The sequence below is a fragment of the Pseudomonas pseudonitroreducens genome, from assembly GCF_021603645.1.
GTDB classification, from domain to species: Bacteria; Pseudomonadota; Gammaproteobacteria; order Pseudomonadales; family Pseudomonadaceae; genus Pseudomonas; species Pseudomonas pseudonitroreducens.
In genome coordinates, this window is the sequence record NZ_BQHJ01000010.1 from 1 (window position 1) to 111110 (window position 111110).

At 65.9% G+C, this 111110-nt stretch carries 107 protein-coding genes and 3 pseudogenes (1 of these 110 running past the window's edge); 47 read left to right on the top strand and 63 right to left on the bottom strand.

Features of this window, described 5'->3' with window-relative positions:
• Positions 1-137 precede the first annotated feature (137 nt).
• From L6D89_RS22645 to L6D89_RS22655, 3 genes are read right to left on the bottom strand one after another with little or no spacing between them, the layout of a single operon-like run.
• The gene (locus L6D89_RS22645) at positions 138-1418 is read right to left on the bottom strand and encodes a cytochrome c (protein WP_236201257.1); all 1281 of its coding nucleotides are present in this window, start codon (positions 1416-1418) and stop codon (positions 138-140) included.
• A complete protein-coding gene (locus L6D89_RS22650; RefSeq protein ID WP_236201258.1) occupies positions 1415-3004 on the bottom strand; it encodes a GMC family oxidoreductase in 1590 nt (529 codons plus the stop codon). Before L6D89_RS22650 ends, L6D89_RS22645 begins: the two co-directional genes overlap by 4 nt.
• Positions 3005-3006: 2 nt before the next feature.
• Positions 3007-3513 (bottom strand): sorbitol dehydrogenase family protein, encoded by a 507-nt coding sequence (locus L6D89_RS22655; RefSeq protein ID WP_236172786.1) that lies wholly within the window; start codon positions 3511-3513, stop codon positions 3007-3009.
• Positions 3514-3753: 240 nt separating this feature from the next.
• Here L6D89_RS22655 and L6D89_RS22660 point away from each other — a divergent pair, with 240 nt between their 5' ends.
• The 3 genes from L6D89_RS22660 (at position 3754) to L6D89_RS22670 (ending at position 6447) form a co-directional block, all read left to right on the top strand.
• Positions 3754-4548 carry a thymidylate synthase gene (locus tag L6D89_RS22660; RefSeq protein ID WP_236201259.1) on the top strand — a complete coding sequence of 265 codons (795 nt, stop codon included), beginning with the start codon at positions 3754-3756 and terminating at the stop codon, positions 4546-4548.
• Positions 4549-4847: 299 nt separating this feature from the next.
• On the top strand, positions 4848-6005 hold the full coding sequence (locus L6D89_RS22665) for an iron-containing alcohol dehydrogenase (protein ID WP_236172784.1): 1158 nt from the start codon (positions 4848-4850) through the stop codon (positions 6003-6005).
• A gap of 7 nt (positions 6006-6012) precedes the next feature.
• On the top strand, positions 6013-6447 hold the full coding sequence (locus L6D89_RS22670; RefSeq protein ID WP_236201260.1) for an acyl-CoA thioesterase: 435 nt from the start codon (positions 6013-6015) through the stop codon (positions 6445-6447).
• Between the two features lie 99 nt (positions 6448-6546).
• Here L6D89_RS22670 and L6D89_RS22675 read toward each other — a convergent pair whose 3' ends face one another.
• Positions 6547-6912, bottom strand: coding sequence for a hypothetical protein (locus L6D89_RS22675; RefSeq protein ID WP_236201261.1), 366 nt, complete (start codon positions 6910-6912; stop codon positions 6547-6549).
• A 276-nt stretch (positions 6913-7188) separates the two neighbouring features.
• Between L6D89_RS22675 and L6D89_RS22680 the strand changes: the two genes are divergently transcribed.
• A complete protein-coding gene (locus L6D89_RS22680; protein WP_236172781.1) occupies positions 7189-7728 on the top strand; it encodes a DUF2087 domain-containing protein in 540 nt (179 codons plus the stop codon).
• Between the two features lie 59 nt (positions 7729-7787).
• Here the strand turns inward: L6D89_RS22680 and L6D89_RS22685 are convergent, their stop codons facing one another.
• From L6D89_RS22685 to L6D89_RS22705, 5 genes are all read right to left on the bottom strand, one after another.
• Positions 7788-8225, bottom strand: a complete 438-nt coding sequence (locus tag L6D89_RS22685) for a glycine zipper domain-containing protein (protein WP_169935034.1) — start codon at positions 8223-8225, stop codon at positions 7788-7790.
• 121 nt (positions 8226-8346) lie between these two features.
• Complete coding sequence (locus L6D89_RS22690) at positions 8347-8847, bottom strand: hypothetical protein (protein WP_236172780.1); 501 nt, start codon at positions 8845-8847, stop codon at positions 8347-8349.
• Positions 8848-9279: 432 nt separating this feature from the next.
• Positions 9280-11601 carry an FdhF/YdeP family oxidoreductase gene (locus L6D89_RS22695; RefSeq protein ID WP_236201262.1) on the bottom strand — a complete coding sequence of 774 codons (2322 nt, stop codon included), beginning with the start codon at positions 11599-11601 and terminating at the stop codon, positions 9280-9282.
• A 29-nt stretch (positions 11602-11630) separates the two neighbouring features.
• Positions 11631-12467, bottom strand: a complete 837-nt coding sequence (fdhD, locus tag L6D89_RS22700; RefSeq protein ID WP_236172778.1) for a formate dehydrogenase accessory sulfurtransferase FdhD — start codon at positions 12465-12467, stop codon at positions 11631-11633.
• Positions 12468-12560: 93 nt separating this feature from the next.
• Entirely contained in the window at positions 12561-13460 is a 900-nt protein-coding gene (locus L6D89_RS22705) for a LysR family transcriptional regulator (RefSeq protein WP_236201263.1), read from the bottom strand.
• A 149-nt stretch (positions 13461-13609) separates the two neighbouring features.
• Between L6D89_RS22705 and lysM the strand changes: the two genes are divergently transcribed.
• Positions 13610-14047 (top strand): peptidoglycan-binding protein LysM, encoded by a 438-nt coding sequence (gene lysM, locus L6D89_RS22710; protein WP_037018714.1) that lies wholly within the window; start codon positions 13610-13612, stop codon positions 14045-14047.
• Between the two features lie 50 nt (positions 14048-14097).
• Here the strand turns inward: lysM and yrfG are convergent, their stop codons facing one another.
• Positions 14098-14760, bottom strand: a complete 663-nt coding sequence (yrfG, locus tag L6D89_RS22715; RefSeq protein ID WP_236172776.1) for a GMP/IMP nucleotidase — start codon at positions 14758-14760, stop codon at positions 14098-14100.
• A gap of 126 nt (positions 14761-14886) precedes the next feature.
• Here yrfG and nudE point away from each other — a divergent pair, with 126 nt between their 5' ends.
• The 6 genes from nudE to L6D89_RS22745 all read left to right on the top strand — a co-directional run bounded on the left by nudE (position 14887) and on the right by L6D89_RS22745 (position 20217).
• On the top strand, positions 14887-15453 hold the full coding sequence (gene nudE / locus L6D89_RS22720) for an ADP compounds hydrolase NudE (RefSeq protein WP_236201264.1): 567 nt from the start codon (positions 14887-14889) through the stop codon (positions 15451-15453).
• Positions 15453-16271: a 3'(2'),5'-bisphosphate nucleotidase CysQ gene (cysQ, locus tag L6D89_RS22725; RefSeq protein WP_236201265.1), complete on the top strand. Its 819-nt coding sequence runs from the start codon at positions 15453-15455 to the stop codon at positions 16269-16271. The genes nudE and cysQ overlap by 1 nt, the downstream gene beginning before the upstream one ends.
• Positions 16272-16387: 116 nt before the next feature.
• Complete coding sequence (gene mutM, locus L6D89_RS22730) at positions 16388-17200, top strand: bifunctional DNA-formamidopyrimidine glycosylase/DNA-(apurinic or apyrimidinic site) lyase (protein ID WP_236172773.1); 813 nt, start codon at positions 16388-16390, stop codon at positions 17198-17200.
• A gap of 95 nt (positions 17201-17295) precedes the next feature.
• Positions 17296-17874, top strand: a complete 579-nt coding sequence (locus L6D89_RS22735; RefSeq protein WP_236201266.1) for a lysophospholipid acyltransferase family protein — start codon at positions 17296-17298, stop codon at positions 17872-17874.
• Positions 17875-17957: 83 nt separating this feature from the next.
• Positions 17958-18296, top strand: coding sequence for a multidrug transporter (locus tag L6D89_RS22740; RefSeq protein WP_236172771.1), 339 nt, complete (start codon positions 17958-17960; stop codon positions 18294-18296).
• A 73-nt stretch (positions 18297-18369) separates the two neighbouring features.
• A complete protein-coding gene (locus tag L6D89_RS22745) occupies positions 18370-20217 on the top strand; it encodes a Na/Pi cotransporter family protein (protein ID WP_236201267.1) in 1848 nt (615 codons plus the stop codon).
• On the opposite strand, the gene L6D89_RS22750 is transcribed toward L6D89_RS22745, so the two are convergent.
• The 6 genes from L6D89_RS22750 to L6D89_RS22775 all read right to left on the bottom strand — a co-directional run bounded on the left by L6D89_RS22750 (position 20218) and on the right by L6D89_RS22775 (position 26917).
• On the bottom strand, positions 20218-21921 hold the full coding sequence (locus tag L6D89_RS22750) for a gamma-glutamyltransferase family protein (protein WP_236201268.1): 1704 nt from the start codon (positions 21919-21921) through the stop codon (positions 20218-20220).
• Positions 21922-22044: 123 nt separating this feature from the next.
• Entirely contained in the window at positions 22045-22296 is a 252-nt protein-coding gene (locus L6D89_RS22755; RefSeq protein WP_017521427.1) for a YfhL family 4Fe-4S dicluster ferredoxin, read from the bottom strand.
• 144 nt (positions 22297-22440) lie between these two features.
• Positions 22441-22920, bottom strand: a complete 480-nt coding sequence (coaD, locus tag L6D89_RS22760; protein ID WP_184590535.1) for a pantetheine-phosphate adenylyltransferase — start codon at positions 22918-22920, stop codon at positions 22441-22443.
• Positions 22921-23270: 350 nt separating this feature from the next.
• Positions 23271-24866, bottom strand: a complete 1596-nt coding sequence (locus L6D89_RS22765; protein ID WP_236201269.1) for a GMC family oxidoreductase — start codon at positions 24864-24866, stop codon at positions 23271-23273.
• Positions 24867-24905: 39 nt separating this feature from the next.
• Positions 24906-25451 carry a twin-arginine translocation pathway signal protein gene (locus tag L6D89_RS22770; protein WP_236201270.1) on the bottom strand — a complete coding sequence of 182 codons (546 nt, stop codon included), beginning with the start codon at positions 25449-25451 and terminating at the stop codon, positions 24906-24908.
• Between the two features lie 35 nt (positions 25452-25486).
• Complete coding sequence (locus L6D89_RS22775; protein ID WP_236201271.1) at positions 25487-26917, bottom strand: coniferyl aldehyde dehydrogenase; 1431 nt, start codon at positions 26915-26917, stop codon at positions 25487-25489.
• A gap of 244 nt (positions 26918-27161) precedes the next feature.
• Here L6D89_RS22775 and L6D89_RS22780 point away from each other — a divergent pair, with 244 nt between their 5' ends.
• Entirely contained in the window at positions 27162-27815 is a 654-nt protein-coding gene (locus L6D89_RS22780) for a TetR/AcrR family transcriptional regulator (protein WP_236172766.1), read from the top strand.
• A 105-nt stretch (positions 27816-27920) separates the two neighbouring features.
• Here the strand turns inward: L6D89_RS22780 and L6D89_RS22785 are convergent, their stop codons facing one another.
• Together L6D89_RS22785 and L6D89_RS22790 are read right to left on the bottom strand one after the other, a co-directional pair.
• A complete protein-coding gene (locus L6D89_RS22785; protein ID WP_236201272.1) occupies positions 27921-28337 on the bottom strand; it encodes a GNAT family N-acetyltransferase in 417 nt (138 codons plus the stop codon).
• Between the two features lie 82 nt (positions 28338-28419).
• The gene (locus L6D89_RS22790; protein ID WP_236172765.1) at positions 28420-29415 is read right to left on the bottom strand and encodes a hydrolase; all 996 of its coding nucleotides are present in this window, start codon (positions 29413-29415) and stop codon (positions 28420-28422) included.
• A gap of 107 nt (positions 29416-29522) precedes the next feature.
• Here L6D89_RS22790 and L6D89_RS22795 point away from each other — a divergent pair, with 107 nt between their 5' ends.
• Entirely contained in the window at positions 29523-29876 is a 354-nt protein-coding gene (locus tag L6D89_RS22795) for a hypothetical protein (RefSeq protein ID WP_236172764.1), read from the top strand.
• A 38-nt stretch (positions 29877-29914) separates the two neighbouring features.
• Here L6D89_RS22795 and L6D89_RS22800 read toward each other — a convergent pair whose 3' ends face one another.
• The 5 genes from L6D89_RS22800 to L6D89_RS22820 are packed head-to-tail and all read right to left on the bottom strand — an operon-like array spanning position 29915 to position 34458.
• Positions 29915-30130 carry a Fic family protein gene (locus tag L6D89_RS22800; protein ID WP_236201273.1) on the bottom strand — a complete coding sequence of 72 codons (216 nt, stop codon included), beginning with the start codon at positions 30128-30130 and terminating at the stop codon, positions 29915-29917.
• Positions 30127-30921, bottom strand: coding sequence for a virulence RhuM family protein (locus tag L6D89_RS22805; protein ID WP_236201274.1), 795 nt, complete (start codon positions 30919-30921; stop codon positions 30127-30129). Before L6D89_RS22805 ends, L6D89_RS22800 begins: the two co-directional genes overlap by 4 nt.
• Before the next feature lie 45 nt (positions 30922-30966).
• A complete protein-coding gene (rsmD, locus tag L6D89_RS22810; RefSeq protein WP_236201275.1) occupies positions 30967-31578 on the bottom strand; it encodes a 16S rRNA (guanine(966)-N(2))-methyltransferase RsmD in 612 nt (203 codons plus the stop codon).
• Positions 31578-33095 (bottom strand): M16 family metallopeptidase, encoded by a 1518-nt coding sequence (locus L6D89_RS22815; RefSeq protein ID WP_236201276.1) that lies wholly within the window; start codon positions 33093-33095, stop codon positions 31578-31580. Before L6D89_RS22815 ends, rsmD begins: the two co-directional genes overlap by 1 nt.
• Complete coding sequence (locus L6D89_RS22820) at positions 33088-34458, bottom strand: M16 family metallopeptidase (protein ID WP_236201277.1); 1371 nt, start codon at positions 34456-34458, stop codon at positions 33088-33090. The genes L6D89_RS22815 and L6D89_RS22820 overlap by 8 nt, the downstream gene beginning before the upstream one ends.
• 191 nt (positions 34459-34649) lie before the next feature.
• On the opposite strand from L6D89_RS22820, the gene ftsY reads away from it, so the two are divergent.
• From ftsY to L6D89_RS22845, 5 genes are all read left to right on the top strand, one after another.
• Positions 34650-36044 carry a signal recognition particle-docking protein FtsY gene (gene ftsY / locus L6D89_RS22825; RefSeq protein WP_236201278.1) on the top strand — a complete coding sequence of 465 codons (1395 nt, stop codon included), beginning with the start codon at positions 34650-34652 and terminating at the stop codon, positions 36042-36044.
• The gene (gene ftsE / locus L6D89_RS22830) at positions 36041-36712 is read left to right on the top strand and encodes a cell division ATP-binding protein FtsE (protein WP_236172758.1); all 672 of its coding nucleotides are present in this window, start codon (positions 36041-36043) and stop codon (positions 36710-36712) included. The genes ftsY and ftsE overlap by 4 nt, the downstream gene beginning before the upstream one ends.
• Entirely contained in the window at positions 36712-37722 is a 1011-nt protein-coding gene (ftsX, locus tag L6D89_RS22835; protein WP_236172757.1) for a permease-like cell division protein FtsX, read from the top strand. The genes ftsE and ftsX overlap by 1 nt, the downstream gene beginning before the upstream one ends.
• Before the next feature lie 111 nt (positions 37723-37833).
• Positions 37834-38688 (top strand): RNA polymerase sigma factor RpoH, encoded by an 855-nt coding sequence (rpoH, locus tag L6D89_RS22840; protein ID WP_024766773.1) that lies wholly within the window; start codon positions 37834-37836, stop codon positions 38686-38688.
• Positions 38689-38782: 94 nt separating this feature from the next.
• Complete coding sequence (locus tag L6D89_RS22845) at positions 38783-39397, top strand: hypothetical protein (protein ID WP_236201279.1); 615 nt, start codon at positions 38783-38785, stop codon at positions 39395-39397.
• Here the strand turns inward: L6D89_RS22845 and mtgA are convergent.
• Positions 39394-40117: pseudogene (mtgA, locus tag L6D89_RS22850) on the bottom strand (monofunctional biosynthetic peptidoglycan transglycosylase). The gene L6D89_RS22845 and the pseudogene mtgA sit on opposite strands and share 4 nt — an antisense overlap.
• Before the next feature lie 32 nt (positions 40118-40149).
• On the opposite strand from mtgA, the gene L6D89_RS22855 reads away from it, so the two are divergent.
• From L6D89_RS22855 to L6D89_RS22875, 5 genes are all read left to right on the top strand, one after another.
• Positions 40150-40518, top strand: coding sequence for a DUF423 domain-containing protein (locus L6D89_RS22855; RefSeq protein WP_236201280.1), 369 nt, complete (start codon positions 40150-40152; stop codon positions 40516-40518).
• Positions 40519-40618: 100 nt separating this feature from the next.
• Positions 40619-40819, top strand: coding sequence for a sulfur carrier protein ThiS (thiS, locus tag L6D89_RS22860; protein WP_236172754.1), 201 nt, complete (start codon positions 40619-40621; stop codon positions 40817-40819).
• A 59-nt stretch (positions 40820-40878) separates the two neighbouring features.
• Positions 40879-41685, top strand: coding sequence for a thiazole synthase (locus L6D89_RS22865; RefSeq protein ID WP_236172753.1), 807 nt, complete (start codon positions 40879-40881; stop codon positions 41683-41685).
• A 134-nt stretch (positions 41686-41819) separates the two neighbouring features.
• Positions 41820-42491: a tRNA (guanosine(46)-N7)-methyltransferase TrmB gene (trmB, locus tag L6D89_RS22870; protein WP_236201398.1), complete on the top strand. Its 672-nt coding sequence runs from the start codon at positions 41820-41822 to the stop codon at positions 42489-42491.
• 168 nt (positions 42492-42659) lie between these two features.
• Positions 42660-44006, top strand: a complete 1347-nt coding sequence (locus L6D89_RS22875) for a DUF1329 domain-containing protein (RefSeq protein WP_236172752.1) — start codon at positions 42660-42662, stop codon at positions 44004-44006.
• A gap of 146 nt (positions 44007-44152) precedes the next feature.
• On the opposite strand, the gene L6D89_RS22880 is transcribed toward L6D89_RS22875, so the two are convergent.
• The 13 genes from L6D89_RS22880 to L6D89_RS22940 all read right to left on the bottom strand — a co-directional run bounded on the left by L6D89_RS22880 (position 44153) and on the right by L6D89_RS22940 (position 54860).
• Positions 44153-44407, bottom strand: coding sequence for a hypothetical protein (locus tag L6D89_RS22880; RefSeq protein WP_236201281.1), 255 nt, complete (start codon positions 44405-44407; stop codon positions 44153-44155).
• Positions 44408-44451: 44 nt separating this feature from the next.
• Positions 44452-44775 carry a DUF3392 domain-containing protein gene (locus L6D89_RS22885; protein ID WP_017520106.1) on the bottom strand — a complete coding sequence of 108 codons (324 nt, stop codon included), beginning with the start codon at positions 44773-44775 and terminating at the stop codon, positions 44452-44454.
• Positions 44776-44859: 84 nt separating this feature from the next.
• Positions 44860-46068: a radical SAM family heme chaperone HemW gene (hemW, locus tag L6D89_RS22890; RefSeq protein WP_236201282.1), complete on the bottom strand. Its 1209-nt coding sequence runs from the start codon at positions 46066-46068 to the stop codon at positions 44860-44862.
• The gene (gene rdgB, locus L6D89_RS22895; RefSeq protein WP_236201283.1) at positions 46065-46658 is read right to left on the bottom strand and encodes an RdgB/HAM1 family non-canonical purine NTP pyrophosphatase; all 594 of its coding nucleotides are present in this window, start codon (positions 46656-46658) and stop codon (positions 46065-46067) included. The genes hemW and rdgB overlap by 4 nt, the downstream gene beginning before the upstream one ends.
• Positions 46655-47077 carry a DUF4426 domain-containing protein gene (locus tag L6D89_RS22900; protein WP_236172748.1) on the bottom strand — a complete coding sequence of 141 codons (423 nt, stop codon included), beginning with the start codon at positions 47075-47077 and terminating at the stop codon, positions 46655-46657. The genes rdgB and L6D89_RS22900 overlap by 4 nt, the downstream gene beginning before the upstream one ends.
• 34 nt (positions 47078-47111) lie before the next feature.
• Entirely contained in the window at positions 47112-47732 is a 621-nt protein-coding gene (gene metW / locus L6D89_RS22905; protein ID WP_236172747.1) for a methionine biosynthesis protein MetW, read from the bottom strand.
• 8 nt (positions 47733-47740) lie between these two features.
• Complete coding sequence (metX, locus tag L6D89_RS22910) at positions 47741-48880, bottom strand: homoserine O-succinyltransferase MetX (protein ID WP_054907817.1); 1140 nt, start codon at positions 48878-48880, stop codon at positions 47741-47743.
• Between the two features lie 98 nt (positions 48881-48978).
• Positions 48979-50946, bottom strand: a complete 1968-nt coding sequence (locus L6D89_RS22915) for a dynamin-like GTPase family protein (protein WP_236201284.1) — start codon at positions 50944-50946, stop codon at positions 48979-48981.
• Positions 50947-51064: 118 nt separating this feature from the next.
• A complete protein-coding gene (locus L6D89_RS22920) occupies positions 51065-51355 on the bottom strand; it encodes a DUF167 domain-containing protein (protein WP_236201285.1) in 291 nt (96 codons plus the stop codon).
• Positions 51356-51361: 6 nt separating this feature from the next.
• Positions 51362-51955, bottom strand: coding sequence for a YggT family protein (locus tag L6D89_RS22925; protein ID WP_236172744.1), 594 nt, complete (start codon positions 51953-51955; stop codon positions 51362-51364).
• A gap of 142 nt (positions 51956-52097) precedes the next feature.
• Positions 52098-53306, bottom strand: coding sequence for a hypothetical protein (locus tag L6D89_RS22930; protein WP_236201286.1), 1209 nt, complete (start codon positions 53304-53306; stop codon positions 52098-52100).
• Between the two features lie 5 nt (positions 53307-53311).
• Positions 53312-54145 (bottom strand): pyrroline-5-carboxylate reductase, encoded by an 834-nt coding sequence (proC, locus tag L6D89_RS22935; RefSeq protein WP_236201287.1) that lies wholly within the window; start codon positions 54143-54145, stop codon positions 53312-53314.
• Between the two features lie 25 nt (positions 54146-54170).
• Positions 54171-54860: a YggS family pyridoxal phosphate-dependent enzyme gene (locus L6D89_RS22940; protein WP_236201288.1), complete on the bottom strand. Its 690-nt coding sequence runs from the start codon at positions 54858-54860 to the stop codon at positions 54171-54173.
• 73 nt (positions 54861-54933) lie between these two features.
• Here L6D89_RS22940 and pilT point away from each other — a divergent pair, with 73 nt between their 5' ends.
• The 5 genes from pilT to L6D89_RS22965 all read left to right on the top strand — a co-directional run bounded on the left by pilT (position 54934) and on the right by L6D89_RS22965 (position 60570).
• The gene (gene pilT, locus L6D89_RS22945) at positions 54934-55968 is read left to right on the top strand and encodes a type IV pilus twitching motility protein PilT (protein WP_017520118.1); all 1035 of its coding nucleotides are present in this window, start codon (positions 54934-54936) and stop codon (positions 55966-55968) included.
• Positions 55969-56072: 104 nt separating this feature from the next.
• On the top strand, positions 56073-57218 hold the full coding sequence (gene pilU, locus L6D89_RS22950; protein WP_236172740.1) for a type IV pilus ATPase PilU: 1146 nt from the start codon (positions 56073-56075) through the stop codon (positions 57216-57218).
• Positions 57219-57310: 92 nt separating this feature from the next.
• Positions 57311-57715, top strand: coding sequence for an NINE protein (locus L6D89_RS22955; protein ID WP_017520120.1), 405 nt, complete (start codon positions 57311-57313; stop codon positions 57713-57715).
• Between the two features lie 315 nt (positions 57716-58030).
• Positions 58031-59404, top strand: coding sequence for a pyridoxal-phosphate dependent enzyme (locus tag L6D89_RS22960; RefSeq protein WP_236201289.1), 1374 nt, complete (start codon positions 58031-58033; stop codon positions 59402-59404).
• Positions 59401-60570: a trans-sulfuration enzyme family protein gene (locus tag L6D89_RS22965; protein WP_236201290.1), complete on the top strand. Its 1170-nt coding sequence runs from the start codon at positions 59401-59403 to the stop codon at positions 60568-60570. The genes L6D89_RS22960 and L6D89_RS22965 overlap by 4 nt, the downstream gene beginning before the upstream one ends.
• A 540-nt stretch (positions 60571-61110) precedes the next feature.
• On the opposite strand, the gene L6D89_RS22970 is transcribed toward L6D89_RS22965, so the two are convergent.
• The 7 genes from L6D89_RS22970 to gshB all read right to left on the bottom strand — a co-directional run bounded on the left by L6D89_RS22970 (position 61111) and on the right by gshB (position 67087).
• The gene (locus L6D89_RS22970) at positions 61111-62382 is read right to left on the bottom strand and encodes a dihydroorotase (RefSeq protein WP_236201291.1); all 1272 of its coding nucleotides are present in this window, start codon (positions 62380-62382) and stop codon (positions 61111-61113) included.
• Positions 62379-63383 carry an aspartate carbamoyltransferase catalytic subunit gene (locus L6D89_RS22975; RefSeq protein WP_236201292.1) on the bottom strand — a complete coding sequence of 335 codons (1005 nt, stop codon included), beginning with the start codon at positions 63381-63383 and terminating at the stop codon, positions 62379-62381. Before L6D89_RS22975 ends, L6D89_RS22970 begins: the two co-directional genes overlap by 4 nt.
• A gap of 45 nt (positions 63384-63428) precedes the next feature.
• Positions 63429-63941: a bifunctional pyr operon transcriptional regulator/uracil phosphoribosyltransferase PyrR gene (pyrR, locus tag L6D89_RS22980; protein WP_024766241.1), complete on the bottom strand. Its 513-nt coding sequence runs from the start codon at positions 63939-63941 to the stop codon at positions 63429-63431.
• Positions 63942-64095: 154 nt separating this feature from the next.
• Positions 64096-64533 carry a Holliday junction resolvase RuvX gene (gene ruvX / locus L6D89_RS22985; protein ID WP_236172795.1) on the bottom strand — a complete coding sequence of 146 codons (438 nt, stop codon included), beginning with the start codon at positions 64531-64533 and terminating at the stop codon, positions 64096-64098.
• Positions 64530-65099, bottom strand: a complete 570-nt coding sequence (locus L6D89_RS22990) for a YqgE/AlgH family protein (RefSeq protein WP_236201293.1) — start codon at positions 65097-65099, stop codon at positions 64530-64532. The genes ruvX and L6D89_RS22990 overlap by 4 nt, the downstream gene beginning before the upstream one ends.
• 75 nt (positions 65100-65174) lie before the next feature.
• Complete coding sequence (locus L6D89_RS22995) at positions 65175-66068, bottom strand: energy transducer TonB (protein WP_236172734.1); 894 nt, start codon at positions 66066-66068, stop codon at positions 65175-65177.
• A 56-nt stretch (positions 66069-66124) separates the two neighbouring features.
• Complete coding sequence (gene gshB, locus L6D89_RS23000; RefSeq protein WP_236172733.1) at positions 66125-67087, bottom strand: glutathione synthase; 963 nt, start codon at positions 67085-67087, stop codon at positions 66125-66127.
• A 281-nt stretch (positions 67088-67368) separates the two neighbouring features.
• Between gshB and pilG the strand changes: the two genes are divergently transcribed.
• From pilG to L6D89_RS23050, 10 genes are all read left to right on the top strand, one after another.
• Positions 67369-67776 (top strand): twitching motility response regulator PilG, encoded by a 408-nt coding sequence (gene pilG, locus L6D89_RS23005; protein WP_015475142.1) that lies wholly within the window; start codon positions 67369-67371, stop codon positions 67774-67776.
• A gap of 46 nt (positions 67777-67822) precedes the next feature.
• On the top strand, positions 67823-68188 hold the full coding sequence (pilH, locus tag L6D89_RS23010) for a twitching motility response regulator PilH (RefSeq protein ID WP_024766237.1): 366 nt from the start codon (positions 67823-67825) through the stop codon (positions 68186-68188).
• Between the two features lie 54 nt (positions 68189-68242).
• A complete protein-coding gene (locus tag L6D89_RS23015) occupies positions 68243-68779 on the top strand; it encodes a chemotaxis protein CheW (RefSeq protein ID WP_169934991.1) in 537 nt (178 codons plus the stop codon).
• A gap of 83 nt (positions 68780-68862) precedes the next feature.
• Positions 68863-70911, top strand: a complete 2049-nt coding sequence (locus L6D89_RS23020; RefSeq protein WP_236172732.1) for a methyl-accepting chemotaxis protein — start codon at positions 68863-68865, stop codon at positions 70909-70911.
• Positions 70912-70973: 62 nt separating this feature from the next.
• Entirely contained in the window at positions 70974-71837 is an 864-nt protein-coding gene (locus L6D89_RS23025) for a protein-glutamate O-methyltransferase (RefSeq protein WP_236172794.1), read from the top strand.
• 24 nt (positions 71838-71861) lie between these two features.
• Positions 71862-80306: a hybrid sensor histidine kinase/response regulator gene (locus tag L6D89_RS23030; RefSeq protein WP_236201294.1), complete on the top strand. Its 8445-nt coding sequence runs from the start codon at positions 71862-71864 to the stop codon at positions 80304-80306.
• Positions 80299-81333 carry a chemotaxis protein CheB gene (locus L6D89_RS23035; RefSeq protein WP_236172730.1) on the top strand — a complete coding sequence of 345 codons (1035 nt, stop codon included), beginning with the start codon at positions 80299-80301 and terminating at the stop codon, positions 81331-81333. The genes L6D89_RS23030 and L6D89_RS23035 overlap by 8 nt, the downstream gene beginning before the upstream one ends.
• Before the next feature lie 56 nt (positions 81334-81389).
• Positions 81390-81860 carry a chemotaxis protein CheW gene (locus L6D89_RS23040; RefSeq protein ID WP_236172793.1) on the top strand — a complete coding sequence of 157 codons (471 nt, stop codon included), beginning with the start codon at positions 81390-81392 and terminating at the stop codon, positions 81858-81860.
• Between the two features lie 7 nt (positions 81861-81867).
• Complete coding sequence (locus L6D89_RS23045) at positions 81868-82668, top strand: AraC family transcriptional regulator (protein ID WP_236201295.1); 801 nt, start codon at positions 81868-81870, stop codon at positions 82666-82668.
• Positions 82669-82742: 74 nt separating this feature from the next.
• Complete coding sequence (locus L6D89_RS23050; RefSeq protein ID WP_024766230.1) at positions 82743-83354, top strand: LysE family translocator; 612 nt, start codon at positions 82743-82745, stop codon at positions 83352-83354.
• 263 nt (positions 83355-83617) lie between these two features.
• On the opposite strand, the gene L6D89_RS23055 is transcribed toward L6D89_RS23050, so the two are convergent.
• Both L6D89_RS23055 and L6D89_RS23060 read right to left on the bottom strand, forming a co-directional pair.
• The gene (locus tag L6D89_RS23055) at positions 83618-84337 is read right to left on the bottom strand and encodes a 16S rRNA (uracil(1498)-N(3))-methyltransferase (protein WP_236201296.1); all 720 of its coding nucleotides are present in this window, start codon (positions 84335-84337) and stop codon (positions 83618-83620) included.
• 85 nt (positions 84338-84422) lie between these two features.
• Positions 84423-85826 (bottom strand): adenosylmethionine--8-amino-7-oxononanoate transaminase, encoded by a 1404-nt coding sequence (locus tag L6D89_RS23060; RefSeq protein WP_236201297.1) that lies wholly within the window; start codon positions 85824-85826, stop codon positions 84423-84425.
• Positions 85827-86017: 191 nt separating this feature from the next.
• On the opposite strand from L6D89_RS23060, the gene L6D89_RS23065 reads away from it, so the two are divergent.
• From L6D89_RS23065 to L6D89_RS23075, 3 genes are all read left to right on the top strand, one after another.
• Positions 86018-87505: a flavin monoamine oxidase family protein gene (locus L6D89_RS23065; protein WP_236201298.1), complete on the top strand. Its 1488-nt coding sequence runs from the start codon at positions 86018-86020 to the stop codon at positions 87503-87505.
• A gap of 176 nt (positions 87506-87681) precedes the next feature.
• Positions 87682-88236 (top strand): cytochrome b, encoded by a 555-nt coding sequence (locus L6D89_RS23070; protein ID WP_236172724.1) that lies wholly within the window; start codon positions 87682-87684, stop codon positions 88234-88236.
• A 28-nt stretch (positions 88237-88264) separates the two neighbouring features.
• Positions 88265-88840, top strand: a complete 576-nt coding sequence (locus L6D89_RS23075) for a YceI family protein (protein WP_236172723.1) — start codon at positions 88265-88267, stop codon at positions 88838-88840.
• A 51-nt stretch (positions 88841-88891) separates the two neighbouring features.
• Here L6D89_RS23075 and L6D89_RS23080 read toward each other — a convergent pair whose 3' ends face one another.
• Complete coding sequence (locus L6D89_RS23080) at positions 88892-89326, bottom strand: MarR family winged helix-turn-helix transcriptional regulator (RefSeq protein ID WP_236201399.1); 435 nt, start codon at positions 89324-89326, stop codon at positions 88892-88894.
• Between the two features lie 270 nt (positions 89327-89596).
• On the opposite strand from L6D89_RS23080, the gene mexA reads away from it, so the two are divergent.
• Genes mexA through L6D89_RS23095 form a run of 3 tightly spaced genes read left to right on the top strand, consistent with a single transcriptional unit; the run spans position 89597 to position 95372 of the window.
• Complete coding sequence (mexA, locus tag L6D89_RS23085) at positions 89597-90754, top strand: multidrug efflux RND transporter periplasmic adaptor subunit MexA (RefSeq protein ID WP_236172722.1); 1158 nt, start codon at positions 89597-89599, stop codon at positions 90752-90754.
• 15 nt (positions 90755-90769) lie between these two features.
• Positions 90770-93913, top strand: coding sequence for an efflux RND transporter permease subunit (locus L6D89_RS23090; protein ID WP_236201299.1), 3144 nt, complete (start codon positions 90770-90772; stop codon positions 93911-93913).
• Between the two features lies 1 nt (position 93914).
• Positions 93915-95372, top strand: a complete 1458-nt coding sequence (locus L6D89_RS23095) for an AdeC/AdeK/OprM family multidrug efflux complex outer membrane factor (RefSeq protein WP_236201300.1) — start codon at positions 93915-93917, stop codon at positions 95370-95372.
• Between the two features lie 430 nt (positions 95373-95802).
• Here the strand turns inward: L6D89_RS23095 and L6D89_RS23100 are convergent, their stop codons facing one another.
• The 14 genes and pseudogenes from L6D89_RS23100 to ubiE all read right to left on the bottom strand — a co-directional run bounded on the left by L6D89_RS23100 (position 95803) and on the right by ubiE (position 106875).
• A complete protein-coding gene (locus L6D89_RS23100; protein ID WP_236172719.1) occupies positions 95803-96231 on the bottom strand; it encodes a UPF0158 family protein in 429 nt (142 codons plus the stop codon).
• Positions 96232-96325: 94 nt separating this feature from the next.
• The gene (locus tag L6D89_RS32845) at positions 96326-97198 is read right to left on the bottom strand and encodes a methyl-accepting chemotaxis protein (protein ID WP_373874984.1); all 873 of its coding nucleotides are present in this window, start codon (positions 97196-97198) and stop codon (positions 96326-96328) included.
• Positions 97181-98272, bottom strand: a pseudogene (locus L6D89_RS32850) (methyl-accepting chemotaxis protein); the annotation flags it as partial. The pseudogene L6D89_RS32850 and the gene L6D89_RS32845, both read right to left, overlap by 18 nt.
• Before the next feature lie 366 nt (positions 98273-98638).
• Complete coding sequence (locus L6D89_RS32855; RefSeq protein WP_373874985.1) at positions 98639-99511, bottom strand: methyl-accepting chemotaxis protein; 873 nt, start codon at positions 99509-99511, stop codon at positions 98639-98641.
• Positions 99512-100552 (bottom strand): annotated as a pseudogene (locus tag L6D89_RS32860) (methyl-accepting chemotaxis protein); the annotation flags it as partial.
• A gap of 186 nt (positions 100553-100738) precedes the next feature.
• Positions 100739-101446 carry a 16S rRNA (uracil(1498)-N(3))-methyltransferase gene (locus L6D89_RS23115; protein ID WP_236201303.1) on the bottom strand — a complete coding sequence of 236 codons (708 nt, stop codon included), beginning with the start codon at positions 101444-101446 and terminating at the stop codon, positions 100739-100741.
• On the bottom strand, positions 101443-102240 hold the full coding sequence (tatC, locus tag L6D89_RS23120) for a twin-arginine translocase subunit TatC (protein WP_236172715.1): 798 nt from the start codon (positions 102238-102240) through the stop codon (positions 101443-101445). Before tatC ends, L6D89_RS23115 begins: the two co-directional genes overlap by 4 nt.
• Positions 102237-102761 carry a Sec-independent protein translocase protein TatB gene (tatB, locus tag L6D89_RS23125; protein ID WP_236201304.1) on the bottom strand — a complete coding sequence of 175 codons (525 nt, stop codon included), beginning with the start codon at positions 102759-102761 and terminating at the stop codon, positions 102237-102239. Before tatB ends, tatC begins: the two co-directional genes overlap by 4 nt.
• A 3-nt stretch (positions 102762-102764) precedes the next feature.
• Positions 102765-103013: a twin-arginine translocase TatA/TatE family subunit gene (locus L6D89_RS23130; protein ID WP_236172713.1), complete on the bottom strand. Its 249-nt coding sequence runs from the start codon at positions 103011-103013 to the stop codon at positions 102765-102767.
• Between the two features lie 27 nt (positions 103014-103040).
• The gene (locus L6D89_RS23135; protein ID WP_045212901.1) at positions 103041-103379 is read right to left on the bottom strand and encodes a phosphoribosyl-ATP diphosphatase; all 339 of its coding nucleotides are present in this window, start codon (positions 103377-103379) and stop codon (positions 103041-103043) included.
• Positions 103369-103782, bottom strand: coding sequence for a phosphoribosyl-AMP cyclohydrolase (gene hisI, locus L6D89_RS23140; protein ID WP_184590387.1), 414 nt, complete (start codon positions 103780-103782; stop codon positions 103369-103371). Before hisI ends, L6D89_RS23135 begins: the two co-directional genes overlap by 11 nt.
• Before the next feature lie 83 nt (positions 103783-103865).
• Complete coding sequence (gene ubiB / locus L6D89_RS23145) at positions 103866-105473, bottom strand: ubiquinone biosynthesis regulatory protein kinase UbiB (protein ID WP_236201305.1); 1608 nt, start codon at positions 105471-105473, stop codon at positions 103866-103868.
• Positions 105470-106096, bottom strand: coding sequence for a ubiquinone biosynthesis accessory factor UbiJ (locus L6D89_RS23150; protein WP_236201400.1), 627 nt, complete (start codon positions 106094-106096; stop codon positions 105470-105472). Before L6D89_RS23150 ends, ubiB begins: the two co-directional genes overlap by 4 nt.
• Positions 106093-106875, bottom strand: coding sequence for a bifunctional demethylmenaquinone methyltransferase/2-methoxy-6-polyprenyl-1,4-benzoquinol methylase UbiE (ubiE, locus tag L6D89_RS23155; protein WP_236172711.1), 783 nt, complete (start codon positions 106873-106875; stop codon positions 106093-106095). The genes L6D89_RS23150 and ubiE overlap by 4 nt, the downstream gene beginning before the upstream one ends.
• Before the next feature lie 150 nt (positions 106876-107025).
• On the opposite strand from ubiE, the gene L6D89_RS23160 reads away from it, so the two are divergent.
• The 3 genes from L6D89_RS23160 (at position 107026) to L6D89_RS23170 (ending at position 108871) form a co-directional block, all read left to right on the top strand.
• Complete coding sequence (locus L6D89_RS23160; RefSeq protein WP_236172710.1) at positions 107026-107301, top strand: polyhydroxyalkanoic acid system family protein; 276 nt, start codon at positions 107026-107028, stop codon at positions 107299-107301.
• 201 nt (positions 107302-107502) lie between these two features.
• Positions 107503-107913: a phasin family protein gene (locus tag L6D89_RS23165; protein ID WP_236172709.1), complete on the top strand. Its 411-nt coding sequence runs from the start codon at positions 107503-107505 to the stop codon at positions 107911-107913.
• Between the two features lie 10 nt (positions 107914-107923).
• Positions 107924-108871, top strand: coding sequence for a phasin family protein (locus L6D89_RS23170; protein WP_236201306.1), 948 nt, complete (start codon positions 107924-107926; stop codon positions 108869-108871).
• A gap of 79 nt (positions 108872-108950) precedes the next feature.
• Here the strand turns inward: L6D89_RS23170 and L6D89_RS23175 are convergent, their stop codons facing one another.
• Positions 108951-109565 (bottom strand): TetR/AcrR family transcriptional regulator, encoded by a 615-nt coding sequence (locus L6D89_RS23175; protein ID WP_236201307.1) that lies wholly within the window; start codon positions 109563-109565, stop codon positions 108951-108953.
• Between the two features lie 260 nt (positions 109566-109825).
• Positions 109826-111110, bottom strand: partial view of a class II poly(R)-hydroxyalkanoic acid synthase gene (phaC, locus tag L6D89_RS23180; RefSeq protein WP_236172706.1) — the 3' portion only. The gene runs 398 nt beyond the window's last position; the window shows 1285 of its 1683 coding nt (coding positions 399-1683); the start codon falls outside the window, past its right edge; the stop codon is at positions 109826-109828.

Consider the following 111110-nt stretch of genomic DNA (forward strand, 5'->3'; position numbering starts at 1 on the left):
TCTTGGTCTTGTGGGGCATGGACATCCATTGTTCCGCGGCGACTCCGTGGGTAACGGAGCTTCCGTGAGCTGGCCGGGACTGTCAACGTGGCCGGGCGGCCTTCCTCGGGAACTGCTGGCCCGCCACCGCGCGTGCTTCAGGGTTGGCGAATCTCGGCGACCCGGGCGCTGTCGACCTTCACCTCGGGGTTGCCGAACTGTGCGCTGAGGTAGTTCACCAGCGTGGCGATCTGTTCGTCATTCAGCGTCCCGGCGAAACCGGGCATGAACACATCGTCGTCGCCCACCTTGCGGTGCACGCCGCCGAGTACGACCTGCACCAGGTTGTCCGGCTGCAGCGCGCCGACCGCAGTGTTCTTCAGCAGCATCGGGTAGTAGCCGTCCTTCACCCCCTCACCGGTCCAGGAGTGGCAGCTGGCGCAGTTGCCCAGGTAGAGGCGGGCGCCGTCGTCGTGCTTCTGCGCGGCGAAGTCCTGGCCGCGCAGAGTCACCACGTCATCCGCCGGCTCACCCCAGGCGAAGCGTGCCTTGCGCTCGCCATCGCTGACCGCCGGGACGCTGCGCAGGTAGCTGGCGATGGCCTGCAGGTCGGTATCGGTCATGTACTGGAAGCTGTGCTGCACCGCTTCGGCCATCGGCCCGGCGGCCTGTGCCTTGCCGGGCACGCGGCCGGTCTTGAGGTACTGGACGATCTCCGCGTCGCTCCAGCCGCCGATACCGCTGTGGGTGTCGGGAGTGATGTTGAAGGCGTACCAGCCGCCCAGCGCGGCGCCGGAGAGGAAGCCGGTGCTGCGTTCGTCCATGGCCTTCTCCTGGAACGCCATCCCGCGCGGTGTGTGGCAGGTGCCGCAGTGCGCCAGGCCCTGGACCAGGTAAGCGCCACGGTTCCAGGCCGCGCTCTGCTTCGGCTTGTTCTGGTAGACCGCGTCGTTGTGGAACAGCAGGTTCCAGATCGCCAGCGGCCAGCGCATGTCCAGCGGCCAGGCGATGTCGGAATCCTGGTTGGGCTGCGCCACGGCCTGCACGCCGCCTTCGAGGAACCAGGCGTAGAGCGCCTGCATGTCTTCGTCGGTGATCTTTGCGTAGGCGGTGTAGGGCATCGCCGGATAGAGCCGGGTGCCGCCCTTGGCCACACCTTCGCGCACGGCACGGGCGAAGTCGTCGTAGCTGTAGCTGCCAATGCCGGTCTTCGGATCGGGGGTGATGTTGGTGGAATACACCGCGCCCAGCGGTGTGGCCAGTGGCAGGCCGCCAGCGAAGGGCTTGCCGCCCGGCGCGGTGTGGCACGCTGCGCAGTCGCCGGCGCGGGCCAGATATTCGCCCCGTTGCAGCAGCTCCGCCGGGGCCGGGTCGAGCGCCTTGGCAGCGTAGGTGGCCAATGGCGTGGCCAGCAGGACGAGGAGCAGAAGGCGTTTCATGCCTTGGCCTCCCGCTTCAGGTGCTCGGCCAGGCGCAAGGCCAGGGCGGCGATGGTCAGGGTGCAGTTCACCGAGCCGACAGTGGGCATCACGCCGCTGCTGGCGATGAACAGGTTGGGGTGGTCGTGCGCCCGGCATTGGGCGTCCACCACCGAATCCTTCGGGTCGGCGCCCATCAGCACGGTGCCGGTGATGTGGTTGTTGTTGGCGAAGCTGTCGTCGAACTTTACCTCCTCGCCACCCAGCAGTTTCGCCGCATGGGCGTAAACCTCGCGGGTGTGGACCGCGCTCTTGCGCACGTAGTCGTCCATGGCGTAGGTGAACTCGGGCTTGGCAATGCCCGCCGCGTCGCGCTCGCTAGCGCTGGGCACGATGCGGTTCTCCGGGTGCGGAAGGATTTCGTGAAAGCTGTCGAAGCGCACGAAACGCGCGGCGCGGTCGCGGATCTTCGCCTCCAGGTCGTGGCCCAGCAGCAGTGGTCCGTGGCGGATCAGCTCGGCGGCCACCTGGTCGGTGCGCGAGAGGTTGGACAGGTGGATTTTCTTCGAGGCGTATTCGCTGCGGAAGGCGCCGTCGCGGAAGCCCACCATCGAGGTCATTTCCTGCGGCCCGCGGCCCGGCCAGAGCTTCTCGTCGGCATAGAACTGCACGGCGGTGCCGGGGTGGTCCATGAGGTTGCGGCCGACCATGTCCGAACTGTTGCCGACCTCGGACATCAGCATCAGCTTGGGCGTCTCGATGCCATTGGCGGCGAGGATGAAGGTGTCGCCCTCGACGCGCACTTCATTACCCTGCGGGTCCTTGTACAGCGCCGCGACGATCTTGCCGCCGTCGCCCTTCTCCAGTTTGAACACCACGGCGTTGTCGATCAGCCGCGCGCCGGCGGCCTCGGCCTTGTCGACGTGGACGATGCCGTTGTACATGGCGCCAATCGGGCAGATCGGCATGCAGTTGTTGTTGCCGCAGCAGGTCGGCCGGCCGTCGTACGGGCGGCTGTTGCGCGCCACCGGCTCGGTGACCACGCGATAACCGTTGGCGTTGAGCAGGGTCTTGATGCGCTGCTCGTTCCACGACAGCGGCAACGGCGGCATCGGGTAAGGCTGGCTGCGCGGCGAGTCGAGCTCCTCGTCGCCAGGGCCCCAGACCCCCAGTTCTTCCTCGGCGCGCTGGTACCAGGGCTCCAGTTCGGCGTACTCGATGGGCCAGTCGCGGCCTACGCCGTAGAGGCTGAGCAGCTTGAAATCGTTGGGCAGGAAACGCCAGGCCGAGGCCGCCCAGTGCCAGGTGGTGCCACCCACGGCGCGGATGTACTGCACGTCGTAGGGGTGTTCGCCCTTCTGAATCAGGTAGTGGTTGTCCGGCTTGAATTGGGGGTGCGGCGCGTAGGGGCTGGACGGGTAGGGTGCCTGGTTGTCGGATTTGTCCGCCTGGTTGCGGAAGCGCTCGACGATTTCCCAGCGGCCCATGCGCGGGCCTGCCTCGAGGATCAGCACGTCCTTGCCGGCCAGCGCCAACTGGTGTGCGACCAGTGCGCCGGCGATGCCGGAGCCCACCACCACGAAATCCGCGCGTTGCGTATCGGCCATGCTCAGGCCCCCCGCTCGGTCGGTTGCGCCGCCCAGAAGCCGGGCTTGTTCGGGCAATAGCTGCGGATCACCAGGACGTCATCCACGGCGCGGAACATCAGCGCCTGCTCGTAGGTGACCACCGTCGCACCGCTGTCATCGCCGATCTGGCCCAGGTACCAGCCGCCGAGGATCTGCCGGGCCAGCCACTGCTGGCGCTCGTTCCAGGTATCCGGCGCGTCGCCCAGGCGGTCCAGCAGCTCCGTGAGACTCTGCCGCAGTGCCGTGTCACGCTGGGCCAGGACGCCGAACAGGCGTAAACCGATGCGCGGGTCGAGGTTGCTGCGGCCGGTCAGGCGCTGGGACAGAGTCATGAACTCGTCCAGCTCCGTCGCCGCCTGGGGTGTCAGTGCGGCCCAGGTGCGCGCGGCGGGGCTGAGCAGCACGCCGCCCGCCGCGGCGCTGGCGCAGGCCACCGCCAGCAGGCGGCGGCGCGAAAGGGGAAAGGCGGGCAGTGGTGCCTCGGACATGACAACCTCTCTTGCAACAGGCGAACGGTTGGGAAGCGCGGTCTCTCGCCGCTTGCTTCGTGACGCTGGGTGCTGCCTTTGGCCGCGTCGCCGGTCCGTCGGTCGGACTGGCGATAGCGTGCCCAGGCCCTTAGTATTGCCGCTTGTTCAGATTCTGCCGGGCGATTCGCTCTGCCGGCGGCCCACTCCGGAGCCGCGCCGCAGAGCCTCACCGACCGGCTTTTGGGTGAAACCTTCGCGATGAAACAGTACCTCGACCTCATGCGCCACGTGCGCGAACATGGCACCTTCAAGAGCGATCGCACCGGCACCGGCACCTACAGCGTGTTCGGCCACCAGATGCGTTTCGACCTCTCCGAAGGCTTCCCGCTGGTGACCACCAAGAAGTGCCACCTCAAATCGATCGTCCATGAGCTGCTGTGGTTCCTCAAAGGTTCGACCAACATCGCCTACCTGAAGGAAAACGGCGTCTCGATCTGGGACGAATGGGCCGACGAGAACGGCGACCTGGGCCCGGTCTACGGCTACCAGTGGCGCTCCTGGCCGGCGCCGGACGGCCGCCATATCGACCAGATCGCCAACCTGATGCAGATGCTGAAGAGCAACCCGGACTCGCGCCGGCTGATCGTCTCCGCGTGGAACCCCGCGCTGATCGACGAGATGGCCCTGCCACCCTGCCATGCGCTGTTCCAGTTCTATGTGGCCGACGGCAAGCTCAGCTGCCAGCTGTACCAGCGCTCGGCCGACATCTTCCTCGGCGTGCCCTTCAACATCGCCAGCTATGCGCTGCTGACCCTGATGGTCGCGCAGGTTGCCGGGTTCGCGCCGGGCGAGTTCATCTGGACCGGCGGCGACTGCCACCTGTACGCCAACCACCTGGAGCAGACCGACCTGCAGCTGACCCGCCAGCCGCTGCCGCTGCCCACCATGAAGATCAACCCCGAGGTGAAGGACCTGTTCGACTTCCGCTTCGAGGACTTCGAACTGGTCGGCTATGAAGCCCACCCACACATCAAGGCGCCGGTCGCTGTCTGAACCGCGACAGGCTCCCTTGCAAAGGCCGGCGCAATGCCGGCCTTTGCGTTTCTGCGCCGAGGCCCCCGGCAAACGGGGATGGCGTTCGAGTGGCGCCATGCCTGCGCGCCCTTCACTGACGGCTATCGCTGCGCACCCCCCATGGCAAACGTGCGCCAGTCAGTCATTTGGCAAATATATGTTTCGCCTAGCGGTACGAGGTTTCATAAAGGTGCGGCGCATTGCTATGCTCCGCGTGCTGGCCGCTGAACAGTGGCCTACGGATTTTCCGCAGTACAACGACAAGACCGGGGACCGTCATGCAGCCTTTCAGCTTTGCCACCACCGCGCAGATTCTCTGCGAGAGTGGTTCCGCCGCCCGCCTGGGTGAACTCTGCCGCGAGCGCGGCGCCCAGCGCGTACTCATCGTCACCGACCCCGGGATCACCCGTCTGAACATGCTCGACGGCGTGCTGCCCGGCTTCGCCGAGGCCGGCGTGGCGGTGGAAGTCTTTGACCAGGTAGTGGCGGACCCGCCGGAAAGCGTGGTGCTGCAAGCCACCGACCAGGCGCGGCGGATGGCCGCGCAACTGGTGATCGGCTTCGGCGGCGGCAGCTCGATGGACGTCGCCAAGCTGGTTGCGCTGCTGGCACACCCGCTGGCCGCCCAGGGGCTCAAGGATATCTTCGGCGTCGGCAATGCCCGCGGCCCGCGCCTGCCGCTGCTGCAGGTGCCGACCACCGCCGGGACCGGCTCGGAAGTCACGCCGATCGCTATCGTCACCACCGGCGAGACCACCAAGATGGGCGTGGTCAGCCCGCACCTGTTGCCGGACCTGGCCGTGCTCGATGCCGACCTTACCCTCGGCCTGCCGCCGGCCGTCACCGCGGCTACCGGCATCGACGCGATGGTCCACGCCATCGAGGCGTACACCAGCAAGCTGAAGAAGAATCCGCTGTCCGACCTGCTCGCCCGCGAAGCGCTGCGCCTGCTGGCGCTGAACCTCGACGAAGCCGTGCACAACGGCGGTAACCGCGAGGCTCGCCAGGCCATGCTGCTGGGTGCCTGCCTGGCCGGGCAGGCCTTCGCCAATGCCCCGGTGGCCGCCGTCCACGCGCTGGCCTACCCGCTCGGCGGGCACTTCCATATTCCCCATGGCCTGAGCAATGCGCTGGTGCTGCCGGAGGTGATCCGCTTCAACGCACCGAACGCCGGCGCTCTCTACGCCGAACTGGCGCCGTTGCTGCTGGGCCAGCGCCTGCGCAGTGACGCCGACCGCACCGAGCAGTTCATCGCCGAACTGGCCGATCTCAGCCCGCGCAGTGGCCTGCCTTCGCGCCTGCGCGATGCCGGCGTCCCGCAGGACAGCCTGCCGCGCCTGGCCGCTGACGCGATGCTGCAACAGCGCCTGCTGGTGAATAATCCCCGCGAAGTCAGCGAGAGCGATGCGCTGGCCATCTACCGAGCCGCCTTCTGAGAACCCCATGAGCGAGCAGCATCCCAGCCGCGCCGACTACGCGCACTTCCAGCCGATTACCACGCGCTGGCATGACAACGATATCTACGGCCACGTGAACAACGTGACCTACTACGGCTTCTTCGACACGGCGGTGAACACTTACCTGATCGAGCGTGGCGGCCTGGATATCCACAACGGCGACGTGGTGGGCTTCGTGGTCAGCTCCAGCTGTGATTATTTCGCGCCGGTGGCCTTCCCCGAGCGCATCGAGGTCGGCCTGCGGGTCGGCAAGCTGGGTAACAGTTCGGTGCAATACGAGCTGGCGATCTTCCGCGAAGGCGACGAACTGGCCTGCGCGGCAGGCAAGTTCGTGCACGTGTTCGTCGATCGCGCGAGCAACCGCCCGGTGTCGATTCCTCCTGCGTTGCGCGAGGCGATGGACGTACTGGTGCGAGTCTGACCTGTTCTTCGTAGGAGCGAGCTTGCTCGCGAACGGATTTTCCGGCAGCTCTCGATGCAGGGATTGTTCGCGAGCAAGCTCGCTCCTACAGCGGTTGCGTCACCAGCCCATTGGATAATGCTCGATCCGGCACGGCCGGCTGTGGCCGTCGCCCTTGCAGATGCCGTCCAGGTACTGGTAGCGCATCCACACTCGTTGCCCGGGCGTCGGCCAATGCTGGCGAGGAATCCGGCTCTGCCAGTCGGCGCTTTCCGGCTCGAAGGCGATCAACGCGCCGCGGTCCGGGCAATCCGTGCCGGCGGCCCGTGGCTTGACCGACTCCACGCGGCCTTCCAGGCCGCGCACGGGCAATTTGAGGGGTCCAATAATCTCCACTTCCATCTGGCAGACCTGCCAGTCTCCGGCGTGCGCGGTCTGCACGGCGCCAAGCGACAGCAGCAGACCGGCGGCAGCAAGCGCTTTCACGAATGACTCCTTGTGGCCAGTGATCCCTTCCCGACAAGCCTATACGAGCGTGGCGGAATAATACGGGGGCTTGTCCCGGGTGGTCCGTCAGGCCTATGCTGGCCGCCGGTCGGCAGTTCACCCAGGCGTCGCCGCCTCCGTATGGAGAGCGCTAAACCTGCCGCGCGGTTCCCCGCATCTTTGACGATCCGACACATACTCCCAGTGCCGCATCGGAATACGGCGACCCCCGATTACCTCCTGCGCGAGGTCTAGGCACGCAACGAGGATTGCACTGTGTCCAGGCAACGCTTGCCCTATCACGCCCCTGACATCTCTGCCCTGGCGAAATCGCTGGCGCGCCAGCTCGACGAAGCGCCCGAGCGCCCCGGTCATGTCGAGCTGCTCAACCTGCTCGCCCGCGCGGTGGGCTTCCGCAACTACCAGGCGCTGCGCGCCAGCCACCAGGCCGAGGCGCGCCTGGCTCGTGAAACCGAGCCCGAGGCCGTGGTGGACTTTCGCCGTGTCGAACAATGGCGGCGCTACTTCGATGACGCCGGCTGCCTGCAGCGCTGGCCGAAGAAGCACAGCCATCGCGAGGCCTGCCTGTGGGTGCTGTGGTCGCGACTACCGGCGCGGCAGCGCTGGAGCGAGCGGGAGCTCAACGAACGGTTGCGCGCCCAGGAGCGCCTGGGCGACCACCTGTTGCTGCGACGCGCACTGGTGGATGGCGGCTGGCTCGCGCGCACCGACGATGGTGGCGAATACCGGCGCATAGAACGGCGCCCCCCGGCCGATTTGGGGGCGTTGTTGTCCTGTTTGCCGGCCTGCGCCTGATACCGAAGCCCTGAACGAAAAAGCCCGCCTATTGGCGGGCTTTTTCACACAGGCATCTGTCAGTCGTCGTGATGCTTGTGTTTGTGTTTGTAGTGGCCTTTGCCCTTGTGATGACTCTTGTTGCTGCTGTGATGGTCATCATCGTTGTCATCGGCCAGATGGTTGCCCAGCGCGCCGCCGGCTGCGCCGCCCAGGCCTGCACCGATGGCGCCACCGGTGGAGCCGCCGACCTTGTTGCCAATCACCGAGCCGCCGGCCGCACCGAGGCCGCCACCAATCGCCGCCTCGGTCTTGTTGCCGTTCTTCGCACCCATCGCGCCGCCAGCCGCACCGCCTACGCCGGCACCGATGGCTGCACCGGTGGAACCGCCCAGGGCGCCGCCGACCACGTTACCCAGCGCACCCCCGACACCGCCGCCGATGGCGGATTTGGTGTCGTCGGCCACGGCGTGGCTGGCCAGCAGGGCCAGTGCCAGAACAGAAAGAGTCTTACGCATATTGCGAACCTGAATGTAGGAATTATCGGGAGAATTGTCCCGCACACAAAACAGCCGGGCAATCAGGCCCGGCTGTCAGTCGTCGTTTCCGTGGACTGATCGCGGTAAGTGCTGCCGCGGATCAATCCCAGTCGCGATGGTGCTTGTGCTTGTGTTTGTACCAGCCGCGATGGCGACCGTTGTCGTGCCAGCGGCGATCGTAGTGGCGGTGATCGTCGTAACGGGCGCGACGGTAGCCGCGGTTGTCGTCATCGTCGTCACGGTTGCTGTCGGCGTAGTGGTTGCCCAGCGCGCCACCGGCGCCGCCACCCAGGGCCGCACCGATCAGGCCGCCGGTGGTGCCACCCATCTTGTTGCCCAGTACCTGGCCGCCGGCGGCGCCCAGGCCACCGCCGATGGCGGCTTCGGTCTTGTTGCCGTGGCGCGCGCCCATGGCACCGCCTGCCGCACCGCCAAGGCCGCCACCGATGGCGGCGCCGGTGCTGCCGCCGACCGCCTGGCCGACCGCAGTGCCCAATACCCCGCCCAGGGCGCCACCGACGCCGGCACGGGTGTCGCCGTCCGCGAAGGCGGTGCCACCGACCAGCGCAAGAGACAACAGGAGCATCGAGGAGTACTTCATAGAGAGGATCTCTCTGTGGGGATGTTGCTGGCGATCCTCGGTTCGTGCGAAGGCTCTGACAAGGGGGTTCCGACGAGTAACACGACTTTCATCAAATAATGCAAGTATTTGATTTATGGTCAGAACTTTTTCGATTTTGGGCGGTCTGAGTGTTATTCCAGGGTTCCGCTTTTGATGTGTTTTTCTCACAAAATGCCATTGAAATGATGGCTTTTCACGAAAAGCGCCCTGACCCTTCCGAGTTTACCTTTCAGCCTCTTCTTGCGTGATGTGAGCCCTGCAGATTTTTCGCAGGACGATGTTTTCGTGCGCGCTTAAAAAGACTTCGCGAGCAAGCTCGCTCCTACAAAGAGCTGCGGCTTTTCTGTAGGAGCGAGCCTGCTCGCGAAGCGGAGGGTGGACGGCGCTCCGGTGGGCGCGCCGTGAAGGGCTTCACGCGATGCGCTGGCTCGGCCGTGCCTTCTCCAGGCGGATGGCGACGAACTTCGAGGTGGGCGTGTGGCTGCCGACGCCGTGACTGTCCAGCGGCACCAACGGGTTGGTTTCCGGGTAGTAAGCCGCAGCCTGGCCGGCGGGGATGTCGTAGGCCAGCAGGGTAAAGCCATTGACGCGACGGTCCACGCCGTCGGACCAGAGCGACACCATGTCCACCTTCTCGCCCGGCTCGAAGCCCAGACGGCGGATGTCGGCCTCGTTGGCGAACACCACCTCGCGGTGGCCGCGCACGCCGCGGTAGCGGTCGTCCAGGCCATAAATGGTGGTGTTGTACTGGTCGTGGGAGCGCAGCGTCTGCAGGATCAGGTGCGGCTCCTGACCGGTCTCGCGGATCTTCGCGTGGACCAGGTCCGCCGGCAGCGGATGGTGGTGGAAGTTGGCCTTGCCGCTGGCGGTGTTCCAGCGCCGCGAGCCGGCCGAGTTGCCCAGGTGGAAGCCGCCCGGGTTGGCCACACGGCGATTGAAGTCGCTGAAGCCGGGGATGGTGTCGGCGATCAGGTCGCGGATGCGGTCGTAGTTGGCGATCATCGCGTCCCAATCCACCGGGTGGTTGCCGAGGGTGGCCTTGGCGATGCCGGCGATGATCGCGGGCTCCGAGCGCATCTGTTTCGACGACGGCTCCAACTGGCCGAAGGACGCGTGGATCATGCTGAAGGAGTCTTCCACGGTCACCGCCTGTGGGCCTTCGGTCTGGCGATCGATGTCGGTACGGCCCAGGCATGGCAGGATCAGCGCGTCACGGCCGACGGTGAGGTGGCTGCGGTTGAGCTTGGTGCTGATCTGCACGGTCAGCGCGCAATTGCGCAAGGACTGATGAGTGCGCGGGCTATCCGGGGTCGCCTGGGCGAAGTTGCCGCCCAGGCCGATGAAGACCTTGGCCTGGCCATCGAGCATGGCGTTGATCGCCTCGACGGTGTTGTGCCCGTTCTCGCGCGGCACCTTGAAGCCGAAACGTCGTTCGATGGCGTCCAGCAGTGCCACCGGCGGGCGGTCGTTGATGCCCATGGTGCGGTCGCCCTGCACATTGCTGTGGCCGCGCACCGGGCACAGGCCGGCGCCGGGGCGGCCGACGTTGCCGCGCAGCAATTGCAGGGCAACCAGTTCCTGGATGGTCGGTACCGAATGATGGTGCTGGGTGATGCCCATGGCCCAGCAGACGATCACGCGCTCGGCGCGGCGGTACATGATGGCGGCCTGTTCGATCTCCCCGAGGCTCAGGCCCGACTGCTGGACGATGTGCTCCCAGCTGGTGTCGTCCACGCTGGCCAGGTAGGCATCGACGCCCTGGGTGTGCTCGGCGATGAACTCATGATCGAAGACGGCCGGCTCGCCCTTGGCCTGGGCTTCGCGCTCCCACTGCAGGAGGAACTTGGCGATACCGCGCACGGCGGCCATGTCGCCACCCAGGGCAGGGCGGAAGAACGCGGTATTCAGCGGCTCGGAGCCGTTGGTGAGCATTTCCAGCGCGTGTTGCGGGTGCTGGAAGCGCTCCAGGCCGCGCTCCTTCAGCGGGTTGAAGGCGACGACCTGGGCGCCGCGCTTCACCGCCTCGCGCAGCGGTTCGAGCATGCGCGGGTGGTTGGTGCCGGGGTTCTGGCCGAAGACGAAGATCGCGTCGGCGTGCTCGAAGTCATCGAAGGTCACGGTGCCCTTGCCGATGCCAACACTCTGTCCCAGGGCCACGCCGCTGGCCTCGTGGCACATGTTCGAGCAATCCGGGAAGTTGTTGGTGCCGAAGGCGCGGACGAACAGCTGGTAGAGGAAGGCCGCCTCGTTGCTGGCCCGGCCGGAGGTGTAGAACTCGGCCTGGTTGGGGTTTTCCAGCGCGTTCAGGTGCTGGGCGATCAGGGCGAAGGCGTCGTCCCAGGCGATCGGCTGGTAGCGGTCGCTGGCCGGGTCGTAGCGCATCGGGTCGGTCAGGCGGCCCTGGTATTCAAGCCAGTAGTCGCTCTGCTCACGCAGCGAGCTGACGCTGTGCCGGGCAAAAAAGGCCGGGTCAACGCGGCGCTTGGTGGCTTCCCAGTTCACTGCCTTGGCGCCGTTTTCGCAGAACTTCACCCGGCCATCTTCCGGGGAGTCGCCCCAGGCGCAACCGGGGCAGTCGAAGCCGCCGTTCTGGTTGGTCTTGAGCAAGGCGCGGAGGTTCTTGAACGGCTGCTTGCTGTCCAGCCAGAAGCGCGTGACGCTGATCAGCGCGCCCCAACCGGCGGCGGCGCCCTTGTAGGGTTGGTAGCGGGGATTCTCTTGCTGCAGGCTCATGGGGTCTCTTTATTTTCGAAAGCGGACGTTCAGGCGGCCGGCGGAGCCGGGCTGTAGACGCGGGGCGCGCTGCGATGGGGCAGGTGGATCAGGTTCAGGTTGTGCTCGCGGGCCCACTGCACCGTGAGTGCGGTGGGCGCGGACAGGCTGACCAGGGTCGACAGACCGGCGCGCACGGCCTTGTGGATAAGTTCCAGGCTGCAGCGGCTGGTGACCACGGCGAAGCCGCCAGCCAGGTCCAGGCGCTGGCGCTTGAGCGCGCCGATCAGCTTGTCGAGGGCGTTGTGACGGCCGATGTCTTCGCGGCACAGGCGTATCTCGCCCGCGGCATCGACGAATAGCGCGGCGTGCAGCGCGCCGCTGCGGCGGCCGATTTCCTGCACGGCGTTGACCCGCTCACGCAGGTGCTCGAGGTGCGCAGCGGGCGGCAGCGGAGCCGGCGCCAGTACCGGCAGGTCCGGCAGCGCCTGGTCCAGCGCCTCGACGCCGCACAGGCCGCAGCCGGTGTTGCCGGCCAGTTGCCGGCGCTGGTCCTTGAGTGCCCAGAAGGCGCGGTTACTGACCTGCACCTCGGCGGCCATGGCGTCGCCGTGGGTTGTCAGGCTGACGTCATAGATGTCGTCGATGGAGTCGATGAGGCCGGCGCCGAGACTGAAACCGTGGACGAAGTCTTCCAGGTCGTTCGGCGAGACCATCATGACCGCCTGGCTGAGGCCGTTGTAAGCGATGGCCAGGGCGATTTCCCCGGCGAGCACGGCACTGCCGGTGTCGCCAGCCAGGGTGAGTTCGGCGTAGCTGTAGCCGTCGGCAGGCACGACAGCGTCCCGGACCGCAGCGCTGGCCGGGCGGGTGATCAGGCAAGGCATGGGCTGAGCCCTGTGGTTCTAGTAATACGACCAGCCTAAGCCCATGCCGGTACAGCGTCTAATGGCTGCTGTCGATGCTGTGATAGACGCTATTTATCGGTTGGCGATTTCGCTACCCAGCAGCGCCGCCGCTTCGCGGAAGCAGGCTTCGGCCAGCGCCGAGCGCGGGTCGCTGCGGCGCAGGATCAGGCCCAGCGACGACAAGGTGCGCGCGTCCTCTATCGGGGTGAGGACGAAGTGCTCGCCCTGGGCATCCAGTCCGCTGCCCAGCGGCATGATCGCGCAACACAGCCCGCGTTCCACCGCCTGCAGCAACTGGTGCACGGCGTCGGTCTCCAGGCGCGCCTGGGGCGTCAGGCCACGGCTGCGGAAGCCGTGGTCGATGGACTGGCGGAAATGCATGCCAGCGGACATCAGGCCCAGCGGCAGTTCTGCCAGGGCGTCCCAGCTCAGGGTCGGACTGTCGATCTGGAAGTGCCGGCGGTCGTGCAGCAGGCCCATGCGCGTGGCGGCCAGTTCCAGGCTTTCGAAATGCTCGCGGTCGAGGCGATCCAGATATGACAGGCCGAGGTCCAGCTGGTTGCGGCCCAGGCCCTCGAGGATTTTCTCCGAGCTCAGGGCGAACAGCTGGAAGCGCAGCTCCGGGTGGCGCTGGGCGAACAGTTCGATCAACTGCATGGGGTCGAACCCCGCCAATGGCACCAGGCCCAGGCGCAAGGTGCCGACCAGTTGGCCCCGGCACGCGGCCGCCTCGGCGTAGAGCCCGTCGTGGGCCGCGAGCAGGCTGCGGGCCCAGGCCAGGACGCGTTCGCCGGCCTCGGTGAAGCCTTCGAAGCGCTGTCCGCGGCGCACCAGTTCCAGGCCCAGTTCTTCTTCCAGGCTGCGCAGGCGCATGGACAGGGTTGGCTGGGTGACATGGCAGCGCGCCGCCGCCTGGCCGAAGTGCCGTGTCTCGTCCAGGGCGCAGAGGAATTTCAGCTGCTTGATGTCCATCGGCGGGAAGACTCCGGGGGCGTTCTGTCGGGTCGGGGCGGGATTAGGGCTTTTCCGTCAGGCGCTGCGGAAGTCGCCGTCTAGACTCCAGGGGCGCGCGGCCTGCCCAATGCCGGCCGCCTGTCACTGTAACCGTAGGGAGGTTGGAAATGGGCATTTTTGCGTTCGTTAAGGAAGCCGGCGAGAAACTCTGGGAAAGCATTGTGGGCCAGGAGGCGCAGGCCGCCGAATCGCTCAAGGACCACATTGCCAAGGTCGGCCTGGGCAATCCGAATATCCAGGTCAGCGTCGAGGGCGACAAGGTGATCGCCACCGGTGAGGTGGCCAGCCAGGAAGAGAAGGAGAAGATCCTGCTGGCACTGGGCAACGTCGCTGGCGTGTCGGGTGTGGAAGATCACATCACGGTCGCCACACCGGCTGCGGAAGCGCGTTTCGTCACTGTGAAGAAGGGCGATACGCTCAGCGCCATCGCCAAGGCGGAGTACGGCAACGCCAACCTCTACAACAAGATTTTCGAGGCGAACAAGCCGATGCTCAGCCACCCGGACAAGATCTATCCCGGCCAGGTGCTGCGGATTCCGGAGTGAGGTCTACGAGCCCGGCCCAGCGCCGGGCTCGCTGTTTCTGCAACCCGCGTTCACAAACCTTCGAGCAGCGCCCGGTAGTCTTCCTGGGCGGCGAATTCCTCGGTGTCCTTCGGCCCTTGCCGGCTGTCCGGCTGGCGCACCGCCAGCAGCTGGGCGACGCCAAAGGTCCGCGCAGCGCGCAGGATCGGCAGGCTGTCGTCGATGAACAGGCTGCGCGCCGGATCGAAGCTGACGTCCGCCTGCAGCGCTTGCCAGAACTGCTGGTCCTCCTTGGGGAAGCCGTAGTCGTGCGAGCTGATCAGCCGGTCGAACCACGGCGACAGCTCCACCCGTTGCATCTTCAACGACAGGGAATCTCGGTGTGCGTTGGTGATCAGCACCGCGCGCTTGCCGTGGCGGCGCAGTTCAGCGAGGAACAGGTCGGCATCCGGGCGCAGGGCGATGAGGTCGGCGACCTCGTGCTTGAGGTCGAGGATCGACAGCTTCAGCTCGCGGCTCCAGAAGTCCAGGCAGTACCAGTTGAGCTGCCCGGCATTGTCGCGAAACAGCGGCAGCAGCTCGGCATCCGCCTGGGCGCGGCTGATGCCATGGTGCTCGGCATAGCGTTGCGGCAGGTGTTCGAGCCAGAAGTGGTTGTCGAAGTGCAGATCAAGCAGGGTGCCGTCCATGTCGAGCAGTACGGTGTCGATCTGGTTCCAGGGCAGGCGTGGCATGCGGGGCTTTCGCAAAAGGGTGTCGCAATTGCACCGCCGGTGGACGGAATCGGCGCGATATCTGACACGGAGAATCGGAAAAGGCGGGTTATCATAGCCGACCCGGCCACCCCCAGGAGTCGCCCCATGCGTCAGAAACCCACGGTCCTCGCCCGAGAGATCGTTGCCAGAAGCCAGCTCTTTGCCGTCGAGGAGCTGCAGCTGCGCTTCTCCAATGGCGTCGAGCGTACCTACGAGCGCCTGGTGGGCAAAGGGCAGGGCTACGGAGCGGTCATGGTGATCGCCATGCTCGACGCCGACCACGCCGTGCTGGTCGAGGAATACTGCGCCGGCGTCGACGAGTACCAGCTGTCGCTGCCCAAGGGCCTGGTGGAGCCGGGCGAGGACATCCTCGAAGCGGCCAACCGCGAGCTGAAGGAAGAAGCCGGCTACGGCGCCCGCCAGCTCGAGCACATCACCGAGCTGTCGCTGTCGCCCGGCTACATGAGCCAGCGCATCCAGGTGGTACTCGCCCGCGATCTCTACGAGGAATCGTTGCCTGGCGACGAGCCCGAGCCGATGGGCGTGGACAAGATCAACCTGCGCGAGCTTTCCAGCCTCGCGCAGAATGCCCAGTTCAGCGAAGGACGGGCCCTGGCCGCCCTCTACCTGGTGCGCGACCTGCTGACCCAACGAGGGGAATTCCTGCCGTGATGAATGCTTTTCTGCCTGCCGTGATCGACCTGGTGCACAAGGCGGGCGATGTGATCCTGCCGTTCTGGCGGGGCGATCTGGATGTCCAGAGCAAGTCCGACGAGTCGCCTGTCACCGCTGCCGACCTGGCCGCCCACCGCCTGCTGGCCGATGGCCTGCGTGCTTTGGCGCCGGACGTGCCGGTGCTCTCCGAGGAAGATTGCGACATCCCTCTGGAGCTGCGTGCGCAGTGGAGCCGCTGGTGGCTGGTTGACCCGCTGGACGGCACCAAGGAGTTCATCTCCGGCAGCGACGAATTCACCGTCAACGTCGCGCTCATCGAGCACGGCCGCGTGGTCTTCGGCGTGGTCGGCATCCCCGCCAGTGGTCGCTGCTACTACGGCGGCACCGGCCTGGGCGCCTGGCGCGAGGAGCGCGGCGGCGAACCCGAGGCCATCGAGGTGCGCAGCAGCCCGGAAGATGTCTTCACCGTGGTGGCCAGCAAGCGCCACTCCAGCCCGCAGCAGGAGAGCCTGCTGTCTGGCCTGGCGCAGCGCTTTGGCGACCTGAACCTGGCCAGTATCGGCAGCTCACTGAAGTTCTGCCTGTTGGCCGAAGGCTCGGCGGATTGCTACCCGCGCCTGGCACCCACCAGCCAGTGGGACACGGCAGCGGCGCAGGGCGTGCTGGAAGGCGCCGGCGGCGAAGTGCTGGATACGCAGGGCGAGCCCTTCACCTATGAGGCGCGGGAAGGTTTCCTCAATTCGTCCTTCCTGGCGCTGCCCAAGGCGGCCGAATGGCGCGATGACCTGATCCTGCTGGCCCGCGCGCTGGACTGACCCAATACCGTTGTAGGAGCGAGCTTACTCGCGAGCCCGCTTGACGCGGGTGTTGCCGGTGAACTCGTTCGCGAGCAAGCTCGCTCCTACAGAAAGCTCCCATGCAGTAGTGATCCATGCCTGAACTACCCGAAGTCGAAACCACCCGCCGGGGCATCGCGCCCCACCTCGAAGGCCAACGCGTCAGCCGCGTGATCGTCCGTGAGCGACGGTTGCGCTGGCCGATCCCGGAGGACCTCGACGTGCGCCTGTCCGGGCAACGTATCGTGCGGGTGGAGCGGCGCGCCAAGTACCTGCTGCTCAATGCCGAGGTGGGCACCCTGATCAGCCACCTGGGCATGTCCGGCAGCCTGCGCCTGGTGGAGTGCGGCACGCCTGCAGCGCGTCACGAGCATGTGGATATCGAGCTGGAGTCGGGCATGGCGCTGCGCTACACCGACCCCCGCCGCTTCGGTGCGCTGCTCTGGAGTCTGACGCCGCTGGAGCATGAGCTGCTGCGCCATCTCGGCCCGGAACCGCTGACCGACGCCTTCGAGGGTGAACGCCTGTTCCAGCTGTCGCGCAACCGCAGCATGGCGGTAAAACCTTTCATCATGGACAACGCGGTGGTGGTCGGTGTGGGCAACATCTACGCCACCGAGGCGCTGTTCGCCGCCGGCATCGACCCGCGTCGCGAGGCCGGGACCATCTCGCGGGCGCGCTACGTGAAGCTTGCCCAGGAGATCAAGCGCATCCTCGCCATTGCCATCGAGCGCGGCGGCACCACGCTGCGCGATTTCGTCGGCGGCGACGGCCAACCGGGCTACTTCCAGCAGGAGCTCTTCGCCTACGGGCGCGGCGGCGAACCCTGCAAGGTCTGCGGCTCGACCCTGCGCGAAGTGCGCCTCGGCCAGCGCGCCAGCGTCTACTGTCCGCGCTGCCAACGCTGAGGCTGCGGGGCCGCCGTTAAGCTGCCGCCCCGATCTGCCACCCCACCTTCTGCCATAACAACAATGGCCCCCGACGAGGGGCCTACAGGTGATTCATGTCCGGCAACTATCTGCCCCGCAACCCGTTCGCCGAGGCGCTCGGCCACAGCATGCTGCGTGTGGCCGGCTGGCGCATCGAAGGTGCGCTGCCGCCCCTCGACAAGTTCGTGGTGATCGGCGCGCACCACACGTCCAACTGGGATTTCGTCCTGCTCCTGGCGGTCAAGTTCGTACTGCGCCTGAATGCCCGCTGGTTCGGCAAGCACACCATCTTTCGCGCGCCCTTCGGCGGCCTGCTGCGTCGCTGGGGCGGCATCCCGATCCAGCGCCATCTCAAGCTGAATACCGTGGACCAGGCGATCCAGGCCTTCCGCGACAACCGCGAGATGATGCTGATCCTCTCTCCGGAGGGCACGCGCAAGAAGGTTGAACGCTGGAAAATGGGCTTCTACCACATCGCCCGTGGCGCGGGCGTACCGATCGTGCTGGCGGCGCTGGATTACCCGGGCCGGCGGATTGTCATTGGCGAACCGTTCTGGCCCACGGGCAACGAGTCCGCTGACCTGGAACGGATGCTGGCCTTCTACAGGCCTTTTGTACCGAAAAAGCCCGAATACGCATTCTTCGGTGATTGAAGGCTGTCACGCGACAAGTCATGGAGCGCTGTTATAGTTATGGCAGTCTGCCTGCCCAACTAAACAAAAAAGGACTTCCTTCCATGACCCTGTTCCGCACCACCGCCACTGCAATGGCACTGGCCTGTGCATTCTCGGTGCTGCCGGCTGTTGCCCAGGATGCGGTGAGCAACGTCAGCGGCGACCCGACCTACACCGTCGAAGCCCCGCCGGCCTACGCGATGATGGGCGACCTGCTCATCGCCCGCCCGCTCCTGATCGCCGCCACCGTGGTGGGCACTGCCGCCTTCGTGGTGACCCTGCCGTTCAGCGCGGCAGGCGGCAACGTCAAGGAAGCAGGCCAGGCGCTAGTGGTGGATCCAGGCAAGGCCGCCTTCGTGCGCTGCCTGGGCTGCACCACCAGCGGCTACAAGAAGGACTGATCCGTCGTCCTGTTCCGGGGCGGCGTGGCCGCCTCGCCCACCCGGCTTGCCGGGTGAATTCCATGGGTAGTCCATGCACCTGAGCAGCCTGAAGAAGCATCTGCGTCCGCTGCTTCTGCTGCTGGTCGCTGTCATCCTGGGCTATACCTTCTGGTCCAGCGCCGGCCTGCTGCAGTTGGGAGCGGGCCTGGCGCTGTTCCTGTTCGGCATGCAGTGCCTGGAAGAAGGACTGCGCGATCTTGCCGGCAGCCAGCTCGAACGCTGGCTGGAGAAGAGCACCTCCACCCGCGGCAAGAGCCTGCTGTTCGGCCTCTTCGGCACCTTCCTGCTGCAATCCTCCACCCTGGTTTCCCTGCTTACCATCGCCTTCATCAGCACCGGGCTGATCCAGTTGGCGGGTGGTATCGCGATCCTGTTCGGCGCCAACCTGGGCGCCACCAGCGGTATCTGGCTGCTGGCGCTGGCCGGGCAGAACCTCAGCCTGAGCCCCCTGGCGCTGCCCTTGCTGGTGTTCGGCATCCTGCTGGGCTTCAACGGCGCCAAGAGCAAGGCCGCCGGACGCATCCTGCTGGGCATCGCCTTCATCTTCCTGGGCATCGATCAGATCAAGGACGGCTTCGGCAGCTTCGGCGATGCCATGGACATGAGCGCGCTGCGCTCGGACGGGCTGCTCGGTGCGCTGCTGTTCGTCACCTTCGGCCTGCTGATCACCGTGGTTCTGCAGTCCAGCCACGCCACGCTGATGCTGACCCTCGCAGCGCTGGCCGGCGGCCAACTGGAGCTGGGCCAGAGTCTGGCGATTGCCATCGGCTCGAATGTCGGCAGCAGCGTGACCACGGCCTTCGTCGGCTCCCTGGGCGGCAACCGCAGCGGCCAGCGACTGGCACTGGCGCATGTGCTGTTCAACGTGGTGACCGGGGTCCTTGCGTTCATCCTGCTCGCGCCGCTGACCTGGCTGGTGCACTGGCTGGTGACGCCGCTGGGGCTGGCGGACAACCCGATGATCCAGCTGGCGCTGTTCCACACCCTGTTCAATGGCATGGGCGTGGCGCTCTTCTGGCCGATCCAGGGCGCGCTGGCCAAGGCGCTGGTGCGCTGGCTGCCGGAAGTCGAAGAGCCGGCGGTACTGATCACCGACATGGCGCCGGCCCTGCCGTCCATCGAGCGCACCCATGCGCGCTACCTCAACGAACGCGCGCTGGATTCCGCCGACGCCGCCGCCAGTGCGGTCCTACAGGAGTTGCGGCACCTGGGCCGGCTGAGCATCGAGGTGATCTGCCACGCGCTCTACCTGCCGGTGGATATGCTCAGCCAGCCGCGCATCGACGAGAACGAACTGCGCGCGGCGCCCGATCGCCACGCGTTGGGCGCGGAAGTGCTCTACCAGCGTCATATCAAGGGGGTCTATGGCGATCTGCTGAGCTTCATGGGGCGCCTCGAAGTGCCTCTTGACGAGGAGCACCAGCGCTTCTGGCTGTCCTGCCAGGTCGTGGCGCTGCAGCTGGTGGATGCGGTGAAGGACGCCAAGCATCTGCAGAAGAACCTCGGGCAGGCCCTGCACGGCGAGCCATCGGCGCTACGCGATACCTATGTCGAGCTGCGCCGGCACCTGATCGCGATGCTGCGGGAAGTGCGCGCACTGGGTTCGCTGATTGGCGGCGATCTGCCGGCAGAGGCGTTGGCGGCGCGCCTGCAGTTGCTCGACGAAAGCGCCGCCGAGTTCGACGGCGCCTTCCGCCAGCGGCTGTTCGCCGCCGTACGCCGGCACGAGCTGGACGGCCTGCAGATGAGCTCGCTGATGAACGACCTGGGCTATGTCAGCCGGATCATCCAGAGCTTGCGCAACGTGCTGCAGCTGGGCACCGAGCATGGCCTGTTCGAGCCAGGCGAGGACGAAACGCCGGGGCTCATCCTTCCCTGATCAGCGCAGTGGCGCCGCCAGCTCGGTAGCCAGGCCGATGCCGCGCGGATCGCTGGCGGACTGCACCTCACCGGACTTCTTGTTCCACAGCAGCACCTGCTGGTTGCCGTAGGCGCGGCCGACATCCTTGAGGGTGTAGCCACGACGCTGCAGGTCAGCCATTTCGGCAGCGCTGAATGCGCGCGGCTCGTGCTCGATCACGTCGGGCAGGTACTGGTGGTGGTAGCGCGGCGAGGAGACCCAGCGCTGCACCGGCTTGCCATCCAGGTAATCGAGCATCGCCAGCAGCACCATGCTGGGAATCCGACTGCCGCCGGGTGTGCCGAAGGCCGCGAGTTCTCCCGGGCTCTCGATGAAGCTCGGGCTCATGCTCGACAGCGGCCGCTTGCCGGCGGCCACGGCATTGGCCTGGGTGCCGGTCAGCGCATAGGCGTTGGCGCCGCCGAGGTCGGTGGCGAAATCGTCCATCTCGTCATTCAGCAGTACGCCGGTACCGGGCACGGTGAAAGCCGCGCCAAACGGCAGGTTGACCGACAGGGTGGCGGCCACGGCGTTGCCGTCGGCGTCCATCACCACGAAGTGAGTGGTGTGATCGCCCTCGCGCCAGGCCGGCGCCGGCGGCAAGCTGGAGCTGGGTGTGGCGCGCTGCGGGTCGATGCCGGCGGCCAGGCGCTTCAGGTAGTCCGGCGCGAGCAACTGGTTGACCGGGTTGGCGACCCGATCGGGGTCGCCCAGCAGCCCGCGGTCACGGTAAGCGCGGCGCAGGACCTCCACCACGTAATGTGCTCGTTGCACCGGTTCGGCCTTCTGCCAGGGCAGCTGCTGCAGCATGCCCAGGCTTTGCGCCAGGGCGATGCCGCCGGCGGAGGGCGGCGGGGCACTGATCAGTTCGCGCCCGTCGGCCAGCGGGTAGCGTAGCGCCGGGCGTTCGACGGTGCGGTAGCTGGCGAGGTCTTCGAGGCTCCAGATGCCGCCGGCGGCGCGCACGCCTTCCACCAGTTTCGCCGCCGTCTCGCCTTCATAGAAGCCAGTGCGGCCGTAGCGCGCCAGCTTCTCCAGAGTGTTGGCCAACTGCGGCTGGCGCATCAGGCTGTATTCCTCGGGCAGGTTGCCCTGGTCGAGGAAGATGCGTGCGGTCTCGCGGTCCTTGCGCATCGCGTCCAGGCGCCAGGAGGCGCGGTCGATGTAGACGCGGTCGATGGACACACCGTCGGTGGCCAGGCGGATCGCCGGCACGAGGTTGTTCGCCAGGGTCTTGCGGCCGTAGCGGCTGGTGATATCCGCCAGGGCGGCGGGGAGGCCGGGAATGCCGGCGGCCAGCGGGCCATTGAGCGACAGTTGTGGGTCGACCTTACCGTTGCGCTCGTACATCCGCGCACTGGCGGCCAGCGGGGCGCGCTCGCGGGCGTCGATGAAGTGGTAGGTCGGCGGGCTGCCGGCCTTGCGCAGCAGGAAGAAGCCACCACCGCCCAGGCCCGAGCCATAGGGCTCGGCTACTGCCAGGGCCGCGGCGATGGCCACGGCGGCGTCGAAGGCGTTACCGCCGTCGGAGAGGGTTTCCAGGCCTGCCACGGTGGCAGACGGGTGCGCCGTGGCGACGCTGGCCTGGGCCGGATGCTCCGCTGCGTGCAGGGCAAAGCTCAGCAGCAGGAGGCTGCAGAAGCCGAGCAGGGAGGCGCGGGAGCGGGAGTTCAACAGGGACATGGCATCTCACGAACCGCCGGCAGGGCCGGCTGGAAAACCAAACGGGGCGAAGGTGGAGGATAGACAATCCACGACGCCCCGCGTTTGTGAGAACTCAATGAAAAAGTGTCGAGACGCGCGAAGTCAGGCTTTGCCGGTGAGCTTCTTGTACTTTTCCATCAGCTGATCCTTGCTCTCGACGTTGCTTTCGTCGAGGGGGATGCAGTCGACCGGGCAGACCTGCTGGCACTGCGGCTCGTCGTAGTGGCCGACGCATTCGGTGCACAGGTTCGGGTCGATGACGTAGATCTCCTCGCCCTGGGAGATCGCGGCATTGGGGCACTCAGGTTCGCAGACGTCGCAATTGATGCAATCGTCAGTGATTTTCAGGGACATCGAACAACTCCAACCATGGCGGCAGCCACGGCGCTCGGTAGCAACAATGGTGAAATTGTGCCGTATTGGCGCGCGCGTTGCACGCGGCCCCGCCGGAGGGCGCTGGAATCGGGGAGGTTGCCGCCTTCCCTGGCGGCCGTGCGGTCAGCGCTTGAAGCGCTCGGCCAGGGCGCTGGCCACCGCGGGATGGACGAATTTGGTGATGTCGCCGCCCAGCGCCGCAATCTCGCGCACCAGGGTGGAGGAGATGAAGGAGTACTTCTCCGACGGGGTGAGGAACATGCTCTCCAGGTCGGGGGCGAGCTGGCGGTTCATGTTGGCCAGCTGGAATTCGTACTCGAAGTCCGACACCGCGCGCAGGCCGCGCAGCAGGATGTTGGCGTTCTGCTCCTTGGCGAAATGGGCGAGCAGCGAAGAGAAGCCGACGACTTCCACGTTGGGCAGGTGCGAGGTGACCTGGCGGGCCAGTTCTACGCGCTGTTCCAGGGGGAACAGGGGATTCTTCTTGGGGCTGGCGGCGACGGCAATGATCACCTGGTCGAACAGTCGCGAGGCGCGTTCGACCAGATCGGCATGGCCTTTGGTGATGGGGTCGAAGGTACCCGGGTACAGCACTCGATTCATCGCGGCGTCCTGGTCGGCTCTTGTTGGCAGGCTGGTGCAATAGCGGGCGGATGGTAACGCAGCATGTTCCTCGGGCCAAGCGACCTTGGTAGTGCTTCTGTGAGCGGACTACCTGAGATAACCGGCGAAAGACCGACGAGTCGAGTACAGGCCGCGTGCCAGAGCCTGCGCGCGGATTTTCGCAAGGAGAACCCCTGTAGGAGCGAGCTTGCTCGCGAACCAGTCCCGCAGCGGAGAATGTTCGCGAGGCCGAATCCATTCCCTACGGATAACGGCATTCCCCACATCCCTGTGGGTCACAAGCTCGCTCCTACGAAGAAGCATCTCACGCGGATGGTCCGGGAGTCGCTTCAGGCCTTGCCCAGCCGCTTGGCCAGCGCATCGGCCAGTTGCGCGGTGAGGCCGTAGACCGAGAGCTGCGGGTTGGCGCCGATGCTGGTGGGGAACAGCGAGCCGTCGTGGATCGACAGGTTCTCCAGCTGGTGGTGGCGGCCGAGGCTGTCGCACACCGATTGCTTCGCATCCTCGCCCATGGCGCAGCCGCCCATCACGTGGGCGCTGCCCAGGCGGGTGCGGTAGAGCTCCAGGCTCAGGCTGTCGATCAGCGCGTGGGCCTCCTTGGCGGTTTTCACATAGTCGGCGTCGGCATGCAGCGGCAGCACCGCCTTGGCGCCGGCGGCGAACTGGATGTCGGCCATGGTGTGGAAGGCGCGGCGGATGCCGTCCCAGGTGTAGTCGGTCATCTGGTAATCGAGCACCGGGGTGTCGTCGCCGCGCAGGCTGACCGAGCCCACTGCGCTGTCCGGATGGAAGCCGTCGCGCATCAGCGCCAGGATCACGTTGGTGTGCGGCAACTGCTCCATGCGCAGTGCGTTGTCCTCGCCGAAGCGGCCGAGCAGGGTGGCGCTGAGTGCCGGTTGCAGCGGCGGCACTTCGAGCTTGTAGGACATGCGTCCGGTGGCGCCGTCGTCCCACTGGAAGTGGTCGGAATAGATCGACTGCGGCGCGCCATAGAACGGGTTGATCACTTCGTCGAACAGCGCGGCGCTGAAGTTCACCGTGTGCAGGAAGGTGCGCTGGCCAACACGCCCGTTCGGATCCGGTGCCTTGGAGCGCAGGAGGATCGCCGGGGTGTTGATGCCGCCGCCGGAGAGCACGTAGTGACGCGCCTTGATGGTGATCTTGCGGCCGGTGGGAGCGACGCAGCGCTCGTCCATGGCCGAACACTCCAGGCCGCTGACCTTGTTGCCGTCGTGCAGCAGGCGATCGGCGCGGGCGAGGAACAGCAGTTCGCCGCCTTTTTCCAGGGTCGCCGGGATGGTGGTGACCAGCATCGACTGCTTGGCGTTGGTCGGGCAGCCCATGCCGCAGTAACCGATGTTCCAGCAGCCACGGACGTTGCGCGGGATGACTTTCCAGTGCAGGCCGAGCTTCTCGCAGCCGTTGCGGATCACATCGTTGTTGGCGTTGGGCGGCATGATCCAAGGCGCGACGCCCAGACGCTGTTCCATCTTCTCGAACCAGGGCGCCATCTCGGCGACGCTGTGGCCCTTGACGCCGTGCTCCTTGGCCCAGTGTTCCAGGGTCGGCTCCGGGGTGCGGAAGCTGGAGGTCCAGTTGACCAGGGTGGTGCCGCCCACGGCGCGGCCCTGGAGGATGGTGATGGCGCCGTCCTTGCTCATCCGGCCGATGCCTTCCTGGTACAGGTTCGGGTAGGCGTCGGCTTCCTGCATCTTGAAGTCGCTGCTGGTCTTGAGCGGGCCTTCTTCCACCAGCAGCACCTTGTAGCCGGCAGCGCTGAGGGTTTCGGCGGTGGTGCCGCCGCCGGCGCCGGTGCCGACGATCACCACGTCGGCTTCCAGAGTCAGGTCCTTGTCCAGGCGCGAGCCGTTGTGGACTTTCCAGCCGCGGGCCAGGCCCTCGGCGAACAGATCGGGTACGGGCATCGGAAATCTCTCAGGCGAATTCTTGTTGTTCTGGCGGAATCAGATCTTCGGCGGGCCGGGGTAGCCGCAGTGGCCCCAGGACTCCGGGCGGCTGTACCAGGCCATCATCACCAGTTGCAGCAGCGAGCTGTGGCCCATCTTCAGCAGGGAGATGAAGCTGTTCTGCCAGCGGTTCAGGAAGTTCTGCACGTCCTGCGCGCTGGCGTTGTCCCAACTGCCCCAGATGCCGGTGAGCGGCCCGCGGGTGATCGGCAGGGCGAGCACGTCGAACAGCTGCACGGTGAGCTTGAGCATTTCCGGGGAGAGGTGGTTGAGGCTGTTGTCCAGGCTCTGGATGGTGCCCTTGACTGCCTCGGCCATGCGCTCGGCGGGCACGGCGCCGGCCAGCATCACCGGGATCAGCGCGCGCAGGAACGGCAGGTCGGACTCGCGCAGCACGGCGTAACCGCTGGCCGGAGTGCTGGCGGAGCAGCCGCTGAGGCTGGCGGTGACGCCGGCCGTGGCGAGGAAGGCGCCGCCCAGCAGGCCGATCTTGAGCACGCCGCGCCGGGAGAGTCCCGGCGCGCTCAGGGAGGTGTCTGTCATTCTTATTGTTTCACCTGGAGTTGATAGGGAACCGGTCAGCGGATGAACAGCTTGTAGACCAGCTTCTGCAGCGATTTACCGTAGGGCGGGTAGATCACCCGCGCGGCGTTGAAGCGCGGTTTGCTGAACACGCCCTTGGCCTTGGAGAAGGTCAGGAAGCCTTCGTGGCCGTGGTAATGGCCCATGCCGGAGGGGCCGACGCCGCCGAAGGGCATGTCGTCCTGGGCGACGTGCAGCAGGGTGTCGTTGAGGCACACGCCGCCGGAGTGGGTCTGGGCCAGCACGTGGTCCTGCTCGCGCTTGTCGTAGCCGAAGAAGTACAGCGCCAGCGGGCGGTCGCGCTCGTTGACGTAGCTGAGCGCCTGGTCGAGGTTCTGGTAGGGGATCACCGGCAGCAGCGGGCCGAAGATCTCTTCTTGCATGATCTTCATCTCGTCGCTCACGTTCAGCACCAGCGCCTGCGGCAGGCGGCGGCCCTGGGCCTGCGGGAGCAGCGGGATGACGGTGGCGCCGCGGGCCTGGGCGTCGGCGAGGTAGCCGTTCAGGCGCGACAGCTGGCGCTCGTTGATGATCGCGGTGTAGTCCGGGTTGTTTTCCAGTTTCGGGAAGAAGCCCTGGACCACTTGGCGGTAGCTCTCGACGAACTCGTCGACGCGGTTCTGCGGCACCAGCACGTAGTCCGGCGCCACGCAGGTCTGCCCGGCGTTGAGCGATTTGCCGAAGGCGATGCGCTCGGCGGCGTCCTTCATCGGCACGCTGGCGGAAATGATCGCCGGCGACTTGCCGCCCAGCTCCAGGGTGACCGGGGTGAGGTTCTCGGCGGCGGCGCGCATCACGTGCTTGCCGACGCTGGTGGCGCCGGTGAACAGCAGATGGTCGAAGGGCAGCTTGGAGAACGCCACGCCGACGTCCACTTCGCCCTGCACCACGGCGACCAGGTCCTCGGGGAAGACCTTGGCCAGCAGGTCCTTCAGCACGCGGGCGGATTCCGGGGTGGATTCGCTCATCTTGATCATCACCCGGTTGCCGGCGGCCAGCGCGCCGGTCAGCGGACCGATGGCGAGGAACAGCGGGTAGTTCCACGGCACGATCACACCGACCACACCCAGCGGCTGGTAAATGACCTTGGCCGAGGCTGGCATGAACTGCATGCCCACGCTGCGACGCGAGGGCTTCATCCACTTCTTCACGCGCTTGGTGGCGTAGTGCACGCCGTGCAGGCTGGGCAGCACCTCGGCGAGCAGGGTCTCGTCGGCGGAACGGTTGCTGAAGTCGCTGTTGATTGCATCGATGATCGCCTTCTGCTCGGTCACCAGCAGGTTGGCGAGGCTTTTCAGCCACTGGATGCGCTGGCCGGCGTCCGGCATCGGGTTCGCGCGATAGGCCTGGCGCTGGCGTTCGAGAAGGGTTTCCAGCTGGCTGATCTGCTGCTGGGTCTGCTGCAGGTAGGCGATATCGGCAACCATGACGGGCTCCTGGCGGAAGCGGGTGGGGAAGCTCTCCGGGGATTCACACAAGGATCTCGGATGCTTCGCGTTTTTATACTGTCGCTGGTTTTTTAGAGCAATTGCTCTAGAGTGTCAATCAGCATGCCGTTTCCGCGCCGCCAGGCCCAGCCAACGAAAAGTTGGGCGCACCCCGGAGTTGTGTCAGGTGGTAGCAATCGGTGTACCTTTGCGTCCGCGCAATCCGCTTCGATGAGTTTCGCGAATGGCACCACGCATCAATACCCGTGACCGCATTGCCCAGGCCAGCCTCGAGCTGTTCAATGCCCAGGGCGAGCGCAGCGTCACCACCAACCACATCGCCGCACACCTGGGCATCTCGCCGGGCAACCTGTACTACCACTACCGCAACAAGCAGGTGATCATCGCCCAGCTGTTCGCCGAGTACGAAAGCCACGTCGACCAGTTCCTGCACCTGCCCGAGGGGCGCGCGCTGACGGTGGAAGACAAGACTTTCTACCTCGAGGCGCTGCTTGCCGCTATGTGGCACTACCGTTTCCTGCACCGCGACCTTGAGCACCTGCTGGATTCCGATCCGGAGCTGGCCGCCGCCTATCGCTCCTTTGCCCGCCGCGCCATGGACAACGCCAAGGCGATCTACCGGGGCTTTGTCGACGCCGGCATCCTGCAGATGGACGAACCGCAGCTCGAAGCGCTGACCTTGAACGCCTGGATCATCCTCACCTCCTGGGTGCGTTACCTGTGTACCACCCGTGAAGTAGCCAGTGATCTCAGCGAAGCGCTGATGCGCCGTGGCATCTATCAGGTGCTGGCGCTGGAAAGCGGGCACATCGCCCCGCCGTTCCGCGAGGCGGTGGCGGCGGTGTTCGATCGGTTGTATGTGCCGCTGGAAGGCTGATATTCCATCGGCGGATAACCGTGACCGGTTATTCGCCCGACGCCGAGCCCCCATGTAGGGCGCATAACGCGCCAGCGTTATCCGCCGAATGGTCGAGCTGGAAGGTCATGCATCCACCTGGCGTGGTCCCGGTACCCGCGGTCGGCGCAGGGCGATGCCGTGGCGCAGGAAGAACTCCTCCACCCCCTCGGTGGCATCGGTATAAAGCGTGCGGTCAGGGTGATCGGCGAGGAAACGCGCCATCAGCGCCAGGCCCGTGCCACGCAATTGGAGCCTTGGCAGCACGGCTATCTCCGCCAGCCAAGTGGTCTGCGCCGTTTCGCTTTCCGCGCGCAACAGGCCGACTACCTGTTCACCGTCCAGGGCCAGCAGGAAGTAGCTGGAGTATTCGTAGAGATCGCGCAGTTCCGCGGTAGTGCCGGGAGAGCCCCAGCCCACGGCGCGGTAAAGGGCGGCGATAGAGGCGCACTGAGCATTGCTCAGCGGCGGGTTTTGCAGAATCGTCAGCGGTGTGTCGTGCATGGCGGCGCTCCTTTCTGGCGTTTCCTTCCTGGTGCAGTTCCAGTCTGCCTCATTCCCGTTCTACTGGGCTGATCCAGCGCAGTCAGGCTTCCCGTCGCTCGCGCAGCCACTGCGGAATGCGGCGCTCCAGGTAATAGTCCGGGCGCGCGGGGGAGCCGCCGATGAACCCGACGTGGCCGCCGTGGGCGAGCAGTTCCAGCTGCGTTGACGCGGAAAGCTCGTCCAGCTGCGGCACGCTGTTGGCATGGATGAATGGGTCGTCGCTGGACTGGATGACCAGCGTCGGCACGCGGATGCCGCCCAGGTAATAGCGGCTGGAGGCGCGCCGGTAGTAATCGTGCACGTCGGCGAACCCATGCAGCGGCGCGGTCACCCGGTCGTCGAAGTCCCAGAAGGTGCGCATGCCGTCCAGCGGCCCGAGGCGCTCCAGCGCAGCGAGGTTTTCCGCGTGGCCGCCGGCGGCGAAGGCCTGGCGCTTGGTCTGCACGTAGGCCACCAGCTCGCGCATGAAGTGGGCCTGGTAGACCCTGGAGAAGCCGATGCCGATGCGATCCGCACACTGGTCGAGGCGGAACGGCACCGACACCGCGACCGCGCCTTTCAGCGGGCAACTCTCCGAGGATTCGCCCAGGTACTTGAGCAGCACATTGCCGCCCAGTGAGTAACCCACGGCGTAGAGCGGCGCCATCGGTCGTTGGGCGCGGACGTGGGCGACCACCGAGGCGAGATCCTCGCTGACGCCGGAGTGGTAGCCGCGCGGCAACAGGTTCGACTCCCCCGAGCAGCCGCGCCAGTTCAGCGCGACGCTGGCCCAGCCCTGCGCGGCGAGTTGCTGCTGCAGGCCGAGGATGTAGTGCGAGGAGGACGAGCCGGTCAGCCCATGCAGCGCCAGCACCAGCGGCGCACCCGCCTCGTGCGGGCCATGCCAGTCGAGGTCGATGAAGTCGCCATCGTCCAGCCACAGGCGCTCGCGGGTGCGCTGGAGACTGGGCGCCTTGCGCAGGAGCGAGCCATAGAGCGTCTGCAGGTGCGGGCCGGGTAGCCACCAGGCGGGTTTGAACGGGGAGGGTATGGTCATCATTGAACAATGGGGGCGGACAAGCTGCGATAGTAACGCCAAGTCAGCCCCGCGATGGATGTCTTGCACTTCCTCGGCGCGGCGAACCCATGAAAAGGAGGGGAGGCATGTGGAAGAAGATCGCGGCGCTGAGCCTGGCGTTTTGGCTGGTGGCCTGTAGCGAGCCGGTGCCTCAGGACCACAAGTCGTACGTCGGGGATTGGCGCTCGGCCCAAATGAGCCTGCTCATCACGGCGGATGGGCGCGTTGCCTACAAGCGCCTCTCGGGTGGCGGCTCGCGCTCCATCGAGGCGCCGATCAAGAGCTATGACGCCGATGGCTTCACCGTGGGCGTCGGCTTCTTCGACACTCACTTCAAGGTCTCGAAGCCGCCCTATCGGGACGGTACTCAATGGAAAATGGTGGTGGATGGCGTGGAGCTGACCCGCGTCAGCTCCGTCGACATCGGCAAATCCATCTGACCTTTTGGCCGTTGTCCTGCCCTGGCCGGTGCGTCGAATCAGCTCCGGATCAGGTTCATGATCAGGTGAATCATCAGTTCCTTCTGAGCTGGATCGCTTTGTGCGATCAGCAGGGCGATGGCCGCCAGCGCGTTGTCGTTGATCTTCAGTTCACCATCCTGCTTCAGATGGTGCTGGTTGCGCTGCAGGAACCAGATGAACAGGAAGGCGCCGATGCGTTTGTTGCCGTCGGTGAAGGGATGGTTCTTGATCACGAAGTACAGTGATGAGCAGCCTGTTCTTCGATGCTCGGGTAGAGGAACTGGCCGCCGAAAGACTGTGTGACGTTGCCTAGCACGCCGAGGAAACTGTCGTCCTTGGGACGACCGAACAGGTCGCTCGCTTCACTTCTGGCAAGCAGGTCGGCCTTGAGTGCGGCGATGGCGCTGCTCGCTTCGTTGGGCTCGATGGCATAGCGGATATTTTCATCAAAGCCTTCGCTGGGCAGGCGCTCGCTGTCGAACTGATTGAGCAGGACGAAGGTTCTTGCGTAGCCGGCGATGACGCTGACCAGGCCTTTGGCCTCCGGAAGGCTGGCCTGGTCGATCAGGTTTTCCCTGAACAGCGTCAGGGTGCGTTCGAGCTCGTGGATCCGTGCGTGCTGGGCATTGAGGCGCTGTTCGTTGAGAGCGTACCCCTTGACCAGATAGTCCTTGAGCACCTGGTTGGCCCAGATGCGGAAGTGGGTGCCCTGACGGGAGTTCACTCGGTAACCGACGGAGATGATGGCGTCGAGGTTGTAGTGTTTGAGCTGTCGACGAACCTTTCGGGTGCCTTCTTCGCGAACTACTAAGAAATCCTTAGTAGTTGCCGGCTCGTCGAGCTCTCTGTCGCGGTAGATGTTCTTCAGGTGAATGAGTACGTTCTCGGGAGTGGTACCGAAAACCTCGCCCATCTGCCGCTGAGTCAGCCAGACGCTATCGCTTTCCAGGCGAACCTCGGCTCTTTTCTCTCCATCGTCGGATTGGTAAATGGCAATGGAGGTGGGAACTGTCGATTCGCTCATTGTCTTTCTTCCTTGTTCAAGGTCCGGTAAAGGCGGCTCCGCGCCTTACTGCTCTTCCCGCTGCCACAGCGCGTAATGCACCGAGCCTGCGGTCTTCTCCCGATGCAGCCGCCAGTTGCCCGGCAGGCCGAGGCTGGAGGGCACGGCCTCGCTTTCGGTGTAGATCCACGCGTCCTTGGCCAGCCAGCCGCGTTCCTCCAGCAGGCGGCAGGTGTTCTGCAGCAGGTCCTGGTGGAAGGGCGGGTCGAGGAAGATCAGGTCGAAGGTCTGGGAGGCCGGGGCGTCGAGGTAGCGCAGCGAGTCGGTCAGCAGCAGTTGGCCGTTGCCGCACTTGAGGGTATCGAGGGTGCTGCGCAGCGCGGCCACGGCTTCGCCGTTGGTGTCCAGCGCCAGGCCTGAGCTGGCGCCACGGGACAGCGCTTCGAGGAACAGCGCGCCGCTGCCGGCGAAGGGATCGAGCACGCGGGCGCCCGGAACATACGCCGCCAGCCAGTTGAACAGGGTTTCGCGCACCCGGTCCGGTGTCGGGCGCAGGCCCGGGCCGTCGGGGAAGGCAAAACGCCGGCTGCGCCATTCGCCGCCGATGATGCGCAGCTGGCCCTGGCCGCCGTGGGGCTTCTGTGCGGCGCGCGGGGCGCCGCCGGGTCGTTTGCTCATCAGTGCTCCGGTACGCCGGCGGGTTGCGCGGCGGGTTTGTCGGTGGGCGGCGGCAGCGGTTGCTGCGGCACGGTGGGGCCGGCGGTGACGATGACGAAGGCGTCCGGGTCGAGGTGGCGGCGCATCGCTTCTTTCACCTGTTCCACGCTCAGGCCCTGGACCTGGCTGAGGAAGGTCTCCAGGTAATCCAGCGGCAGGTTGTAGAAGCCAATGGCGCCCAGTTGGCCGACGATATCGGCGTTGCTCGCGGTGGACAGCGGGAAGCTGCCGGCCAGCTCGCGCTTGGCGTCGTCCAGTTCCTTCTGCGTCGGGCCCTTGTCGAGGTAGTCGCGGACGATGTCCTGCACCAGCTTGAGGGTGCCTTCGCTCATTTCGGCGCGGGTCTGCAGGCCGATGGTGAACGGCCCGCGCGATTGCATGCCGGTGAAGCCGGAGTACACGCCGTAGGTCAGCCCGCGCTTCTCGCGGACCTGGTCCATCAGGCGGGTACCAAAACCACCGCCGCCGAGGATCTGGTTGCCCAGGTAGAGCGCGGCGTAGTCCGGGTCGTTACGGGTGATGCCCAGTTGCGCCAGCATCAGCTGGGTCTGCTTGGACGGGAATTCGATGTGGGTGACGCCGGCCTTGGGCGTCTGCGGCTCGCCCGGTGCTGGCAGGGCGGGGCCCTTGGGCAGCGATTTCGAGACGCTGCCGGCAATGGCTTCGGCCTGCTCGCGGGTCAGGTCGCCAACCAGGGCGATGACCACGTTGCCGGCGGCATAGGCCTTCTGGTGGAAGGCACGCAGCTGGGCGACGCTGATCTTCGGCACCGATTCCTCGTTGCCGTCGCTGGAGTGAGCGTAGGGATGGTCGCCATAAAGTCGCTTGAACAGTTCCAGGCCCGCCAGCTTGCCGGGGTTCTGCTTCTGGTATTCGAAGCCGGCCATGACCTGGTTCTTGATGCGTGCCAGGGCGTCCTCGGGGAAGGTCGGCTGGCCGATCACCTGGTCGAACAGCGCCAGCGCGGCGTCGCGCTTGGCCGGCTCGCTCAGGCTGCGCAGGCTGGCCACGGCCATGTCGCGGTAGGAGCCGTTGCCGAAATTCGCGCCCAGATCGTCGAACCCGGCGGCGATCGCGCTGGTGTCCTTGCCGGGCACGCCTTCGTTGAGCATGGCGTTGGTCAGCATGGCCAGGCCGTAGCTGTCGCCGTCCTGGCTGCTGCCGGCGGCGAAGGTCAGGCGCAGGTCGAACATCGGCAGCTCGTGGGCCTCGACGAAGAGCACGCGGGCGCCTTCGGCGGTCTGCCATTGCTGGATGTTCAGCTTACGGTGGCTGGGCGCCTTGCCGGCGGCTTCGGCGAGCGATTGCAGGCCGGTGGGCGCGGCATTCTCGGCGGCAGTCGGTTGCGCAGGTGCGGGCGCCGGCGCGGCCACTTCGGGCTCGGCGGCGGGGCGGGAAACGAACAGCACCAGTCCGGCGATCAACAGAATGACGATCAGCCCGACCAGGCCGTAGCGCAGGCCATTGCGTTCACTCATGGTTCGGCTCCTTGTCGGTGGCGACTTCCGGCAGGACCTGGGCGAGGGTCAGGCGGGAGCGGGTGAAATAGGTGCGGGCGGCTTGCTGGATGTCTTCGGCGGTGACGGCCTGGATGGCTTCCAGGTCCTTGTCTGCCAGACGCCAGCCGAGGCCGACGCTTTCCAGCTCGCCGATGGTGCTGGCCTGCCCGGCGATGGAGTCGCGCTCGTAGACCAGACCGGCGATCACCTGGGCGCGTACGCGCTCCAGTTCTTCCTTGCTCGGCGGGTTCTGCTTGAGGTCTTCCAGCTGCTTCCACAGCGCGGCCTCGACCTGGTCGAGGGTCTTGCCGGTCTGCACGTTGGGCGTGGCGGAGAGGAAGAACAGACCGTCGCCACGGGAGAAGGCGTCGTAGGAGGCCGAGGCGCCGGCGACGATTTCCTCGCCGCGCTCCAGGCGCGAGGCCAGGCGGGCGCTGTAGCCACCGTCGAGGATCGCCGAGATCAGGCGCAGGGCGTTGATCTGCTTCGAATCGTCGCTGCTGCCCAGGGTGGGCACGTTGAAGCCCATGATCAGGCTGGGCAGCTGCGTGCGTACATGCAGTTTCAGGCGGCGTTCGCCCGGCTCGGCCAGCTCCAGCGGCTTGCGTGCGGCGGGCAGGTCGCGCCTGGGAATCTCGCCGAAGTATTTCTCGGCCAGGGCCTTCACCTCATCGCCGGTCACGTCGCCGACCACCACCAGGGTGGCGTTGTTCGGCGCGTACCAGGCCTGGTACCAGTGGCGCAGGTCGTCGATGGTCATGCGCTGCAGGTCGGCCATCCAGCCGATGGTCGGCGTGCGGTAGCCGCTGGCGGGGTAGGCGGCGGCCTTGAAGCGCTCGAAGGCCAGCGCGCTGGGCTTGTCCTCGGTGCGCAGGCGGCGTTCTTCCTTGATCACCTCGATCTCGCTCTTGAACTGGTCGGCCGGCAGGGCGAGGTGCGCCATGCGGTCGGCTTCCAGTTCCAGCGCCACTGGCAGGCGGTCGCGGGCGAGCACTTGGTAATAGGCGGTGTAGTCGTCGGTGGTAAAGGCGTTCTCTTCCGCGCCGAGGTCGCGCAGCACCAGCGAAGCCTGGCCGGGGCCGAGCTTGCGGCTGCCCTTGAACATCATGTGTTCAAGGGCGTGGGAGAGTCCGGTGAGGCCGGGTGTCTCGTAGCTGGAGCCGACCTTGTACCAGAGCTGAGAGACCACCACGGGCGCACGGTGGTCTTCGCGGACGACGACTTTCAGGCCGTTGTCCAGGGTGTATTCATGGGTGGGCTGTGGTTCGGCGGCGACGGCCATCAGTGGCAGCAACAGGGAGCCGAGCAGCAGGCCGGCGTGGCGGCGCGCAAGGGTTTTCATCGTGGACTGAACCTTTCGGGCTGTCCGCGGGGTCTATGCAGGCTGGCGGCCAGCCTCTTAACCCCGGCGGGCGAGGAGATGCTAGGATACCCATCCGTTTTCCGGGCGGCCACGTTCAGGATTTCGCAAAGCTGTTTCGAGGCTTTTTCACGACCTGTCCCCGTGGCGTCCCCTAGAGATTCGATCCCTACATGTTTGGTTCCAACGACGACAAGAAGGCCCCGCCAGCCGGGGAGAAGAAGGGTCTGTTCGGTTGGTGGCGCAAGAAGCCGCAGGCCGAGGAGCAACCCGCCGCCGAAGCCGAGCAGCCGGTAGAACAACCGGTTGCCGCCGAGCCCGTTCCTGCGCCGGAACAGGCTCCTGCTGCACAAGCCGAACCGCTCGCACCGCGCGCCGAGCCGGCTCCCGAGCCGGTCATCGACGTAGTGCCGGCCGCCGTGCCGGTCGAGCCGCTGGTGCAGCCCGCTCTTCAGTCTGAGCCGCAGCCGAGCGTTGCCGAAGCGCCGCAGCCGGCTGTCCTGCCGGTCGAGCCGACGCCCGTCGCCGCGCCCGTTCAGCCCGTGGCCGAAGCGCCCGTCGTGGTCGCCCAGCCGGAACCCGCGGTCGCCCCACAGCCTGAGCCGCAAGCCAAGCCGGCTACCGCCGAACCGGCGAAGGTCGGCTTCTTCGCCCGCCTCAAGCAGGGCCTGTCGAAGACCAGCGCCAGCCTCGGCGAAGGCATGGCCAGCCTGTTCCTGGGCAAGAAGGCCATCGACGACGACCTGCTCGACGAAATCGAAACCCGCCTGCTGACCGCCGACGTCGGCGTCGAGGCCACCACTGCCATCGTGCAGAACCTGACCAAGCGCGTGGCGCGCAAGGAACTGGCCGATAGCGAGGCGCTGTACAAGGCCCTGCAGGAGGAGCTGGCGACCCTGCTGCGCCCGGTCGAGCAGCCGCTGAGCATCACGGCGGACAAGCAGCCCTACGTGATCCTGGTCGTCGGCGTGAACGGCGTCGGCAAGACCACCACCATCGGCAAGCTGGCGAAGAAGCTGCAGCAGGACGGCAAGAAGGTCATGCTGGCCGCCGGCGACACCTTCCGCGCCGCCGCCGTCGAGCAACTGCAGGTCTGGGGCGAGCGCAACAACATCGCGGTGATCGCCCAGCACACCGGCGCGGATTCCGCCTCGGTGATCTTCGACGCCGTGCAGGCTGCCAAGGCCCGTGGCGTGGATGTGCTGATCGCCGACACCGCCGGCCGCCTGCACACCAAGGACAATCTCATGGAAGAGCTGAAGAAGGTCCGCCGCGTCATCGGCAAGCTGGATGAGACGGCTCCCCACGAAGTCCTGCTGGTACTGGATGCCGGCACCGGGCAGAACGCCATCAACCAGGCCAAGCAGTTCAACAACGCCGTTGAGCTGACCGGCCTGGCCCTGACCAAACTGGACGGCACCGCCAAGGGCGGGGTGATCTTCGCCCTGGCCAAGCAGTTCGCGCTGCCGATCCGCTACATCGGCGTCGGCGAAGGGATCGACGATCTTCGAACCTTCGAAGCCGATGCCTTCGTCCGTGCACTCTTCGAGACCCGGGAAATCGCATGATTCGTTTCGAGCAGGTTGGCAAGCGCTACCCCAACGGCCATGTCGGCCTGCACGAGATTTCGTTCCGCGTGCCGCGCGGCGAGATCATGTTCGTCACCGGCCATTCCGGCGCGGGCAAGAGCACCCTGCTGCGCCTGATCCTGGCGATGGAGCGGCCGACCTCCGGCAAGCTGCTGCTCGGCGGGCAGGACGTTTCGCGCATCTCCACCGCGCAGATTCCCTTCCTGCGCCGGCAGATCGGCGTGGTGTTCCAGAACCACCAGTTGCTCGACGACCGCAGCGTGTTCGACAACGTCGCCCTGCCGATGCAGATCCTCGGCCTGCCCAAGGCGGAGATCGCCTACCGCGTCGAAGCGGCGCTGGAGCGGGTGAACCTGAAGGAAAAGGCCGAAGACCGTCCGTCCGACCTGTCCACTGGCCAGCAGCAGCGCGTTGGTATCGCCCGCGCGGTGGTACACCGTCCGGCCCTGCTGCTCGCCGATGAACCGACCGGTAACCTCGACCCGCGCCTGGCTTCGGAAATCATGTCGGTGTTCGAGGACATCAACCGCCTGGGCACCACCGTGCTGATCGCCAGCCACGACCTGGCGCTGATCGCGCGGATGCGCCACCGGATGATCACCCTGCAGCGCGGCCGCATCATCGCCGATCGTGAGGAGAACGCCTGATGAGCGCCAATGACCTGCCGCGTGGCGAAGAAGAGGGCACCCCGACGCGCAACACGCGCGAGCGCCCGGAAGACAACGAACACCAGGACCACAGCGCCTCGCTCTCGGCCTACGCGGAAAACCACCGCGCCAGCCTGATGGACAGCCTGCACCGCCTGGTCAGCCATCCCTTCGGCAGTTTCTTCACCTGCCTGGTGATGGGGATTACCCTGAGCCTGCCCATGGGCCTGTCGCTGCTGCTGAACAACGTCGAGCGCCTTGGCGGCTCCTGGCAGCGCGCCGCGCAGATTTCCCTGTTCCTCGACCTCAAGGCCAGCGAGGCCCAGGGCCAGGACCTGCGCGAGCAGATCGAGAAAATGCCCGATGTCATCGAGGCACAGCTCATCAGTCGTGACGATGCGCTGAAAGAGCTGCAGGAACAGTCCGGTCTTGGCGAAGCGCTGAAGGAGTTGCCTGACAACCCGCTGCCGGCGGTCATCTCGGTGACGCCCAAGCAGATCGACAAGGCCCAGCTGGATGCCTTGCGTCAACGGCTCTCGGAACTGCCGGGTGTACAACAGGCGCAGCTGGACCTGGTCTGGGTCGAGCGGCTATCGGCAATCCTCAAGCTGGGTGACCGCTTCGTCTTCGGGCTGACCATCCTGCTGGTGCTGACCCTGTTGCTGGTGATCGGCAACACCATCCGCCTGCACATCGAAAATCGCCGTAACGAAATCGAAGTCATCAAGCTGGTCGGCGGGACGGACGGTTACGTGCGCCGCCCCTTCCTTTATATGGGCGCGCTGTATGGCCTGGGCGCCGGCATCCTGTCATGGGCCCTGCTGGCCTTTGGCCTGGACTGGCTGAACAGCTCGGTGGTCAACCTGGCCGGGCTGTATGGCAGTGATTTCGGCCTGGCGGGCGTGCCGGTCGATGACGGCCTGTCGCTCACCGTGGGCGCCGTGCTGCTGGGCTGGATCGGTGCCTGGCTGGCCGTGGCGCGTCATCTGCGTGAGTTGGCGCCGCGCTGAAACCCCCTGATTCTGCTGGGGGTCAAGTGGGTGTAAAGGAACTTTTACACCCGCTTGCAGTCAGATTTCGCAGTGCTACACTGCGCGAGTTTCGTGAATCGGAGGATTCGCATGACCACTTCTCTGCAACCTGTTTATGCCCTGGCTCCCGGTGCGAACCTGGAAGCCTATGTGCACTCGGTGAACAGCATTCCGCTGCTGACGCCGGAGCAGGAGCGCGAACTGGCCGAACGCCTCTTCTACCAGCAAGATCTGGAAGCGGCACGGCAAATGGTTCTGGCGCACCTGCGCTTTGTTGTGCACATCGCCCGGAGTTATTCCGGGTACGGCCTGGCCCAGGCCGATCTGATCCAGGAAGGCAACGTCGGCCTGATGAAGGCCGTGAAGCGCTTCAACCCGGAAATGGGTGTGCGCCTGGTGTCGTTCGCCGTCCACTGGATCAAGGCGGAGATCCATGAGTTCATCCTGCGCAACTGGCGGATCGTGAAAGTCGCGACCACCAAGGCGCAGCGCAAGCTGTTCTTCAACCTGCGCAGCCAGAAGAAGAAACTGGCCTGGCTGAGCAATGACGAAGTGCACCGCGTCGCGGAAACCCTCGGTGTCGAGGCCCGCGAAGTCCGCGAGATGGAAAGCCGTCTCACCGGACAGGACATGGCCTTCGACCCGGCGGCGGATGCCGACGACGAGAGCGCCTACCAGTCCCCGGCGCATTATCTGGAAGACCATCGCTACGACCCGGCGCGCCAGCTGGAGGAAGCGGACTGGAGCGACAGCTCCACCGCCAGCCTGCACGAAGCGCTGGAAGGCCTGGACGAACGCAGCCGCGACATTCTCTACCAGCGTTGGCTGGCCGAGGAAAAGGCGACGCTGCACGACCTGGCGGCCAAGTACAACGTGTCCGCCGAGCGGATTCGTCAGTTGGAAAAGAACGCGATGAACAAGCTCAAGGGCCGCATCGAAGCCTGACCGGCTTCGATGTGTTCCCGTTGAGACCGAGAACCGCACCCTGGTGCGGTTTTTTTCTGTCCGCTCATTCTCTGTCCAGAGTCTGGAGAGCCCCATGCCGCGCCTGCGTCCCGTCCACGGGATGTTTTTCCTGGTCATCGCCCTGCTGGCCTTTGGCCTGGGAACCTGGGTGGCCCGAACTTCTGCACCGCCCAAGCCGCCACAGTGGTTCAACGACTGGAAGGAAAAGATTTTCGAGCCGTTGGCCGATGACCGCCTGACCCTCGGCCAGCTGCAGGACCAGCAGCCTGGAGAGCTATGGCTGACCGCCAGCCAGGACGGCCCGCAGCTGCATTACCGCGGCAAATTGGTGACCGAGGAAGGGCCCTGGCACGTCGAGGCGGAGCTGGCGCTGAGTGACGCCGAACATGCCAGCCTGGCCAAGGCCACTGGCATGCAGCCGACCAGCAAGGACCAGCCGCTGAGTGCCGATCTGATGGGGCAGTTGGGCAGCAAGCCAGTCTCCGAGCTGGCGCTGGCGCCGCAGGAAGACCTGGCGGTCGGCCGGCTGGCGGTGGGCCTGGGCGACCCGCGCCTGCGTCTGCAGGTCGATGGCGGCGAGGCCTGGGTTTATCCGGAGAAGGGTATGACCGTGCTGCACCGTGACGGCACCCTGCAGTGGGTGCGAGTGGTGCCGCGCAATACCCTCAAGCTCAGCGAAGCGCCTTAAAGGCGTTCGAGATAGTCGCTCCCGCCCAATTGCCACATCTGCTGGCGGATCCACGAGGCGCGCTGGCGCACGTAAGGGCCGGGCTTGCCGGCGCTCCATTTGCGCGGGTTGGGCAGTACCGCGGCGAGCAGGCTGGCCTGCTGCTGCGACAGGCGCTTGGCGTCGACGCCGAAGTGATGCTGGGCGGCGGCCTGGGCGCCGAACACGCCGGCATCCCATTCCACGCTGTTGAGGTAGACCTCGAGAATCCGCTGCTTGGACCAGAAGGTCTCGATCAGCAGGGTGAACCAGGCTTCGAAGCCCTTGCGCAGCCAGCTGCGCCCGGTCCAGAGGAAGACGTTCTTCGCCACCTGCTGGCTGATGGTGCTGCCGCCGCGAACCTTGCCGCCCTGCTCGTTGTGCACCAGCGCCTTCTGGATTGCCGGCAGGTCGAAGCCGTGGTGCTCGGCGAACTTCTGGTCCTCGCCGGCGATCACCGCGAGCTTGAGGCTGTCCGGCAACTCGTCCCAGGAACGCCAGCTGCGCTGCAGGTCGATGGGCTTGCCGTTGAACCAGGACTCGACCTTGCGCTCGACCATCACCATGGTTCCCGGCGGCGGTACCCAGCGCAGGACGATGACCAGCGCCACGCTGATGGCGATGAACCAGAGCGCGATCTTTGACAGGCGGCGGAGGGCGTTGCGCATGCGGAGGCTTTGCCTGGGCGGATGAGCGGGCCATTATAGCGATACTCACCTGTCTGGAGCTGTCCCATGCTGCGTACTTTCCTGATGCTCGCCGCGTTCTTCGGTTTCACCGGAGTGGCCCTCGGCGCGTTCGCTGCCCACGGCCTGAAGAACAAGCTCACGCCCGAGCACCTGGCGGTGTTCCAGACCGGCGTGCACTACCAGATGCTGCATGCCCTGGCGCTGTTCGGCGTGGCGCTGCTCACCGCGCACATCGGCGGCACCCTCATCAGCCTCGCCGGCTGGGCATTCACCGTCGGCATCCTGCTGTTTTCCGGCAGCCTCTACCTGTTGACCCTGGCGGGCCTGAGCGTGGGCATCATCACCCCGATCGGCGGCCTGTTCTTCCTGATCGGCTGGGCGTTGCTGCTGGTGGCGGCCTTCCAGCTGGGTTGACCCGAGCGTCAGAAAAGCCCGAGTGCGACGCCCGGATACCTTGGTCATCCGGCGCGATCGGGCTAGAATGCCGACCCCTCCAGCAATGACCGTCCCGCCCATGCGTATTCAGTTGAACGGCGAACCTTTCGAGCTGCCCGACGGCCACACCGTCGCCAACCTGCTCGAGCGTCTCGACCTCACCGGCAAGCGTGTCGCGGTCGAGCTCAACCAGGACATCGTGCCGCGCAGCCAGCACGCCGCCACCGCCCTGAGCGAAGGCGACCAGGTGGAAGTGGTGCATGCCATCGGTGGCGGCTAGTTCCCGTCGCCCCAGATTTTCAGGCCCCGCCCGCCTTCCTTTTCGTCAGGAGTGATCCGATGAGCCAAGCTACTTCCAACCTGCCGGTCGACAAGCCTTTTACCCTGGCTGGCCGTACCTATAACTCGCGCCTGCTGGTCGGTACCGGCAAGTACAAGGACCTCGAAGAGACCCGCGTCGCCATCGAGGCCTCGGGCGCCGAGATCGTCACCGTAGCGGTGCGCCGCACCAACATCGGCCAGAACCCGGGCGAGCCCAACCTGCTGGACGTGATCCCGCCGGATCGCTACACCATCCTGCCGAACACCGCCGGTTGCTACGACGCCGTCGAGGCCGTGCGGACCTGTCGTCTGGCCCGCGAACTGCTGGATGGCCACAACCTGGTCAAGCTGGAAGTCCTGGCCGACCAGAAGACACTCTTCCCCAACGTCGTCGAAACCCTCAAGGCCGCCGAAGTGCTGGTCAAGGACGGCTTCGACGTCATGGTGTACACCAGTGATGACCCGATCATCGCCCGCCAACTGGCCGAGATCGGTTGCATTGCAGTGATGCCGCTGGCCGGCCTGATCGGCTCGGGCCTGGGCATTTGCAACCCGTACAACCTGCGCATCATCCTCGAAGAAGCCAGCGTTCCGGTGCTGGTGGATGCCGGTGTGGGTACCGCCTCTGACGCCACCATCGCCATGGAGCTGGGCTGCGAAGCCGTGCTGATGAACACCGCCATCGCCCACGCGCAGAATCCGGTGATGATGGCCGAGGCCATGAAGCACGCCATCGTCGCCGGCCGCCTGGCCTACCTGGCCGGCCGCATGCCGCGCAAGCTCTACGCGAGCGCGTCGTCGCCGATGACCGGCCTGATCAACTAACGTTTCCACTTCGACGCGCGGGCCGGTTTGCCAGAAGCAACCGGCCCGCGCGTGCATTTACCCGCAAGGTCCGAGTCATGAGTGACATTCCCGAAAATCAGCCCGAGAACCAGCCCGACGCCGATAACCGTCCGATGCGCGCCATCAAGAGCTTCGTGATGCGTGCCGGGCGCATGACCGAAGGCCAGCAACGCGGCCTCGATCAGGGCTGGCCGAAGTTCGGCCTGGAGTTGGCCGACGGTGCGCGGGACTTCGATGAAGTGTTCGGGCGCCAGGCGCCGCGCACCTTCGAGATCGGTTTCGGCATGGGCCACGCTACCCTGGAGATGGCTGCGGCCGCGCCGGAGCAGGACTTCATCGGTGTGGAAGTGCATCGTCCGGGCGTCGGTGCGCTGCTCAACGGCATGCTCACCCAGGACCTGACCAATATTCGCGTCTACAGCTGCGACGCCATCGAAGTGCTGCGTGACTGCGTGGCCGACGCCAGCCTCGATCGCCTGCTGCTGTTCTTCCCGGACCCGTGGCACAAGTCGCGTCACCACAAGCGTCGCATCGTGCAGCCGGCCTGGGCCGAGCTGGTGCGACAGAAGCTGAAGATCGGCGGCGTGCTGCACATGGCCACCGACTGGGAACAATACGCCGAGCACATGCTGGAAGTGATGAATGCCGCACCCGGCTACCGCAACCTTTCGGCCGATAATACCTACGTGCCGCGCCCGGAAGAGCGCCCGGTCACCAAGTTCGAACGTCGCGGGGAGCGACTCGGCCATGGCGTCTGGGACCTGAAGTTCGAGCGCGTCGACTGAGGTATCGGAAAGGCCTGCGCAGCAGGCCTTTTTCACGCAGGAACACCCTACAGACCGGGACCACCCGGCAGGCCATGAAGGCCACCCTCACCTCCTGAATAAAAAGCGGCACCCGCCGCGGACGAAAATAAGAGTGATGGACAGGAGTCCGTCGCAAAGGAGTCTGCTGTGTTGAAGAAACTTGCTGTACTGCTGATGGCGGGGGCGTGGGCCCTGCCGGCGCAGGCGAAAGTCGATGCCACCGAGGCCGCTCGACTGGGCCGCGACCTGACGCCGATGGGGGCGGAGATGGCCGGCAACGCCAGCGGCACCATCCCTGCCTGGACGGGCGGTATCACCAGCGCCCCGGCGGGATACCAGCCCGGCACCCACCACCTTGATCCGTATGCTGGCGACGCCATGCAGTACAAGATCGACAGCAAGAACCTGGCGCAGTACCAGGCGCTGCTCACGCCCGGCACCCAGGCGTTGCTGCAGGAGAACCCGGACTACTACCTGCGCGTCTTTCCCAGCCGCCGCAGTGCCTCCTTGCCCCAGCGCATCTATGACGCCACCCGCTTCAACGCCGAAAACGCGGAGCTGATTGCCGACGGCAACGGTGTGCAGGGCGCCGCCGCGGGCGTGCCGTTTCCGATTCCGAAGACCGGCCTGGAAGCCATCTGGAACCACATCATGCGTTATCGTGGCGAGCAGATTCACATGGTGACCAACCAGGCCGCCGTGCTCGCCAGCGGTAGCTACAACCTGCTCAAGCTCGACCGCTACGTGTACTTCAACTATGGCCGCGAGGGCATGACCCCGCAGGACCTGAACAACACGCTGTTCTACTACAAGTACAACATTGTCGCCCCGGCGAAGCTCGCTGGTTCGGCGCTGGTGGTGCAGGAGACCATCGACCAGGTGCTGTCGATCCGCAAGGCCTGGCGCTTCAACAGTGGCGAGCGCCGCGTGCGCCGCCTGCCGAGCCTGGCCTACGACACCCTGCAGCCGGACACCAACGGCCTGGCTACCGCCGACACCGTGGACGTCTACAACGGCGCGCCGGACCATTACGAGTGGCAACTGCTGGGCAAGCGCGAGATGCTGGTGCCGTACAACAGCTACGCCGTGCACCAGAAGGGTATTCCCTACGCCGATATCCTCAGGACCAAGTCCCTCAACCCCGAGCTGCTGCGCTACGAGCCGCACCGCGTCTGGGTGGTCGAGGCGACCCTGCGCAAGGGCATGGGCCATCCGTTCGCCAAGCGCCGCTTCTATCTGGACGAGGACAGCTGGCAGATCCTCGCTTCGGACATCTACAACGCCGATGGCAAGCTGATCCGCGCCCAGGAAGTGCACCCGATCAACTACTACGACGTACCCATGGTGCTCAGTACCCTGGAGGCGCTGTACGACTTCGAAGGCAAGCGCTACTTCGTCGACGGTCTGGACAACAACGAGCCGATGTACGACTTCAAGGTCCCGCTGGGGCCGCGCGACTTCACCCCGCAGGCATTGCGTCGCGAGGGCAACTGAGTCCGACAGAGGCCGCCGAAAGGCGGCCTTCGTTTATCTGCGCAAACGGACCTGTAGGAGCGAGCTTGCTCGCGAACAGCCCCAGCGGACGGTGCGCCAGGATAAAGCGTTCGCGAGCAAGCTCGCTCCTACAGAAAACTGCTGCGTTATTCGATCAGCTCGGCACCCAGCACCGTGGTTTCCGGCATGCGCATCGGTGCCGGGCTGATTTGCAGGTACTTGATACTGGTGCGCGGGATGATCAGCAGGTCGCCGTCCACCTCGATGCTGATGACCGGCGATTCCATCTGCTTGCGGATGCCGCGGGCCACTTCGGCGGGGGCGTCGCTCTGTTGCGGGAAGCGCAGCGCCAGGCGCTGGCCATCGGAGAAGTGCAGGTAGAGATGCTTGATCGGCTTCATGTGTCCTCCGGCGGGTGTGTGGCCAACCGCCGGAGGAACGCAGCTCAACTGCGGTCGGCGATCATGCCAATTACGAAGAACACTAGCAGCAGGACGGGCGCCAGGGTGTAGTTGTTGAAATAGCCCAGGCCCTTGGCCAGCCACGGGGTGACGAAGACCATCGCCAGGCCGTAGCCCACGGCGCAGATCAGCACGAACAGCAGGGTGCGGAAGACGAAGTTCAGGCTGCCGATGCGCTGCTGTACCCAGGCGTTGATCGCCGGGCCGAACAGCACCAGCACGGTGGCCATGATCGCCAGGGCGATGTCGGACAGGTGGCCGCGGCACCAGCGGGAGACATTGGCAATCAGGTCGAGCGCGAAGTCCATTGGGGCTCCTTGGGATCGAGAGTCGCCGGGGAGTGTACACGGCGGGCGACGCTGACGTCGCCCGGCCGCATATGAGTCAGGAACTCAGGGCAGGAAGCGCTGCAGCAGGTCGTTGAGGAACAGCTGGCCGCGCTCGGTCGGCGCCAGACGAAGCGGGTCCGCCACCAGCAGGCCGTCCTTGCGCGCCAGGAGGCAGGCCTCCTCGATGGCCGCGAGCGGCAGGCCGGTGCGCTCGGTGAAGGTCGCCGCCGGCACGCCGTCGGTAAGACGCAGGGCGTTCATCATGAACTCGAACGGCAGGTCGCCGGCCTCCAGGTCGCGCTCGCCGGCCTGGAAGGGTTTCTCCGGGTTCAGGTAGTCCTTCGGCAGGCGAGTCTTCCAGGTGCGCAGGATGCGGCCTTCCGGTGTGCTCAGCTTGGCGTGGGCGCCGGCGCCGATGCCGAGGAAATCGCCAAAGGTCCAGTAGTTCAGGTTGTGCCGCGCGCGCTTGCCGTCACGGGCGTAGGCCGACGTCTCGTACTGGACGTAGCCCGCCTGCGCGAGCAGTGCCTGGCCGGCCTCCTGGATTTCCCACAGCTGGTCGTCCTCGGGCAGCTCCGGCGGCTGGCTCCAGAATACCGTGTTCGGTTCCATGGTCAGCTGGTACCAGGACAGGTGCGTCGGGGTCAGGGCGATGGCTTGCTGCAGGTCGCTCAGTGCATCGGCGACACTCTGCTCCGGCAGGCCGTGCATCAGGTCCAGGTTGAAGTTGTCGAAGCCGGCGCGGCGGGCCATTTCGGCGGCGCGAATGGCTTCGTCACCATCGTGGATACGGCCCAGCGCCTTGAGCTTCTCGGCCTGGAAGCTCTGGATGCCGATGGACAGCCGGTTGATTCCCAGCTGGCGGTAGTCGGCGAACTTGGCCTGCTCGAAGGTGCCCGGATTGGCTTCAAGGGTGATCTCGATGTCGCTTTCGAAACCAACCTGCTGCTCCAGACCATCAAGGATGCGCCCCAGCGCCTTGGCGGAAAACAGGCTGGGCGTACCGCCGCCGAAGAAGATCGAGGTCAGCTTGCGGCCGTGGACGTACCCGCGGTCGGCGGCCAGGTCAGCCAGCAGCGCCTCGACGTAGGCGTCTTCCGGCAGCTCCGGCCCGGCGGCGTGGGAATTGAAGTCGCAATAGGGACATTTGCGCACGCACCAGGGGATGTGTACGTACGCCGAGAGCGGCGGGAGCTGCAGGCTGCAGGCCGCAGGCTGCAGGTGGGGGCTTTTGCCTGGGGCCTGAAGCCTGTCGCCTGAAGCCTTGGTCATAGTCCCAGCCGCTGCTTCAGCAGGGCCATCGCGCGGGCGCGGTGGCTGATCTGGTTCTTGCGGTCAGGCGCCAGTTCGGCGCTGGAGCACTCGGCTTCCGGCACCCAGAACAGCGGGTCATAGCCGAAACCATGCTCACCGCGCGCTTCGCGCAGGATGCTGCCGTGCCAGAGGCCTTCGCAGAGGATCGGCAGCGGGTCGTCGGCGTGGCGAACCAGGGCCAGCACGCTGACGAACTGGGCGCCGCGTTGCGCGTCCGGCACGTCTTTCAGTGCATCGAGCAGCTTGGCGTTGTTCGCCGCGTCACCCTGGCCGTCGGCGTAGCGCGCGGAATAGATGCCCGGCGCACCGCCGAGGAAATCGACCGCCAGACCCGAGTCGTCTGCCAGCGCCGGCAGGCCGGAGATGCGCGCGGCATTGCGCGCCTTGAGGATGGCGTTTTCGACGAAGGACAGGCCGGTCTCTTCCGGCTCCACGCCGCTGAACTCGCCGATGGAGCGCACCTTCACGTGGGCTCCGAGCATGGCCTGGAGTTCCTTGAGCTTGCCGGCGTTGTGACTGGCCAGCACCAGTTGTTCGAGCTTGATCATTCGTCGGGGAAGATTTCCTGCATGAAGTCGAAGCTTTGCGGGGCTTCGCTTCCGGACTGGACCTGGATGGAGAAGGTCAGGGTTTCGCGGCCTTCGATGGGGAACTGCGCCAGGTTGTAGACGGCGCCTTCCTCGACCACGCGCTTGAAGGTCAGGGGAATGGTCTGGCCCATCAGGTTCTTGGCGCTGCCGGCGACGGTGGCGTTGGCCGGTTTGCCGGCGGCGTCCAGCGGCACGATATTGATCACGCCCTGGGCCTTGCTGCGCACCACGCCCACCGCTTGCGCGACGTTGGGCTGGAGGAAGCTGGAGTTGAATACGCTGTAGTGCACCTGCAGGTCACCCAGGCGCTTCACCTGTTCGGCGAAGGCGGGCAGGGCGAGAACCAGGCAGGCGAAGAAGGTAAGCAGGCGGCGCATGATGTTTCTCCCGGGCTCTATCAGATAGCCGCGATCAGACGGCGATGCGGTGGTCTTGCACGCCAGCGCCGCTGATCCGGTAGATGCCGATCTCACCCAACAGATTAGGCCAGATTCGCGAGGCCCAGCCATGCTGGTGCTCGTGGTCCACCGCCAGGCGGTCGAGCACCTTCGCGTGCTGCTCGTGGCAGAGCGCTTCGAAATCGCGGAAGGTGCAGAAGTGGATATTCGGCGTGTTGTACCAAGTGTACGGAAGGAACTCCGACACGGGCATGCGGCCATTGCGCGCGAGATACCAGCGGCAGCGCCAGTGGCCGAAGTTGGGGAAGGTGATGATGCAGGTCTTGCCCACGCGCAGCATCTCCGCCAGCACCTTGTCCGGGTAGCGCAGGGCCTGCAGCGACTGGGTCATGACGACCACGTCGAAGCTGTTGCTGGCGAAGTTGCCCAGGCCCTTGTCCAGGTCCTGTTCGATGACGTTGACTCCGCGTTCGATGCATTTGGCGATCTTGTCGGGGTCGATCTCCAGCCCGTAGCCGCCAACCTGCTTGTGGTCGCGCAGCCAGGCGAGCAGCTCGCCATCGCCGCAGCCCAGGTCGAGCACGCGGCTGCCGGCGGGGATCCAGTCTTGGATGATTTCCAGGTCGGCGCGCATGGTGTTCCTTATACGCTGATGCGGTGCATGTAACCGCTGAAGGCTTGCAGGTAGCGCGGAATCGGCATCAGGAAGGCGTCATGGCCTTGCGGGGCGTCGATTTCCAGGTAGCTGACGTTCTTCTTCGCCGCCAGCAGGGCGTCGACGATCTCCCGCGAACGGGCGGGGGAGAAGCGCCAGTCGGTGGTGAAGGACATCAGGCAGAAGTCCGCCTTCACCCCGGCGAGGGTACGCGCCAGGTCGTCGCCATGGGCGGCGGCCGGGTCGAAGTAGTCCAGCGCCTTGGTCATCAGCAGGTAGGTGTTGGCGTCGAAGCGGGTGGAGAACTCCTCGCCTTGGTAGCGCAGGTAGCTCTCTACCTGGAACTCGACGCTGTGCAGGTCGTAGTTGAGCTTCTCCGATTTCATGTCGCGGCCGAACTTGGCGCCCATGGCGTCATCGGAGAGGTAGGTGATGTGCCCGACCATCCGCGCCAGGCGCAGGCCGCGCTTGGGAATCACGTCGTGTTCCTGGAAGTGCCCGCCGAAGAACTCAGGGTCCGAGAGGATCGCCTGGCGCGCGACTTCGTTGAAGGCGATGTTCTGCGCCGACAGCTTCGGTGCGCTGGCAATGCACAGGCAATGACGCACGCGCTCGGGATAGCTGATGGTCCACTGCAACGCCTGCATGCCGCCCAGGCTGCCGCCGACGATGGCGGCCCAGCTCTGGATGCCCAGGCGATCGGCCAGGCGTGCCTGGCTGTTGACCCAGTCTTCCACGGTGACGACCGGGAAGTCCGCGCCGTAGGCCTTGCCGGTGGCGGGGTTCGGGCTGGTCGGGCCGGTGGAGCCGTTGCAGCCGCCGAGGTTGTTCAGCGCGACGACGAAGAACTTGCGGGTGTCGATGGGCTTGCCCGGGCCGATGCAGCTGTCCCACCAGCCCGGCTTGCGCTCGTCCTCGCTGTGGTAGCCGGCGGCGTGGTGATGGCCGGAGAGCGCGTGGCAGATCAGCACGGCGTTGCTCGCCGTGGCGTTCAGCTCGCCGTAGGTCTCGATCACCAGCTGGTATTCGGGCAGGGTCTTGCCGCAGGCCAGGGGCAGCGGTTCGTTGAACTGCAGCGTCTGGGGCGAGACCAGACCGACGGAATCTTCGGGGAAGACTGTTGGCATCGACCCTGCTCATGAATAAAAAAGGACGGCCAGTCTAAAGAGCGCCGCCCCCTGCGGCAAGCGCACTCGGAAGGGGCAGCGCGGGCGTGGCGCGGGTTTCAGGCGCGCTGGGAAGTGGGCAGGGTGACGACCTTGGCCTGGCGTTGCAGCGGGGCCGGGCGACGCAGTTGGCGGAGGATGTCGGTGGCCTCGGTGAGCTGCTGCTCCAGCTCTTCGGTATAGCGCCCCAGCAGTAGCGAGCGTTGCCGTGCCTGCTGGGTTTCCTGGGCCAGGGCCTTGAGGCGCAGCATGTGGGTTTCCAGCATCTGCTTGTGCTCCAGGCTGTACTGCATCAGCGGCATCAGGGCGTCGGCGGCCCACTGTTCGGCCTCTTCGCGCAGGCGCTGATGCAGGCCGATGACTTCCTGGGCGACGGTGGCGAAGAAGCGCCGGGTCAGCAGGCGCTGCTCGGTGAGCAGGGTCTTGAGGTGCAGGCGGAAGCGATCGGCCTTCTCCTGCAGCTTGGCCAGGTCGCGCAGGTAGCGCTGGACGCGGAACTGCGGGGCATCCAGGGCGTTGAGCGGGTTTTCCTCGTTGTGCCGCAGGTAGATGGCCGCGACCATGCGGTTGGCGGTTTCGGCTTCATGGCCGAGGGCGACCAGGTCGCCTTCCACGGTGCGGAAGAATTGCAGGATCGCCTGGTGGATGCCGACCGTGGTCCAGCTGCCGCGCAGTTTGTCGTGGACCTTCTTCAGGTGCTGTTCCAAGCGCTCGGCGCGCACCGCCTCGCGCAATTGCTCGCCCTGGTGGCGCAGCAGGCGCTGGTTGGTCTTCAGGCTGAGCAGGCGCTTGTGGTGCAGGTTGTGGTCGTCCTTGGTCCGCGCGGTCAGCTCGAACAGCAACTGACCGCTGTCCTGCTGCTGGTCGTTGAGCAGCACCTGCTGCTCCTTCACCTTGTCCAGGCGCACGCGCAGGCTGTGCTGGCTGTTGTTGACCAGCGCCAGTACCTGGCCGACCACCGCATCCTCCAGCAGGCGTTCCTTCTGCGCGACGATGCGTTCGCAGAGCAGCGCTTCGAGGGATTCCATCTGGCTGCGGGCGAGCAACTCGCGGTCACCGCGGACCTTGGCCAGCAGCGCCTGCTTGGCCGACAGCGGCAGCACATCCTCACGGGCAATGCCCAACTGGCGGGCGGTGGTGTCCTGGATGTGGCGGATGGCGTTCTGCACGAAGGCTTCGCCGGCCAGGTCGTCCCAGAGCACGTCGATCTTGTTCAGTACTGCATAGAGGCTGGTGTGACCGTCCTCGCCGAGTTGGCGCACGTGGTCCTGCCAGATGGCCATGTCGGAGGCGGTGACGCCGGTATCGGCGGCCAGCAGGAAGAGGATCGACTGGGCACTGGGCAGCATCGACAGGGTCAGCTCCGGCTCGCTGCCCAGGGCGTTCAGGCCGGGCGTGTCGAGGATGCGCAGGCCCTGGCGCAGCAGCGGGTGGTCGAAGTTGACCAGCGCATGGCGCCACGCCGGCACCAGCACGATGCCGGGCTTGTCGGTGGCTTCGAGCATGTCCGGGTGGAAGCCCAGCTGGATCGCCTGTTCCACCGGCAGCGGCTTGGTCTTGGCGACCTGGGCGAAGGCCTCGGCCATGTTTGCCGGGTCGGAAGTATCCAGCGGGATGTTCACCCAATGCCGCGGGATGCGCTTGAACTGCGCCACGCTGGCGTCGGCGACGCGGGTCTCGATCGGCAGCAGGCGCACGTAGGGGCGTTCCGAGCGCGGGTCGAAGAACAGCTCGGTCGGGCACATGGTGGTGCGCCCAGCCTGGGACGGCAGCATGCGGCGGCCGAATCCGGAGAAGAACAGGCTGTTGATCAGCTCGGTCTTGCCGCGCGAATACTCGCCAACGAAGGCCAGGGTGATGTGGTCGACGCGCAGCAGACGCAGGGAGCGTTCGAGGCGATTCTCGATTTCCGGGGTATTCAGCCGGGCGCGCTCCAGCCAACTGCGATAGCGGGTGATCTCGCGGACCAGCTCGCGCTTCCAGGTGACATAGGCATCGATCTGCTGACTGAGACGTTCCATGCTCATCCGGGCGTTCCTTGGGCTGGCGCGTCCTGCGCGGGGAATGGATGGCGTGGATTATGCGTCGGAGTGTAGGAATAGCAATTGGCCTACAGCACATTCCTACACGTAAGGTCGGCCAAGGTTACCGAGCGGCTATCCCGAGTTCTGCCGGAAGTTTCGTCGGACGGGGAATGCGCACGCGCTTCTGACGATTCAGCTCGCCACTTTCCAGCTTCACCGCGCTCTTCGCCACCCCAAAGACCTTGCCGAGGAACGCGAGCAGGTGGGCGTTTGCCTTGCCTTCGACCGGTGGCGCGGTGAGGCGGATCTTCAGGCGCTCACCGTGCAGCCCGGCGAACTCGTCGCGGCTCGCCTTGGGCTGCAGGTGGCAGTCGAGGATCAGGTCCTCGCCGTCCCAGTGGTAGAACGGCATGCCTGGTTACATGAACGGAGAGAGAATCTGCGGCATCCCGGTCATCGCCGCCAGGTTGCCAATCACCAGCATATCGATCAGCTTCAGCGCGATGAAGGCGAAGATCGGCGAGATATCCAGGCCGCCGAGGTTCGGCAGGAGCTTGCGGAAGGGCGCCAGGAACGGCTCGCAGATCTGGTTAACCAGCTGGGCACCGGGGTTGTAGCTGCCCGGGGCGACCCAGGAGAGGATCACGCTGATGATCAGGGCGAAGAAAAAGATCTTCAGGAACAGCGAGGTCACCGCGATGATCGACCATACCAGCAGTTGCAGGATGTAGCCGCCGACGCCGTAGCCCATCAGGGTCAGGGTGACGACCATGAGCACCAGCTGGACCAGGATGGCCAGCACCAGCGAGGCGAAGTCGATGCCGCCGAAGCCAGGGATGATCCGGCGCAGCGGGTTCAGCAGCGGCTTGGTGGCGCGCACGATGAACTGGCTGAGCGGGTTGTAGAAGTCGGCGCGGACCAGTTGCAGGATGAAGCGCAGCAGCACGATCAGCAGGTACAGGCTGCCAAGAGTCTGGATCACATAGATGGCGGCTGTGGAAAGTCCGGTCATTGGGCGGTCCTTGGTGAACGTTGGGCACCGGCGCGCAGGGCCGGGCGAATCGGGCGGTCGGTCAACGACGGCGCTGTAACGCCATACTGTAGGGAATTCATCGTCGCCGGTCGCGTGTAAGTGTGTTTCGTCGCGTGCAAATTCAACCCCGCTTGGCCATCAGGTCGGGACCACTGCAGGTCGGGTCGGCGCTTTTACTCAGGCCCAGCAGGGTGAAACCGTTGGATTCCTGGCGGATGCTGGCATAGCGCTGGTTGCCTTCGGCCAGCGGTTGCGGGCTGTCCAGTTCGATGTCGACCTGGAAGCGCGCGGGGTCTTGCCTGCAGCCGCGCACGGCGGTGTAGGCGAGGGTGACGCCGGTGCGCTTGTTCAGGCCGAGCAGCTCTTCGCGTGCCGCCAGCGTGGCATCTGCGCTGGCCGGTTCGGCCCAGGCGCGGGCGAGGTCGGCGTCCACTCGCAGCCACTCATCGACAAAGCCGCGGCCATTGGACGCAGCGGGCTGGATGCGCTGGAAGCTTTCATCGCTCTGGCGGTAGCGGAAGATGCCCGGGCGGGTCAGCAGGTCGCCGTCCAGGCTGCCGACCTCGGCGCGCCATTCGAAACCATCGGGGCGAGCCTTGAACTGCACTTCCTGTTCATCGCGGACGTAATCGTGCTCGGTATGCAGCAAGGTGCGCTGGGCCTGGCTTCCCGTGGCGGGGCGGATCACTTCCACCGCCAGGTGGCTCCAGCGTGAGGTGCACCACGGTGTGCCGTGCATCAGCGCGAGATCGCCGCTGGCTAGCCGGGTGGTCATGAACAGGTCGCCGTAGGCGCCGGAGATGTCTTTGTAGGGGCCGCTCTGCCAGTCCAGCGCGCGTACCCAGGCCTCGCCTTCGCGGCGGTAACCACGCAGCACGTTGTCGGTGCCGCAGGGAATGGCGAAGCCGCCGCTGACCAGCAGCAGCGGGGTCGGCTTGTCGCTCAGGGTGACGATAATTTCGTCCTGGTCGGACGGCGAACCATCGCTGCTCGGCTGTGCGGCAGGCAACAGGCGTTGGCGCAGGTCGGCCTGCAGAGTGGCGGCGTCCAGCGTGCCCTGGGCGCAGGCAAGGTGTGCGTCGAAGGCCGTGGCCAGGGTCTGCTTGTAGTGCTCGATAGCCTGGCTGAGCGCGGGCGCGACGGTGTTGTCGGCATCGTTGTCGAAGCCGCTGGCCATGGCCTGTTGCATCGCCTGACGGGCGTCCAGCGTGGACTGGTCGAGGCTTGCGGGTACCGGGCATTGCGTCGCCTGGACGGCGGCGCTGGCCAGCAGGAAGCAGGCAGTGAGTGGCGGTGCGACCCTCCCTGGTCGCCGGGCGGCATGCGTCATTGCAATCAGCGGCCCAGTTGTTCGGCCAGCTCGGCAGAGCGATGGTCGGCGGCGCCGACGGCCTTCTCCACCAGGGCCTCGAAGCCGTTGGCCTGGAAGGTGTTGATGGCCGCTTCGGTGGTGCCCTTGGGCGAGGTGACGCGGCGGCGCAGCTCGGCCGGGTCGACATCGCTGCTGGTGGCCATCTGCGCGGCGCCCAGGGCGGTCTGGCGGGCCAGCTGGCCGGCGACTTCGCGGGACAGGCCGAGTTTCTCGCCGGCGGCGGTCATGGCTTCCATCAGCAGGAAGAAGTAGGCCGGGCCGCTGCCGGAGACGGCGGTCACCGCGTCGATCTGGCGCTCCTCGTCGAGCCACAGGGCGATGCCCACGGCGCTCAGCAATTGCTGCGCCTGCTCGCGCTGGGCGGCGCTGACGCTGGCGTTGGGGTACAGGCCGCTGGCGCCCAGGCCGACCAGCGCCGGGGTATTGGGCATGCAGCGGACGATGGCGCGCGGCTGGCCATTGACCTCGCCCAACCAGCGCTCAAGGCTGGCGCAGGGGATGCCGGCGGCGATGGAGACGATCAGCGCGTTTTCCGTCAGCGCCGGCGCCAGCGCCAGGCAGACGTCCTTCATGACCTGCGGCTTGACTGCCAGGACCACCACGTCGGCACCGGCCACGGCGCTGGCATTGTCGCCGAGCACTTCGATGCCGTGTTCGGCGGCGATCTTCGCGCGCTGCTCGGCGCCCGGGTCGCTGGCGCGGATGTCGCTCGCGGCGACGCCCTTGGCGCGCAGGCCACCGATGAGACTGGCGGCCATGTTGCCGGCGCCGATGAAGGCAATGCGGGTGCTGCTCATGGAGTCTCTTCCTTTATTCAGTGCGTCAGTGCGAGGCGCCGTAGTCGCGGGCACCGAACAGGGCGGTACCGATCCGCACCCAGGTGGCGCCTTCGCCGATGGCGGCTTCAAGGTCATGGCTCATGCCCATGGACAGGGTGTCCAGGCCGAGGTTCAGGGCTTGCATCAGTTCGCGCAGGCGGGCGAAAGCGGCGTGCTGCACGGCGATGTCTTCGGTCGGCTCGGGGATGGCCATCAGGCCGCGCAGTTTCAAGTGGGGCAGTTGCGCAACCGCCTGGGCGAGGGCGGGCAGCTCTTCGGGAGAGCAGCCGGACTTGCTGTCCTCGCCGCTGACATTCACCTGCAGCAGCACGTTCAGCGGCGGCAGGTTCGCCGGGCGCTGCTCGGAGAGGCGCTGGGCGACTTTCAGGCGGTCCACCGAGTGCACCCAGTCGAAGTGCTCGGCGATGGGCCGGGTCTTGTTCGACTGGATGGGGCCGATGAAATGCCAGGTCAGCGGCAGGTCGGCCAGCTCGGCCTGCTTGAGCAGCGCTTCCTGCAGGTAGTTCTCGCCAAAATCGGCCAGGCCTTCGGCATACGCTTCGCGGATGGCGGCGGCGGGTTTGGTCTTGCTCACGGCAAGCAACTGCACCGAGCCAGGCGTGCGATTTTTCGCTTGTTCCGCCTCACGGATTCGTACGCGAACCTTTGCAATATTCTCTGCTATCGTGGACATTACCGTCGCTTTTCCGCCCGGCTGCTGCGTGTTCTGCGGCATTCTACCTGCTTGCTCTTGATTGGGGAGTCCCATGGATATTACCGAGCTGCTCGCCTTCAGCGCCAAGCAGGGCGCTTCGGACCTGCACCTCTCGGCCGGCCTGCCGCCGATGATCCGCGTCGACGGCGATGTCCGCCGCATCAACCTGCCGCCGCTCGAGCACAAGCAGGTTCACGCGCTGATCTACGACATCATGAACGACAAGCAGCGCAAGGATTACGAAGAGTTCCTGGAAACCGACTTCTCCTTCGAAGTGCCGGGCGTCGCCCGTTTCCGGGTCAACGCCTTCAACCAGAACCGCGGCGCCGGCGCCGTGTTCCGGACCATTCCCTCCAAGGTGCTGACCATGGAAGACCTGGGGATGGGCGAAGTGTTCAAGCGCGTCTCCGACGTACCGCGAGGCCTGGTACTGGTGACCGGTCCGACCGGTTCGGGCAAGTCCACCTCGCTGGCGGCGATGCTCGACTACCTGAACAACACCAAGTACAGCCACATCCTCACCGTCGAGGATCCGATCGAATTCGTCCACGAATCGAAGAAGTGCCTGGTCAACCAGCGCGAAGTGCACCGCGACACCCTGGGCTTCAACGAGGCCCTGCGCTCGGCCCTGCGTGAAGACCCGGACATCATCCTGGTGGGCGAGATGCGTGACCTGGAGACCATCCGCCTGGCGCTGACCGCGGCGGAAACCGGCCACCTGGTGTTCGGCACCCTGCACACCACCTCCGCGGCCAAGACCATCGACCGTATCGTCGACGTGTTCCCCGCCGAGGAGAAGTCCATGGTCCGCTCCATGCTCTCCGAGTCCCTGCAGGCGGTGATTTCCCAGACCCTGCTGAAAAAGATCGGCGGCGGCCGTGTCGCGGCCCACGAGATCATGATTGGCACCCCGGCGATCCGTAACCTGATCCGCGAGGACAAGGTCGCGCAGATGTACTCGGCGATCCAGACTGGCGGCGCGATCGGCATGCAGACCCTCGACATGTGCCTCAAGGGCCTGGTCGCCAAGGGCCTGGTGACGCGCGACGCGGCGAAAGAAAAAGCCAAGATCCCGGAAAACTTCTAATCCCACCGGGCCGTTCCCGGCCCGGCGCACGGAGCGCGCCACACGCACTCGCTTCGTGATCCGACAGCCCCGTCGTAGTCAGCGTGAACCCGGCGAGAAAGATCATGGAATTCGAGAAGCTGTTGCGCCTCATGGTGGAAAAGGGTGCCTCCGACCTGTTCATCACGGCGGGCGTGCCACCGTCGATGAAGGTCAATGGCAAGGTGCTGCCGGTCACCAAGACCGCGCTGTCGCCAGAGCAGACCCGCGAGACCGTGCTCTCGGTGATGAACGAACAGCAGCGCCGCGACTTCGCCGAGAACCACGAGTGCAACTTCGCCATCAGCGCCCGTGGCGTCGGTCGTTTCCGTGTCAGCGCCTTCTACCAGCGCAACCTGGTGGGCATGGTGCTGCGCCGCATCGAGACCAACATCCCGACCATCGATGACCTGAAGCTGCCGGAAATCCTCAAGAAGCTGGCGATGACCAAGCGCGGCCTGGTGATCTTCGTCGGCGCCACCGGTACCGGCAAGTCCACTTCGCTTGCGGCGATGATCGGCTACCGCAACAAGAACTCCACCGGTCACATCATCTCCATCGAAGACCCCATCGAGTACATCCACCAGCACCAGGGCTGCATCGTCACCCAGCGCGAAGTGGGCCTGGATACCGATACCTTCGAGGTGGCCCTGAAGAACACCCTGCGCCAGGCGCCGGACGTGATCATGATCGGCGAGGTGCGCTCGCGCGAGACCATGGACCACGCCGTGGCCTTCGCCGAAACCGGCCACCTGTGCCTGGCGACCCTGCACGCCAACAACGCCAACCAGGCGCTGGAGCGGATCATCCACTTCTTCCCGGCTGACCGGCATGGCCAGGTGTGGATGGACCTGTCGCTCAACCTCAAGGCCATCGTCGCCCAGCAACTGGTGCCGACGCCTGACGGCAAGGGCCGCCGCGCGGTGATCGAGGTGCTGCTGAACACCCCGCTGGCCGCCGACCTGATCCGCAAGGGCGAGGTGCACGAGCTCAAGCCGCTGATGAAGCGCTCCACCGAGCAGGGCATGCAGACCTTCGACCAGGCGCTGTACCAGCTCTATACCCAGGGCGAGATCACCTACGAAGATGCGCTGGCCTACGCCGACTCGGCGAACGACCTGCGCCTGATGATCAAGCTGGGCTCGGAAACCGACGCCGACCACCTCACCACCATGACCCAGGGGCTGACCCTGGAGATGAGCGACGACGACCCCAGCCGGCGTTTCCGCTGATCCCCGGCCGCAACCGGACGTCACCCGAGAAGCCCGCCCCGCGCGGGCTTTTCGTTTATGCTGAGGGTCACGTAAAGCAACGGGAGAAAGGCATGTCCGCCAACCCTGACACCCACAGCAAGGTCATCGGCTATCTACTGTGGATCTTCGGTTTCACCGGCTCGCACCGCTTCTACTACGGTCGGCCGATCACCGGCACGATCTGGTTCTTCACCCTCGGCCTGTTCTTCATCGGCTGGATCATCGACCTGTTCCTCATCCCTTCCATGGATGACGCGGCAGACCAGCGCTACCGTTCCGGCGGCGTGGATTACAACGTTGCCTGGATCCTGCTGACCTTCCTCGGCGTGTTCGGCGTGCACCGCATGTACATGGGCAAGTGGCTCACCGGCATCCTCTACCTGTTCACCGGCGGGCTGTTCTTCATTGGTGTGCTGTACGACTTCTGGACGCTGAACAGCCAGATTTCCGAGCGCAACGGGCCGCAGCGCATCTGATCCTTCTTTTGTAGGAGCGAGCTTGCTCGCGAACACCCGCGTCGACGTTGGGTGGTTCGCGAGCAAGCTCGCTCCTACAGGCCCACGCCCTGCGTACTGCTTGCTTCCGCAGGAGCGGGCTGCGCCTGCGATCGATTTCCGGCGGCTCCGCGCTGGCCGGTTGCACATCGCGGACGAAGTCCGCTCCTACGCAAGTCCCACCCGCTCTCTTTCGTCGCGCCGCCTGGCGCGAGCTGTGCCTCGCGCCTAAGGTCAGGAGGACAGTAGCAGGCGCCGCAGGGCGATCCCCATGGCGCCGCAGAAGGAGTGGCTGCCATGAGCAACGAATCCCGCCCTGCCGTACTCGACCTGATCGGCAATACCCCCATGGTCCGGGTGACGCGCTTCGATACCGGACCCTGCACCCTGTTCCTCAAGCTCGAATCGCAGAATCCCGGCGGCTCCATCAAGGACCGCATCGGCGTGGCCATGATCGAGGCCGCCGAGCGCGACGGCCGGCTCAAGCCCGGCGGCGTGATCGTCGAAGCTACCGCCGGCAACACCGGCCTGGGCCTGGCGCTGGTCGGCCGCGCCAAGGGTTACCGAGTCGTGCTGGTAGTGCCGGACAAGATGTCCACCGAGAAGGTCCTGCACCTGCGCGCCATGGGCGCCGAGGTGCACATCACCCGCTCCGACGTCGGCAAGGGCCACCCCGAGTACTACCAGGACGTTGCCGCGCGGCTGGCGAAGGACCTGCCCGATGCCTTCTTCGCCGACCAGTTCAACAATCCCGCCAACCCGCTGGCCCACGAGACCGGCACCGGCCCGGAAATCTGGGCGCAGACCGGTCATGACCTCGACGCGGTGGTGGTCGGCGTCGGCTCCGCCGGCACCCTGACCGGCCTGACCCGGTTCTTCCAGAAGGTCCAGCCAGACCTGGAAATGGTCCTGGCCGACCCGGTGGGCTCGATCATGGCCGAGTACTCGCGCTCGGGCGCCATCGGCACGCCGGGTGCCTGGGCGGTCGAAGGCATCGGCGAAGATTTCGTGCCGTCGATTGCCGACCTCTCCAGCGTGCGCCACGCCTACTCCATCAGCGACGAGGAAAGCTTCAGTACGGCCCGCGAGCTGCTGCGCAACGAAGGTATTGCCGCCGGTTCGTCCACCGGCACGTTGCTGGCCGCTGCACTGCGTTTCTGCCGTGAGCAGAAGGAACCCAAGCGCGTGGTCAGCCTGGTCTGCGACACCGGAACGCGCTACCTGTCGAAGATCTACAACGACCAGTGGATGACCGACCAGGGCCTGCTGCAGCGCAAGCGCTACGGCGACCTGCGCGACATTGTTGCGCGGCGCTTCGAGGAGGGCAGGGTAGTCAGCGTCGGCCCCGGCGACACCCTGCTCACCGCCTTCCAGCGCATGCGCCTGGCGGACATTTCCCAGCTCCCGGTGCTCGACGGCCAGCGCCTGGTCGGTGTCATCGACGAGTCCGACATCCTGCTGGGCGTACATGACGACCCGGCGCATTTCCGCAGCGACGTCGCCAGCGCCATGAGCACTGCCCCGGAAACCCTGGCGCCCGGCGCCAGCCTCAAGGAACTCGAAGCCGTGCTGGCGCGCGGGCTGGTGGCGATCATCGCCGACGCCTCGGGCTTCCACGGCCTGATCACCCGCTTCGACCTGCTCAACCATCTACGGAGGACCCTCGCATGAGCCAGCACGACGACCGCCTCGGTTTCGCCACCCGCGTGATTCACGCCGGGCAGGAGCCGGACCCTTCCACCGGGGCGATCATGCCGCCGATCTACGCCAACTCCACCTACCGCCAGGACAGCCCCGGCGTGCACAAGGGCCTGGACTACGGACGCTCGCACAACCCCACGCGCTGGGCGCTGGAGCGCTGCGTGGCGGACCTGGAAGGTGGCAGCAAGGCGTTCGCCTTCGCCTCGGGGCTGGCCGCCATCTCGGCGGTGCTGGAACTGCTCGATGCCGGCTCGCACATTGTCTCCGGCAATGACCTGTATGGCGGCACCTTCCGCCTGTTCGAGCGGGTACGGCGGCGCAGCGCCGGGCACGATTTCCACTTCGCCGACCTGTCCCAGCCCGGCGCGCTGGAGGCGGCGCTCACCGACAAGACGCGCATGGTCTGGGTGGAAACCCCGAGCAACCCGCTGCTGCGCCTGACCGACTTGGCCGCCATTGCCCGCACCTGCCGCGAGCGCGGCATTCTCTGCGTGGCCGACAACACCTTCGCCAGCCCGTGGATCCAGCGGCCGCTGGAGCTGGGTTTCGACATCGTCGTGCACTCCACTACCAAGTACCTGAATGGCCATTCGGACGTCATCGGCGGCATCGCCATCGTCGGCGACAACCCCGACCTCGCCGAGCGCGTGGGCTTCCTGCAGAACTCCGTTGGCGCCATCGCCGGGCCGTTCGATGCCTTCCTCACCCTGCGCGGCGTGAAGACCCTGGCCCTGCGCATGGAGCGGCACTGCGCCAATGCCCTCGACCTGGCCAAGTGGCTGGAACAGCAGCCGCAGGTGAAGCGTGTGTATTACCCCGGACTGGCCTCGCACCCGCAGCATGAGCTGGCGCGACGGCAGATGAAGGGCTTCGGCGGGATGATCTCGCTGGACCTGGATACCGACCTGGCCGGCTCACGGCGCTTCCTGGAGAACGTCCAGCTATTCGCCCTGGCAGAGAGCCTGGGCGGCGTGGAAAGCCTGATCGAGCACCCGGCGATCATGACCCACGCCAGCATCCCGGCGGAGAACCGCGTGGCGCTGGGGATCGGTGATTCGCTGATCCGGCTATCGGTGGGTGTGGAAGACGTGGAAGACCTGCGCGCCGACCTGGCCAGGGCCCTGGCGATGATCTGACACCCTGCGCCGGACTGCTTTTTGTAGGAGCGAGCTTGCTCGCGAACCGCCCAGCTTCAGTGCCCGGAATGTTCGCGAGGCCGAATCCATTCCCTACGGATAACGGCATTTCCCACATCCCTGTGGGTCACAAGCTCGCTCCTACAGGGGGGCGCAGGCGCGCACGCCTGCTCCTTCGTTGGATGGCGTGGAGCGAAGCGATACCCATCATTCGCGGCACCGGCAGCATGGGTATCGCTGCGCTCCACCCATCCTACGTTCGAGCCAACTCCATGAAAAAGCCCGTCAATTGGCGAACTTTTTCTTGGAGCGGTGGGGCCAAGGCTTTGGCGATGATCTGGTGCCCTGCGCCGGATCGCTTTTTGTAGGAGCGAAGCCGCGCACGCCTGCTCCTTCGTAGGATGGCGTGGAGCGCAGCGATACCCATCATTCGCGGCACCGGCAGCATGGGTATCACTGCGCCCCACCCATCCTACGTTCTGCTGACATGCCAAAGGAAAGCCCGCCAATCGGCGGGCTTTTTCATGGAGCGGTGCGGCGTCAGACCGCGTGGACGATATGCCCGTCCACCAGGGTGCAGCGCACCACGCCCGGCAGGCAGTGGCCGAGGAACGGGCAGTTCTGGCCACGGGAGTGCCAGGTCTCGCCCGCCAGGGTCTGGCCGTCGGCTTCGAACAGCACTACGTCGGCGGCCGCGCCGATTGCCAGCTTGCCAGCTGGCAGGCGCAGGGCGGCGGCCGGGCCGCTGGACAGGCGCGCCAGCAGGGTCGGCAGGTCGAGCAGGCCGTCCTGCACCAGCGTCATGGCCAGCGGCAGGAGCAGTTCGACGCTGCTGATGCCCGGGTCGGTCGCGGCGAACGGGGCGTTCTTCGCGTCCTGCTCATGGGGCTGGTGGTGGCTGGCGATGGCCTGGATCACGCCGCTCTTCACTGCTTCGCGCAGGGCCTCGCGGTCCTTGTGCGAACGCAGCGGCGGCTGCACGTGGTACAGGCTGGAGAAGTCCGCCAGCGCCTCGTCGGTGAGGATCAGCTGGTACAGCGCGACGTCGGCGGTCACCGGCAGGCCGCGGGCCTGCGCCTGGGCGATCAATTCGACGCCGCGGGCGCTGGTCAGCTGGCTGAAGTGCGCACGCACACCGGATTGCTCGACCAGCAGCAGGTTGCGCGCCAGGGCTACGGTCTCGGCGGTTTCCGGGATGCCGGCGAGGCCGCGGAAGCTGGCGGTCGGACCTTCGTGGGCAATGCCGTCGCCTGCCAGTTCGGCATCCTGCGAGGTGAAGATCACGGTGAGGTCGAAGGTCGCCGCGTATTCCAGCGAGCGCAGCAGCACGCGATTGCTCGCCATCGGTGCCAGGCCGTTGGTGAAGGCCACGCAGCCGGCGTCGCGCAGGGCGACCAGCTCGGACAGCTGTTCGCCGCCCAGGCCCTTGGTCAGCGCGCCGATGGGGAAGACCTTGGCGTTGCCGGCCTCGCGGGCGCGGTCGAGGATCAGCTCGGCGACCGCCGAGGTGTCCAGCACCGGTTTGGTCTGCGGCGGGAAGCACAGGCTGGTGACGCCACCGGCGGCAGCGGCGCGGGTTTCGCTCTCGATGCTGCCCTTGCGGCTGTAGCCCGGCTCGCGCAGGGCGACGCTCAGGTCGACCAGGCCGGGCGCGGCGATGAGGCCGGCGGCGTCGATTTCCTGGGCGGCGTGGAAGCCTTCCGGGGCGTCGCCGATGGCGACGATACGGCCGGCCTCGATGTGCAGGTCGCAGACCTTGTCCAGGCCGCTGGCCGGGTCGATCAGGTGGGCGCCACGAATACTGACGGTCATTGCGCGTCCTCCTGTTCCAGCTGGCGTTGGGCGTTCTGGCCGCTCATGGCCATGGACAGCACGGCCATGCGGATGGCGATGCCGTAGGTGACCTGGTTGAGGATCACCGACTGGTCGCCGTCAGCCACGGCGGAATCGATCTCCACACCTCGGTTGATCGGGCCGGGGTGCATGACGATGGCGTCCGGCTTGGCCAGTTGCAGGCGCTTCTGGGTCAGGCCGTAGAGCTTGAAGAACTCGCCTTCGCTGGGCAGCAGGCCACCGGCCATGCGCTCGCGCTGCAGGCGCAGCATGATCACCACGTCGACGTCTTTGAGGCCTTCGTTGGCGTCGGTGAACACCTTCACCCCGTACTGTTCTTCCAGGCCCACCGGCAGCAGGGTGCGCGGGGCGACGACGCGGATATCCGGGCAGCCGAGGGTCTTCAGCGCCAGCATGTCGGAGCGTGCCACCCGCGAGTGCAGGATGTCGCCGACGATGGCTACCGAGAGGTTCTCGAAGCTGCCCTTGTGGCGGCGGATGGTGAGCATGTCGAGCATGCCCTGGGTCGGGTGGCCGTGGCGGCCGTCGCCGCCATTGATCACGGCGACGTTGGGGCTGACGTGCTCGGCGATGAAGTGCGCGGCGCCCGAGTCGCTGTGGCGCACGACGAACATGTCGGCGGCCATCGCCTCGAGGTTGCGCAGGGTGTCGGTGAGCGTCTCGCCCTTGCTGGTCGAAGAGGTCGACACGTTCAGCGAGATGACGTCGGCGGACAGGCGCTGGGCGGCCAGCTCGAAGGTGGTGCGGGTGCGCGTGGAGTTTTCGAAGAACACGTTGCACACGGTCTTGCCGCGCAGCAACGGGACTTTCTTCACCGCGCGGGCGCCGACTTCGAGGAAGGAGTCGGCGGTGTCGAGGATTTCAGTCAGCAGTTCGCGGGACAACCCGTCGAGCGAGAGGAAGTGGCGCAGCTGGCCCAGGTCGTTGAGCTGCAGCGGGCGCTTGGCGTCGGTCGGCATGTGGCAGGCCCTGAAAGTTGGGGGTGGATGTCCGGGCGCGCGGGGTTACAGCGCGGGGCTGAGAAGCGTGCGCTCGAGGACAAGTGGTGCGGGACCGCGCAATTTTACCCGCTCGTTGGGTGCCAATGACAGGGTTTCGCCGACGACATCCGGGCGAATCGGCAGCTCGCGCTTGTTCAGGTCGACCAGGCTGACCAGGGTTACGCTGGCCGGGCGCCCGTAGTCGAACAGCTCATTCAGCGCGGCGCGGATGGTCCGGCCGCTCATCAGCACGTCGTCCACCAGGATCAGGTGCTGGCCGTCGATCTCGAAGGGCAGTTCCGACGGACGGACCTGCGGGTGCAGGCCGCTGCGGGTGAAGTCGTCACGGTAGAAGGAGACGTCGAGGATGCCGAGGATCTCGTCGCTGCCCAGTGCCTTGAGCAGTTCCTGGGCGACCCAGATGCCGCCGGTGTGGATGCCGACGAAGCGCGGCGAGTCGATGCCGCGCTGCGCCAGGTAGTTGCGCAGGTCGGTGGCCATGCGGGGGATGAGTTCGGCGGGGCTTGGCAGGGTCATGACGTCTCCGGTTCGGTTGGCGAGGCCACCCGGCACGGGCGGCCATCGGGGCGGACCGTTCCGGGAAGGAGTGGTCCGGCAAGCTTAGTGGCTTTCGTTGCCTTGGCGCTGCTTCAGGTCAAGGGGCCCTGCGGCAGCTCAAGGCGGCCGCAGGTCAGGCGGGGGCGTTCTCCGCCAGCCAGCCCTCCAGCAGCAGGGCGGCGGCCAGGGCGTCCACCGGGCGCTCGCGGTAGCCGTCGCGCTGGCCCTGGGCCAGGCGCTCGCCCTTGGCGGCGTAGGTGGTCAGGCGTTCGTCGTGGGTGTGCACCGGCAGGTTGTAGCGGCCGTTGAGGCGGCGGGCGAACTTCTCGGCGCGCTCGCTCATCTCGCTGGGGGTGCCGTCCATGTTCAGCGGCAGGCCGACGACGATGGCGTCGGGCTGCCACTCCTTGATCAGGGCTTCCACGCGGTTCCAGTCCGGCACGCCGTTCTGCGCCTTGAGTACGCACAGCTCGCGGGCCTGGCCGGTAATGGCCTGGCCGACGGCGACGCCGATCTGCTTGGTGCCGTAGTCGAAGCCCAGCAGCAGGCGCAGGGGTTTGCTGCTCATCAGGCGTGCCCGGCCTGGGCGGTGAGCAGGCTGAGGTTGACACCCAGGCGCTCGGCGGCCGCCGACAGGCGCTGTTCGGCTGGCACCTCGAAGAGCACCGCCGAGTCTGCCGGGCAGGTCAGCCAGGCGTTGTCGGCCAGTTCGGCTTCCAGTTGGCCGGCTTCCCAGCCCGCGTAGCCGAGGGTGATCAGGTGTTGCGCCGGGCCGCTGCCGTCGGCGATGGCGAACAGCACGTCCTGGGAGGTGGACAGCGACAGCTCGCCCAGCTCCAGGGTGGCCTGGTAGCTGCGCCCGGCGGGGTGCAGGACGAAGCCGCGGTCGGTCTGTACCGGCCCGCCGTTGTAGATGGTCATGCCCTGGCAGCGCACCGGCGGCAGTTCGTCTGGGCGCAGTTGTTCGAGCACGTCGGCGAGGCTCAGGCCGCTGGGCCGATTGATGATCAGGCCCATGGCACCCTGCTCGTTGTGTTCCACGAGGTAGGTGACGGTCTGGGCGAAGTTGGAGTCCGCCATGTGTGGCATGGCGATCAGGAAATGGTGCTTGAGGTAGCTGGCGGCTGTGCTTTTCATGCCGGCTAGTTTCAGGCCTGGGGGCCAAAGGGACAAGACTTGAAAGCGCCAGCAGAGGTTGGCGGGCGCGCCGGATCAGTTGCTCGACAGGCGATCACCGCGCTCGAAGCGCCAGGTACGGATGATTTCCAGGCGGTCGATGTCGTTCAGGTCGCCGGAGAACGGCGCGAAGGGCGCGGCCAGGCGCACGATGCGCTGGGCGGCCTGATCAAGCAGAGGCTGGCCGGAGGATTCCAGCACCTGCACTTCATACAGGGAACCGTCGCGGTTGATCGACACCAGCAGTCGCAGGCTGCCGTAGATGCGCTGACGGCGGGCTTCGTCCGGGTAGTTGAGGTTGCCGATGCGCTCGATCTTCTTGCGCCATTCCTCTTTGTACCAGGCGCCCTTGTCGCGCATGGTCGAGGCAGCGCTCAGGCGGTGGATACGCGGGCGCTTGGCGTAGGCCTGCTGCTCACGGGCAAGGTCGGCCTCGAGGCTGGAGATTTCCGCCGAGAGCTGGCTGGAGTCGAACTGCGGCGCCGGCTTGGCGACGGTCTCGGCCTTGGGCGTCTGCTGTTTGGTCTGCACCTTGTCCGGGCGCGGGGTGCGGGTGGCGACGGCGGCCTTGGGTGCTTCCGGGCTCTTGGCCTGGCGCGGGGTGGCCGGCGGCGAGACTTTCTTGACCTCGGTGTCCTGGAACGGCGCCTGCTCGGTGGTCTTGGGGACTGCCTTGTGCTCCAGGGTGCCGCTGCCCTGCTGGTTCATCTGGGCGAGGTAGTCGGCTTTCTCTGGCGCCTTGTCGCTCTTGAAGCTGGCCAGGGTGATTTCCAGGGTTTTGCTCAACTGGCTGGGGCTGGGCATGGTGAAGCCCACCCCCAGCAGCACGGCCACGTGCAGGATGGCCGCAACGAACAGGGTGAAACCCAGACGGTCCGCCGGGCGTACGCCGGAGGACACGGGGAAGTCTTGGTGGGTTGCAGCGTTCATTGCGGGTCGCGTAGGCCAGGGTGGGGCGGAAGTCTGCCGACGAGGCTTATAAAAGTCTATGACGCACTGCGCGCCTTGAGCTTTTCGTCGATGACTGCCATCAGTCTCTCACCGATGCGCGTGTCGTAGGCCGCATCGATCTCGCGGATGCAGGTCGGGCTGGTGACGTTGATCTCGGTGAGGTTCTCGCCGATCACGTCGAGGCCGACGAACAGCAGGCCGCGCTTGCGCAGTTCCGGACCGACCTGCGCGGCGATCCAGCGATCGCGCTCGGTCAGCGGCTGGGCCACACCGCGGCCACCGGCGGCGAGGTTGCCGCGGGTCTCGCCCTGCGCCGGGATGCGCGCCAGGCAGTATTCCACCGGCTCGCCGTCGATCATCAGGATGCGCTTGTCGCCGTCCTTGATGGCCGGCAGGTAGCGCTGCGCCATGACTTGCTCCTGGCCGTGGCGGGTGAGGGTCTCGAGGATCACCGAGAGGTTCGGGTCGCCTTCGCGGTGGCGGAAGATCATCGATCCGCCCATGCCATCCAGGGGTTTGAGAATGATGTCACGATGCTGTGATGCAAACTCGCGCAAAATGTCGGACCGGCGGCTCACCACGGTCGGTGGCGCGCACTGCGGGAACAGCGTGGCGAAGTACTTCTCGTTGCAGTCGCGCAGGCTCTGCGGCTTGTTGACCACCAGCGTGCCGGCGGTTTCGGCCTGTTCCAGCAGGTAGGTGGAGTAGACGAACTCGTTGTCGAAGGGCGGGTCCTTGCGCATCAGGATCACGTCCAGGTCCGACAGCGGCTGGTCGACTTCCTCTTCCAGTTCGAACCAGTGGGCCGGATCGTAGAACACCTTGAGCGGACGCATGCGGCCGCGGGCGACGTTCTCTTTCTGGTAAAGGTCCTGCTGTTCCATATAGAAAAGCTGCCAGCCACGGGCCTGGGCAGCCAGCAGCATGGCCAGGGAGCTGTCCTTCTTGAAACTGATCTGCGCGATGGGGTCCATCACGATCCCGAGGCGTACGCTCATGGGATGTCCTCCAGGGGAAGTCTGTGGGGCTTGGGGCTGCGACTTGAAGCCGCGCCGAAAGGCTGGAAATGGACGCTCAGGGTGGCGCTGGATGTGCGCTCGGTCAAGGAAAAAGCCTGCGTGTTCCGGGTCTTATGGCCTGAATTTGCTGGGCGTGGTAAAGATTCTGACGATTGTGGTAAAAGGTTCCCACGATTGGGTCGCAGCCCGACGGTGGCAGGGCGCTAGCGCACTGAAATAAAAAGCGGAAAAAACGACTCACCGAGATGGTAAGGGCGAACATGGAACAGCATTCCGACGGTTTGAAAGTAATGGTGATCGACGATTCCAAGACGATTCGTCGCACGGCTGAAACCCTGCTGAAGAAGGTCGGCTGCGATGTCATTACAGCCATCGACGGCTTCGACGCGCTGGCCAAGATCGCCGATACCCATCCGAGCATCATCTTCGTCGACATCATGATGCCGCGCCTGGATGGCTATCAGACCTGCGCCCTGATCAAGAACAACAGTGCCTTCAAATCCACGCCGGTGATCATGCTGTCCTCCAAGGACGGTCTGTTCGACAAGGCCAAGGGTCGCATCGTCGGTTCCGATCAGTACCTCACCAAGCCCTTCAGCAAGGAAGAACTGCTCGGCGCGATCAAGACCCATGTGCCCGACTTCACCCCGGTGGAGCACGCTTCCTGAAGTCCGGCGTGAGCGCCGGTGACGCCTATTCCGTATGGGGACCACAATGGCTCGAATTCTGATTGTTGATGACTCGCCGACCGAGATGTACAAGCTGACCGCGATGCTGGAAAAGCACTCGCACCAGGTACTCAAGGCCGAAAATGGCGCCGACGGCGTGGCCCTGGCTCGCCAGGAAAAGCCGGACGTCGTCCTGATGGACATCGTCATGCCCGGCCTGAACGGCTTCCAGGCGACCCGTCAGCTGTCCAAGGACCCGGAAACCAGCGCGATTCCGGTGATCATCGTCACCACCAAGGACCAGGAGACCGACAAGGTCTGGGGCAAGCGCCAGGGCGCTCGCGACTACCTGACCAAGCCGGTGGACGAAGAAACACTGCTCAAGACCATCAATTCGGTGCTGGCCGGCTGATACAGCCGTACCTGCACGTAGCGAACATAATTATTAGAGAAGGCCAGGGCCGGCATGGCGGAAGTCCAGAGTCCTTTCGAGGTTCTCGTCCAGATCGATCAGCGCTGTCGGCAGCTGGCTGCGGGCCTGCCCGCCCAGCGCGAGGTGGTGCAGAGCTGGAACGGCATCGGCTTTCGCATGGCTGGGCGCCTGTTCGTGGCACCCATGGGGGAGGTCGGCGAGGTTCTTCACGAGCCCCGCTACACACTGCTGCCCGGCGTCCGTGACTGGGTGAAGGGGGTCGCCAACGTGCGCGGCCGCCTGTTGCCGATCATGGACCTGTGCGGATTCCTCGGCGCGGAGCTGTCGCCTCTGCGCAAGCAACGGCGCGTGCTCGTCGTGGAACACCAGGAAGTCTTCGCCGGCCTCATCGTCGATGAGGTATTCGGCATGCAGCACTTCCCGGTGGACACCTTCTCCGAGCAGTTGCCGCCCCTCGAAGCGGTCCTGCAGCCCTTTATCCATGGCGTCTTCCATCGGGAGCAACCCTGGCTCGTGTTCAGCCCGCATGCGCTGGCTGAGCACCCGGGGTTCCTGGACGTCGCCAGCTAGAGTTTGACCGGTTGGGCCGGCTTTGCCGGCCCTTGTTGTGACATGGAAACCGTAATCGTGGTGGGTCCAGGCGGGGGCCGAATATGAAAAATATAAAGGCAGGCAGTCTTTTTTCGGGTGCGCGTAGCAGCTCGCTGATCCTCGGACTCTTCGTGGTCCTGATCGTGGCGATCGTCTTGCTGTTCGCCAACTTCGCTTACCTCAACACCCAGTCGAACCACGACAAGCAGTACATCGGCCATGCCGGCGAGCTGCGGGTGCTGTCCCAGCGTATCGCCAAGAACGCCACGGAAGCCGCGGCGGGCAAGGGCGAAGCGTTCAAGCTGCTGAAAGAAGCGCGCAACGACTTCGAGAAGCGCTGGAACATCCTCTCCAAGGGTGACGAAAGCACCGGCCTGCCGCCGAGCCCGGATTCGGTACAACCGCAGATGGCGGAAGTACAGAAGGACTGGGACACCCTGCGCAAGAACGCCGACTCCATCCTCGCCAGCGAACAGACCGTACTGTCCCTGCACCAGGTAGCCGCGACCCTCGCCGAAACCATCCCGCAGCTGCAGGTGGAGTACGAAGAGGTCGTCGACATCCTGCTGGAGAACGGCGCCCCGGCCGACCAGGTGGCGGTAGCCCAGCGTCAGTCGCTGCTGGCCGAACGTATCCTCGGCTCGGTGAACAAGGTGCTCGCCGGTGACGAGAACTCCGTGCAGGCCGCCGACAGCTTCGGCCGTGACGCCAGCCTCTTCGGCCGCGTACTCAAGGGCATGAAGGAAGGCAACGCGGCGATGAGCATCTCCAAGGTGACCAACGCCGAAGCGGTGGACCGCCTCAACGAGATTGCCGAACTCTTCGAATTCGTTTCCGGCTCGGTGGACGAGATCCTCGAGACCTCCCCGGAACTGTTCCAGGTCCGTGAAGCCGCCAACACCATCTTCGGTGGCTCGCAGACCCTGCTGGACAAGGCCTCCAACCTCGCCGCCGGCTTCGAGAACCTGGCCGAAGGCCGTGTGTTCAACCAGGTTGCCAGCGCCGCGCTGGGTATCATTGCCCTGGGCGCGATCATCCTCATCGGCCTGGTGATGGTGCGTGAAACCAACCGCCGACTGGCCGAGACCGCCGAGAAGAACGAACGTAACCAGGCGGCGATTCTGCGACTGCTCGATGAAATCGCCGACCTCGCCGACGGTGACCTGACGGTGGCCGCGACCGTGACCGAGGACTTCACCGGTGCGATCGCGGACTCCATCAACTACTCCATCGACCAGCTCCGCGAGCTGGTGGAAACCATCAACCTGACCGCTGTACAGGTGGCCGCCGCCGCCCAGGAAACCCAGGCCACCGCCATGCACCTGGCCGAGGCTTCCGAGCACCAGGCCCAGGAAATCGCCGGCGCCTCCGCGGCGATCAACGAAATGGCCGTGTCCATTGACCAGGTATCGGCGAACGCCTCCGAGTCCTCGGCGGTAGCGGAACGTTCCGTAGCCATCGCCAACAAGGGCAACGAAGTGGTGCACAACACCATCACCGGCATGGACAACATCCGTGAGCAGATCCAGGACACCTCGAAGCGGATCAAGCGCCTCGGTGAATCGTCCCAGGAGATCGGTGACATCGTAAGCCTGATCAACGACATTGCCGACCAGACCAACATCCTCGCACTGAACGCCGCGATCCAGGCGTCCATGGCGGGCGACGCGGGCCGCGGCTTCGCCGTGGTAGCGGACGAAGTACAGCGACTGGCGGAACGCTCCTCGGCGGCGACCAAGCAGATCGAGGCGCTGGTAAAGACCATTCAGACCGACACCAACGAAGCGGTGATCTCGATGGAACAGACCACCTCCGAGGTGGTACGCGGTGCCCGCCTGGCGCAGGACGCCGGTGTGTCGCTGGAAGAGATCGAGAAGGTATCCAAGACCCTGGCAGCGTTGATCCAGAACATTTCCAACGCCGCCCGTCAGCAGGCCTCCTCCGCCGGCCACATTTCCAACACCATGAACGTGATCCAGGAGATCACCTCGCAGACCTCTGCCGGTACCACCGCTACCGCGCGCAGCATTGGTAACCTGGCCAAGATGGCCGGCGAGATGCGTCACTCCGTATCCGGCTTCAAACTGCCGGACACCGCCGAACAGGCCTGAGCAGAGGAGGTGCGCTGCTCTTCACCGGGTAGCGCATGACAGTCTTGAGCGAGGGGCGCGACATGCAGGCAACTGGCGTCTGGTCGTTGCAGCCGTTGGCCGACATGTCGGCCGCGGATTTCCGCGACTGGCAGGCACTGTTGGAAGACCGCACCGGCGTCGTCGTCAACGAGCAGCGCCGCGCCTTCCTGCAGACCAGCCTGGGCGCGCGGATGCGCGAACTGGGCATCGCCGACTACGGCACCTACTACCGCCAGGTCACCGATGGCCCGCGTGGCGCCGTCGAATGGTCGAATCTGCTGGACCGCCTCACCGTTCAGGAAACCCGTTTCTTTCGCCACAAGGCTTCATTCGACGTGCTGGAGGGCTTCCTCCGCCAGCGTCTCGAACAGGTCGGCCCGAGCCGGCCGCTGGCCTTGTGGAGCGTCGGCTGTTCCAGCGGCGAGGAGCCATACTCCCTCGCCATGGTGGCCGCCAAGGTACTCGAAGACGCAGGTCTTGCGCCGCTGTTTGGCGTGACCGGCACCGATATCAGCCTCAATGCCCTGAACCGGGCGCGCGAGGCGAGCTACGCGGCACGCAAGCTTGCGGATATCGACCCGGAACTGGCCACGCGCTATTTCAGCGCGCAGGATGACGGTCGATACCGTGTGATACCCGATCTTGCCGAGCGCGTCTGTTGCGCCCGGCTGAATGTGCTGGAACTGGCCAAGGCGCCAATGTCCGGCATGGACGTGATTTTTTGTCAGAACCTGCTGATCTATTTCCGCCGCTGGCGGCGGCGGGACATCCTCAATCGCCTGGCCGAGCGGCTGGCGCCTGGGGGACTGCTGGTGATCGGAGTGGGGGAAGTGGCCGATTGGCACCACCCGCTGCTCGAACCGGTCGCCGATGAGCGCGTTCTGGCCTTTACCCGGAAGGGATGACACAGACACATGAGTGGAGTGGCTATGGGTGATCGGCACGATTATGTCGCCCTGGAATGGGTAAAAGGCGAGATTGCCGAAACGCTCAAGCAGGCGCGGCAAGCCCTCGAATCCTACGTCGAGAATCCCCAGGACCCGACGCGGATGGGCTTTTGCCTGGCCTATATCCACCAGGTGCGCGGCACCTTGCAGATGGTGGAATTCTACGGCGCGGCCCTGCTCGCCGAGGAAATGGAATACCTCGCCCAGGCGCTGATCGACGCTACGGTCTCCAGCCAGAGTGAAGCGCTGGAAGTGCTGATGCAGGCGATCCTGCAACTGCCGGCGTACCTCGAACGCATCCAGAGCGCGCGTCGCGACCTGCCGCTGGTGGTGTTGCCGCTGCTCAACGACCTGCGCACCGCCCGTGGCGAGAAGCTGCTGTCGGAAACCAGCCTGTTCTCCCCCGACCTTTCCCAGTCCTCGCCGGTGCTGCCGGTGGACGCCCTGGCGCGCCTGCGCACCGCCGAACTGCCGGCGCTGCTGCGCAAGCTGCGGCAGATGCTGCAGGTCGCGCTGGTCGGCGTCATCCGCAACCAGGACCTGCCGACCAACCTGGGCTACCTGGCGCGCGTATTCGCCCGCCTCGAATCGCTGTGCAAGGACGCCCCGCTGGGCCGCCTGTGGGTGATCGCCTCGGCGATGATCGAAGGCCTGGCCAACGGCAGCATCGCCAACGGCACCTCGGTACGTAACCTGCTGCGCCAGGTCGACCGCGAATTCAAGCGCCTGGTCGACCAGGGCGCCGACGCCATGAACCAGCCGGCGCCGGATGAACTGATCAAGAACCTGCTGTTCTACGTGGCCAAGGCCTCCGACCAGTCGCCGCGCGTGCGTGCGGTGAAGGACGAGTACCGCCTCGACGACGCCCTGCCGGGTGCCGCCCTGGTGGACGAGGAACGCGCCCGCCTCGCCGGCCCTGACCGCGACGCCATGCGTTCGGTGGTCGGTGCGTTGTGCGAGGAGCTGGTGCGGGTCAAGGACAGCCTCGACCTGTTCGTGCGCAGCGACCGCAGCGGCGTCAGCGAACTGGGCGGCCTGCTGGCGCCGCTCAAGCAGATCGCCGACACCCTCGCCGTGCTGGGCTTCGGCCAGCCGCGCAAGGTCATTCTCGATCAGATCGAAGTGGTCAGTGCGCTCGCCCATGGCCAGCGTCAGCCCAACGACGCGACCCTGATGGACGTCGCTGGCGCGCTGCTCTACGTCGAAGCGACCCTGGCCGGCATGGTCGGCCCGAGCGAAGAGCCGGGCAACGAAGAAAACGTCCTGCCGACCACCGATGTCGAGCAGATCCACCAGGTGGTGATCAAGGAAGCGCGCAACGGCCTGGAACTGGCCAAGGACGCGATCATCGAGTTCATCGCCTCGCAGTGGAATCACGAACACCTGGCCCGCGTGCCGGAGTTGCTGACGCAAGTTCGCGGCGGCCTGGCGATGATCTCCCAGGAGCGTGCGGCAAAACTGCTGGAAAACTGCAATCGCTACATCCAGGAACAACTGCTGGTGCGCCAGGCCGTGCCGGACTGGCACAGCCTGGACACCCTGGCCGACGCCATCACCAGCGTCGAGTACTACCTCGAGCGCCTGTCGGAAGACCACAACACCCAGGGCGACATGATCCTCGACGTGGCCGAGGAGAGCCTGGACAGCCTGGGCTACTCGCTCAAGCCGCGTCCGTCGATCCTCGACGCCGAGCCGGAAGCTCACGCACCGGCGCCCCTGGACAATCCGCTCGACGAAATTGATGTACTGGCTGCGCAGCCGCTGGCCGAGCCGAGCGAAGCGGTGCCGGTGGAAGACGTCCCTGAGCTGGCCGCGCCGGTGGAAATCGCTGACAGCTTCGAGCCCGCGAGCTTCGACGTCGCCCCGCTGGAGGAGCCGGCGTTCGAACAGCCTGCCGCGCTTGCCGCGACAGAAGAGCTGGCACCGGTGGACGAACCGGTCCTGGACCTTGCCGACCTCGATACGCCCCCACCGGTTGCGGACACTGGAGAGAGCTTCACCTTCGAATCGCTGGAGCCCGTGGTCGAACCTGCCGCCGGGGAGCAACCGACACTGCCGGCCGACTTCGACCTCCCGGCCGAGCTCGAAGCCCAGCCTGCTGGCGAAGCCGAAACGAGCTTCACCTTCGAACCCCTGGAGCTGGACTCCGGCCTGCCCGCCACCGAACCCCGCGCCGAACCGGGCGCCTGGACTCTCGACGAGGTCACGCCGCTGGCTGCCTCGGCTGAACTGCCCGGCGCGACCCTGGAGCCGGAAAGCCTCAGCTGGGATATCGAGCTGGAGCCGGCCGCACCGATCACCGACACCACCCTGGCCGATGACGACTGGTCGCTGGACGACAGCCACAAGGCCGACAACATCGAATTCAGCCTCGAAACACTGGAAGAGGCGCCCGCGCAACCGCTGGCGGATGAGCTGAGCTGGAGCCTGGACGACGCGGCTCCGCTGGCCGAGGCGCCGCGGTTCGACGAGCCGGTGCAGGCAAAGCCCGCCGCTACCGAGCCATCCTGGGAGCCGCTGGACCTGTCCGCCACCTCGAGCGAAGCCGCGGCAACGCCGGAACTGCTCGAGGATTTCGCCAGCCTGCCGACACTGGAGACCACTCCGGCCCCGGTAGACGAGCTGACCTGGGATATGGAGTCGCTCACCCCGGCCGGCGACAAGCCCGCCGAGGAAGACTGGTTCAGCATCGACCTGAACCAGCCGACTGCCGAGTCGCCCGCACCGTCGCTGGAACTGGACGAAAGCTTCGCCAGCCTGGAAGCGCTGGAACCGGCTCGACTGGAATCGCTGGACGACCTGAGCCTGGACGCCCAGCCTGCCACCGATGAGCCGGCCACCGCCGAAACCTCGCTGGTCAGCGATGACAACTGGACCCTGGGCGAACTGAGCGAGCCGACCGCGCTGGACGCAGGCGTCGACTTCAGCCTCGACGCACCACTTGAGCTGGAAGCGCTGGAACCGCTGGTCGAGCCCCAGGCGCCCTCTGTACAGGCCGAAGCCTGGAGCGACGAGAACATCGCCGAGCTGGACCTGCCGGAAGTCGAGCTGCCCAGCCCGCCGGCCGAGCCCGAGCCGGGCGCCGAGGCCCCGGCCAAGACGCTGTCCCTGGCCGAAGTCATGGCCGCCCCGGTATCGGCGATCAACCCGCCGGCCCAGGACGTGCCGCCCAGCCTGCTGCCGCCGCCCGCCGACGAAGAACCGATCGACGAAGAACTGCGCGAAGTCTTCATCGAAGAAGCCGGCGAAGTGCTGGAAACCATCGGTGAGCATCTGCCGACCTGGCTGGCCAACACCGACGACCGCGAGTCGCTGACCGAGATCCGCCGTGCCTTCCATACCCTCAAGGGCAGTGGCCGGATGGTTCGCGCGCTGGTGATCGGCGAGCTGGCCTGGTCCATCGAGAACCTGCTCAACCGCGTGCTCGACCGCAGCATTGCCGCCTCGCCAGCCGTGCTGCAGGTGGTCCAGGATGTGGTCGCGCTGATGCCTGATCTGGTCGATGAGTACGCCGCCAGCGCCCAGCGCCAGCGCGACGACGTCGACCGCCTGGCCGCCACTGCCCATGCCCTGGCCAAGGGCCAGCCGGTGCCGCCGCCCGATGGCGGGCTGCCGGAGTCCGTGGCGCAGGTCGAAGAAATCACCCCCGAGCTGGCAGAGGTAGAGGAAATCGCTGCCCAGGCCGCCAATGAAGGCCTCGATGAAAGCCTCGATCCGCAGTTGCTGGAGATCTTCCGCAACGAAGCCGAAGCCCATCTGGAAACCCTGGTCGGCTTCCTCGCCGATTGCGCGCAGCAGCTGCCGCAGCCGGTGACCGACGACCTGCAGCGCGCCCTGCACACCCTCAAGGGCAGCGCGCACATGGCCGGCATCCTGCCGATTGCCGAAATCGCCACGCCGCTGGAGCGGCTGGTGAAGGAATTCAAGACCAACCTGCTGCAGGTCGACCTGCGCGAAGCCGAGTTGCTGCACGCGGCCGAAGGCCTGTTCCGCACCGGCCTCGACCAACTCGTCGAAGGTCGCCCGCTGGCGCCCATCGACGGCAGCACCGAGCTGCTCGCACGCATTGCGCAGGTCCACCAGGAGCGCCTGGAGGCCGCCGAAGCCAAGCGTCGCGGAGAAAGCGGCGAGGGCAGCGGCAGCGATCCGCAGCTGATCGGCATGTTTCTCGCCGAAGGCATGGACATCCTCCTCGATGCCGAGGACCTGCTCCGCCGCTGGCGCGAGCACCCGCAGGAGCGCCAGGAGCTGGGTGCTCTCTATGACGAGCTGGAAACCCTCAGCCGCGGCGCACAGATGGCCGAGCTGCCACAGATGGCCGAGCTCGCCGACGCGCTGCTGGCGGTCTACGGCGCGGTGCGCCAGGGCCGCCTGGAAACCGGTGAGGCGTTCTTCTCTGCCGCTGAAACGGCCCACGAGGCGCTGATCGGCATGATGGACCAGGTGGCTGCCGCGCTGCAGGTCAGCGCCCACCCGGAACAGGTCGAGGCCTTGCATCGCCTGCTCGACGCGCCGGCGCCCGCTGCCCAGGGTGAGTTGTCGGAGGACGCGCAGGATGGTTCCGAGGTCGAGTTCGTCGACCTGGAAAACCTGACGGCCGAAGACTTCCCCGCCGAAGACGAAGAGTTCCTCCTCGACAGTCGCCCGGTGGACGACGACAACCTGCCCGACGGCCTGAGCTGGTCGCCACGCAATGACAACGACGGTGCCCCGCGCGGCGCCGCCGATGATGACGATGAGGTCATCACCGCCGAAACCCCGCACGCCCATCCCGCCGCGCCGCAACCGCCGCGTGCGCTGGACGAGGAAATGGTGGCGATCTTCCTCGAAGAAGCCGTCGATATCCTCGACAACGCCGGCCAGGCGCTGGACCAGTGGCTGGCCTCGCCCGAAGGCCTGGCTGCGCTCTCGACCCTGCAGCGCGACCTGCACACCCTCAAGGGTGGCGCGCGCATGGCGGAAATTCGCGAGATCGGCGACCTGTCCCACGAACTCGAGTCGCTCTACGAAGGCCTGCTGGACCATCGCTTCCAGCACAGCCCGCCGCTGGGCGACCTGCTGCGCACCTGCCACGACCGCCTGGCGACCCAGCTCGACCAGTTGCAGGCCGGTCAGACGCTGACCGACCCGGCGGACCTGGTGCAGACCATCCGCACCTTCCGCCAGAATCCGGCTGCCGGCCTGAGCGCGCCGCAGGCACTGGCTGCCGAAGACCTCGACAGCGCGGCAGACGGCGCCGTCGAACAGCCGCAGACCAGTGCGGACGAGCTCGAACTGGAATTGCCCAGCGAGGCGGCGCCGCAAGCCGAAGTCGCCGCAGAAGCTGAAGCCGCCGACCTTGAAAGCGGCGATCTCGACAGCCCCGACCTGGCTGCTGCTACCGAGCAAGACAGCGATCCCGAAGTGGCCGCGGAGGCGGAGCCGGAGGCTGCGGCACCCGCCGCCGACCTGCAGTCTTCCCTCGCCGAAACCGAAACCGAAAGCGAAACCGAGGTTTCCGCTGCGCTGCCAGCGGAGCCGGATGCCATCGAGCCGGACGTACCCGCTGCTGAAGCCGCCGGTGTCCAGGACATCGACTTCGAGCTGGGCGAGGATCGCGACCAGGAACTGGTGGAAATCTTCCTCGAGGAAGGTTTCGACATCCTCGAAAGCTCCTCCGGTGCCCTGCATCGCTGGATGGCGAACCCCGACAACAGCGTCGAGCTGGAAGCGCTGCAACGCGACCTGCACACCCTCAAGGGCGGCGCGCGGATGGCCGAGATTCGCCCCATCGGCGACCTCGCCCACGAACTGGAATTCCTCTACGAGGGCCTCTGCGGCGGGCGCCTGCGCGCCAGCCCGACGCTCTTCGAGCTGCTGCAGCGTTGCCACGATCGTCTCGCCGAGATGCTCGAGGCGGTCCAACAGCATCGCCGGGTACCGGGAGGTGAATCGCTGATTGACGCGATCCACCGATTTCGTGCCAACCCCGAAGAACAACTGAGCATCCCCAGCAGCGTCAGCCTGCACGCGATCAGCCCAGCACACGCGGTGCCGGAAGGTCCGGAAGCCGACATCCTGGATATCTTCCTGGAAGAGGCCGACGACCTGCTCGAAGGCATGGAGCAGGTCCTCGGCCGCTGGGACGCCGAGCGCGAGAACGGCGCGCTGGACGAGCTGCTGCGTATCCTCCACACCCTCAAGGGCGGTGCGCGCCTGGCCGGCCAGACCAGCCTCGGCGACCTGGCCCACGACCTCGAACAGCATCTGGGCGAAGCCCAGCAGCAGGGCGCGCCCTGGCCGGAAAGCCTGCTGCTGGACGTGCAGTCCGGCTTCGAAGGGCTGCAGGCCGAGGTCGACCAGTTGCGCCTGCACCTGGGCGAAGTCGAGAGCGCCGAAAGCCAGCTCGAGGAATCCAGCGACGAAGAACCGCTCGCCGAACCGCCAGCTCCGGCGAACCTGCCGGTGTTGCCGGAAGCCATCATGGCGGCGGCCGTGCCGCAGCGCCTCGATGCGCCGGTGGTGCTGCCCTTCGTCCGCCGTGCCCAGGAAGCCGCCCAGGAAGCCGCTGCGCGCCGTGCGCCGCAGGAACTGGTGAAGGTGCCCGCGCAACTGCTCGAAGGCCTGGTCAACCTCGCTGGTGAGACCTCCATCTTCCGCGGCCGCGTCGAGCAGCAGGTGAGCGACGTCGGTTCGACCCTGGGCGAGATGGACGCCACCATCGAGCGGGTCCGCGACCAGCTGCGCCGCCTGGATACCGAAACCCAGGCGCAGATCCTCTCGCGCCACCAGGCCGACGCCGAGCGCGCCGGCTACGAAGATTTCGACCCGCTGGAAATGGACCGCTACTCGCAGCTGCAGCAGCTCTCCCGCGCGCTGTTCGAGTCCGCTTCCGACCTGTTCGACCTCAAGGAAACCCTGGCCGCGAAGAACCGCGATGCCGAGACCCTGCTGCTGCAACAGGCACGGGTCAACACCGAGCTGCAGGAAGGCCTGATGCGCACCCGCATGGTGCCCTTCGACCGTCTGGTGCCGCGCCTGCGGCGGATCGTCCGGCAGGTGGCAAGCGAGTTGGGCAAGCAGGTCGAGTTCGTGGTCAGCAACGCCGAAGGCGAGATGGACCGTACCGTGCTCGAACGCATCGTCGCACCGCTGGAGCACATGCTGCGCAACGCGGTGGACCATGGCATCGAGTCCGGTGAGGCACGTCGCATCGCCGGCAAGCCGGAGCAGGGCACCATCCGCCTGACCCTGGGCCGCGAGGGTGGCGACATCCTCCTGACCCTGGCCGACGATGGCGCCGGCATCCGCCTGGAGGCGGTGCGCCGCAAGGCCATTGAGCGCGGCCTGATGACCGACGACAGCGAGCTGAACGACCACGAGGTGCTGCAGTTCATCCTCGAGGCGGGCTTCAGTACTGCCGAGAAGGTCACGCAGATTTCCGGCCGCGGCGTGGGCATGGACGTGGTGAACTCCGAGGTGAAACAGCTCGGCGGTTCCATGAGCATCCAGTCCGGCGTCGGCGAAGGCACCCGCTTCGACATCCGCCTGCCGTTCACCGTGTCGGTGAACCGCGCGCTGATGGTGCTCTCCGGCGAGGACCTCTACGCCCTGCCGCTGAACACCATCGAAGGTATCGTGCGGGTCTCCCCCTACGAGCTGGAAGCGCTCTACGAGCAGGCCGCCGCCGACGAATCCGGCGCTGCGCCGAGCTTCGAATACGCCGGCCAGAGCTACGAGCTGAAGTACCTGGGCGACCTGCTCAACAACGGCCAGCATCCCAAGCTGGTCGGCCAGTCGCTGCCGCTGCCGGTGATCCTGGTGCGCTCGGCGGACCACGCCGTGGCGGTGCAGGTGGACGCCCTGGCCGGCTCGCGCGAAATCGTGGTGAAGAGCCTCGGCGCGCAGTTCGCTGGCGTCAGCGGCATCTCCGGCGCAACCATCCTCGGTGACGGTCGCGTGGTGGTGATTCTCGACCTGCTGGCGACCATCCGCGTGCTCCACGCCCAGCTCATCCAGCATGCGCCGCGGCGCCAGCTGGCAGGCCCGAGCGTGGCGGAAATCGAGCACCAGCGCCCGACCCTGGTCATGGTGGTGGACGACTCGGTCACCGTGCGCAAGGTCACCAGCCGCCTGCTGGAGCGCAACGGCATGAACGTGCTCACCGCCAAGGACGGGGTGGACGCCATTGCCCAGTTGCAGGACCACAAGCCCGACATCATGCTGCTGGATATCGAGATGCCGCGCATGGACGGCTTCGAGGTGGCCACCCTGGTGCGCCACGATGAACAGCTGAAGGACCTGCCGATCATCATGATTACCTCCCGTACCGGCGAGAAGCACCGCGACCGTGCCCTGGCCATCGGCGTCAACCAGTACCTGGGCAAGCCGTACCAGGAATCCGAGCTGCTGGAGACTATCCACAAGCTGGTGAAGGCCCATGTCTGAGCAGACCACGCCGCGCATTGCGGTGATCGCCGACACCTCGCTGCAGCGCCACGTGCTGGCGCAGGCGCTGGCCGGCCACGGCTACCAGGTGGTACTCAACGCCGACCCGGCGCGCCTTGAGAGCGACCAGCTGGACGCCTGCGAAACCGACCTGTGGCTGGTCGACCTGGCGCAGCAGGAAGACTCGCCGCTGGTGGACAACCTGCTGGAGCAGTCGCGGGTACCCGTGCTGTTCGGCGAAGGTCATGCGCCGGAGCGGCATTCCGAACATTACCCGCGTTGGGAGCGCCGGCTGGTCTCCAAGCTGCGCAAGCTGGTGGGCGACCCCAGCGCCGGCGTGGGCCGCAGCCTGGCCGCGCTGCTCGATGAAGCGCAGCGCCCGACCCGCGTGGCACTGCCCGATGACCTCGCGGCGTCCCCGCTCAAGGCCGGCGAACCGGCTGCGCAGGTCTGGCTGCTGGCCGCCTCCCTCGGTGGCCCGGCGGCGGTGAAAACCTTCCTCGATGCGCTGCCCGGCGGCCTGCCGGTGGGCTTCCTGTATGCCCAGCACATCGATGCTTCGTTCGAGGCGAACCTGCCGCAAGCGGTCGGCCGCCACAGCCAGTGGCACGTCAACAGCGTGCGCGACGGCGATCCGGTGCGCTGCGGTGAAGTCGTGGTGGTGCCGATCGCCCGCGAGCTGGGTTTCGACGACGCGGCGCGGATGCACGTGCAGGACCGCGGCTGGCCGGAACCCTACAGCCCGTCCATCGACCAGATGATGCTCAACCTCGCCCAGCAGTACGGCGAGCGTTGCGGTGTGATCGTGTTCAGCGGTATGTGCAGCGACGGCAGCGCCGCCGCGGCCTACGTACGCCGCCAGGGCGCGCCGATCTGGACCCAGCGCGCCGACAGTTGCGCCTGCTCGAGCATGCCCGACAGCCTGCGCGAAGGCGGCTACAGCACTCTTTCCGGCGACCCGCGCGAACTTGCGGCGGCGCTGGTCAATCATCTCGCCGAGCAATGCGTCGGCGTAGTCACGCAGTGAGATAAGGCCCGATGAGTGATCTCCCCGTCGCCAATGCCGGCGTTGCCAATCCCGCCATGGCTGCTGGTGCCGCGGCCAACAGTGCCCCCAGCAGCCTGACCGGCCTGCTGGTACCGCTGGCCGACCGCAACCTGCTGCTGCCCAACGTGGCGGTGGCCGAGCTGATCACCTACCGCGCCCCGCACCCGGTGGACGGCCTGCCGTCGTGGTACCTGGGCCAGGTGGCCTGGCGCGACCTGCGCCTGCCGCTGCTGTCCTTCGAGGCAGCCTCCGACGGCCAGGCCGAGGTCAGCCCCGGCGCCCGGGTGATCGTGGTCAACGCCCTGGGCGGCCGACCCAATGTGAAGTTCTTCGCGCTGCTGGTGCAGGGCATCCCGCGTTCGCTGAAGGTCGGCAGCGACCTCAAGCGTCTCGACGTGCCGCTGGCGCCGCTGGAGCTGGACGCCGTGGACCTGGGCGACGCCCAGGCGCGCATCCCCGACCTGGCCGCGCTGGAGCAGAAGCTGGCCGACTCCGGCCTCATATAACCCTGCCATGCACGGTGGCCTGCGCCTTGCCCAGCTGGGGGATCAACCTGGCTTCGAGGTCGCCGGCGCCACCCTGGGTGGCCACCGTTTCGAACGCCACAGCCACGACGAATTTGTCATCAGCGCCAACCTGCGCGGCGAGGAAAGCGTCTGGCTGGATGGCCGTACCTTTGACGCCGGCCCCGGTTGCGTCACCTGCTACAACCCCGGCCAGATTCAGGGCGGCGGCGTTGCCGAAGGCCAGCCCTGGCAGTTCGCCAGCCTCTATGTCGCCCCCGACCAACTGGCCATGATGCTCGGCCTGCAGCGCCTGGAATTCGAGCGCGCCACTGATCGCTTGCCCGTTCTGAGCATGGCCATGGCCGACGCCGTCGAGCGCGTGCTCGGTGATGACCCCTTCGTTCGCCAGCGCGGCGAGGAGCGCCTGACACTGCTGCTCGCCGAGATCGCCCGTGCCATGGGCGTGCGTCTGCCGCGGGATGCTGTCGAGAGCGGTGGTCGGATGGCCAACCTGCAGGACTGGCTGGCCGCCGACCTGGCACGGCAACCCAGCCTCGATGAGATGGCGGCCTACCTCGGCCTGTCGCGTTTCCACCTGCTGCGCAGTTTCCAGAAACAGGTCGGCCTGAGCCCCCGGCAGTGGGCCATGCAACTGCGCACTCGCCGCGCCCAGGCGCTGCTGCGTGCCGGCCTGCCGGCTACGGAGGTGGCCCATGCGCTGGGTTTCGCCGACCAGAGCCACCTGAACCGGCACTTTCGCGCGGCCTATGGCGTGTCGCCGGGCAGCTTCCAGCGCGCCCTGCGCTGAGCAATCCGGTTCAAGTACGGTCGCTGCTGGCCCGGCAGAATTGCCCCAACGCCATCCTGTTCGAGAATTGATCCATGACGCTGTTCTTCGCTGCGCTGCTGTTCGGCATCGTCTTCTGCCTGTCTCCCGGCGCCGTGCTCGCCGAAACCCTGCGCCGTGGCCTGAAGGGCGGCTTTCGGCCTGCACTGCTGGTGCAGTTCGGCTCGCTGATCGGCGATGCCGTCTGGGCGCTGATCGGCCTGACCGGGCTGGCGCTGCTGTTCGGCCATGAAACCTTGCGCCTGCCGCTGACCCTGGCCAGCGCCGCGTACCTGGCCTGGCTGGGGGTGCAGAGCCTGCGCGACGCCCGCGAGGTCGGCGTGGTGGAAGAGGGCGATACCGGCGAGCACAACGCCGGGGCTTTCGCTTCCGGGGCGATGCTGTCGCTGTCGAACCCGAAGAACATCGTCTACTGGGGCGCGCTGGGCGGCGCCATGGCCGGATTGGTCGATGGCGTGCCGTCGTTGGCGGATTCGCTGGTGTTCTTCGCCGGCTTCATGACTGCTTCGGTGCTCTGCTGCTTCCTCTGCGCGGGACTGGTCGACTGGTTGCGGCGCAATGCTTCGCCGCGCTGGCACCGGGTCAGTCACGCGCTTTGCGGAGTGGTGTTGCTGGTACTGGCGGGGTTGGCGTTGCGCGGGATCTGAATCGCTGGGTGGCTGGGCTGTTCGCGAGCAAGCTCGCTCCTACAGGCAGCCGGCTGGCTCGGGGCGCTCTTCGTAGGAGCGAGCTTGCTCGCGAACCCGCCTGGCATCGGAGTTGCCGGCCTGCCCTCACTCCGGCCCTGGCTGCGCGCCCCGCTCAGAGGGATCCGATTCTGCCGGCTGACGCTGCTGAGGACGGTCCCCTCTCCCTTTGGAGCGGGGCGCGCAGCCAGGGTTAGGGTGAGGGTTTTTCCATCGCAGAGAATCTAGAAGTCACCCCACAATTGCTGCGCCACACTCAGCGCCACCACCGGCGCTGTCTCGGTCCGCAGTACGCGCGGCCCCAGTCGCGCGGCATGGAATCCAGCCGATTTCGCCTGTTCCACTTCCGCATCGCTCAACCCACCTTCGGGGCCGATCAGGAAGGCCAGGCTCGATGGCCGGTCATGGCTGGTCAGCGGTTCGGCCACCGGGTGCAGCACCAGCTTGAGCTGTGCTTCGCAGCTCTGCAGCCATTCCCCGAGGGTGACCGGTGCATTGAGCACCGGCAGTACCGAGCGGCCGCACTGCTCGCAGGCGCTGATCGCGACCTGGCGCCAGTGGGCCATGCGCTTGTCGGCGCGTTCGTCCTTCAGGCGTACTTCGCAGCGTTCGCTGACGATCGGGGTGATCTCGCTGGCGCCCAGTTCGGTAGCCTTCTGGATTGCCCAGTCCATGCGCTCGCCACGCGACAGGCCCTGGCCCAGGTGCACGCGCAGCGGCGATTCGGCCTGGCCGGCAAAGGCTTCGCGCAGCTCCACGCGGACGTTCTTCTTGCCCACTTCGATCAGCTCGCCCAGGTATTCCTGGCCCGAGCCGTCGAACAGCTGCACCGCGTCGCCGGCGCTGTGGCGCAGCACGCGGCCGATGTAGTGGGCCTGGGCTTCGGGCAGCTCGTGCTGGCCGAGGGAGAGCGGGGCGTCGATGAAGAAGCGGGAGAGGCGCATTTTTTGGGCTACAGGTGGCAGGCTTCAGGCTACAGGTGGACAAGTGTATCGCCTGCCGCCTGCAGCCTGAAGCCTGCCGCCGCTTTTAGCCTGGATCGCGATGCTCGGGGAAGCGTTCGCTGACCGCCACGCTCACGCTGTCGCGGGTGGCGATGTCGATACCTTCGCTGGCCACCTCGGCAAGGAAGTCGATCTGCTCGGGGGTGATGATGTACGGCGGCAGGAAGTACACCACGCTGCCCAGCGGGCGCAGCAGCGCGCCGCGTTCCAGGCCGTGCTGGAAGACCTTCAGGCCGCGGCGCTCCTGCCAGGGGTAGGCGATTTTCGTCGCCTTGTCCTGAACCATCTCGATGGCGAGGATCATGCCGGTCTGGCGGATTTCCGAGACGTGCGGGTGGTCGGCCAGGTGCGCGGTGGCGCTGGCCATCTTCGCCGCCAGGGCCTTGTTGGCCTCGATGACGTTGTCCTGCTCGAAGATATCCAGGGTCGCCAGGGCGGCGGCGCAGGCCAGCGGGTTGCCGGTGTAGGTGTGCGAGTGGAGAAAGGCGCGCAGGGTGGCGTAGTCGTCGTAGAAGGCCTGGTAGACGTTGTCGGTGGTGAGCACCGCGCTCATCGCCAGGTAGCCGCCGGTCAACGCCTTGGAAAGCACCAGGAAGTCCGGGGTGATGCCGGCCTGTTCGCAGGCGAACATGCTGCCGGTGCGGCCGAAGCCGACGGCGATCTCGTCGTGGATCAGGTGCACGCCGTAGCGGTCGCAGGCCTCGCGCAGCAGCTTGAGGTAGACCGGGTGGTACATGCGCATGCCGCCGGCGCCCTGCACCAGCGGTTCGACGATTACCGCCGCGACCTCATGGTGGTGCTGCTCCAGCGCCTGCTCCATGGCGGCGAACATCGTCCGCGAGTGCTCCTCCCAGCTCACGCCTTCGGGGCGCAGGTAGCAGTCGGGGGTCGGTACCTTGATGGTGTCCATCAGCAGCGACTTGTAGGTCTCGGTGAACAGCGCCACGTCGCCCACCGACATCGCCGCCACGGTCTCGCCGTGGTAGCTGTTGGTCAGGGTGATGAAGCGCTTCTTCTCCGGCTGGCCGAGGTTGTGCCAGTAGTGGTAGCTCATCTTCAGCGCCACTTCGATGCCGGCCGAGCCGCTGTCGGCGTAGAACACCCGGGAGAACCCGGCCGGCGCGAGGCGCAGCAGGCGCTCGGAGAGTTCGATCACCGGCTGGTGGCTGAAGCCGGCGAGGATCACGTGCTCCAGCTGATCGACCTGGTCCTTGATGCGCTGGTTGATGCGCGGGTTGGCGTGGCCGAAAACGTTGACCCACCAGGAGCTGACCGCGTCCATGTAGCGCTTGCCTTCGAAGTCCTCCAGCCAGATGCCTTCGCCACGGCGAATCGGGATCACCGGCAGGCGCTCGTGGTCTTTCATCTGGGTGCAGGGGTGCCACAGCACCTCGAGATCACGCTGCATCCACTCGGCATTCAGGCCCATGGCCGGCTCCTTAAATTGATGGCTCTTCTGACGTTCGGCTCGCTCTGGTCGGCAAGCCTATGCAATGCACCTGAGATGAACAAGGACACGTCCTACGACACATGTTGTAGGCAGCCGACCAAGACAGCTATTCGGCTTTCGGGCGCTCACGTATGCTTCGCGCCTTTGCACCAATTCGGGGAAGTCTGGCGATGAAAATGGGATGGCTGCGCGCTGCCGCGCTGCTCGCTCTGGGCGTGTTCAGCGTTGTGGCGCTGGGCAAGGACAAACAACCGACCGCCATCGTGGTAGGCGCCGGACTCGCAGGGCTTTCCGCGGCCTATGAGCTGCAGCAGGCCGGCTGGCAGGTCACCGTGCTGGAAGCCAAGCCGCAGGTGGGTGGCCGTTCGGGCCTGGCCACCAGCGAATGGATCGGCAACAAGAAGGCCCAGCCGACTCTCAACGGCTACCTGGACACCCTGAAGGTGAATTCGGTGCCGGCGCCGGAATTCGTGCGCACCCCGAGCTACCTGATCGACGGTCTCTACTACACCAGCGCCGACCTGAAGACCAAGATGCCGGCCGTCGCCGCGGACCTCGAACGCTTCGAGAAGTCCCTGAATGATCTGTCCGCCTCCATCGACGACCCGCTCAATCCGCTGGCGAACAAGACCCTGTTCGCCCTCGATCAGCTCACCGCCGCGCGTTGGCTGGACAAGCTGAACCTGTCGCCGACCGCGCGCCTGCTGGTCAACCAGCGTATCCGTTCGCACTACGACGAACCGTCGCGCCTGTCGCTGCTCTACCTCGCCCAGCAGGGCCGTGTGTACCGCGGCGTCGACGACCGTGACCTGCGTGCGGCACGCCTGCCCGGCGGCAGCCAGGTGCTGGCCCAGGCCTTCGTCAAGCAGATCAAGACCATCAAGACCAACGCCAAGGTCACTGCGATCAGCCAGGACAAGGACGGCGTGACCGTCAAGGTCGGCCCCACCGGCTACACCGCCGACTACCTGGTGCTGGCTGTACCGCTGCGGGCGCTGGGCAGCATCACCCTGACCCCGAGCCTGAACGAGAAGCAGCTGGCGGCGCTCAAGGGCACCAACTACGGCTGGCGCGACCAGATCCTGATGAAGTTCAAGCGCCCGGTGTGGGACGACAAGTCGCGCCTGTCCGGCGAGATCTACAGCGACCAGGGCCTGGGCATGATCTGGGTCGAACCCGCGACCAAGGGTGGCGCCAACGTGCTGATCAACCTGTCCGGCGACAATGCTCGCGTGATGCAGGCCTTCGGTGATCGCCAGCTGTCGGAGCAGGTGCTGATCCGCATGAACAAGTACTACCCGAAGATGCGCGGCGCCTACGACGGCTATGAAATGCGCCGCTACAGCACCGACGTCGGTACCGGCGGCTCCTACCTGGCCTATGGTCCGGGCCAGATCAGCCGCTTCTGGCGCGTCTGGGAGACTCCGGTTGCGCGCGTCGCCTTCGCCGGCGAACACACCGATGCGCTCTATCCGGGCACCATCGAAGGCGCCCTGCGCAGCGGCAAGCGCGCCGCCAGCCAGGTCCGCGACCTGTACGCCGGCAAGACTCCGGTGCTCGAAGGTGCGGCGCTGGTTGCCGACAACAAGCCGGCGGCCAGCGACAAACCGGCCGAGAAAGGCGAGAAGAAGGGCATCATGTCCTGGCTGCCGTTCTGAGCCAACGCGCTCCATCCACAATGCCGGCGAAAGCCGGCATTGTCGTTTCTGGCTCTGGCACGGCCGTTTCAGGAGATGACCTATCTTGTCAGTCGATGTTTCAAAGCAGATTTTTCTGCTTTTCTTCGATGGATTAGCCGCTAGTCTTGAATTCCCGTTTTCAAGGATGTGTATCGATGCAATGGCGTAATTCCCCCGCACGCTACGGACTGGTCAGCCTGTTCCTGCACTGGGGCAGCGCGCTGGTGGTGTTCGGCCTGTTCGGTCTGGGCCTGTGGATGCGCGAGCTGGACTACTACGACACCTGGTACCACCGCGCTCCGGAAATCCACAAAAGCATCGGCATCCTGCTGGCCATCGCACTGATCGTGCGTGTGCTCTGGCGCTTCATCAGCCCGGCACCGCCGACGCCGGCCAACCATGGCCAGCTCACGCGCCTGGCCACCAAGCTGGGTCACCTGGCGCTGTACGCCTTGCTGTTCGCCGTGATCATCGCCGGCTACCTGATCTCCACCGCCGAAGGCAAACCCATCAGCGTGTTCGGCTGGTTCGATGTGCCCGCCACCCTGAGCGGCATCACCGACCAGGCCGATATCGCCGGTGTGATCCACCTGTACCTGGCCTGGACCCTGGTCGTCCTGGCTGTGCTGCACGCCCTGGCGGCGTTCAAACACCATTTCTTCGATCGCGATGCGACCCTGGTGCGCATGCTCGGTCGTGCCGCGAAATAACACCTCACCTCAAAGGGAGATTGCTTCAATGCTGAAGAAGACGTTCGCCGCTCTGGCGCTGGGTACCGCCCTGTTCTCCGCTGGCCAGGCCATGGCCGCGGACTACAAGATCGACAAGGAAGGCCAGCACGCCTTCATCGAGTTCCGCATCAAGCACCTGGGTTACAGCTGGCTGTACGGCCGCTTCGACGACTTCGACGGTGCCTTCACCTTCGACGAGAAGAACCCGTCCGCCGACAAGGTCAAGGTGACCATCAACACCAACAGCGTGAACTCCAACCACGCCGAGCGTGACAAGCATCTGCGCAGTGCGGACTTCCTGAATGTCTCGAAGAACCCGACCGCGACCTTCGAATCCACCGCCGTGAAGGCCGATGGCAAGAATGCCGAGATCACCGGCAACCTGACCCTGAATGGCGTGACCAAGCCGGTCACCATCAAGGCTGAACTGGTTGGCCAGGGCGATGATCCGTGGGGCGGCTACCGTGCCGGCTTCCTCGGCACCACCACCCTCAAGCTGAAAGACTTCAACATCCAGCGCGACCTCGGCCCGGCTTCCCAGGAAGTCGAGCTGACCCTGTCGGTTGAGGGGGTGCGTCAGTAAGACGCAGGACCGCGAAAACGCCGGCGAATGCCGGCGTTTTCGTTTGTGGCCTTAGTCTCCCCGGCCCTGCAGGCACTGCCGCAGAAGTTGGGTGAGAGTGCGCTGCTCTTCATCGTCCAGCGGCGCGAACAGATTGTCATGGGTTCGTGCGAGGATGGCCTGGGTGCGTTCGTCGATACGGCTCCCGGCCTCGGTGAGGAACAGCTGGAAGCTGCGCTGGTCGTCCGGGTTGCGTTCACGGCGAACCAGGCCGAGCGTCTCCATTTCACGGATCTTACGGGTTACCAGGGCCTTGTCGCGGCACATCTTACGACCCAGGCTCTGCAGGCTCTGGCCCGCGTCGGCGCCGATCAATTCGAGCAGGCGGATGTCCGGTGGCGTGAGGTCGATGCCCTCGGCGTACAGTTCGTCCTGGAGGCTCTCGCGCAAGTGGTCGAGGACCTTCATCAGGGTCTGTGGCAGGTCGGGATTCACGTTGTGGGTCATCGGCTCGGTCACGGTAAACCTTGTGTAAATCAGGTTGATCGGCTCAACCATTTTTTCGTATTTTAGTTGATGTTATCAACTTTGTTCGTCGCCGCGACTGCCTTGCGGGAAACCTACTGTGATGTCGGCCAATGGCTAAAACGTTTCAGTAGTTTTCCCTCAGGGCTTTCGGACGTTTACAAACAGAGCTGAATGTAAGTATTTTTGCCAGCTTTTCCGGACCGGCAAGCCCACAGCCAAACCGGATGCTTTGCTCACGAGGACAACGATATGCAACGAAAGCCAGCCATGCGCGCCCTGGTCCCGGCCCTGCTCGTCGCCATGGCCACTCTTGCCGGCTGCGATAAAGCACAGGCCCCGCAGGAGAAGCAGATCCCCGAGGTCGGTGTGGTGACCCTGCAGCCGCAGGAGGTGACCCTGAGCACCGAACTGCCGGGCCGCACCACCGCGTATCGCATCGCCGAAGTTCGCCCGCAGGTGAACGGCATCATCCTCAAGCGCCTGTTCAAGGAAGGCAGCGACGTCAAGGAGGGCCAGCAGCTGTACCAGATCGACCCGGCCACCTATGAAGCGACCCTGCAGAGTGCCCAGGCCAACCTGGTGTCCACCCAGCAGCAGGCCGAGCGTTACAAGGAACTGGTCAAGGACGAGGCGGTGAGCAAGCAGCAATACGCCGACGCCCAGGCCGCGTACCTGCAGGCCAAGGCCACCGTCGACAACGCGAAGATCAACGTGCGCTACACCAAGGTGTATTCGCCGATCTCCGGCCGCATCGGTCGCTCCAGCGTCACCGAAGGCGCCCTGGTGCAGAACGGCCAGGCCACCGCGCTGGCGACCGTGCAGCAGCTCGACCCGATCTACGTCGACGTTACCCAGTCCTCCACTGCGCTGATCCGCCTGCGCCGCGAGCTGGCCGCCGGGCAGCTGGAGAAGGCCGGCGACAACGCCGCCAAGGTCAAGCTGTACCTGGAAGACGGCTCCGAGTACCCGATCGAGGGCAAGCTGGAGTTCTCCGAGGTCTCGGTTGACCAGGGCACCGGTTCGGTGACCGTACGCGCCATCTTCCCCAACCCGAACAAGGAGCTGCTGCCGGGCATGTTCGTCCATGCGCAGCTGGAAGAGGGCATCAAGAAGCAGGCCATCCTCGCACCGCAGCAGGGCGTCACCCGTGACTTCCGTGGCATGGCCACCGCGCTGGTGCTCAACAGCGAAGACAAGGTCGAGCTGCGCACCCTCAAGACCGAGCGCACCGTGGGCGCCTACTGGCTGGTCAGCGATGGCCTGAAGCCCGGTGACCGCGTGATCACCGAAGGCCTGCAGTACGTTCAACCGGGCGCCCAGGCCAAGGCCGTACCCGCGAAGAACGTGGCGCCCGCCGCTGGTGCCGCCGACAAGCCCGCCGCCGCCGAGCCGGCCAAGCAGGGTTAATCAAGGGGATTCGTAATGTCGAAGTTTTTCATTGACCGGCCCATTTTCGCCTGGGTAATCGCCCTGGTGATCATGCTGGCGGGCGGTCTGTCGATCCTCAAGTTGCCGGTGAACCAGTACCCGGCCATTGCGCCGCCGGCCATCGCCATCCAGGTCGCCTACCCGGGCGCCTCCGCCGAGACGGTGCAGGACACCGTGGTGCAGGTCATCGAGCAGCAGATGAACGGTCTCGACCATCTGCGCTACATCTCCTCGGAGTCCAACTCCGACGGCAGCATGACCATCACCGTGACCTTCGACCAGGGCACCAGTCCGGACATCGCCCAGGTCCAGGTGCAGAACAAGCTGCAGCTGGCCACGCCGCTCCTGCCGCAGGAAGTACAGCAGCAGGGTATCCGCGTGACCAAGGCGGTGAAGAACTTCCTGATGGTGGTCGGCGTCGTCTCCAACGACGGCAGCATGACCAAGGAAGACCTGTCGAACTACATTGTTTCCAACATCCAGGACCCGCTGTCGCGGACCGCCGGTGTGGGTGACTTCCAGGTGTTCGGTTCGCAGTACGCCATGCGTATCTGGCTGGATCCGGCGAAGCTCAACAGCTTCCAGATGACGCCGGGCGACGTGAAGACGGCGATCCAGGCGCAGAACGTGCAGATCTCCTCCGGCCAGTTGGGCGGCCTGCCCGCGGTCAAGGGGCAGCAGCTCAACGCCACGATCATCGGCAAGACCCGCCTGCAGAGCGCCGAGCAGTTCAAGGAAATCCTCCTCAAGGTCAACGCCGACGGCTCCCAGGTGCGCCTGAAGGACGTCGCCGATGTGGCCCTGGGCGGCCAGGACTACAGCATCAACGCCCAGTTCAACGGCAAGCCGGCTTCCGGTATCGCGATCAAGCTGGCTACCGGCGCCAACGCGCTGGACACCGCCAAGTCGATCCGCGCCACCCTGGCCACGCTGGAGCCGTTCTTCCCGCAGGGCATGGATATCGTCTACCCGTACGACACCACTCCGGTAGTTTCGGCCTCCATCCACGAGGTCGTGAAGACCCTGGGTGAGGCGATCCTGCTGGTATTCCTGGTGATGTACCTGTTCCTGCAGAACTTCCGCGCCACGCTGATCCCGACGATCGCCGTGCCGGTCGTACTGCTGGGTACCTTCGGCGTACTGGCTGCCTTCGGCTTCTCGATCAACACCCTGACCATGTTCGGCATGGTGCTGGCGATCGGTCTGTTGGTGGACGATGCCATCGTCGTGGTGGAAAACGTCGAGCGGGTGATGGCCGAGGAAGGCCTGTCACCCAGGGAAGCGGCGCGCAAGTCCATGGGCCAGATCCAGGGCGCGCTGGTGGGTATCGCCATGGTGCTGTCGGCGGTGTTCCTGCCGATGGCGTTCTTCGGCGGCTCCACCGGGGTGATCTACCGGCAGTTCTCCATCACCATCGTCTCGGCCATGGCCCTGTCGGTGATCGTGGCGCTGATCCTCACCCCGGCGCTCTGCGCCACCATGCTCAAGCCCATCGAGAAGGGCGACCACGGCGAGCACAAGCGCGGCTTCTTCGGCTGGTTCAACCGCAAGTTCCTCGCTACCACCCAGGGCTACGAGCGTGGTGTCACCTCGATCCTCAAGCATCGCGTGCCCTACCTGCTGATGTACGTGCTGATCCTCGGGGGCATGGTCTATCTGTTTACCCGCATTCCCACCGCGTTCCTTCCCGACGAGGACCAGGGCGTGCTGTTCGCCCAGGTGCAGACCCCGGCAGGTTCCTCCGCCGAGCGCACCCAGGTGGTGGTGGACTCGATGCGCGAGTACCTGCTGGACAAGGAAAGCAGCTCGGTGGCCTCGGTGTTCACCGTGACCGGCTTCAACTTTGCCGGCCGTGGCCAGAGCTCGGGCATGGCGTTCATCATGCTCAAGCCCTGGGAAGAGCGACCGGGCGCGGAGAACAGCGTGTTCGCGCTGGCCCAGCGCGCGCAGCAGCACTTCTTCAGCTTCAAGGACGCGATGGTGTTCGCTTTCGCCCCGCCGGCGGTACTCGAGCTGGGTAACGCCGTGGGCTTCGACATCTTCCTCCAGGACCAGGCTGGCGTCGGCCACGAAGTGCTGATGCAGGCGCGCAACCAGTTCCTCGGCATGGCCTCGCAGAACCCGGCGCTGCAACGTGTGCGCCCCAACGGCCTGAACGACGAGCCGCAGTACAAACTGCTGATCGACGACGAGAAGGCCAGTGCGCTGGGCGTGTCCCTGGCGGACATCAACACCACAATCTCGATTGCCTGGGGTTCGAACTACGTCAACGACTTCATCGACCGTGGTCGGGTAAAGAAGGTCTACCTGCAAGGCCGCCCGAACTCGCGGATGAGCCCGGAAGACCTGGACAAGTGGTATGTGCGCAACAGCACCGGGGAAATGGTGCCGTTCAGTGCCTTCGCCACCGGTGAATGGAGCTACGGTTCGCCCAAGCTGGCGCGCTACAACGGCGTGCCAGCCATGGAAGTCCTCGGTGAACCGGCCCCGGGCCGCTCCACCGGTGAGGCTATGGCGGCGGTCGAGGATATCGTCAAGCAACTGCCCACGGGGGTTGGCTACTCCTGGACCGGCCTGTCCTACGAGGAACGGCTGTCCGGCTCGCAGGCTCCGGCGCTCTACGCGCTGTCGCTGATCGTGGTGTTCCTCTGCCTGGCAGCACTGTACGAGAGCTGGTCGATCCCGTTCTCGGTGATGCTGGTGGTGCCGTTGGGCGTCATCGGTGCATTGCTGGCGACCTCCATGCGCGGCCTGTCCAACGACGTGTTCTTCCAGGTGGGCCTGCTGACGACCATTGGCCTGTCGGCAAAGAACGCCATTTTGATCGTGGAATTCGCCAAGGAACTGCACGAGCGCGAGGGCAAGCCCATCGTCGAGGCGGCGATCGAGGCGTGCCGTATGCGTCTGCGCCCGATCGTGATGACCTCCCTGGCGTTCGTCCTCGGCGTGCTGCCGCTGGCGATCTCCACCGGTGCTGGCTCGGGCAGCCAGCACGCGATCGGTACCGGCGTGATCGGCGGCATGATTACTGCGACCGTCCTCGCGATCTTCTGGGTACCGCTGTTCTACGTGGTGGTCAGTACCCTGTTCAAGGACAAGCTGTCCAAGGAACAGGAAACCACCGAGAAGGGGCATTGATATGAGAAAGTCCTTACTGTCCCTTGCGATAGCCGCCGGTGTGTTGTCCGGCTGCTCGCTGATCCCCGACTACGAGCGCCCCGAGGCGCCCGTGGCCGCGGCTTACCCGCAGGGCAATGCCTACGATGCGGCGCAACAGGCCAACGCCGGCGCCGACATCGGCTGGCGCGAGTTCTTCAAGGACCCGCAACTGCAGCGACTGGTCGAAGTGTCGCTGGAAAACAACCGCGATCTGCGCGTCGCCGCGCTGAACATCGAAGCCTACCGGGCGCAGTACCGCATCCAGCGGGCCGACCTGTTCCCGGCGGTGGATGCCAGCTTCGACGGCTCGCGGCAGCGCCTGCCGGCGGACCTGTCGCAGACCGGCAGCTCGATGATCAGCAGTCAGTACGGCGCGACCGTTGGCGTAACCGCCTGGGAAGTCGACCTGTTCGGCCGCCTGCGCGCCCTGAGTGATCAGGCACTTGAGCAATACTTCGCGACCGAAGAGGCCCGCCGCAGCACTCAGACCAGCCTGGTGGCCAACGTTGCCAATGCCTACCTGACGCTGCGCGCCGACCAGGCGCAGCTGGAGCTGACTCGCAATACTCTGGGTACCTACCAGAAGAGCTACGACCTGACCCGCCGCAGTTATGAGGTGGGTGTCGCTTCGGCCCTGGATTTGCGCCAGTCGCAGACCCAGGTGGAAAGCGCGCGTGCGACGCTGGCGCAGTACACCCGCCTGGTTGCGCAGGACCAGAACGCCCTGGTGCTCCTGCTGGGCTCCGGCCTGCCGGGCGACATGCCCAAGGGGCGCGAGCTGTCCGACGAACTGCTGGCCACCGTGCCGGCCGGCCTGCCCTCCGACCTGCTGCAACGCCGCCCGGATATCCTCCAGGCGGAGCACCAGCTCAAGGCGGCCAACGCCAACATCGGCGCGGCGCGGGCGGCTTTCTTCCCGAGCATCAGCCTGACCGCCAACGCCGGCACCCTGAGCCCGGACCTCGGCGGCCTGTTCGACGGCGGCTCGGGCACCTGGCTGTTCAAGCCTTCGATCAACCTGCCGATCTTCAACGCCGGCAGCCTGCGCGCGAGCCTGGACCTGGCCAAGGTGCAGAAGGACATCAACGTCGCGCAGTACGAGAAAGCCATCCAGACGGCCTTCTCCGAAGTCGCCGACGGCCTCGCCGCCCGTGGAACTTTCAACGAGCAGCTGCAGGCGCAGCGCGCGCTGGTGGACGCCACCAGCGAGTATTACCGCCTGGCCGACAAGCGCTACCGCACCGGTGTGGACAACTACCTCACCGTGCTCGACGCGCAGCGTTCGTTGTTTAGTGCCCAGCAACAGCTGATCACCGATCGCCTCAACCAGCTGACCAGCGAGGTCAACCTGTACAAGGCTCTCGGCGGCGGTTGGCAGGCCACGGCAGCCCAGGCCAAGCCGATCTCCAACGAGGCGCCGGAAGGCCGATTGTTCTGATCGGAAACAACAACGCCGCCCTTCGGGGCGGCGTTGTTGTTTGCGCGGGCAATTGGCTCGGGGGCCGGCCTATCGCGGACGAAGTCCGCTCCTACGCGACCGGTGAGCACAACGCTTGATCCGGAAGCGCGCCTGCTTGCGATCACGCCTGCGGGGCGCTCCTGCGCTGTTGTGCCGGAGTGGGGGACTGTTCGCGAGCAAGCTCGCTCCTACAGGGCACGGAATACCTGCTCTTCGTAGGAGCGAGCTCGCTCGCGAACCTGCGGATCAGAGCCTCGCGCTGTGGGTGGCCGGCTGGATATGGCTGCCCGCCGGCCAATCCATAGGCGTTCTGCGCCCCACATTGTTGCGCGAGAGTTTGCGGCGCTTCACGCTTCTGCTGGGGCCGGCGTGCCCTCCGTAGGAGCGAGCTTGCTCGCGAACCTGCGGATCAGAGCATCGCGCTGCGCGTCGCCGGCTGGATCTGGTTGTCCGCCAGCCAATCCAGCGCGCACTCGCGCAGCCTTTCGCCCTGGTAGACATACCAGGCCTGCAGCAGCTCGGGATAACCCATCAGCACGTGGCGGAAGGCCTTGAACGGCTTGCGCCCTTCGATGGCGTTGGCCAGGGCGGAATAGGCGTGCGGCTCCGGCACTTCGCGGAGGAAGTCCCGCATCAGGTCCAGTGACTGGCCGCTGCTCAGCGGTTCGATGGGCAGCAGACGCTCCGGCTCGCGGTGCAGCAATTCGGCGAGCTCCGGATCGGGGTCTTCTTCGGCAATCAGCAGCACCTGGCCGCTGAACAGATCGAGGTAGTGATCGATACCCTGGGTGTCGAGCGCGAAGGCGAGTTCGTCGAGGTCGATGGTCAGCGGGCGCATGGTCACTCTCCCTATATGGCGAGTGACCGATCCTACGCCATGCGCATGACAATTGTCCCGCCGGCCGGTGCGGGTACACCGACCGACAGCCACCTCACAGGCGGAAGCGCCCCACCTGCAGTTGCAGCTCGTTGCCCAGGCGTGCCAATTCGGTGCTGGAACTGGCGGTCTGCTCGCTGGCGGCAGCAGACTGGTCGGCGATCTCGCGCACCTGCACCACGCTGCGGTTGATCTCTTCGGCGACGCTGCTCTGCTGCTCGGCGGCGGAAGCGATCTGCAGGTTCATGCCCTGGATGTCGGCCACGGTGCGGGCGATCACTGCCAGCGCATCGCCGGCGCGGCGGGTCAGTTCCACCGAGCTGCCGGTCAGGCGGCGACTGTCGTCCATGCGCGTCACTGCCTCCTGGGCGCCGCGTTGCAGGCCCGCGATCAGCCCCTCGATCTCGGCCGTGGAGGATTGGGTGCGCTGCGCCAGGCCGCGAACTTCGTCGGCGACCACGGCAAATCCGCGCCCGGCCTCGCCGGCACGGGCGGCTTCGATAGCGGCATTGAGCGCTAGCAGGTTGGTCTGTTCGGCCACCGATTTGATCACGTCGAGTACGCTGCCGATCTTCTCGCTTTCCTTGCGCAGCAGCTCCATGGCCTCGGCGGAGCGATCCACTTCGATGGCCAGGCGGTCGATCTGGTTCACCGCGTCCTGTACCACCTGGTCGCCCTGGCGCGTCTGCTGGTCGGCCTGTTGTGCGGCGGCGGAGGCTTGTTCGGCATTGCGCGCGACCTCCTGCACCGTGGCCGCCATCTCGTGGATGGCGCTGGCGACCTGTTCGGTTTCCACGCGCTGGCTGTTGACCCCGGCGCGGGTCTGCTCGGTGACGGCGGAGAGTTCGTCAGCGGCGGTGGCCAACTGGCTGACGCTGCCGCCGATGTGGCCGAGTAGCTGCGACAGGTTCTCGCGCATGCGCAGCATCACCCGCTGCAACTGGCCCAGCTCGTCGCTGCGCTGCAGGTTGAGGTTACGGGAAAGGCCCTGGGACAGGTCGCCCTGGGCGATGCGCTCGGCCAGCTCCAGGGCCTCGTGCAGCGGGCGGACGATCTGGCGATTGATGGCCCAGCCCGACAGCATGCCAAAAGCCAGGGCCAGCACGGCGATGAGGATCTGCCGGGTCTTGGCGGCGGCGGTCTCGGCATCGTTGCGTGCGAGGGTGTCGTCGTAGAGGTGGGTGGCGGCAGAGAGCAGCGCTTCGCTGGCGCCATTCAGGCCCTTGCGTGCCTGCTGGGTGGCGTTTACGCCGTCGCGGAAGTGCTCGATGCCGCTGCGGTAATTCTGCAGGCCATTCAGCGCGCTGTTCAGGCCGTCGGCAGCGATGGCCGGCAATTGGCTCTGCAGGGCGGAGCCGCCGTCGCGCAGTTTGTCGAAGGCGGCAAAGGCGGCCTGTTCGGCGCTGGCGGATTGCTCGAAGACATAGCCGCGTACCTGGTAGCGCACCACCAGCAACTGCTGGTGCAACTGGCCGACGGCCTGGGCGCTGTGCAGCAACTGGCTGTCGCCGGGCTGCTCGGCGAGCAGGTCGAAGAGCTGCTTGTCCAGCGCTTCGAAGGCTTGCAGGGCGCTCTGCGCGCTGCCCACCAGGGTGCTGCGGGCCTGGGTGCGCTGGTCCACGGCGCGGGTCAGGGCGTTGAAAGCTTCGCGGTATTCGCTCACCGCCTGGCGTGCGGCGTCCAATTGCCTGGCATCGATATCGCTGCCTTTCAGGCGCTGCTCGATCAGCTCCAGCATCTTCGTGCTGTGTTGCTCGACCTTCTCGGCCTGACTGCGGTCGCCGCCCAGCTCGAACTGCAGGCGCGCGAGGTTGGCCTGCTGGCTGAGGTCGTTGAGCTCGGTGATGGTTGCCAGCTGCTCACCGCGCCCGGCCTGGTTGTCCAGGCTGCTCAGGCCGCTGAGCAGCACCAGCAGCGTGAGAAAGAGGAGGATGCCGAAGCCCACCACCAGCTTCAGGCTGACGTTCAGGCGTCCCAGCTGTACTACTAGCCAATCGTACATGTCGAATACTCCAGGCAGGCGTCGCCACGGGATCGACGGCCCGTGGCAGGCAACAACAAAAGATCGGAGGCGAGGCGGAATTATCGGGACGCATCTTCGTGCGTCAGAGGCTATCGGCCGCGAGAAGGGAAACTGAAGGCGGGAATTTGTCGCGTCATATCTGACGCGGCCGCGCTCCGGGCGAGCTTTCGTAGGATGGCGTGGAGCGCAGCGATACCCATCGCAGGCGTCGTCGATGGGTGATGGGTATCGCAAGCTCCACCCATCCTACGGGATGGCGCTGCGCGAGGGTTCGGCAGGCGCAGACGTATCGACTGACCATGAAAAAGGCCCGCATTGCGCGGGCCTTTTTCCATCTCGGAAGGATCAGACGCGGAAGCGGCTGACCAGCACTTGCAGCTCATTGCCCAGGCGCGCCAGCTCGACGCTGGAAGCGGCGGTTTCCTCACTGGCGGCAGCAGTCTGTTCGGAGATGTCGCGTACGTTCATCACGCTGCGGTTGATCTCCTCGGCCACGGCGCTCTGCTGCTCGGAGGCGGCGGCGATCTGCTGGTTCATCGACTGGATGGTCGACACGGTGCGGGTGATCGCGCCCAGGCGCTCACCGGCGCGGCGGGTCAGGTCGACCGTGCTGACGGTCAGGTCGCGGCTGGTTTCCATCATCTGCACGGCCTGCTGGGTGCCGCTCTGCAGGCCGGCGATCAGTTCCTCGATCTCTTCGGTGGAGGACTGGGTGCGCTGCGCCAGGCCGCGCACCTCGTCGGCCACCACGGCGAAGCCACGCCCGGCGTCGCCCGCGCGGGCGGCCTCGATGGCAGCGTTGAGCGCCAGCAGGTTGGTCTGCTCGGCTACTGCCTTGATCACGTCCAGCACGCTGCCGATCTTCTCGCTCTCGCGCTTGAGCTTGAGCACCGACTCGTTGGTACGGCTGACTTCGCCAGCCAGGCGGTCCATCTGGTTCACTGCTTCGTTCACCGCACCTTCGCCGTCGCGGGCCTGGCGGTCGGCAGCGGAGGCGGCCTCGGAGGCTTCCTCGGCGTTGCGCGCGACTTCCTGCACGGTGGCGGCCATCTCGTTCATCGCGGTGGCGACCTGGTCGGTCTCGGTCTTCTGGTTGTTGACCCCGGCGCTGGTCTGCTCGGTCACCGCGGACAGTTCCTCGGCGGCGCTGGCGATCTGCGTCACGCCATCGTGGATGCGGCCGATCAGCTCGCGCAGGGACAGGTTCATGCGCTGCATGCTCTTCTGCAGCTGGCCCAGCTCGTCGTGGCGGGTGGTCGGGATATCCCGGCTGAGGTCGCCGTCGGCGATGCGCTCGGCGTGGCCCAGTACGTCACGCAGCGGATTGACGATCTGCACGGTGATGATCCAGGCGGCGATGCTGCCCAGCACCAGGGCGATCAGCGTGGCCAGGCCCAGCAGGGTCTTGGCCTGGGCGACGCCGGCGTCGCGCTTGGCGGTCTGGGTGGCGGTCAGCTCGTTGCTCAGCTTCTCGATCTGCTGGCCGCTGTCGCGCATACGGTCGCGGGCGGCCTGGCTGTCGTTGACCTCGTTGCGGTAGTTGGTCAGCGCGTTGCGGTAGGTCTCCAACGCATCGAGGGTGGCGCGGAATTCTCCGTTGAGTTCGGCCGGCGAGGTGCTCATGTCGCTCTTCACACCGTCGATCAGTTTCTGCAGGGCGGCGAAGGCGGGCTGTTCCAGATTCTGCGCGTCGGTGCTGGTGTAGGCCATCACCTGCAGGCGCGCCTGCATGACGGCGCGGCCAATGCCGGCGAGGTCCTGCAGGTGCTGCAGGCTTTCCACGCTGGCGCTGTTGACCAGCTTCTGCTCGGCTTTCTGCAGGCCCTCGCTGACTGCGCCGGCGGCCTGGATCAGCACCTGTTTGGCGGCATCGCGCTCTTCGAAGGACTTCAGCAACTGGGCGTACAGCTTGCGGTATTCCACGCTCAGCTCATGCTGCTGGTCGATGACGCGACGGTCCTCGGCCTCGCTGAACTTTTCGTTCAGCGCGCGGTGGCGCTGGTCCAGCTTGTCCAGTGTATCGAGCACCAGCCTGGCGTCTTCCGGCGCGCGGGTGGACTGGAACTTCAGGCGGGCGATGCGCAGGTCCTTGGCGATCGAGATCAGCTCGGAAATCTCGCCGAGCTTGTCTCCTCGGTTGATCACGTTGCCCAGGTTGATCCAGCCGGTAAGGGCGATCAGCAGGGTGAGCAGCAGCACCAGGCCGAAGCCTGCGGCGAGTTTGAGTTTGACAGTCAGGTTGTTGAACCAGCGAAACATGAAGGCGGCGCTCCAGGGGTTGTACGGGGCCGGTACGCATGGCTGAGCAGGAAATGCGCAGAGTGGGGACGACCGGTACCGCTGATATCGGCGCGGGCGCGTGGAACTGAAGAGTTCCGGGGTGCTTTTTCTGACTGGCGGTTCACGCTGGAGGCCGCGTGGTTACTGGCTTTGCGCCAGTTTGAGTTAGAACAGTCGTGCCAGAAGAGCGGTCACGGCAGTCTCGACGCGCAGGATGCGTTCACCCAGTTGTACGGGATTCAGGCCGGCCTCTCGCAGCTTGTCGACCTCGTAGGGAATCCAGCCGCCCTCCGGGCCGATCGCCAGCGTCACTGGTTCGCTCAACGCACGCGGGCACTCGGGCCAGGGGCCGGGGTGGCCGATCAGGCCGAGGCTGCCGGCAGCGAGGGCGGGCAGGCGATCCTCGACGAAGGGCTTGAAGCGCTTCTCGATGATGACTTCGGGCAGCGCCGTATCGCGGGCTTGTTCGAGGCCCAGGATCAGTTGCTCGCGGATGGCTTCGGGCTCGAGGAAGGGCGTCTGCCAGAAGCTTTTTTCCACCCGGTAGCTGTTGAGCAGTACCAGGCGCGCCACGCCCATGGCGGCCACGGTCTGCAGCACGCGGCGGAGCATCTTCGGGCGGGGCAGGGCGAGCAGCAGGGTCAGCGGCAGTTTCGCCGGCGGTGCCTGGTCGAAGCTGACCTGCAACTCGGCCTCGTTGGCTTCCAGGCGCAGCAGGTGGCCTTCGCCCATCAGGCCGCCGAGTCGGCCCACGCGCAGGCGGTCGCCGCTTTCGGCGCGGTGGACTTCCTGCATGTGCGTCAGGCGGCGGTCGCGCAGGATCACGCGGTCCGCCGCGACGAAGTCGGCGTCGTCGAGCAGCAGCAGGTTCACGGACGGGTAGCCGGCGGCTGGTCGCCCTTGGGCTCGTCGTCTTCGGTTTCCGGCCCGCGCTTGCGGATCAGGTGGCTGAACAGTACGCCAGCCTCGAACAGCATCCACATCGGCACTGCCAGCAAGGTCTGCGACAGCGGATCCGGCGGGGTGAGAACCATGCCGACCACGAAGCAGCCGATGATCACGTAGGGGCGGATCTTCTTCAGGTAGGCCACGTCGACCACGCCGATCCATACCAGCAGGACAGTGGCCACGGGAATCTCGAAGGCCACGCCGAAGGCGAACAGCAGGGTGAGGAAGTCCAGGTAGCTGTTGATGTCGGTCATCGGCGTCACGCCTTCCGGGGCCTGGCCGAGGAAGAAGTGGAACATCAACGGGAACACCAGGAAGTAGGCGAAGGCCATGCCGGCGTAGAACAGTATGATGCTGGAGGCCAGCAGCGGCAGGGCGACGCGCTTCTCGTGCTTGTACAGGCCGGGGGCGATGAAGCCCCAGATCTGGCCGAGGATCACCGGCATGGCAATCAGCACGGCAACGATCATGGTCAGCTTCAGCGGCGCGAGGAAGGCTGACGCCGGGTCGATGGCGATCATCGTCGCGCCTTCGGGCAGGAAGCGCCGCAGCGGCTCGGAAGCCAGCGCGTAGATCTTCTGCGAGAAGTACAGGAGGCCGATGAAGATCACGAAGATCGCGATCACGCAGCGCAGCAAACGGTTGCGCAGTTCGGTCAGGTGCGAGACCAGGGGCATTTCCTGGTCTTGTTCGGGCTGGTCGGGCTTTTCGGCGCTCATGGGCTACGCGGCGTCTCGGACGAAGCGGACGGCTGGCTCGGCGCCGGCGTCTCGCTTGGGGCTTGCGCCTGGGGCGCAGCGACAGGTTCTGCCGGAGCGGCGGGTGCCGCTTCCGGGGGGGCGACAGGGGCGATGCCCGCGCCTGGCAGGCTGTTCAGCCGGCTGTTGGGCGCGATACTCGGTGCCGCAGGCGACTCGCTCGTCGCCCCTTGGCTGTCGGGCTGGGCCGGCTGCTGCGGGTTGAAGGCTTCGCGGGCCTGGTCCTGCAGGTCGGTCAGCGGCGCCATCAGCTTCTTGGCTTCCTGTTCCATCTGCAGGATGTGCTCGTTGTGCAACTGGCGGCGGATTTCATCCGCACCCAGTTCGCGCTCCACTTCCGTCTTGATGGCGTTGAAGCTGCGCTTGAGCCGGCCGATCCACAGGCCGGCCGTGCGCGCGGCACCCGGCAGGCGGTCGGGGCCGAGCACCAGCAGGGCGACTAGGCCCACCAGCAGCAGTTCGCTGAAGCTGATACCGAACATGAATCAGTCCTTGCGCGCCGGCTCTTCGACCTTGTGCGCCTGGGCGTCGATGGTGTGCGGCTGGTTCAGCGGCGGGTTGCCGGCAGCGGCGCTCGGGTCCTTCTTGTCGTCTTCCTCGGTGTTCATTGCCTTGCGGAAGCCCTTGATGGCTTCGCCGACATCCGAACCCAGGTTCTTCAGGCGCTTGGTGCCGAAGACCAGGACCACGACGATCAGGATGACTACCCAGTGTTTCCAGTCAAAGATGCCCATCTTGTTTTCCTCGCAAAGTTGTCGGGTTCAGGCTGACGGCTGGCGCGCGGCTTTCTCGTCGTGCCCGGAAAGGCCGAAGCGGCGGTCCAGCTCGTCCAGTACCGCCTGCGGGTGCTGGCCGAGGGCGGCGAGCATCACCAGGGAGTGGAACCAGAGGTCGGCCGTTTCGTAGATCAGGTCCGTGCAATCACCACTGGCGGCGGCGTCCTTGGCGGCAAGAATGGTTTCCACCGACTCTTCGCCAACCTTCTCCAGGATCTTGTTCAGGCCCTTGTGATACAGGCTGGCCACGTAGGAGCTGTCCGGTGCGGCATTCTTGCGCGCTTCGAGGACTTCCGCCAGACGGGCGAGGGTATCAGTGCTCATGGGGTTTTCCTGTACCTACGTGGGAGTAGATGGCATCCGGGTCCTTGAGGACCGGGTCGACGGTCTGCCAGGCGCCGTTCTCGAACACCCGGTAGAAGCAGCTCTCGCGGCCAGTGTGGCAGGCGATGCCGCCCAGTTGCTCGACCATCAGGATCACCACGTCGGCGTCGCAGTCCAGGCGCAGTTCGTGGAGCTTCTGCACGTGGCCGGAGTCCTCGCCCTTGCGCCAGAGCTTGCCGCGCGAGCGCGACCAGTAGATGGCGCGGTTCTCGGCGGCGGTAAGGGCCAGGGCCTCGCGGTTCATCCAGGCCATCATCAGCACGCGGCCGGTGCGATGGTCCTGGGCGATTGCCGGTACCAGTCCATCGGCATTCCAGTTGATTTCGTCCAGCCAGTCTTTCATCTCGGGTTCCGTACAGCGGGCACGCACGGTGCCCAGAGCCACTTCGTATAGCGGTCAAGTGTGCCAGCCGCTGGGGCGACTGGCTATCGGCGCAGAATCAGATACAGACCACCGGCCAGCATCGCCCAGGCCGGCCAGGCGGCGAGGGAGTGGGTGGCCAGGCCGGTTTCGGCGGCGCCGGCAACCAGCACTGCGCCAATCAGCCGCGCCGGCCAGGCGCTGGCCATGCCGGCCTGAGCACCGCTCAGGCGCGCTTCTGGCTGCGGCTCGCGGGACAGGCGTTCGAGCGTGTCGCGGGTCATCTGCGCCAGGTGCGGCAGTTGTTCGATGTGCTGCTGGGCGTTGCGCAGCAGGGTGCCGGGGCTGACGCGATCACGCATCCAGCGCTCCAGGAAGGGCTGCGCGGTGGTCCACAGGTCCAGCTCCGGATAGAGCTGGCGGCCCAGCCCTTCGATGTTCAGCAGGGTCTTCTGCAGCAGCACCAGTTGCGGTTGTACTTCCATGTTGAAGCGCCGCGCAGTCTGGAACAGGCGCAGCAACACCTGGCCGAAGGAGATGTCCTTCAGCGGCTTCTCGAAGATCGGCTCGCACACGGTGCGGATCGCCGCCTCGAAATCGTTGACCTTGGTTTCCGCCGGCACCCAGCCCGAGTCGATGTGCAACTGGGCGACCTTGCGGTAGTCACGCTTGAAGAAGGCGATCAGGTTGCGCGCCAGGTAGTCCTGATCCTCGTTGGTGAGGCTGCCGACGATGCCGCAGTCCACCGCGATGTACTGCGGGCTCCAGGGCGTGCGGGTGCTGACGAAGATGTTGCCGGGGTGCATGTCGGCGTGGAAGAAGCTGTCGCGGAATACCTGGGTGAAGAAGATCTCCACACCGCGTTCGGCCAGGGCCTTGAAGTCGGTGCGCTGGTCGCGCAGGGTCTCCAGGTCGGTCACCGGGATGCCGTAGATGCGCTCCATCACCAGTACCTTGGGGCGGCACCAGTCCCAGTAGACCTGGGGTACGTAGAGCAGCGGCGAGCCTTCGAAGTTGCGCCGCAGCTGCGAGGAGTTGGCCGCTTCACGGAGCAGGTCGAGCTCGTCGTAGATGGTCTTCTCGTAATCGCTGACCACTTCGGCCGGGTGCAGGCGGCGGGCGTCGGCGGAGATGCGCTCGGCGGTGCGCGCGAGGATGTGCAGCCAGGCGATGTCCGAGCGGATCACCGGCTCCAGGTTCGGGCGGATGACCTTCACCACCACTTCCTCGCCGCTCTTGAGCTGCGCGGTGTGCACCTGCGCCACCGATGCCGAGGCCAGCGGTTCGCGTTCGAAGCGGGCGAACACCTGCTCGATCTTCGCGCCCAGTTGCTGTTCGATGAGCGCCACGGCCTGTTCCGGCGGGAAGGGCGGCACCTTGTCCTGGAGGAAGGCCAGTTCCAGGGCAATGTCATCAGGGAGCAGGTCGCGGCGGGTGGAGAGTATCTGGCCGAACTTGATGAAGATCGGCCCGAGGTCTTCCAGCGCCAGGCGGATGCGCGCGCCACGGCTCAGGTCCAGCGGTTTGCGCGGTAGCCAGCGCCAGGGCAGCAGGCCGCCGACCAGACGCAGCCACCAGGGCAGGAAGGGCAGTTCGAGGACCATGTCGTCCAGGCGGTAGCGGATGGCTACGCGCTGGATGCGCAGCAGGCGGCGGAAGGCGAGCAGCTTCATGCGTCAGGCTTGATCTTCTGGGTCAGGCGAGTGATCCGCGCGTCGAGGCGGTCGAGGGATATCTTCAACTGGTCCAATTCGGCGAAGCGCGCTTCGGCTTCATGCCGGCCGACCAGGGTGCGGCTTTCTTCGGCGAGGTAATCGGCGAGGCTCAGGCGCAGGCTTTCCAGGCTATCGCCGGCCCACGCCATGCCGCCGCGCAGGCGCGCGCCGAGCAGATGTGCGGGTGCCGGGCCGAGCCAGCGGGAGACTTCGTACTCCCAGTCGAGTTCGAGGCTCTGGAGGATGTCGGCCAGCTCCAGCAGCATCGCGCTGTCGCCGCCCATGGTCACTTCCGGGCTGTGCAGGACGCGGGTCTTGTCCTTGGCCAGGGCCAGCTGCAGCAGGCTGCCGGCCGGTGCGACGAGGGTGCAGTCGGCCGGCGCCTCGTGGTGCGCGGCCAAGTGCAGGCCGTCGGCATCGGGCAGGATGAACAGCCGCAGCGCCGGCGCCTGGCAGTCCACTTCCAGCACCTTGCCGGCGAGCCGGCCGAGGCGCCTGAGCGCCACGCCATCGAGCCGCAGCACGCGGTTGATGGTGGCTTCGGCGCTGGCCAGGGCGGCCTGCAGGAGCAGGGTCATCAGGGCTTGATGCCGCGGTGCAGGGCGACCACGCCGCCGGTCATGTTGTGGTAGGTGACGCGGTCGAAACCGGCCTCCACCATCATCGACTTCAGCGTTTCCTGGTCGGGGTGCATGCGGATCGACTCGGCGAGGTAGCGGTAGCTCTCGGAATCGTTGGTCACCAATTTGCCCATCAGCGGCAGCAGGGTGAAGGAGTAAGCATCGTAGGCCTTGGACAGCAGGCTGCTGGTGGGCTTGGAGAACTCCAGCACGAGCAGGCGGCCGCCGGGCTTGAGCACCCGCAGCATGGAACGGATGGCTTCGTCCTTGTGAGTGACGTTGCGCAGGCCGAAGGCGATGGTTACCGCGTCGAAGTAGTTGTCGGGGAACGGCAGCTTCTCGGCGTCGGCCTGGACGAAGCTGACGTTGCCGGCGACGCCGCTGTCGAGCAGCTTGTCGCGGCCGACCTTGAGCATCGAGGCGTTGATGTCGGCCAGCACCACTTCGCCGGTCGGGCCGACCAGGCGGGAGAACTGGCGGGTCAGGTCGCCGGTGCCGCCGGCGATGTCCAGCACCCGGTTGCCGGCGCGCACGCCGGACAGTTCGATGGTGAAGCGCTTCCACAGACGGTGGATGCCGCCGGACATCAGGTCGTTCATCAGGTCGTACTTGGCGGCGACCGAGTGGAACACTTCGGCGACCTTCTCGGCCTTCTCGCTCTCGCGCACGGTCTTGTAGCCGAAGTGCGTGGTGGGATCGGCGCTGTCCTGGCCGGCTTGGGGCTTGCGCGGTTCGCTCATGGCGTTTCTACCCTGGAAGTCAGTGGCGGGCATTCTAACAGGATGCGGAGAAAACGCCGCCCCGCTCGCCGCCGCAAGAGGGGTGCCGGGGTGCGGCGATACGGCGCGGCGCGTATTATCTGGAAAGTCAGTCAATCGCGGAGTTCCAGCATGTCCCGTATCCACGTCGAACGTAACCATTCCCTGGGCCTGGAGGCCGCCCGCGCCAAGGCAGAGAAGCTCGCCGACAAGCTCTCCCGCGAGCACGGGGTGAGCAGCGAGTGGCAGGGCGACACCCTGCTGTTCAAGCGCAGCGGCGTGGATGGGCGCATCGAAGTGGGCGCGGACAAGGTTGCGGTGGATGTGAAGCTGGGCCTGATGCTCTCGGCCATGGGCGGCCTGCTCAAGGGTGAGATCGAGCGCGCGCTGGACAAGGCGCTGGCGTAAGGGTGGCGGCAGGCGGCAGGCGGCAGGCGGCAGGCTTCAGGCTGTTTTCCCCTGCAGCCTGAGGCTAGCCGCCTGTAGCCGCTTCGTTCCTGCAAAGCCTGGTATGTGTTTTCTAATTTTCCCCGATACCTTGGCTCACAGTCCCGCCTTTCGCGGGCAGCTGTTCGACATCATCGAATCAGAACCCTGTGAGGTGCCACCATGGCCAAGGCTGTCAGCAAGAAGAAAGTCGCAGAGCTCGAATCCTCCCTTTACTCCGATGCCAAGCACTACGCGCGGCAGATCTGGCTCGCCGGCCTGGGTACCTACGCTCGCGTGGGCGCCGAAGGCAGCGAGTACTTCAAGGAACTGGTCAAGTCCGGCGAGTCCGTGGAGAAGAAAGGCCGCGACCTGGTGAGCACCCAGATCGACGCCGCCAACGACAGCGTCAAGGGTCGCCTGCACAGCGTCAAAGCCAAGCTGAATTTCGACAGGATCGAGGAAGCGTTCGATGCGCGTGTCGCCTCCGCCCTCAATCGAATCGGAATTCCCTCCAGGCGTGATGTGGAGGCGCTCTCTGCTAAGCTGGATGAGCTGAGCGCAGTGCTCGAGCGTGTCGCGAGAACCCAATAAGGAGAGCAGGATGGCTGGCAAAAAAACTACCGATAAAAAAGAGTCCAGTTGGATCGGCGAGATCGAGAAATACTCGCGGCAGATCTGGCTGGCTGGCTTGGGGGCCTACTCGAAGGTCAGCAAGGACGGCAGCAAGGTGTTCGAGACCCTGGTCAAGGACGGCGAGAAGGCTGAGAAACTGGCCAAGACCGAAGTCGAGGGTGCGGTGAAGACTTCCACCCGTTCCGCGAAGGCGCGCGTCGATGCCGTGAAGGGCGCCGCGATCGGCAAGTGGGGCGAGCTGGAAGAGGCCTTCGACAAGCGCCTGAACAGCGCGATCTCGCGCCTGGGCGTACCGAGCAGCCGTGAAGTGAAGGACCTGCACAGCAAGGTCGATAGCCTCACCAAGCAGATCGAGAAGCTCACCGGCGTCAGCGTCGCCAAACCGGCCGCCAAGGCTACCGCCAAACCCGCAGCGAAAGCCGCCGCCAAACCGGCCGCGAAACCCGCTGTGAAGACCGCGGCTTCCAAACCGGCTGCCAAATCCGCCGCCAAGCCCGCTGCGAAACCTGCAGCGAAGCCGGCTGCCAAGCCCGCCGCTAAAGCTGCCGCCAAACCGGCTGCCAAGGCGGCCGCGAAACCCGCTGCCAAGGCTGCGGCCAAACCTGCCGCGAAACCGGCTGCCAAACCCGCTGCTGCGAAAGCCGCTGCGAAGCCGGCCGTCAAGACCGCTGCAAAATCGGCCGCTGCAAAACCGGCTGCTGCCGCCAAGCCTGCCGCTGCGAAACCTGCAGCCAAGCCGGCCGCGGCGAAGAAGCCTGCCGTGAAGAAGCCCGCCGCACCCAAGGCCGCCGCCAAACCGGCTGCTGCGAAACCGGCAGCCGCTCCGGCCGCCACCCCGGCACCGTCGGCTGCCGCCGCCGCGCCGGCCGTGACGCCGTCCGCTGCCGCTCCGGCAACGCCGCCGTCCCAGGCCTGATCGGTCTGCTGCAACACCCACGCCCGGCCTCGCGCCGGGCGTTTTCATTCTCTCAAGGGAAAAGCTTGCGCGCTGTGGCTCAGGGAGCGAGGTAGCGCTTGGCGAGCCGCTCGGCGATCAGCTGCGAGTCCGGGCGCAGGTGTGGCGCCACCAGCATCATCACCTGGAACACCACCTGGCGTACGTCACCCTGGTGGCCGAGGATGCGCTGGTAGTCCAGCGAGAACAGCAAGGTCAGGGTGATCTGCTCCACCAGTTGGCCGAGCGCTTCGGTGTCGCTGATCAATTCGTCCTGGGCCTTTAGCTGCGCCAGCAGCGTAGCCAGGGTGCGCTTGAGCTGGTTGAGCCAGGTGCGTATGCCGCGAGCCAGCCTGGGCAGCTTTCCGGAAAGATTGGAGAGGTCCTGGAAGAGGAAGCGGTAATGCGCCAGGCGCTCGACGATCAGGTGCAGGAACAGCCAGTAATCCTCGGCACCCAGTCGCACGTCTTCCGGCGGGTCAAGCAGTGGCGCCAGTTCCTCCTGGAAGCGCTCGAACAGCGCCAGCACCAGGGGTTCCTTGCCGTGGAAGTGGTAGTAGAGATTGCCGGGGCTGATGCCCAGTTCGGTGGCGATCTCCAGGGTGGAGACGTTGGGCTCGCCCTGCTCGTTGAACAGCTGCAGGGCGCATTCGAGAATCCGGTCGCGCGTTTTCATCCGTGTTCTTGTTCCAGCCGCAGTGGAGCCGACGATAGCCGCGGGGGAGGGTGGCTGCCAATGGCTGCGCGGCAAACTTCTGCACGGAGCGTTCTTTGCGCTTCGCTCCAAGGGTCGCCGGGAGAGTTTCTCGTAGGATGGGTGGAGCGCAGCGATACCCATCAATTCCGCGCGCCGACGGCATGGGTATCGCTGCGCTCCACCCATCCTACAAGAGCCTTTACGGTGCTGGCTGGGCAATTCGTTTCGGGTTGCCGAGATCAGCGCACATGCACATACGTCCCCGGCGCCGCTTCCTTGGGCGGGTATTCGGCGTTGCCCAGGTCGAAGCTCACCGGGCGTCGTTCGCCCGAGCGCTGCTGGATCCACTCCAGCCACAGCGGCCACCAGCTGCCTTCCTGGCGCTTGGTGTCGTAGTACCAGGCACGCGGGTCGGAGCTGATCTTGCCGTTTTCGAAGTAGCAGGCCTTGGGGTTGCCGGGCGGGTTGAGGATGCTCTGGATATGTCCGCTGTTGGACAGCACGAAGCGACTGTCGCCGCCCAGTAGCTGCGCCGAGCGGTATACCGCGTCCCACGGCGTGATGTGATCGGTGATGCCGGCGACGTGGAAGTTGTCCACGGCCACTTTCTTCAGGTCGATGGCCGTGCCGTTGACTTCCATGGCGCCGGGGCGGGCCAGTGGGTTGTGCTTGAAGAAGTCGAGGAAGTCGCCGTGCAGCGCGGCAGGCAGGCGAGTGTTGTCGTTGTTCCAGTAGAGGATGTCGAAGGCTGGCGGCTGTTTGCCCAGCAGGTAGTTGTTGACCCAGTAGTTCCAGATCAGGTCGTTGGGCCGCATCCAGGCGAACACCTTGGCCATGTCGCGACCGTCCAGCACCCCGTGCTGGTAGGAGCGGCGCTTGCTGGTCTCCAGGGTCTGCTCGTCGGCGAACAGCGCGGCGGGGGTTTCCACCTGGCTGTCCAGCAGGCTGACCAGGTAGGTGGCGCTGGCGATCTTGCGCAATTGCCGGCGCGCCTGCAGATGGCCTTGCAGGGCCGCAATGGTCAGGCCGCCGGAGCAGGCACCCATCAGGTTCACGCTTCGGCTGCCGCTGATGGAGCGGCACGCCTCGATGGCTTCGTCCAGTGCCGTGACGTAGGTCGACAGCCCCCATTCGCGGTGACGCGCATCGGGGTTGCGCCAGCTGACCATGAAGACCTGCAGATTATTCTTCAGGGCGTACTGGACGAAGCTCTTCTCCGGCGACAGGTCGAAGATATAGAACTTGTTGATCTGCGGCGGCACGATCAGCAACGGCTTGGCGTGCAGATGCTCGCCCATCGGCTTGTACTGGATCAGCTCCAGCACCTCGTTGCGGAACACCACGGCGCCGTGCGTGGTGGCCAGGTTCTGGCCGATTTCGAAGGCGCTGCGGTTGACCTGGCTGGGCATGCCGCCGTTGTGCATCAGGTCGTCCAGCAGATGCTGCACGCCCTTGAGGACGCTCTGTCCGCCGGTGTTGAACAGCTCCTTCACCGCCAACGGGTTGAGCAGTGTGTTGGATGGC

Bases quoted from the DNA above. Each gene is read 5' to 3' on its own strand.
- L6D89_RS22645 (WP_236201257.1), bottom strand. From the start codon at position 1,418: ATGAAACGCCTTCTGCTCCTCGTCCTGCTGGCCACGCCATTGGCCACC.
- L6D89_RS22650 (WP_236201258.1), bottom strand. From the start codon at position 3,004: ATGGCCGATACGCAACGCGCGGATTTCGTGGTGGTGGGCTCCGGCATC.
- L6D89_RS22655 (WP_236172786.1), bottom strand. From the start codon at position 3,513: ATGTCCGAGGCACCACTGCCCGCCTTTCCCCTTTCGCGCCGCCGCCTG.
- L6D89_RS22660 (WP_236201259.1), top strand. From the start codon at position 3,754: ATGAAACAGTACCTCGACCTCATGCGCCACGTGCGCGAACATGGCACC.
- L6D89_RS22665 (WP_236172784.1), top strand. From the start codon at position 4,848: ATGCAGCCTTTCAGCTTTGCCACCACCGCGCAGATTCTCTGCGAGAGT.
- L6D89_RS22670 (WP_236201260.1), top strand. From the start codon at position 6,013: ATGAGCGAGCAGCATCCCAGCCGCGCCGACTACGCGCACTTCCAGCCG.
- L6D89_RS22685 (WP_169935034.1), bottom strand. From the start codon at position 8,225: ATGCGTAAGACTCTTTCTGTTCTGGCACTGGCCCTGCTGGCCAGCCAC.
- L6D89_RS22690 (WP_236172780.1), bottom strand. From the start codon at position 8,847: ATGAAGTACTCCTCGATGCTCCTGTTGTCTCTTGCGCTGGTCGGTGGC.
- L6D89_RS22695 (WP_236201262.1), bottom strand. From the start codon at position 11,601: ATGAGCCTGCAGCAAGAGAATCCCCGCTACCAACCCTACAAGGGCGCC.
- fdhD (WP_236172778.1), bottom strand. From the start codon at position 12,467: ATGCCTTGCCTGATCACCCGCCCGGCCAGCGCTGCGGTCCGGGACGCT.
- L6D89_RS22705 (WP_236201263.1), bottom strand. From the start codon at position 13,460: ATGGACATCAAGCAGCTGAAATTCCTCTGCGCCCTGGACGAGACACGG.
- lysM (WP_037018714.1), top strand. From the start codon at position 13,610: ATGGGCATTTTTGCGTTCGTTAAGGAAGCCGGCGAGAAACTCTGGGAA.
- yrfG (WP_236172776.1), bottom strand. From the start codon at position 14,760: ATGCCACGCCTGCCCTGGAACCAGATCGACACCGTACTGCTCGACATG.
- nudE (WP_236201264.1), top strand. From the start codon at position 14,887: ATGCGTCAGAAACCCACGGTCCTCGCCCGAGAGATCGTTGCCAGAAGC.
- cysQ (WP_236201265.1), top strand. From the start codon at position 15,453: ATGAATGCTTTTCTGCCTGCCGTGATCGACCTGGTGCACAAGGCGGGC.
- mutM (WP_236172773.1), top strand. From the start codon at position 16,388: ATGCCTGAACTACCCGAAGTCGAAACCACCCGCCGGGGCATCGCGCCC.
- L6D89_RS22735 (WP_236201266.1), top strand. From the start codon at position 17,296: ATGTCCGGCAACTATCTGCCCCGCAACCCGTTCGCCGAGGCGCTCGGC.
- L6D89_RS22740 (WP_236172771.1), top strand. From the start codon at position 17,958: ATGACCCTGTTCCGCACCACCGCCACTGCAATGGCACTGGCCTGTGCA.
- L6D89_RS22745 (WP_236201267.1), top strand. From the start codon at position 18,370: ATGCACCTGAGCAGCCTGAAGAAGCATCTGCGTCCGCTGCTTCTGCTG.
- L6D89_RS22750 (WP_236201268.1), bottom strand. From the start codon at position 21,921: ATGTCCCTGTTGAACTCCCGCTCCCGCGCCTCCCTGCTCGGCTTCTGC.
- L6D89_RS22755 (WP_017521427.1), bottom strand. From the start codon at position 22,296: ATGTCCCTGAAAATCACTGACGATTGCATCAATTGCGACGTCTGCGAA.
- coaD (WP_184590535.1), bottom strand. From the start codon at position 22,920: ATGAATCGAGTGCTGTACCCGGGTACCTTCGACCCCATCACCAAAGGC.
- L6D89_RS22765 (WP_236201269.1), bottom strand. From the start codon at position 24,866: ATGCCCGTACCCGATCTGTTCGCCGAGGGCCTGGCCCGCGGCTGGAAA.
- L6D89_RS22770 (WP_236201270.1), bottom strand. From the start codon at position 25,451: ATGACAGACACCTCCCTGAGCGCGCCGGGACTCTCCCGGCGCGGCGTG.
- L6D89_RS22775 (WP_236201271.1), bottom strand. From the start codon at position 26,917: ATGGTTGCCGATATCGCCTACCTGCAGCAGACCCAGCAGCAGATCAGC.
- L6D89_RS22780 (WP_236172766.1), top strand. From the start codon at position 27,162: ATGGCACCACGCATCAATACCCGTGACCGCATTGCCCAGGCCAGCCTC.
- L6D89_RS22785 (WP_236201272.1), bottom strand. From the start codon at position 28,337: ATGCACGACACACCGCTGACGATTCTGCAAAACCCGCCGCTGAGCAAT.
- L6D89_RS22790 (WP_236172765.1), bottom strand. From the start codon at position 29,415: ATGACCATACCCTCCCCGTTCAAACCCGCCTGGTGGCTACCCGGCCCG.
- L6D89_RS22795 (WP_236172764.1), top strand. From the start codon at position 29,523: ATGTGGAAGAAGATCGCGGCGCTGAGCCTGGCGTTTTGGCTGGTGGCC.
- L6D89_RS22805 (WP_236201274.1), bottom strand. From the start codon at position 30,921: ATGAGCGAATCGACAGTTCCCACCTCCATTGCCATTTACCAATCCGAC.
- rsmD (WP_236201275.1), bottom strand. From the start codon at position 31,578: ATGAGCAAACGACCCGGCGGCGCCCCGCGCGCCGCACAGAAGCCCCAC.
- L6D89_RS22815 (WP_236201276.1), bottom strand. From the start codon at position 33,095: ATGAGTGAACGCAATGGCCTGCGCTACGGCCTGGTCGGGCTGATCGTC.
- L6D89_RS22820 (WP_236201277.1), bottom strand. From the start codon at position 34,458: ATGAAAACCCTTGCGCGCCGCCACGCCGGCCTGCTGCTCGGCTCCCTG.
- ftsY (WP_236201278.1), top strand. From the start codon at position 34,650: ATGTTTGGTTCCAACGACGACAAGAAGGCCCCGCCAGCCGGGGAGAAG.
- ftsE (WP_236172758.1), top strand. From the start codon at position 36,041: ATGATTCGTTTCGAGCAGGTTGGCAAGCGCTACCCCAACGGCCATGTC.
- ftsX (WP_236172757.1), top strand. From the start codon at position 36,712: ATGAGCGCCAATGACCTGCCGCGTGGCGAAGAAGAGGGCACCCCGACG.
- rpoH (WP_024766773.1), top strand. From the start codon at position 37,834: ATGACCACTTCTCTGCAACCTGTTTATGCCCTGGCTCCCGGTGCGAAC.
- L6D89_RS22845 (WP_236201279.1), top strand. From the start codon at position 38,783: ATGCCGCGCCTGCGTCCCGTCCACGGGATGTTTTTCCTGGTCATCGCC.
- L6D89_RS22855 (WP_236201280.1), top strand. From the start codon at position 40,150: ATGCTGCGTACTTTCCTGATGCTCGCCGCGTTCTTCGGTTTCACCGGA.
- thiS (WP_236172754.1), top strand. From the start codon at position 40,619: ATGCGTATTCAGTTGAACGGCGAACCTTTCGAGCTGCCCGACGGCCAC.
- L6D89_RS22865 (WP_236172753.1), top strand. From the start codon at position 40,879: ATGAGCCAAGCTACTTCCAACCTGCCGGTCGACAAGCCTTTTACCCTG.
- trmB (WP_236201398.1), top strand. From the start codon at position 41,820: ATGCGCGCCATCAAGAGCTTCGTGATGCGTGCCGGGCGCATGACCGAA.
- L6D89_RS22880 (WP_236201281.1), bottom strand. From the start codon at position 44,407: ATGAAGCCGATCAAGCATCTCTACCTGCACTTCTCCGATGGCCAGCGC.
- L6D89_RS22885 (WP_017520106.1), bottom strand. From the start codon at position 44,775: ATGGACTTCGCGCTCGACCTGATTGCCAATGTCTCCCGCTGGTGCCGC.
- hemW (WP_236201282.1), bottom strand. From the start codon at position 46,068: ATGACCAAGGCTTCAGGCGACAGGCTTCAGGCCCCAGGCAAAAGCCCC.
- rdgB (WP_236201283.1), bottom strand. From the start codon at position 46,658: ATGATCAAGCTCGAACAACTGGTGCTGGCCAGTCACAACGCCGGCAAG.
- L6D89_RS22900 (WP_236172748.1), bottom strand. From the start codon at position 47,077: ATGCGCCGCCTGCTTACCTTCTTCGCCTGCCTGGTTCTCGCCCTGCCC.
- metW (WP_236172747.1), bottom strand. From the start codon at position 47,732: ATGCGCGCCGACCTGGAAATCATCCAAGACTGGATCCCCGCCGGCAGC.
- metX (WP_054907817.1), bottom strand. From the start codon at position 48,880: ATGCCAACAGTCTTCCCCGAAGATTCCGTCGGTCTGGTCTCGCCCCAG.
- L6D89_RS22915 (WP_236201284.1), bottom strand. From the start codon at position 50,946: ATGAGCATGGAACGTCTCAGTCAGCAGATCGATGCCTATGTCACCTGG.
- L6D89_RS22920 (WP_236201285.1), bottom strand. From the start codon at position 51,355: ATGCCGTTCTACCACTGGGACGGCGAGGACCTGATCCTCGACTGCCAC.
- L6D89_RS22925 (WP_236172744.1), bottom strand. From the start codon at position 51,955: ATGACCGGACTTTCCACAGCCGCCATCTATGTGATCCAGACTCTTGGC.
- L6D89_RS22930 (WP_236201286.1), bottom strand. From the start codon at position 53,306: ATGACGCATGCCGCCCGGCGACCAGGGAGGGTCGCACCGCCACTCACT.
- proC (WP_236201287.1), bottom strand. From the start codon at position 54,145: ATGAGCAGCACCCGCATTGCCTTCATCGGCGCCGGCAACATGGCCGCC.
- L6D89_RS22940 (WP_236201288.1), bottom strand. From the start codon at position 54,860: ATGTCCACGATAGCAGAGAATATTGCAAAGGTTCGCGTACGAATCCGT.
- pilT (WP_017520118.1), top strand. From the start codon at position 54,934: ATGGATATTACCGAGCTGCTCGCCTTCAGCGCCAAGCAGGGCGCTTCG.
- pilU (WP_236172740.1), top strand. From the start codon at position 56,073: ATGGAATTCGAGAAGCTGTTGCGCCTCATGGTGGAAAAGGGTGCCTCC.
- L6D89_RS22955 (WP_017520120.1), top strand. From the start codon at position 57,311: ATGTCCGCCAACCCTGACACCCACAGCAAGGTCATCGGCTATCTACTG.
- L6D89_RS22960 (WP_236201289.1), top strand. From the start codon at position 58,031: ATGAGCAACGAATCCCGCCCTGCCGTACTCGACCTGATCGGCAATACC.
- L6D89_RS22965 (WP_236201290.1), top strand. From the start codon at position 59,401: ATGAGCCAGCACGACGACCGCCTCGGTTTCGCCACCCGCGTGATTCAC.
- L6D89_RS22970 (WP_236201291.1), bottom strand. From the start codon at position 62,382: ATGACCGTCAGTATTCGTGGCGCCCACCTGATCGACCCGGCCAGCGGC.
- L6D89_RS22975 (WP_236201292.1), bottom strand. From the start codon at position 63,383: ATGCCGACCGACGCCAAGCGCCCGCTGCAGCTCAACGACCTGGGCCAG.
- pyrR (WP_024766241.1), bottom strand. From the start codon at position 63,941: ATGACCCTGCCAAGCCCCGCCGAACTCATCCCCCGCATGGCCACCGAC.
- L6D89_RS22990 (WP_236201293.1), bottom strand. From the start codon at position 65,099: ATGAAAAGCACAGCCGCCAGCTACCTCAAGCACCATTTCCTGATCGCC.
- L6D89_RS22995 (WP_236172734.1), bottom strand. From the start codon at position 66,068: ATGAACGCTGCAACCCACCAAGACTTCCCCGTGTCCTCCGGCGTACGC.
- gshB (WP_236172733.1), bottom strand. From the start codon at position 67,087: ATGAGCGTACGCCTCGGGATCGTGATGGACCCCATCGCGCAGATCAGT.
- pilG (WP_015475142.1), top strand. From the start codon at position 67,369: ATGGAACAGCATTCCGACGGTTTGAAAGTAATGGTGATCGACGATTCC.
- pilH (WP_024766237.1), top strand. From the start codon at position 67,823: ATGGCTCGAATTCTGATTGTTGATGACTCGCCGACCGAGATGTACAAG.
- L6D89_RS23015 (WP_169934991.1), top strand. From the start codon at position 68,243: ATGGCGGAAGTCCAGAGTCCTTTCGAGGTTCTCGTCCAGATCGATCAG.
- L6D89_RS23020 (WP_236172732.1), top strand. From the start codon at position 68,863: ATGAAAAATATAAAGGCAGGCAGTCTTTTTTCGGGTGCGCGTAGCAGC.
- L6D89_RS23025 (WP_236172794.1), top strand. From the start codon at position 70,974: ATGCAGGCAACTGGCGTCTGGTCGTTGCAGCCGTTGGCCGACATGTCG.
- L6D89_RS23030 (WP_236201294.1), top strand. From the start codon at position 71,862: ATGGGTGATCGGCACGATTATGTCGCCCTGGAATGGGTAAAAGGCGAG.
- L6D89_RS23035 (WP_236172730.1), top strand. From the start codon at position 80,299: ATGTCTGAGCAGACCACGCCGCGCATTGCGGTGATCGCCGACACCTCG.
- L6D89_RS23040 (WP_236172793.1), top strand. From the start codon at position 81,390: ATGGCTGCTGGTGCCGCGGCCAACAGTGCCCCCAGCAGCCTGACCGGC.
- L6D89_RS23045 (WP_236201295.1), top strand. From the start codon at position 81,868: ATGCACGGTGGCCTGCGCCTTGCCCAGCTGGGGGATCAACCTGGCTTC.
- L6D89_RS23050 (WP_024766230.1), top strand. From the start codon at position 82,743: ATGACGCTGTTCTTCGCTGCGCTGCTGTTCGGCATCGTCTTCTGCCTG.
- L6D89_RS23055 (WP_236201296.1), bottom strand. From the start codon at position 84,337: ATGCGCCTCTCCCGCTTCTTCATCGACGCCCCGCTCTCCCTCGGCCAG.
- L6D89_RS23060 (WP_236201297.1), bottom strand. From the start codon at position 85,826: ATGGGCCTGAATGCCGAGTGGATGCAGCGTGATCTCGAGGTGCTGTGG.
- L6D89_RS23065 (WP_236201298.1), top strand. From the start codon at position 86,018: ATGAAAATGGGATGGCTGCGCGCTGCCGCGCTGCTCGCTCTGGGCGTG.
- L6D89_RS23070 (WP_236172724.1), top strand. From the start codon at position 87,682: ATGCAATGGCGTAATTCCCCCGCACGCTACGGACTGGTCAGCCTGTTC.
- L6D89_RS23075 (WP_236172723.1), top strand. From the start codon at position 88,265: ATGCTGAAGAAGACGTTCGCCGCTCTGGCGCTGGGTACCGCCCTGTTC.
- L6D89_RS23080 (WP_236201399.1), bottom strand. From the start codon at position 89,326: ATGACCCACAACGTGAATCCCGACCTGCCACAGACCCTGATGAAGGTC.
- mexA (WP_236172722.1), top strand. From the start codon at position 89,597: ATGCAACGAAAGCCAGCCATGCGCGCCCTGGTCCCGGCCCTGCTCGTC.
- L6D89_RS23090 (WP_236201299.1), top strand. From the start codon at position 90,770: ATGTCGAAGTTTTTCATTGACCGGCCCATTTTCGCCTGGGTAATCGCC.
- L6D89_RS23095 (WP_236201300.1), top strand. From the start codon at position 93,915: ATGAGAAAGTCCTTACTGTCCCTTGCGATAGCCGCCGGTGTGTTGTCC.
- L6D89_RS23100 (WP_236172719.1), bottom strand. From the start codon at position 96,231: ATGCGCCCGCTGACCATCGACCTCGACGAACTCGCCTTCGCGCTCGAC.
- L6D89_RS32845 (WP_373874984.1), bottom strand. From the start codon at position 97,198: ATGCTGCGCATGCGCGAGAACCTGTCGCAGCTACTCGGCCACATCGGC.
- L6D89_RS32855 (WP_373874985.1), bottom strand. From the start codon at position 99,511: ATGCAGCGCATGAACCTGTCCCTGCGCGAGCTGATCGGCCGCATCCAC.
- tatC (WP_236172715.1), bottom strand. From the start codon at position 102,240: ATGAGCGCCGAAAAGCCCGACCAGCCCGAACAAGACCAGGAAATGCCC.
- tatB (WP_236201304.1), bottom strand. From the start codon at position 102,761: ATGTTCGGTATCAGCTTCAGCGAACTGCTGCTGGTGGGCCTAGTCGCC.
- L6D89_RS23130 (WP_236172713.1), bottom strand. From the start codon at position 103,013: ATGGGCATCTTTGACTGGAAACACTGGGTAGTCATCCTGATCGTCGTG.
- L6D89_RS23135 (WP_045212901.1), bottom strand. From the start codon at position 103,379: ATGAGCACTGATACCCTCGCCCGTCTGGCGGAAGTCCTCGAAGCGCGC.
- hisI (WP_184590387.1), bottom strand. From the start codon at position 103,782: ATGAAAGACTGGCTGGACGAAATCAACTGGAATGCCGATGGACTGGTA.
- ubiB (WP_236201305.1), bottom strand. From the start codon at position 105,473: ATGAAGCTGCTCGCCTTCCGCCGCCTGCTGCGCATCCAGCGCGTAGCC.
- ubiE (WP_236172711.1), bottom strand. From the start codon at position 106,875: ATGAGCGAACCGCGCAAGCCCCAAGCCGGCCAGGACAGCGCCGATCCC.
- L6D89_RS23160 (WP_236172710.1), top strand. From the start codon at position 107,026: ATGTCCCGTATCCACGTCGAACGTAACCATTCCCTGGGCCTGGAGGCC.
- L6D89_RS23165 (WP_236172709.1), top strand. From the start codon at position 107,503: ATGGCCAAGGCTGTCAGCAAGAAGAAAGTCGCAGAGCTCGAATCCTCC.
- L6D89_RS23170 (WP_236201306.1), top strand. From the start codon at position 107,924: ATGGCTGGCAAAAAAACTACCGATAAAAAAGAGTCCAGTTGGATCGGC.
- L6D89_RS23175 (WP_236201307.1), bottom strand. From the start codon at position 109,565: ATGAAAACGCGCGACCGGATTCTCGAATGCGCCCTGCAGCTGTTCAAC.